Source organism: Sphingobium mellinum, from assembly GCF_037860795.1.
GTDB lineage: Bacteria > Pseudomonadota > Alphaproteobacteria > Sphingomonadales > Sphingomonadaceae > Sphingobium > Sphingobium mellinum.
Genome location: NZ_JBANRK010000001.1, coordinates 598,995 through 710,653, shown reverse-complemented (window position 1 = coordinate 710,653; position 111,659 = coordinate 598,995). Strand labels below are relative to the sequence as shown.

Below are 111,659 nucleotides of genomic sequence, written 5' to 3'. Positions count from 1 at the left end.
CTTTCGCAAGGCTGTGTTCGCGAACCTTGTAGTTGATCTTCTCGTTGCGGAGGTCGGTTTCGGCGCGAAGGCCTGCCGCCCGTAGTTTCTCCACCACGGCCCGCGCATAGTCGTCGGCGTCCGATACGATGGTGGCCACCACCGCCTGAACCGGCGCGAGCCAGAGCGGGAAGCGGCCCGCATAATGTTCGATCAGGATGCCGATGAACCGCTCGTAGGAACCGAAGATCGCGCGGTGGAGCATGACCGGCCGGTGCCGTTCGCCATCCTCGCCCACGTAGGACGCGTCGAGTCGCTCCGGCAGCACGCGGTCCGACTGGATGGTTCCGACCTGCCAGGTCCGCCCGATCGCGTCGGTCAGGTGCCATTCCAGCTTGGGCGCATAGAAGGCGCCTTCGCCCGGCAGTTCTTCCCAGCCATAGTCGGGCGTGTTGAGGCCGGCCGCCGCGACAGCGTCCCGCAGTTCGTTTTCCGCCTTGTCCCACATCTCGTCGCTGCCGAAGCGCTTGTCCGGCCGCAGCGCCAGCTTGATCGAGTAGGTGAAGCCGAAATCCTTGTAGATGCGGTCGGCGAGCGCACAGAAGGCGCGGACCTCCTCGACGATCTGGTCCTCGCGGCAGAAGATATGCGCGTCGTCCTGAGTGAACTGGCGCACGCGCATCAGCCCGTGCAGCGCGCCATGCGGCTCGTTGCGGTGACAGCAGCCATTTTCATAGAAACGCAGCGGCAGGTCGCGATAGCTCTTGATCCCCTGGCGGAAGATCAGGACATGCGCCGGGCAGTTCATGGGCTTGAGCGCCATCCAGTCGGCGTCGTCCGAAACGAGCGGTCCTTCATCCTCGACGTTCGGGACTTCGTCGGGGATCACGAACATATTTTCGCGATATTTGCCCCAGTGGCCGGACTGCTCCCACTGGCGCGCGTCCATCACCTGCGGGGTCTTGACCTCGCGATAGCCTGTCGCGTCGATCGCGCGGCGCATATAGGCTTCCAGCTCGCGCCAGATCAGATAGCCCTTTGGGTGCCAGAAGACCGACCCGTGCGCTTCCTGCTGCAGATGGAACAGGTCCATCTCCGCGCCCAGCTTGCGGTGGTCGCGCTTGCCCGCTTCCTCCAGCCTGTGGAGATGCGCGTCGAGCTGCTTCCTGTTGAGCCAGCCCGTGCCGTAGATGCGCGAGAGCATCGCATTTTTCTGATCGCCGCGCCAATAGGCGCCCGACACGCGCGTCAGCTTGAACGCGGCGGGATCGAGCCGGCCGGTCGAGGCGAGATGCGGCCCCCGGCACATGTCGAGCCAGTCCTCGCCCGACCAGTAGACGGTCAGTTCCTCGCCCTCGGGCAGTTCAGTGGCCCATTCGGCCTTGAACGTCTCGCCTTGGGCGCGCCAGCGGGCGATAAGGTCCTCGCGGCTCCATACCTCCCGCCGCAGCGGCTTGTTCGCGGCAATGATGTCCCGCATCTTTGCCTCGATCACGGGCAGATCCTCCTCGGTGAAGGGGCGATCCTTGGGCGCGAAATCATAATAGAAGCCATCGTCGGTCGACGGACCGAAGGTGATCTGCGTGCCCGGGAACAGCGCCTGCACCGCTTCGGCGAGGATATGCGCGAAGTCGTGGCGCGCCAGGTCGAGGGCGTCCACCTCGTCCTTGCTCGTCACCAGCGCCAGCTGCGCGTCGGCCTCCAGCGGGCGCATGATGTCGCGCAGCTCGCCATCGACGCGTGCGGCGATCGCGGCCTTGGCCAGACCCGGCCCGATCGCCGCCGCGATATCCGCCGGGGTAGTGCCGGGCGCGACTTCGCGCACGGAACCGTCGGGCAGGGTGATCTTGAGCATCGCGGACACGCAGGGTCTTTCTGTGAAATGGAAAAGGGCGGCGAAAAATGCCGCGCCTTCCCCTTAAATGGGCCGCCCGCACTGTCAATAGAAGCGCGCGTCAGGCGAAGATCAGCCGCGCCTCGTCGCTCGTCGCCTGGAGGAAGGATAAGGGCCCGCTTGCCTCCACGCCGGCGGGCAGCGCGTCGGCGGTGATGCCGGCCAGCGCCAGCCCGCTCTGGCACGCGAGCAGGGAAACGCCCAGGGCCACAGCGTCTTCGATCAGCGCGGCCAGCGTCGGCAGCCCGGCCGCGGCATGCGCCTCGTCCCGCGGCGTGCTGATCGGCGTGCGCAGCAACGTCACGGCGTCCAGCTGCAGGAAGAGGCTCGCCCGACCGCCCAGCGCCGCCTGGCCGGCAGCCAGCACCAGCGCGCCACGCAGCCGCTCCGCGTCCGCCGTCGCGACGATGATCCTCAGTTCGCGCACAGTTCCACGGCGCAGGTCCGGCAAGCGGGGTCCTTCGCGACGCTGACGGTGCGAAAGCGCATGGAGAGCAGGTCGGCTAGCAGCAGCTTGCCCGCCATGTCGACGCCAAACGGCACCAGCGCGCGGATCACCTCCAGCGCGGCCAGACTGCCGACCATGCCCGTCAGCGCACCGATGACACCTGTCTCGGCGCAGTTGCGCTCTGGCGCGTCCTGGGGATCCCCCACCAGGCAGCGATAGCAGGGCAGCCCGTCCTCCCAACCGCGGTAGGTGGCAAGCTGCCCCTCGAACGGTCCCACGGCCGCCGAAACCAGCGGAATGCGCATCCGCTGCGCGCAATCGGCGACCGCCAGCCGCGTCGCAAAACTGTCGCAGCCATCCAGCACGACGTCGGCGTCGCGCAGCATCAATGTGGCGTTGTCGGCATCGATCCGCGCGTTGATCGGGATCAGCTTCACGTCGGGATTGAGCCGCCCCACCGCCGCCATCGCGGCTTCCGCCTTGGCCGTGCCGATCTCTGCCGTGCCGAACAGCACCTGCCGCTGGAGGTTGGACAGCGCCACCGCGTCATCGTCGATCACGCGGATCGTGCCGACGCCGGCCGCCGCGAGGTAGAGAATGGCCGGACTGCCGATCCCGCCCGCCCCGATTACCGCGACATTGGCCGACAGCAGCCGCGCCTGCCCTGCGCCGCCGATTTCCTTCAGCACGATATGGCGGGCATAGCGTTCAAGCTGCTCGTCTGTCATGTCGAACGCACTCCCGTCGAGCCGAAACCTCCCGAACCCCGGGCGGTGTCGTCCAGCTCCCCCACCTCGGCAAATGTCGCGACCTGTACCGGCGCCGCCACCAGCTGGGCGATGCGGTCGCCCCGCGCGACGACGAAAGGCTCGTCCCCCAGATTGATGAGGATGATCTTCAGTTCCCCGCGAAAATCCGCGTCGATCGTGCCCGGCGTGTTGGGCAGGCTGATGCCGTGTTTCAGCGCCAGGCCCGATCGCGGCCGCACCTGCACCTCGTAGCCTTCGGGGATCGCCATGGCAAAGCCCGTCGCCACCGCATGGCGTCCGCCTGGCACCAGGATCACATCCTCCGCCGACACCACATCCAACCCCGCCGCATGCTCCGTCGCATAGGCCGGGATCGGCAGCCCCTCGCCATGGGGCAGGCGCTTCAGGCGAATCTCAATCGGTGCGAGGGGTGAGGGCATGAGCGACCTTTTCAATCAGGCGGTTGGCGACGGCGTCCTTGGGCAGGTGCTCCCAGCTTTCGACGCCTTGCGCGGTGATGATATGCACGCTGTTATCGTCGCCGCCCATCACGTCGCCCGACACGTCATTGGCGACGATCCAGTCCGCGCCCTTGCGCGCGAGCTTGGCCTGGGCATGCTCGGCGACCCTCTCCGTCTCGGCTGCGAAGCCGACCAGCAGGGTAGGGCGGCGGGCATCTTTGCCCAGGCTGGCGAGGATGTCGGGATTTTCGACCAGCGCGAGCGGCGCGGGCTTGCCCGAACCATCCTTCTTGAGCTTATGACCGGCCGCGTCCGCCGTCCGCCAGTCTGCCACCGCGGCCACCATGATGGCGGCATCGGCGGGCAGCGCGGCCTCGACCGCCGCCAGCATCTCGCGCGCCGTTTCGACATCGACACGCTCGACGCCGGCGGGGGTCGGCAGATGAACGGGCCCCGTCACCAGTGTGACCCGCGCGCCCGCCCGCGCGGCTGCGGCGGCGATGGCAAAGCCCTGCTTGCCCGAGGATCGATTGGCGATGTAGCGCACCGGGTCGATCGGCTCATGGGTCGGCCCGGCGGTGATGAGGACATGCTGCCCCGCCAGCGGCAGGTCCGCTGTCTCGAAGTCCGGCTGGCCCGCGAGCGGGTCGCGCGCGTTGGGGCGGGCGAGCATCCGCTCTATCTCCACGGCGATGACCTCCGGGTCGGGCAGGCGGCCCTTGCCATATTCGCCGCAGGCCATTTCGCCGCTGTCCGGCTCCATCACATGAATGCCGTCGGCGTGAAGCCGCGCGACATTGCGCTGCGTCGCGGGATGGTGCCACATGCGGACATTCATTGCCGGCACCGCCAGCACTGGCTTGTCGGTCGCCAGCAGCAGCGTCGTAGCCAGATCGTCGGCGATACCGTTCGCCATCTTCGCCAGGATATTGGCCGTCGCGGGCGCCACCACCAGCAGATCGGCCTGGCGGGACAGCTGGATATGGCCAATCTCCCGTTCTTCCTTGAGGTCGAACATGTCGCCATAGACATGGTCTTCCGTCAGCACGCCCAGCGACAGCGGCGTCACGAACCGGCTCGCGCTGTCGGTCAGCACCGCGCGCACGGCGATGCCGCGCTTCCTGAGCAGTCGAACCAGCTCCAGCGATTTGTAGGCTGCGATGCCGCCGGAGACGATGAGGAGGATGCGCTGGGTCATCAGGCTATTGGGTCCAATTCCGCCTCATCCCGTTAAGATAGGAAAAATGCCGCCATCGCGCCAGCCCCTGCCAGACCCGCGACCAGCGCCACCATCGCATAGCGCCATCCGCTGCCGACGCTGATGAGCCTCACCTCGGTCAGCGGCGGCGGCGGCGGCGCGCCGCCCTTTTCGGGGAAGGCCTCCTCGATCCGCCGCACCAGTCCCGGCAGCCGCTGGAGCGTGCGCCAGTTCTCGATCAGCGTGTCGGCGGCCTTTGCTTCCGGCCCGAGTTCCGAACGCAGCCACTCCTTCACATAAGGTCCGCTCGTCTCCCACAGGTTGATGTCCGGGTCGAGCGAGGTGGCCACGCCCTCCACCATCACCATCGTCTTCTGCAGCAGCAGCAGGTGGGGCTGGGTCTGCATGTCGAAATCGCGCGTGATTGCGAAGAGGCCGTCCAGCATGCCGCCGACGGATAGTTCGCGCACCGGCTTGCCCCGCATCGGCTCGCCCACCGCGCGCAGGGCGGTCGCGAACTCGTCGACATTATGGTGGCCGGGCACATATTGGGCCTCGAAATGGATTTCAGCGACGCGCTTGTAGTTGCCGGTGATGAGCCCGTAGAGAATCTCGGCCAGCCACATGCGCGCGCGCCGATCGATCCGGCCCATGATGCCGAAATCGATCGCGACGATATCGCCGTCGTCGCGCACGAACAGGTTTCCCTGATGCATGTCGGCGTGGAAGAATCCCTCGGCGATCGCCTGTCGCAGGAAGGCGTTGACGAGTCGGGCGGCTATTTCCTTCACGTCATGGCCCGCGGCGATCAGCGCATCGCGATCGGAGATCTTGATGCCGTCGATCCATTCCATCGTCATGACCTTGCCGGTCGTGCGATCCCAATCGATCTGCGGCACGCGATAGCCGGGCATCGCCTGCATCGCTTCGGCCAGTTCGGAAGCCGACGCCGCTTCGCGCCGCAGATCCAGTTCCCGCGCGGTCCAGCGCTTCATGTTGGCGATGACCAGGCGCGGACGCAGCCGCGCGACCTCGCCGCCCAGCATCTCGACATGGGCGGCGGCCCATTCATACGTCTGGATATCGCGATTGAACTGGTCGGTGACGCCCGGCCGGATCACCTTCACCGCGACGTCCCGCCCGTCGATCGTCGTTGCGCGATGCACTTGCGCGATTGAGGCCGCGCCCACCGGCGTCTCGTCGAAGTGGCTGTAGAGCGCGTCGAGGGGCCGGCCGAAACTCTGCTCTATCTGCGTCCGGACGGTGGCGAAAGGGACGGGCGGCAGCGCGTCCTGCAGGCGCAGCAAATCGTCAGCCGCCTGCTCGCCGACCAGGTCGGGTCGGGTCGCCAGCGTCTGGCCCAGCTTGATCGCCGCCGGGCCGATCGCCTGAAAAGCATCGGCATAGCGGGGCTGGCGGGGCACGCGGGCGCCGAAGCGGGCCACGCGCACCAGCCGCCGAACCGGCGCGGGAGTCAGCGGATCGCGCTCGATCCCCCGCAGCGCGCCGTGACGTGCCAGCGTGCGACCCCATTTCAGGAGCCGCCAGATATGCGTTGCATGGGATGGCATATTACAAGCCGTTCGGTTCGAGCAGCATCAGGCCCGGTCGAGACCCGGCAGCCGGGAACGCCTTCCCGACTTCGGCTGTCGGCAGGCGCGGACCTTCGCTCGAAACGAACGGAAAAAACCCTCTCATATCTTCCATCCCGAATGGATCGCCACCAACCCGCCCAGGATCGGCTCGACCTTGGTCTGCACGAAGCCTGCCTCGCGGATCATCCGCTCGAATTCGGGCATGGGCGGGAAGCGCCGGATCGATTCGATCAGGTAACGATAGCTGTCCTCGTCATCGGCCAGAAGCTTGCCGAGCTTCGGCACCAGCCGGTGCGAATAGGCGTCATAGACGTCGGAAAACCCCGGCCATGTGTTGGTGGAAAATTCCAGACAGAAAAAACGGCCGCCGAACTTCAAAACCCGGTGCGCCTCGGACAGCGCCTTGTCGATATGGGTGACGTTGCGGATGCCGAAGGCGATCGTATAGGCGTCAAAGCTGCGGTCGCCAAAGGTCAGTTCTTCCGCATTCTGCTCTGACCAGATGAGGCCCTCCAGCCCTTTCTTTTTCGCCCGCTCGATGCCGACAGCCAGCATTTCCGGGTTGATGTCCGATACCGTGACCCGTGCGCCACGCCTGGCCAGGCGGAAGGCGATGTCGCCGGTGCCCCCCGCCATGTCCAGGATCGCCTCGTCCCCGCGCGGCTTCACGCGGCTGACGAACTGGTCCTTCCACAGCCGATGCGCGCCCGCCGACATGGCATCGTTCATCAGGTCGTATTTCGAGGCGACATTGGAAAAGACGGCGCGCACCATGCCTTGCTTTTCAGAGGCATTGACGTCGCGATAGCCGAAAGAAGCGGTGTCGTTCATGGCCGAGCCTCCTAGAGCATTTGCATGGGCGGAGGAAACACCCGAGATAAGGGAAATCTCCTGTGGCCCCGGTCGATGGGGGTCGCGTCGTGCTCTGGGACCCCGAGCGGTGGCGGACGGCCTCGTAATGCCCCGCCGCCGACCCCATATTTCGCTGTCCTACGCTGAACCGCCCGCGCTATGGCGAGGAGGCGACGCGGCTTATCGATTTTCGCCGATTGACGGTGTGAACTTCGCCGATCTGAACGGCGGCCTGACGGATGGATGTGAATGCCCGAACTGCCCGAAGTCGAAACCACGGTCGCAGGATTGCGCCGCGTGCTGGAAGGATCGTCGCTCGTCCGGGTGGAACCGCGCCGGGCCGATCTCCGCTTCCCCATCCCCCCCGACCTGCGCCAGCGCCTGACCGGCGCGACCGTGACAGGGCTGGGGCGACGCGCCAAATATGGCCTGATCGAAACCGATCGCGGCGACATGCTGATCTTTCATCTTGGCATGTCGGGGCGCTGGCGGATCGATCCAGCCGAAATCGGCCGCCATGACCATCTGCTTATCGAAACGGGGGAGGGGCGGCTGCTCTCGCTCAACGATCCTCGGCGTTTCGGCTCGCTCGACCTCGTCCGCAGCGACGGCTGGGCTTCCTACGGCCCTTTCACCCGCATGGGGCCAGAGCCGCTCGGCCCCGATTTCTCCGCAGCCTATCTTGGCGAGGCGCTGGGCGGCAAGGCGACGTCGATCAAGGCGGCGTTGCTCGACCAGCGGGTGGTCGCGGGGCTTGGTAATATCTATGTCTGCGAAGCGCTCAACATGGCCGGCATTGCTCCCACGCGGCAGGCGGGACGGATTGGCCGCATCCGTCTCTCGCTGCTGGTCGATGCGATTCGCGCCGTGCTGACGGCAGCGATCGCGGCGGGCGGATCGACCCTGCGCGATTATGCGAGGCCCGATGGCGAACTCGGCTATTTCTCCAAACAGTGGCGTGTCTATGGACGAGAAGGCGAATCCTGCGCCTGCGGCGGGGTGATCCGCCGCCGTGTGGATGGGGGCCGATCGACCTTTTACTGCCCGAAATGCCAGAAGTAGCGAGGCGCTGCTGGTTGACGGTCGGCTCCATCCACTGTAAGGGGCGCACCTTCACGGGGCTGGCGGGCGATTCCGGCTGGCTCCTTCCACGAGATTTGACGAGACCGAGGACTGTAAATGGCCAATACGCCGCAAGCCAAGAAGCGCATCCGTCGCAACGCACGTCGCGCCGAAATCAATGGCGCCCGCATCAGCCGGATCCGCACCCTGGTGAAGAAGGTCGAGTCCGCGCTGGCCGCCGGTGACAAGGCCGCTGCTGCAACGGCGCTACAGAGCGTCCAGCCGGAACTGGCCCGTGGCGTTGCGCGCGGCGTGCTGCACAAGAATACGGCTGCCCGCAAATTCGGCCGCTTGACGAAGCGCGTCAGCGCTCTGGGCTGAATCGCCCACTTTCATCGTCAGACCGTTTTCGAAAGGCTCGTCCCGATCCGGGGCGGGCCTTTTTCATATTTTTGTCACGGTCGCGTAACCACCGTGAACGCGAAAAGACACGTTTTTCTGCCGATTCGGGGCTTATGAGGCGGAATCGATCTTTCTGTAATTATCTGAAAAATAAAGGATATTTCGGCAATCGACCTTTTCTGCGGGTTTGTTGAGTCAACGGCTTTATTTCACATTTTTGAACCGTCCTGACCTTGATCCGGCGAAGATTGCCTGTCTATTTTCATGTCTCTGGTCACCACTCGAATCGATCTGGGTGACCGTCAGATAGTTGGTTGGCGTAGGGCAGTTGGGAAGCGGGGCTTTCCCATAACGGCTCCTTGCGTTTTATGGCCCCTGCCCTGCGGGGGCACAGTTGATGGGGGTCGGCTGTTTATGAAGGGTATTTCTGCAGTGGTGGGTAGTTCGAGCGTTCAGGCCTCGCATGATCATGCGCGCCTGGAAACCGTCTGGGACACCATTCGCGCAGGCCTTCGCCGCGACATCGGCGCGCGTATGTTCGACCAGTGGCTCAAGGCCGCTCGGCTGGGCGACTATTGTTCCGAATCCCAGACGCTCGACTTGTTGTTCGCGTCCGATTTCACGGCGAATTTTGTGTCCGGCCACTTCGGCGATCGCCTGCGCTTGGCCTGGCGTTCTGCCGGCGCGGGCGTGCGGGAAGTGCGGTTGTGCCGAGCGCCCAATGCCATCGGCCCCCGCCTGCTCGAAATAGCGCCAGCCGAACAGCCTTGGACCGTGCAGGACTCTGCGCCGGCAGAGGCGGGAAGCTCCTGCAATTTCCAGCCGCGCCACAGCTTCGACAATTTCGTGTCGGGCGAGACCAACCATCTGGCCTTTTCTGCGGCGCAGGCCGTGGCGAGCGAAGCCCAGCCGCGCTTCAGCCCGCTATTTATCCATGGTGGCACGGGACAGGGCAAGACGCACCTCCTCCATGCGATCGCCCAGGCCTTCATCACCCATTCGCCCGCCGCGCCGGTTCTCTACATGTCGGCCGAACGTTTCATGATGGAATTCGTCAACGCAATGCGGGCCAATGAGACGATGACGTTCAAGGCGCGGTTGCGCGCGGCGCGGTTGCTGCTGATCGATGACATCCAGTTCATCGCCGGCAAGGGGTCGACTCAGGAGGAATTCCTGCACACGATCAACGACCTGATCGATTCAGGCGCGCGCATCGTGGTGACCGCCGATCGCGCGCCGCAGCAGCTCGATTCGATTGATGCCCGCATCCTGTCGCGTCTTGCCGGCGGCCTGGTCGCCGACATTCGTCCGGCCGGACTCGACCTGCGCCTGGCCATACTGGAAGCGAAGCGGGCGATTGCCGGTGATCCGCCGGTGCCTGACGCGGTGGTCGACTTCCTCGCCCGATCGATCCGGTCCAACGTTCGCGAATTGGAAGGCGCGTTCAACAAGCTTATTGCCTACGGTCAGCTGACCGGCCGGTCCATTGATCTGGAATTCGCCCAGGGCATGCTGGCCGACGCGGTGCGCGCAAATGCCCGGCGGATTACCGTGGACGAGATCCAGAAGGTCTGCGCCGCCCATTACAAGATCGATGCTGCCGAGATGCGCTCGAAGCGCCGGGCGCGCGCCGTGGCACGGCCGCGACAGGTGGCCATGTATCTGGCCAAGAAGATGACCCCGCGTTCGCTCCCGGAGATTGGCCGGATCTTCGGCGGCCGGGATCACAGCACCGTTATCCATGCAGTGCGCACGATCGAGGAACTGCGGCAGACCAACGCGGATATCGATGCCGACGTTCGGGCCTTGTTGCGGCAGCTGGAAAACTGACCGCCGACAGCATGGGACAGGTCAAGCTAGCATGCGTTCCATGATCCGACGGCTCACCTTGCTGTTCCTCGCCATTCTGGTCTCATGGCCGCTCGCCGCACAGACCCCGCCCGGCACTCCGACGTCCGATGTGCGCGTCGCGCTGGAAACTGGGGCAGGGCGGATCGTTGTTGCCGTGCATGGGGACAAGGCGCCGGTCACGGCAGCCAATTTCCTGCGCTATGTTGACCAGAACCGACTTGATGGCACCAGCTTCTATCGAGGCGTGGGATCGCCCGACTATGGCTTCGTACAGGGCGGCACGCAGAATGATCCGAAGCGGGTGCTTCCGCCCATCGTTCATGAGCCGACGACGCAGACCGGACTCACCCATGATGATGGTGCCCTGTCGATGGCGCGCTATGCGCCGGGCAGCGCGACTGGCGACTTCTTCATCGTCTTGGGTAGGATGCCCGGTATGGACGCTCATCCGGAAGCGGCAGGCGACAATCAGGGCTTCGCCGTGTTTGCCCATGTCATTGAGGGTATGGATGTCGTGAAGCTGATCCTCGCCGCGCCGAAATCACCTGGCGCCGGAGAGGGCGTTATGAAGGGTCAGATGTTGGAGCAGCCGGTCAAGATACTGACGGCGCGCCGCATTCCCTGACCATTCGGCATAGCGGCAAGAAAAGCCCGATGATCATTGGACCATCGGGCTTTTCGGAAAGCTGCTCAGCCCTTCTTTTCCGGAGGCAGCGTGATCTTTACATCTTCGCCGTTTTGGCCGGGAAAGCCGGTGAACATCGCATCGATAAGGTTCGGCACCAGATAAGTGAGCTTGTTCGAAAGGGACTGAGCGGAGGCCCTGCCCTCAAACAGCCGCCGGTTGTCCGCTGCCCGATCGATCTTCATGCTCAGGCCGCTCGTATAGACTGTGTAGCTGGCTACGTCGGAATAGCCGGGGCCGAAAAGCCATGGATCATAGAAGCCGTAACCCCATGGCCGGCCCCAACGGCCGCGCCAGCCCCAGCTACCATAGAAGGGATCGGGCGACACGAAGCCGGTCGAGCGCACCTTTTCCCGCCCATTGTCGACCTGATAGGCGACCCGCACGATGAGGTCGGCCCGTGCCGGATCGCTGGCGGGCACATAGCCAGTCTGGGTCAGCCGCTGCCCGACGAGCCCGGCATATTGGGCAAATTCCAGGCCGCCTGCCAGGCGGGAATCATCGGCGACAATGGTGAAGCTCTGCCCGGCCGGGGCCGGCAGCTGTTGGAATCGTGCGACATCTGCCTTGAAGGAGGTTGCGCAGCCGGAAAGGGCGAACAGTCCCAAAGCGGGTGCGGCGAACAGACCGATCTTGCTGAAACGGATCATTTTTTCTGCGTCCTGTATCGGGCGGGAAGCCTTTCAACGATCTAGCGCCTTGTGATAGCAAAGCGCAACTGAACATCGTTTGAACGCTCGAAACGGGCGTGCCGGCGCAAACCATGTCCTGTCATCCTCAGGACGGCATGAGCGCGGCTTTTCCGTCACCCCCCCCTGCTGTGATGGGTTCACCGCATCAGCCCCATGGCGTCATAAGCGGCACGCAGCGTCGGTTCCGCCGCGGCTGCGGCTCTGGCCGCGCCCTTTTCCAATATCGCGTCGAGCGCGTCGTCGTCAGTGCGCAACTCCATGAAACGAGTGCGGATCGGCCGGAGCGTTTCCACCAGCAATTCGCCCAGCGCAGGCTTGAACGCGCCGAAACCCTTGCCGGCGAAGCTGGCGCAAACCGCGTCCGGGGTCTGGCCGGACAGCGTCGCATAGATGCCGACCAGATTATTCGCTTCCGGGCGGCCTGCCAGTCCCTCGGCTGTCTCGGGTAGAGGTTCGGGATCGGTCTTTGCCTTCTTCACCTTCTGCATGATCGCGTCGTCATCATCGGTGAGATTGATGCGGCTCATGTCCGACGGGTCCGACTTGGACATCTTTGCCGTCCCGTCCCGCAGCGACATGATCCGCGCTGACTCTCGCGGGATGATCGGATCGGGCAGCGTGAACAGCTCAACGCCGAAATCGGTGTTGAACTTCGTGGCTATGTCCCGCGCCAACTCCAGATGCTGTTTCTGATCTTCGCCAACCGGCACGTGGGTGGCGTTGTAGACCAATATGTCCGCGGCCTGCAGCACGGGATACACGAATAGGCCGATCGACGCGCCCTCGCGGTCCTTGCCCACCTTGTCCTTGAACTGGGTCATGCGGTTGAGCCAGCCGATCCGCGCGGTGCCGTTCAGCAGCCAGCAGAGTTCGGCATGGGCCGGGACCCGCGCCTGGTTGAACAGAATGGACCGATCCGGGTCGATCCCGGCGGCTACCAGAGCGGCGGCCATGTCACGGACATTGCGGATGCGCTGGTCCCGCCCCTCATGCACGGTGATCGAATGCATGTCGGCGAGGAAGAAAAAACATTGGCTCGCCTCGTCCATCTCATCCTGCATCCGCACCCAGTTGCGGATTGCGCCCAGATAATTTCCCAGGTGCAGATTGCCGGTCGGCTGGATGCCGGAAAGGACGCGCATTCTTCTATCCGTTCTCGCTGGTGGTTGCGTTCTTGCGCCGCAGCAGAGCCTTGATGTCGGAAACCCGATAGGCGCCGGTGAGGAAGCAGGCCACTCCGTAGAGCGCAACGCCGGCGCCCACAAGCACGGCAAGCGCGATGTAGCGCTGCACCATAGCTCCGCTGAGCCAGGGGTCGAGCAGGCCCTCGCCCGCGTAGAGGGCGATACCCATCACTACGGCTGCGACGGCAAGCCGGGGCAGGCGACGCCGCAGTTGTGCATCCGGAGCAAAATGGCCACGCCTGATCAGCGTGGAATATAGCATCGCCACATTGATGGTGGAGGAGAGCGCGGTCGCGAGCGGGGGACCGACATGTTTGGCGATCGGGATGAGGATGATATTACCGATGATGTTTATCAGGATCGACAGCATCGCATAGCGAACGGGCGTGCGCGTATCCCCCCGCGCATAATAGCCCGGGGTCAGGACCTTCACGAGGACATAGGACGGGAGCCCGATGGAAAAGGCGGACAGCGCCCAGCCGCAGCGGCGCGCATCTTCCACCGTGAAGCGGCCATATTGGAACAGGCCGCGCACGATTGGTTCGGCCACGGTGATGAAGGCGACGGTGGCAGGCAGCGTCAGGAACAACGCCAGTTCTATGCCGCGGTTCTGCGTCTCCATGGCCTGGCTGTCCTGGCCGGTCGAGAGCAGGCGCGAGATGGTGGGCAGCAGGATGGTGCCGAGCCCGATGCCGATCAGTCCAAGCGGCAACTGGTTCAGCCGGTCCGCATAATAGATATAGGTGATCGACCCCGACGCGAGCAACCACCCCGACAAGGCGGTCGAGACCAGCAGGTTGATCTGTGACGCGCCCGCACCCGCTGCGGCCGGCACGATCAGCCGCAGCAATTCCCGAACGTCGGCATCGAAGCGCGGCCGCTTGAGCGCCATCGACACGCCCGCCCGGCGACAGGCCCAGATGAGCCAGAGCAGCTGCAACGCGCCTCCGACCGTGACGGATATAGCCTGCACGCGCGCGGTTTCATATTCGTCGGCGCCATGGAAGAGCCAAAGCCCGGCGATCATAGCGACGTTGAGCAGGATGGGAGCCGCTGCATTCACCCAGAACTTGTCGAGCGAATTGAGGATGCCCCCCAATAGCGAGGCAAGGCTGATCAGCGCCAGATAGGGCAGCGTGATGCGGGACAGCGTAACCGCGAAAGCAAATTGTTCGGGTGTCGGATGCTGGCGCGAAAAGCCGCCTGAAAGCAGCCAGGTTATCGGCCAGGCCGCGGCGATCAGCACGATCGTGAAGACGATGAGCACCGGCAACAGAACGGCCAAGGCTCGCTCTGCAAAATGATAGCCTTCCACTATGCCACCCGGTCCGGCGGCCTTGCGATTGAACATCGGGATGAAGGCGGCCGAAAAGGCGCCCTCCGCGAATAGCGCGCGAAACATGTTGGGCAGGCGGAACGCAACGCCGTTGAACGCGTCGGACGCGAAGCCCGCGCCAACATAGCGTGCCGCAAGCGAATCGCGGACCAGTGCGAGCACTCGGCTGGCGAGCGTCAACCCGCCCACCGAGCCCAGGGCTTTTGCAAGCTTCACAGTCGGGCGCTCCGATTGGACCCGGCCGGCGCAAGCGCTGACATCGATTGGCGCGAATTGGCAACCACAAGATCGACCATGCCCTCGGGCAAAGCCGGGGCGAAGGGATATCGCGGCATCGGCGGTGTCAGGCGGTGCCCGCCGGCTCACCTGCGGTTTGCGCCAGAGCCTGGGCCTGCTGCATATATAGCGCGCCGAAGTCGATTGGGTCGAGCAGCAGCGGGGGGAAGCCGCCGTCGCGGATCGCGTCGGCGAGCACGCGCCGAGCAAAGGGGAAGAGGAGCCGGGGCGCTTCAGCCAGCATGAAGGGCTGCATCTGATCCTCAGGCACGTTGCGCATGCCGAAAATCGCGGCATAGACCAGTTCGACAGCGAATGCCGTGCCCTGCGGGGCGGTCGCCTTCACTTCGATCTTCAGCGAAATCTCGACGACTTCGTCGCCCACCTTGTCGGCGCCGATGTTGAACTGCACGTCGATCTGCGGCTGGTCCTGCCACTGATAGACGGTGGGTGCGTTCGGATTCTCGAACGACAGATCCTTCACATATTGGCTGATGAGCGCGATCTGCGGGCCGTTGTCGGCCCCGTTGCCCGTGCTGCTGGTGTGCTGGATGGTATCGGCTTCGTCGGCCATCTTCTCTTCCTGATTATCCTGTTCGCGGCTGGCCTCTTGCCCTCTGCGATGGCCCGTGCGCTTAGCAGGGGCGGCAGGGCAGGGCAATGGCGGCAGGCAAAAGCGGCCATTTGAATATGCGGGGAAACATGCCTATGTTGGCTGCGTTACAGTTTTGCAGATCTAGACCAAAGGGTGCCCGGCCCCGTGTATGTAATCGTGATCCTCGCGCTCATCGCCGGTTTTTTGGCGTTGCGGCTCTATTCTGTTCTTGGCAAGCGGACAGGGCATGAGCAGGAACCCGCGCTTCGTCCGGCGGAGGAGCGCGCCAAGGTGACTGTGCTTCAGCCGCGTCCCATGACTGAGACGCCGGGCGATTCGGTGAGGTTGGCGGACGGCTTGATCGCCTCTGGGGGAGAGGCCGGCATACGCGCGCTGATAGCGGCGGACCGCAATTTCGATGTCCCGCAGTTCGTGGAAGGTGCGAAGGCTGCGTACAAGATGGTGCTGGAGGCTTTCTGGCGGGGCGATCGGCAGGAGCTGGAATGGCTGTGCGACGCGGACGTGCTGTCGTCCTTCGAAGAGGCGATCGCTGCGCGCGAGGCTGCCGGGCACGTTCTCGACAATCGGCTGGTGCGCATTGAGAAGGCGCAGATCATCGATGCCAGCGTTAACGGCCGCGTTGCCGAGGTATCGCTGCGATTAGAAGCGGACATCGCCGCGGTGACACGGGACAAGGATGGCAATGTTGTCGCCGGTTCGCTGACGGACGCTGTGGGCACAAATGACATCTGGACATTCACGCGCGACCTTCGCAGCGCTGATCCCAACTGGAAGCTCAGTGAAACCGACGAGGCTGCGTGAGTCTGCGCCAGTCGGCGGGTGCGCTGCTGGCGGCGCTTCTGCTGTCGGCATGCGCTGGTGGCGTAATCCCGCCCGGAACGAATAGGCCAACGCCAACCCGCCCTATTCAGGCCAGCGAAGCTGCTGCTCGACCCGTACCGTCCACGCCGCGTCCGCCTCTGCTGGTAACGCCGCCGACTGCTAGACCTGTGGATGTGGGAACAGCGGTCGGCGTAGGCCTCACACCTGTCCCTGACATTGCGAGCCTCATTCCTGCCGGAGAACGATCTGGCAAGGCGCTCCTGGCTTTTCGTGCGTCCTGTTCCGCACTTATGAAGCGCGTCGACCAGAGCGGCCTGACCCGCGGCTCGGATTGGAACAGCGCGTGCGCGGCGGCCTCCAGCTGGCCCGAGGCAAGCGCCAGCGAATTTTTCAGCCGCTATTTCGAAGCCATGCAGATCGGTGACGGCGCGGCCTTCGTCACCGGTTATTATGAGCCCGAGATCGCGGGTTCGCGTACCCGTCAACCTGGATATGAGGTGCCCATCTATCGGCGTCCGCCGCAGTTGATCGACGTCGATCTGGGCCTCTTCGGCGACACTCTCAAGGGCAAGGTCATCAGGGGCAAGGTCCAGGGCAGAAGCTTCGTGCCATTTGAAGATCGTGCCCAGATCCTCTCGGGAGCGCTGGTGGGGCAAGGGTTAGAACTAGCCTGGGCGGCGGACCCGATCGAATTCTTCTTCCTGCAAGTGCAGGGCAGCGGACGGTTGACCCTGCCTGACGGCAGTGTGATGCGGATCGGCTATGACGGCCAGAATGGCCGCGATTATGTCGGTATCGGCAAGCTGATGAAGGATCGCGGCCTGATCCAAGGGGGGTCGATGCAGGATATTATCGCGTACCTGCGCGCCCATCCGGCGGAGGGCGCAGAAATCATGAACGAAAACAAGAGCTTCGTTTTCTTTCGCGAACTGAACGGGCCGGGCCCGGTGGGCGCCATGGGGGCGCCTGTAACCCCTGAAGCAACGGTAGCGGCTGACCCGAAATATGTGCCGCTAGGCGCGCCGGTGTTGCTGTCGCTGGATCGTGCCGAGCCCAATGGGCTGTGGATCGCGCAGGATACCGGTGGAGCGATCAAGGGAGCCAACCGGTTCGACAGTTTCTGGGGTGCGGGCGCGCGGGCACGCGGGATTGCGGGCGGAATGGCGGCTCGCGGCAGTGCGTTGATCCTGCTGCCCATCGGATCGGCCGCGCGGCTGGGGCAGCAATAGGGCATTCTGCGGTGGCGCGGCGGCATCTTTCGTCCGAGGAGCAGGCGCTCTGGAACGCCCTCGCTCGCTCGGTCCGGCCCCTGCAATCGGGTGCGCGCCTGCCCGAATTCCCGACGCTGCCGGTTGGAAGCAGCAGCGCATCAGGGTTAATGCCGGCGCCGACTGCGCTGGGGCCGGCGCGCGCCTCGCGGGTCCCCAATCCGGTGCTGGATTCCAGCTGGGAACGGCGAATCCGTAGCGGCAGTTTGACGCCCGAGATGAGCATAGACCTCCACGGCCACAGCCTGTCCGCCGCGCATGTCCGGTTAAATCACGCGCTGGCGGCGGCGACGGCGCGGGGTGTCCGCGTGCTGCTGGTGGTGACGGGAAAGCCGCCGAAAACCGATAGTCCCGCGCGGCAGTCCTCACGGGGTGCCATTCGTGGTGAGATCGGCCACTGGCTGGAAACGACCCCCTATGCCGATCGCATCGCCAGCGTCAGGCTTGCCCATCCGCGTCATGGTGGAGAAGGCGCCATCTACGTAATATTGCGCCGCAAGAAATAGACGGTCGCGGGCGTTCGTACTGACGGTTTCTTAACCAGCGCCCTTCATAACCCGTCGGGTCTGGCGGCTCATCGTCGAGCCGCGCCCAAGGCGGGAGTATCATGCAGGGCGTGACATTGACAAGCCGCGCCACCGCCTTCGCCTGCGCCGCGGGGGCGCTGGTGTTCATTCTATCGCTGGTCCTGGGCCAGGGCCAAGCCGACGATGTGGTCGGCATCGGCCGGTCGCTGATCATAGCGATATTGTGCGGCACCATGAGCTGGGCGTCGGCCCGCCGTACGATCGCGACCACCGCGATTGCCATCGACACCGCCACTGAGAGGCTGGTCGCGGCCGCGCATGGCGATCTCCAGTCGGCTGTGCCACCGGACATCCGCGCGGAACTGCCCGACCTGTCGATCGCCATGGAGAGCTTGTTCAGTCAGGTCCGTACCAATCTCGACCATGTGCAGACGCTGGCACTGTTCGATCAGGTGACCGGCCTTGCCAATCGCACCAGTTTCTGCCGGCAGGTCGAGCGATTGCTCCTGGAACGAAGCGAAGAGGGCGCCGCCGCGCTGTTCTTCATCGATCTCGACGGGTTCAAGGGCGTGAACGACACCCTGGGCCACGCGGCGGGCGATCAATTGCTGGCGCGCGTCGCCGGCCGGCTGCGCGAAGTCGTGATGGCGCAGGTCAGCGCGGGCTGCGGCGACGCCGTGACCGGCCGCCTGGCAGGCGATGAATTCACCATGTTCTTCCCCCAACTGCCAGGCCGGGACGCCGCCCACCGTATCGCCCGTGCGGTCCAGTTCGCGCTCGATGAGCGGTTCGACCTTGGCAGTCAGCATGTCGAACTGGGCGCGTCGATCGGCATCGCCTGCTATCCCGACCATGGCGACACGCTTTCGGCGCTGCTGCGCTCGGCCGATATCGCCATGTATCACGCCAAACGCCAAGGGCGCGGCCGGGCCGAAATGTTCACGGCTGAACTAGCGCTGGAAGCAGCGGACCGTGCTGAGCTGGAGCGCGATCTCCTGCTGGCGCTGCAGCGCGACGAGTTCCTGCTGGAGTTCCAGCCGCAGATCGAGGCCGGTAGCGGCCGCGCCGTCGCGGCGGAAGCGCTGATCCGCTGGGCGCATCCCGAGCGGGAACTTGTCATGCCCGGCTTTTTCGTGCCCGTGGCCGAGGAAAGCGGCGCGATTGTCGCGCTGGGCGACTGGGTAATGGGTAAGGTTTGCGAAACAGCGGCACGATGGGCGCGAGCGGAGGTCGGGCAGCGCATCGCGGTCAACATCTCCTCGCGCGAACTGTCGCAGGCCGATTTTTTCCTGCGCTTGCGTCATGCCATGTCGACCCATCGGACGCCTCCGTCCATGCTTGAACTGGAGATCAGCGAATCGCTCGCCATGGAGATGGATGCGCGTGTGCTGGACCAGGTCAGGGCGCTACGACAGGACGGCATGCGGATCGCGATCGACGATTTCGGCACCGGCTATTCCAATCTGTCGCGGCTCAAGGAACTCCCGGTCGATCGCGTGAAGATCGACCGCAGCCTCGTGCGCGACATTGCCATTTCGGCCGAGGCGCGCACGATTTGCAGCGCCGTCGTCGGCCTGATTCAGGGCCTGGGCATGGAAGTCGTGGTCGAAGGCGTCGAAACGCAGGCGCAGATGGAGATGCTGCGCGTCATCGGCTGCACGCTGTTCCAGGGCTATCATCTTGCCCGGCCGACCGGAGAGGAGGATTATCTCATCCGCTTCGCCGCAATCCCGGTCGCCGAGCGGCGCTCAATCTAGCGGCGCACGTCTAGTCACGCAGCGCTCGCCGAATGACCAGTGCATAGATGCTCGTCAGGTCGCCAAGATCCTGCAGGGCAACAGCCTCGTCCAGTTTGTGCATGGTCGCGTTATTGAGGCCGAATTCCACGACCGGGCATAGGCGCGAGAGGAAGCGTGCATCCGAGGTCCCGCCGGTGGTCGACAGTTCCGCTTCGATGCCGACGACATCGCGAATGGCATTCGCGACCAGCGCGGAAACGGGCCCCGGTTCGGTCAGGAACGGCTCGCCGCTGATCTTGGCTGTGACGGTGCCGCCTTCGACCGCTGCCATGGCCGTGATCCGGTCGACCAGCGCTGCGCCTTGATGCTGGTCGTTGAAGCGAATGGAAATGCGCGCTTGCGCCGCTGCCGGGATCACGTTGGTCGCGGTGTTGCCCACTTCCAGGTCAGTGATCTCGATATTGCTGGGCTGAAACCAGTCGGTGCCTTCGTCCAGCACCTCGCGGTCGATTGCGGCGAGGATGCGGACGAGGCGGGGGACGGGATTGTCGGCGAGGTGGGGATAGGCGACATGGCCCTGTGTGCCTTCCACCCGGATCCACATGTTGACCGATCCACGCCGGCCGATCTTGATGACATCCCCCAGCCGCCGCGACGAGGTAGGCTCCCCCACCAGGCAGAGTTCGGGACGCAGGCCATGGGCCGCCATCCGGTCCATCAGCGCCAATGTGCCGTAAGTGGCGGGTCCTTCCTCGTCGCCGGTGATGATGAGGCTGATCGTTCCCGGCAGATCCGCGGGCAGGTTCGCGAGCGCGGCGACGAAGGCGGCGATGGAACCCTTCATGTCCACCGCGCCGCGACCGTAGAGCAGGTCGCCGCGGATTTCGGGAACGAAGGGGTCGCAGCTCCAGCCATTGCCCGGCGGAACGACGTCAAGATGGCCGGCGAAGGCGAAGTGCCGGCCAGCGCCGGTAGTACGCCAGGCAAGCAGATTTTCAACAGGTCCGTCGGGCTCCTCGCCGACCACGAAACGGTCGACGTTGAAGCCGAGCGGAAGCAGCATGCTTTCCAGAACCGCGAAGACCTCGCCATGCGCCGGGGTTACGGAAGGACAGGCGATCAGCTTCCGTGCTATATCCACTGCGTCGGCATTGGTGCTGGTCATGGTCATGCCGCTGCGTTAGCGAAAGCCGGCCGCCTTTGCCAGCCGGAGGAAAGGATCATGCCCAAGATTGACCTTGCGGCCATCGAGCAGAGCAACCGCACCGGATATCCCGCGCCCTTTGCCGTGGCGGTGCACGGGCGCTGGGTGCGGCGCGTGGGGCGGGACGCGGGCTTGACCGACTTCGGCGTCAGCCATGTGGTCCTGAAACCCGGTGCGGCATCCTCGCGGCGGCACTGGCATGAAGATGAGGACGAGTTCGTCGTGATCCTGAGCGGCACTGCGGTGCTGGTGGAGGATGGCGGACGCGTCATCATGAAGCCCGGTGACATGGCCGCCTTTGCCAAGGGCCACCCGGACGCCCATCATTTGCTTAACGAGAGCGATGATGATTGCGCGTTCCTGGTCTTCGGCCGCGTGCCGCTCGGCGACGCACATTATCCTGACATCGATCTCAGCTGGTCGGGCGGCGCCTATCGGCGCAAGGACGGGAGCGCCTTTTGAGCAGGGCCGACCAGGGATTCAGTCCGGTTCGTCGGAGGGACGGACATAGGCGCCATGACCGTCGGGCGGAATGAGTTGCTTTCCTTTGATCGTCAGGCGCAGCGTTCGGAAGCCCGGCTGCGGCACGTCGCTCGTTTTTTCGGCAGTGAGCAGGACCGCATCCTCCTGTTCCTGCCAATGCCCTTCGGCGAAAAGGTCAAGCGCGCCATAGACGAGATACCATTGGAAGCGTCCATCGGCGTGGAGCAACAGTTCCGAGCCCGTCTCCATCACGCCGTGCAGGTAATAGTGGCCGGCGCGGCCGGGTTCGACGGCGGCCGCCGGGCTGGAGAGGAAGGCGGCGAGCGGGAGCAGGGCGAGCGGCATGCGCATGCGAGATAGATAGCGCCGGAGCATGATTTGCGCCAGTTTTCCGTGGAAGTTCACACCGTATGCGCGCGCGTGCGGGGGCGCGCGTAGGCGTCGTGGGAAGCGGTTCGACATTTCAAAGACCGGGGGGCGGGATAGGCAGGACAGGGGATGTAGGACAGGGAAAAAGTGAGCCTCGACGGAAAATAGGATGGTTTTTCACGCCAGCCGTGGCCCGGCGGGTACAGTTGAACCTGATCGATATCATGAGCGAGCAATGTCGGTGCCGCCAGACACATGATTGTCGCGTAGCAGTCACGCATTTCCGCGAATGCGATCAGCCTCGGTTCCGCGTGACGCCGCCGTCGATCCGCTTTCCACCCTAGGCCGCCGCGAACGGCAGGAGCGCCTCGTACACGTCGAGCGGCGGCTTACCGTCAACCCGTGCCCCGTTCCGCATGAGGAAGGCGTGGCGAACGATTTCCGCCTGCTGTTCGAGGCCGTAACCGGTGAAGGGGCGGCCGGGTACGATGTCATAATCGTAGCGGCAGAAGGGGTGGCGCATCAGCGGCAGATACCATTTGCCGCTTTTCTGCGCCTGCCAGACATGGGTCATTTCGTGGATGAAATGACCCTGGAGGTGCAGCGGCGCGGCGCAGAAATCGGCGCAGAACAGCCCGCCTCGCGGATGGAACCAGAGGTGGCCGTCGGGCGCCATGGTGACGCGGCGGGGCTGGAGCGGCCACCATTTACGGTTATGAACGCGCACGCGGTCATAAGTGATCGCCTGCCCGAAGATCGATCCGGCGAGGCGGACTTCGGCCGGGGTGAGGGCGCGGCCGCTCAATGGTCCTTGGGTGCCGGGACGGATGCGGGCGCGCCGCCGCCGGCTTTCTGGATCACGGCGTCAACCAGCAGCCGATCCCCATTGGCGAGGAGGAAGGTGAACGTCATCTTGCCGCGGCTGATCGCCGTGTCGTTGACGCCCCAGATCATGAGGTGCTTGCCGCCTGGCGCGAAGGCGACCTTGGTCTTGGCTGGTATGTCGACCGAATCGAGCTTGCGCATCATCATCATGCCGCCATGGTCCATGCTTTCATGCATTTCGACCTTGACCGCATAGTCGGTGAGCACGCCGCGCAACTGCGTCGCCGCGTCGCCGCCATGCGCGACGAAATAACCGGCCGAGGGTGTGTCCTTGTTGGGACTCAGACGCACCCAGGCCTGGTCAATATAGGTGGGCGCCGGATCGCCGCAGGCGGTCAGCGCGAAGGGGGTGGCCAAGGCAAGAAGGAGCAAGGGTGCGCGCATCATTCCGCTTTCGTGAGTGTCTCGTTTCTGGTCGGTCGGCACCGTAATGGCCGCCGCTTCTTGTGCCAAGAAAGATCGCGCCTATATCGCAACGGCAAACCGGCCTTGCCTTGGCGCTTTCGTGAGGTAATGGGCCGTCAACCGCTGAATGAATTTGGGGTTCAAAGAGGACACAATGGCAAAAGTAATCGGCATCGACCTTGGCACCACCAACAGCTGCGTGGCCGTGATGGACGGCGGCAAGCCCAAGGTGATCGAAAATGCGGAAGGCGCGCGCACGACGCCTTCCATCGTCGCCTTCACCAAGGATGGTGAGCGCCTGATCGGCCAGCCCGCCAAGCGCCAGGCCGTTACCAATCCCGACAACACGATTTTCGCGGTGAAGCGCCTGATCGGCCGCCGTTTCGAAGATCCCACGACGAAGAAGGATATGGAACTGGTTCCCTATCACATCGTCAAGGGCAGCAATGGCGATGCCTGGGTGCAGGCCGGCGGCAAGGATTACAGTCCTTCGCAGATTTCCGCCTTCACCTTGCAGAAGATGAAGGAAACCGCCGAGAGCTATCTGGGCGAGACCGTCACGCAGGCGGTCATCACCGTTCCCGCCTACTTCAATGACGCGCAGCGCCAGGCGACCAAGGACGCCGGGCAGATCGCGGGGCTGGAAGTCCTGCGCATCATCAACGAACCGACGGCGGCTGCCTTGGCCTATGGCCTTGAGAAGCAGGACGGCAAGACGATCGCGGTCTATGACCTTGGCGGCGGCACCTTCGACATTTCCATTCTGGAGATCGGCGACGGTGTGTTCGAAGTGAAGTCGACCAACGGCGATACTTTCCTGGGCGGCGAGGATTTCGACGCCAAGCTGGTCGAATATCTGGCTGAGGGCTTCAAGAAGGAAGAGGGCATCGACCTCACCAAGGACAAGCTCGCGCTGCAGCGGCTGAAGGAAGCCGCCGAAAAGGCGAAGATCGAGCTGTCTTCGGCGCAGACCACGGAAGTCAACCTGCCCTTCATCACCGCTGACCAGAATGGTCCCAAGCATCTGGTGAAGTCGATCACGCGCGCCGACCTGGAGCGCCTGGTCGCCGACCTTATCAAGCGGACCATGGAGCCATGCAAGAAGGCGCTGGCGGACGCGGGCGTTTCGGCGAGCGACATCAGCGAAGTGGTGCTGGTCGGCGGCATGACCCGCATGCCCAAGGTGCGTGAGGCGGTGAAGGACTTTTTCGGCAAGGAGCCCCACACCGGCGTCAATCCGGACGAAGTCGTCGCCATGGGCGCGGCGATCCAGGCGGGCGTGCTGCAGGGTGACGTCAAGGACGTGCTGCTGCTCGACGTGACCCCGCTGTCGCTGGGCATCGAGACGCTGGGCGGCGTGTTCACGCGCATGATCGACCGGAACACGACGATCCCGGCCAAGAAGAGCCAGGTCTATTCGACCGCTGACGACAATCAGCAGGCGGTGACGATCCGCGTGTTCCAGGGCGAGCGCGAAATGGCGGCGGACAACAAGCTGCTCGGCCAGTTCGACCTGGTGGGCATTCCCCCCGCGCCGCGCGGCGTGCCGCAGATCGAGGTCACGTTCGATATCGATGCCAACGGCATCGTCAACGTCCATGCCAAGGACAAGGGCACCGGCAAGGAACAGCAGATCCGCATCCAGGCTTCGGGCGGCCTCAGCGATGCCGACATCGAACAGATGGTGAAGGATGCCGAACGCTTCGCCGAAGAGGACAAGAAGAAGCGCGAGTCGGCCGAGGCCAAGAACAACGCCGAAAGCCTGATCCACACGACCGAGAAGCAGCTGGAAGAACATGGCGACAAGGTCGATGCCGGACTCAAGTCCGAAATCGAGGCCGCGATCGCGGCTGCCAGGTCGGCCGTCGAGGGCGGCGACCCCGAAGCGATGAAGGCCAAGGCGCAGGACCTGGCGCAGGTTGCGATGAAGCTTGGCCAGGCGATCTATGAGAAGGAGCAGGCTTCGGCCGCGGCTCCGGGATCGGATGGTCCGAAGGCGGATGACGATGTCGTCGATGCCGAATTTTCGGAAGTGGACGACAACAAGGCTTGAGGCCGATGAAACGCTTCTCGACTTCGCCCGAACCGAACGGTTATGGTAGCTGCTGCAGCCGTTCAGCCGGAGCGAAGTCGGGGGACGTGCGCGCGCCGGGGGCGAGATGAGTACCGAACTGGACTATTATTCCTTGCTCGAGGTGGAGCGCACGGCGGACGCCTCGACCATCAAGAGCGCCTATCGCAAGCTGGCGATGAAATATCATCCGGACAAGACCGGGGGATGCAGCGACGGCGAGGCCAAGTTCAAGGCCGTTTCCGAAGCCTATGAGTGCCTGAAGGATCCGCAGAAGCGCGCGGCCTATGACCGTTATGGCCATGCCGCCTATACCAACGCCCAGAATGGCGGCGGTGGCGGCTTCAACGGCGGACGCGGCGCGGGCGGCTTTTCGGACCTGGGCGATATTTTCGAGACGATCTTCGGTCAGTCGGGCTTTGGCGGCGGCGGCCGTCAGGCGCAGCGGCGCGGTGCAGACCTGCGCTACGACATGGAGATCACGCTCGACGACGCCTATCACGGCAAGCAGACCGAGATAGAGATCGAGGTTTCTGCCGCCTGCGACAGCTGCGACGGATCGGGCGCGCAGCCGGGGACCGGGGTCAAGACCTGCGGAACCTGCGGTGGCCACGGCCAGGTGCGGGCGCAGCAGGGCTTCTTTGTGGTCGAGCGCACCTGCCCGGGCTGCCACGGCGCGGGCCAGGTGATCGAAAGCCCTTGCCGCACCTGCCGGGGCGAAGGCCGGGTCGACAAGCCCAAGACGCTGTCGGTCAATATTCCGGCCGGCGTCGACGAAGGCACCCGCATCCGCCTGACCGGCGAAGGCGAGGCTGGCGCGCGCGGCGCGCCGGCAGGCGACCTTTATATCTTCCTGCATGTGAAGCGGCATCCGATCTTCGAGCGGGATGGCACGACGCTGTTCTGCCGCGCACCGGTGAGCTTCACGACGGCGGCGCTGGGCGGCTGCATCGAGGTGCCCGGCCTCGACGGGCAGCGGCACCAGATAAGCATCCCGAGCGGCATCCAGTCGGGCAAGCAGATCCGCCAGCGGGGCGCGGGCATGCCCGTGCTGAACGGGCGCGGGCAGGGCGACCTTGTCGTACAGGTCGATGTCGAGACCCCGACCCGGCTGACCGCACGGCAAAAGGAACTGCTGGAAGCCTTTCGCGAGACGGAAACCGGCGAGGAATGTCCGCAATCGACGGGTTTCTTCTCCAAGCTCAAGGAATTGTGGGGCGACTGAACTGTCGGTCGGTTTCATGGTTTGGGGGCCGGGTGCGGGATAGGCCGCCCCGGCCTTTTCCGTTTCTCATCGGACGGCCATCCGCGCCGCCCTTGCCGCTGCCACAGCCGAAGCGGTTATCCCGTGAAGACAGATTCCCGATGGACAGGCGGTTTTGATGCCCGGAGAACCATGGAGGCCGGGCTGGCCGTCCCATGACACATGCCGGAACGGTGTTGCCTCAAGCCACCAGGAACATGTCCGGGTCGATCGCCATCAGGCTTTCCGCGCCGCCCTCCATCTTGCGGCGGAGCGCGCCGGCGTCGGGCATTATGCGTTCGGCGAAGAAGCGGGCGGTGACGAGCTTGGCCTCCAGATAGCGGGCGTCGCCTTCGCCGGCTTCGAGCAGGGCAGCGGCAGCTTTCGCCATGCGCAGCCACATGAGGCCGGTCGCGACAATGCCGAGAATGTGCATGTAATGTACGGCGCCCGCGCCGGCATTGTCAGGATTCTGCATGGCGTTCTGCATCAGCCACATGGTGGCCGCGCCAAGCTGGCCGCTCGCCTTTTCGAGTGCTTCGGCGAAGGAAGAGAGCCTCGTGTTGCCTTTCGCCTCGGCCACCTCATCGGCGACCAGCTTTAGGAAGAACTGGAGCGCGCGGCCGCCATTCATGGCGAGCTTGCGGCCGACCAGGTCCATCGCCTGTACGCCGTTGGTGCCTTCGTAGATCTGGGCGATGCGGGCGTCGCGGACATATTGTTCGACGCCATTTTCCCAGATGTAGCCGTGGCCGCCGAATACCTGCTGGGACATGACGGCGACATCGAAGCCCTTGTCGGTGCCATACCCCTTGATGACGGGCGTGAGCAGCTGGACGAGGTCGTCCGCTGCCTGCCGCTCTTCCTCGGTCGCGGCGTGGTGAGCAAGGTCGACCTGCAACGCGCCCCAGAGCATGAGCGCGCGCAACCCCTCCGTCAGCGCCTTGGCTTCCATCAGCATGCGACGCACGTCTGGATGAACGAACAGCGTATCGGCCTTTTCCGACGCGTCTCTGGGGCCGCTCAAGGCGCGGCCCTGGCGACGCTCGCGGGCGTAATGCACCGCGTTCTGAAAGGCGACCTCCGCCTGGCCGAGCCCCTGCATGCCGACCCACATGCGCGCTGCGTTCATCATGATGAACATGGCGGCAAGGCCCTTATTTTCTTCCCCCACGATCCAGCCTGTGGCGCCGTCATAATTCATGACGCAGGTCGCGTTGCCGTGAATGCCCATCTTGTGTTCGAGCGATCCGCAGGACACGGCGTTGCGCGCGCCCAGCGAGCCATCGTCATTCACCAGCAGCTTGGGCACGACGAACAGCGAGATGCCCTTGCTCCCTTCCGGTGCGCCGGGCGTCCTGGCAAGGACGAGATGGATGATGTTTTCGGTAAGGTCCTGCTCGCCCGAGGAGATGAAGATCTTGGTGCCGGTGACGGCATAGCTGCCGTCGGCGTTGGGGACCGCCTTGGTCTTGATGAGGCCGAGGTCGGTGCCGGCCTGCGGCTCCGTCAGGTTCATCGTGCCGGTCCATTTGCCCGAGACCATGTTGGGGATATATTTCCGTTTCTGCTCCTCGCTGCCCCTGGCGATCAGGGCGGCCACGGCGCCGCTGGTCAGGCCGTGATACATTTCGAAGCTGTGGTTGGCGGACAGCACATATTCGCCAACCGCCGAGGCGATGACGTTGGGCAGGCCCTGGCCACCATATTCGACCGGCCCGTGCAATGTCGTCCAGCCGCCCTCCACATAGGTGTCGAACGCCTGCTTGAAGCCGGGCGGCGTGGTGACACTGCCGTCGGGATGGCGCGTGCAGCCTTCCTTGTCACCCACGGCGTTCAGCGGAAAAAGCACCTCTGCCGCCATCTTTCCGCCTTCCGCCAGAATCGCGTCGACCAGGTCAGGCGTGGCGTTCTGGCAACCGGGCAGGTTGGCGAAGCGGTCAAGCCCGACGACATGGTCGAGCACGAAACGGGTTTCGCGGAGCGGTGCGGCGTAGGTTGGCATGATCTTCTCCGGAAATGCTTATGTTCTGACTCGAAACGGCGCTCAGGATTGAGCGATCACCCGCACGAAATCGGACAGTTCAGCGATGGCGGCATCGATATCCGCCTTCTGCCGCGTGAGCAGGTCGATCCGCGCCCTGCACTTGGCAACGGTGACGCGCCGCTGCTCCTCATGTTCCTCGTCCGCGTCATACAGGTCGATCATCTCGCGGATGTCGGCGAGGCTGAAACCGACCCGCTTGCCGCGCAGGATCCAGGCCAGGCGGGCGCGGTCGCGGCGGGAGTAGATGCGGGCCAGGCCGTGGCGTTCCGGCGCGATCAGCCCTTCATCCTCATAGAAGCGAAGGGCGCGTGCGGTGACGCCGAATTCTTCCGACAGGTCGGTGATGGTGTAGCTCTGGCGGTCTTTGTGGTCGGGCAGTTCAATGCCCGCGATGCTGGTGCGTTGATCCATTGCCGCAAAGTAGGAATAGTTTACGTTAACGTCAAGTTTGATTTGGATGGGGCAATCTGCCCTGATGACAGCGGCTCGCCCGACCGCTAAGGCGCCCCAATGCTGGGGGCGATCAGACATTCCGAGGGCTGGCGAGCCGTGCTTGCGGCGCTGGCTCTGCTTGTCCTTGCCATCCAGCTGGTTGCTCCGTCCGGCTTCATGCCGGTTCGGACGGATCGCGGCGTTGTGGTGACGCTGTGCACCGGCCAGGGTGCCGTAAACGTCCTGATTGCGCGCGACCGGGCGCCTGGCAAGCCTGGCCATCCGCGTGACGAGGGCGCGCCGGCACAGCAACATTGCGCCTTTGCCGCGTCGATCCAGCCGCTGGTGCCGCCGCTCGTCCTCGCCGACCTGGCGCTGCCCGCCTGGCAGCTGGCCTTCGGGGCGATTGCCTTTGCGCTCAAGACCGGCGACATTGCTCGACTGGCGGCGCCGCCGCCACCTTCATCCGGTCCTCCCCCGACCTTCTGAAATCCTCCTCCGGCTGCCTGCCGCATCCTGCAATTTTCAGAAGGTTTCATCCATGTTGCATTTCACGCTTTCGCGCGGCGTATCGCTGTGCGCGCTTGCCTGTTCTTTTCTTTCCATCCCCGCTTTCGCCGATGAGGGGCCGGACAGCCGCATTATCGTCACCGCCAGTCCGCCGGTCGAGATGGCTGTCACGCGCGCTCAGCGGACGGCGGGCGGCGTGGATGTCGTCGCCGCCGAGACGTTTGAGAACAAGGTCGCCGTGTCGCTGCGCGACGCGCTCGCCTTTTCGCCGGGCGTCTATACGCAGCCGCGCTTCGGGCAGGAGGTCCGGATATCCATCCGGGGCTCTGGCCTGTCGCGCGGCTATCATATGCGCGGGCTGACGCTGCTGCAGGATGGCATTCCGATCAACATGGCGGACGATAATGGCGACTTCCAGGAGCTGGATCCGGCCGTGTTCCAGCATCTGGAGGTCTATCGCGGCGGCAACGCGCTGCGGCTGGGCGGATCGACGCTGGGCGGGGCGATCAACGCAGTGACGCCGACCGGGCGCACGGCGCCGGGCGCGGAGCTGCGGATCGACGGCGGATCGTTCGACACGCTGCGCGCCAAGGCCGCCTATGGCTATGCCGACGCACGGGGCGATGCGTGGATGGCGATCACCGCGGATCGTTCGGACGGCGACCGTGCGCATGGTGAGCGCAGGGCGCTGCGCTTCAACGGCAATGTCGGCCTGAAGCTCAGCGAAAATGTCGAGACGCGCTTCTACGCCAGCGCGCAGACGATCCGGCAGAAGCTGTCGGGCGCGCTGACCGAAGGCGATGTGCTGGATGATCCCGGGAAGGGCAGTGTTGTCGGCGATCAGGCGCGCAACATCGATTCAATCCGGTTGCAGAACCGCACGACAGTACAGATCGAAGGCGGGCAGCTGGCCTTCGGCGTCTATTACAACAGCAAGGCGCTCAATCATCCGATCTATCAGGTAGTCGACCAGAAGTCGGAAGATCGAGGGCTGTTCGCGAGCCTGGATTGGGCGGGCCACCTTGCTGGCCTGCCGGTAGAATTGACGCTGGGCACTCAGGCCCGGTTCGGCAGGGGGGATTTCCGGCAGTTCGCCAATGTGAATGGCAAGCCCGGCGCGCTGATGTCGGTGCAACGGGCCCATGCTCAAACGATCAACAGCTATGGCGAAGCGCGGGTGGCGCCGGTGATGGGGCTATGGCTCATAGCGGGTGGCGTCCTCACGCATGGCGAACGGCGGCTCGACAACCGCCTCGTTCCCATACGCAGCGGCGATGTGTCTTTCGACAGTTTCGCGCCGAAATTCGGCCTGCTGTTCGAACCGGCCAAGGCGGTGCAGCTCTACGCCAATTACAGCCGGTCGGTGGAGCTGCCCGGCTTCATCGAGTTGGGCCAGACGGCCGTCGACGCCGGCGGCGTTCCGCTGCCTGGCTTCACGCCGCTCGATGCGCAGCGGGCCTGGACGGCGGAGATCGGGACTCGGGGCACGCTGGGCGTGGCCCACTGGGATGTCAGCCTCTATCGCGCCGACATACGGGGCGAGATGCTGCAATATAATGTGCAGGCCGGAGTCATCCCCGCTTCCACATTCAATGCAGGCCAGACCCGGCATCAGGGGATCGAGGCAGGGCTGGACCTGGCGCTGACCCCCTGGGCGATACTGCGGCAGGTCTATCAATATAGCGACTTCCGCTTTCGCGGAGACGTGCAATTTGGTGACAATCGCCTGCCTGTCGTGCCACGCCATTTCTACCGCGCGGAACTCAAGCTGGGAACAGAGCGCGCCAGCCTCTCTCCAGCGGTCGAATGGGTGCCACAGGGCGCCTGGGCGGACTATGCCGACAGCCACCGCGTCGACGGCTATGTGACGCTGAACCTCGGCGCCGAGGCACGGGTTGCGAAAGGCATGGCGCTGTTTCTTGACGCGCGGAACCTTACGCAGACACGCGCCGTCGGCGATATCGGTGCGGTGGTGCGCTATACGGGGCAGGCGACCTTCTATCCGATCGAACGGCGCGCCTTTTATGGCGGGGTGCGTGCCCACTTCTAGGCCGCGCTGCTCTGAAAGGGCGCCGGCCTATCCTCTTGAGGGGGTGGAGCGCGGGGGCAATAAGGGCTAGAGGCGGCGCCATGTTGCGTGTCTCCGGTCTTAAACTGCCCCTCGACCACCCTGCCGGGGCGATGCCCGCCGTCATTTGCGCGCGGCTCGGGCTGGAGCCGCAGGAGTTGATCCGCCATGTCGTAGTGCGGCGGGGCAATGACGCGCGGAGGAAAAGCGCGATCCAGCTGGTCTATACCGTGGATGTCGAACTCGTCGACGAGCAGGCGGTACTGGAACGGTTTGCCGGCGATCATGATGTGCGGCCGCGTCCGGACACCGATTACAGGTTCGTCGCCAAGGCGCCGCCGGGCTGGTCGGGCAAGCGGCCGGTCGTCGTCGGTGCGGGGCCATGCGGCCTGTTTGCCGGCCTCATCCTGGCGCAGATGGGGTTCCGCCCCATCATCCTCGACCGAGGCAAGGTGGTGCGCGAACGGACCAAGGACACCTGGGCCCTGTGGCGCCGGGCGGAGTTGAATCCCGACAGCAATGTCCAGTTCGGCGAAGGCGGGGCCGGCACTTTTTCCGACGGCAAACTCTACTGTCGAGTGAAGGATCCGCGCTTCCTCGGGCGCAAGGTGCTGGAGGAGTTCGTCGCGGCAGGCGCCCCGGACGACATATTGACAGAGGCGCATCCGCATATCGGCACCTTTCGCCTCGTCACCATGGTCGAGAGCATGCGTCGCCAGATCGAAGGGCTGGGGGGCGAATATCGCTGGCAGCACAAGGTCGATGATCTCGAACTCGAGCGGCAGGCCGACGGCCGGCAGCGGCTGCGCGGGCTGCACCTGTCCGATGGCGGCTTCATCGAGGCCGACCACGTCGTGCTGGCCGTAGGGCACAGCGCACGGCCCACTTTCGAGATGCTGCATCGCCAGGGCGTGCATATCGAAGCCAAGCCCTTTTCGATCGGCGTGCGGATCGAACATCCGCAAAGCTGGATCGACCGGGCTCGCTATGGCCAATGCGCCGGGCATCCGGTTCTGGGGGCGGCAGCCTATAGCCTTGCGCATCATTGCGAGAATGGCCGCACCGTCTACAGTTTCTGCATGTGCCCGGGAGGGCGCGTGGTCGCCGCGACATCCGAGGAAGGGCGTGTCGTCACCAACGGCATGAGCCAGTATAGTCGCGCGGAATTCAACGCGAATTCCGGCTTGGTGGTCGGTATCGACCCCGCGCGGGACTATCCCGGCGGCCCCTTGGCGGGCATCGAACTCCAGCGCCACTGGGAGGAGATGGCTTTTGTCGCGGGCGGCTCCTCCTATTGGGCGCCAGGCCAGACGGTCGGTGATTTCCTGGCGGGGCGCGCCTCGACCGGGCTGGGAGCGGTGACGCCTTCCTACAAACCAGGGGTCACCATGACCGACCTGTCCCGATGCCTGCCGGATTTCGCGATCGAATCATTTCGTGAGGCGCTGCCCCTATTTGGTCGGCAGATCGCCAATTATGATCATCCCGATGCCGTGATGACGGGGGTGGAAACGCGTACATCCTCGCCGATCCGTATAACGCGGGGCGGGGATTTTCAGAGCCTCAACGTCAGCGGCCTCTATCCGGCGGGCGAGGGCGCGGGCTATGCCGGCGGGATATTGTCGGCCGCGATCGACGGGATCAAGGTTGCCGAAGCAATCGCGATCGACATTGCCGCATAGGGCGGGCCGCGGCGCCGTTGAGTCGCAGTGGCCTTGCCGCAGGGGCAGCCGGCAAAAAGCCAAACGCTCTTCGCACGTTGCGGCGGCATCCTGTCATCCGGCAAGAAAAGTGCCCTGCTGTCACTCATTCCGTTACGGAAATGAACGGTTTCTGAACTATTTGATATGCCCATGAGTTTGCGGACATATATTCATTATCATCGACTTCGCATTTCCCATATAAAGCGGTTCCTGCTCTCGGCCAGCGGGAAGCTGCCGCAGCAGATCCATTCACAAACATCGATAGACACGCAGAGGAGGCTGCAATGTATGCCAAACCTGTCATCGTGGCGCTGTGCGCCTGCCTCATCTCGCCTGGGGCGGCGATTGCCCGTGCGGGCGGCGGCCAACTGACCGTCGTAGCGCCAGAGAAGAGCCAAATCAGCTACAGCAAATGGACGGACCGTGCAGCGTCGCGCCTGTCGCGGGGTATCCGCAATGCCAGCGCGCTTTACGGCGACCGCGCGTCGACGGGTTATGCGCGTGTGCAGTTCCGGCTGAACGACCAAGGCCGCCCCGCCGATGTTGATTTGGCGGGACCGTCAACCTCTTCAGACATCAACCGCCTATCGCTGCGTGCGATCCGCAGCATGGGTTCGCTGTATCCTCTGCCGCAAGAGGTGAGAGCAGGCTCTCGCTTCGAGGCGTGGATCGTCGTCGCAAACGACGCGGCGGAAAAAGAAAGCATGCTCACCGTCCTGCGTGCCGAGCATCGGGCGCGGACGATGGCGGTGGCAGCGACGGACCAACCCGTTCTCATCGCCATGCGCTGACGGCAAGCGACTTCCGCTGCGGCGCGGCGAGCCTTTAGAAAAAGGGCGGCATCGCGAGATGCCGCCCTTTTTCCCTCTTGCCGGATCGACGCCCCGCATGCCGCGGGGCGAAACCCGATTACTTGAGTTCGACGGTCGCGCCGGCTTCTTCAAGCTGCTTCTTGACCTTCTCGGCCTCGTCCTTGCTGACGCCTTCCTTGATCGCCTTCGGCGCGCCTTCGACGAGCGCCTTGGCTTCGGTCAGGCCCAGGCCAGTGAGGGCACGGACTTCCTTGATGACGTTGATCTTCTTGCCACCGTCGCCGGTCAGGATCACGTCGAATTCGGTCTGCTCTTCAGCAGCAGCGGCCGGAGCGGCAGCAGCCGGGCCAGCGACGGCGACGGCAGCGGCGGCCGAAACGCCCCACTTTTCTTCCAGAGCCTTCGACAGCTCGGCGGCTTCGAGTACGGTCAGGGCCGACAGCTGATCGACCAGAGCATTGATATCTGCCATGTTACTATTCCCTTCTGGGCGGGGCGAAAGCCCCTGCAATGAGTGTTGAAAACGTTAGTCCGGAACAGGCGAGGCCGATCAGGCCGCGTCCTTCTCCGCATAGGCGTTGAAAACCCGCGCGAGCTGCGCAGCCGGCGCCTGGGTGACGGTCGCGAGCTTGGTCGCGGGTGCAACGAGCAGCCCAACAATCTTCGCACGCAGTTCATCCAGCGACGGCATCGAGGCGAGCGCCTTGACGCCCTCCGCGTTCAGCAGCACTTCGCCCATCGCACCGCCAACGATCTCAAGCTTGTCGTTGGTCTTGGCGAATTCGACCGCAACCTTGGCGGCTGCGACCGGATCGGCCGAGGAGGCAAGAGCGACCGGACCAGTCAGCAGGCTGCTGAGGCTGGTATAGTCGGTGCCTTCAAGGGCGATCCTGGCGAGGCGGTTCTTCGTAACCTTGAAGGTCGCGCCGGCTTCGCGCATTTTCTGGCGCAGGTCCGTCGACTGGGCGACGGTCATGCCGAGGTTGCGGGTCACGACGACCACGCCGACCTCTGCCAGATGTGCGTTCAGCGCGGAAACGACCTCAGCTTTCTGATTACGATCCATGCCATTCTCCACTTCATGTCCGCCGGTTGCCCGGCGAACGGCTAAAACCCGTGGCAAGCCACAGGGCACTAAGTCCGAAGGGGAGAGGTCGACTGGCCCGAATCCACTCAATCGCGAACAGGGCAGACCCGGAACGGGCAAGCCCGGCCGGTAAAGAACTTTTCCCCGTCTAGGCTGGAAATTAAGAAGGGCAGATTCCCTTCACCAACTGTCTCGGACGGAAGGCCATCGACATTGCTGCCGGTGGCCTGCTGGGCGCGCCTTACAGAAATCGGGCAGCTGTGTCACGCCGAATCTGTTGTGGCGTTTTCGTCACAAGGAAGGACAGGGCGACCGCCAGCATGACAAGAGCGAAGACGCGGCGCACGATCGTGGCCCGTCCTGACCCTGTCAGCCATCCATGCAGTCCGCTGCCGGTGAGCACGATGACCAAGTGGATCATCGTAGCAATAGAGACGCTGATCAGCGACAGGATCAGTGCGGTGTGCAGGCCAAGCACGGCGCCGTTCAGGAACTGCGGTGCCACCACCAGGAAGAACAGATAGGCTTTGGGATTGAACAGGTTGATGAACGCGCCGGTCATAAAGGCGCGCTGTACGCCCTGATCTGGACGGAGCGATCGGGCGGTCGGTGAAGCGCCGCGCCATGCGTCGATCGCCAGCCACAGCATCATGGCAGCCCCGGCATAGCGCAGCCAGTCCAGCAGCTTGGGAGCCGTTTCCAACAGGAGGGACAGACCCAGCACCGCAAGCAGGGCATTGACGAGCAGCCCGAGCGCCACGCCCCATACCGCCGCCATGCCGAAGCGTCGTCCCTCCGTCGCGGCGAGTCCGGCCATCCAGGCCATGTTCGGGCCGGGCGTGATTTCAATCAGCAGGACAGTCAACGCGAAACCGGTCAGATCCATCGATGCCCCCCAAAGGCTGATGGCCATGGAAATGGGCTATTCTTCGTTCACATCCAATCGAAATGATGGGGGCGCGGCCTCATCCATGCCCTTAGACCCGGTCCGCCTGCACCACGGTATCCAGCGCGCGCAGCGCCGAAAGGATGCGGTTGAGATGCTGCGCGTCGTGCACCTCCAGGTCGATGATGTCGGTGTGGAACGGCCCCTCGCGGTTCACCAGCTGGAGGTTGAGAATGTTTGCCTTGGTCGCGCCGAAGACATTCGCCACCGCCGCCAGCGCGCCCGGCTGGTTCTTGACGATAACCTGGAGCCGCGCGGTGCCGCCCTTGGACTTGCTGTCCCAGCTAAGGTCGATCCAATCATCGTCCTGGCCGGCTTCGAGCGAGCGGCAGTCGATCGTGTGGACCTCGATCGGCTCGCCGGTGCGGCGGACGCCGACGATGCGGTCGCCGGGGACAGGGTGGCAGCAGTCGCCCAGATTATAGGCGATGCCGGGCGTCAGGCCGCGGATCGAGACGGGCGCGTGCTGGCGGGGATGCGCCTCCTCCACGCCTTCGGCGCTGGTGGAGCCGGGCATCAGCGCTTCCATCACCTCAGAATCGCGCAGCCGGTGCGTGGCGATCGCGACCATCAGCGCCGCGCGGTCCTCCAGCTTCAGCCGCTTGAGCGCGGCCTTCAAAGCCTTGTCGCCCAGTTCGCTCGCCAGCTCGTGCGGGAAGCGGCCGATGATCTCCTCATAGAGTTTTTCGCCGAGCGCCACTTCTTCGCCGCGCTGCTTCTGGCGGATGAAGCGGCGGATGGCGGCGCGCGCCTTGCCGGTGACGGCGAAGGTCAGCCAGCCGGGTTGCGGTTCCTGTCCTTCCGATTTCAAAATTTCGACCTGATCGCCATTTTCCAGGCTGGTGCGCAGCGGAACCACGCGGCCGTTGACCTTGGCTCCGACCGTCTGGTTCCCGAGCGAGGTGTGGACGGCATAGGCGAAATCGACCGGGGTCGAGCCCTTGGGCAGCTGGTGCAGCTCTCCCTTTGGGGAAAAGGCGAAGATGCGGTCCTGGTACATCGCCATGCGGGTATGTTCGAGCAGTTCGTCGGCATCCTGGCTCTGTTCCAGGATTTCGACGAGGTCGCGCAGCCACGCCGCATGATGGTCGGTCGCGTCGCCCTTCTGCTTGTAGGCCCAGTGCGCTGCGAGGCCGAGTTCGGCGTCATTGTGCATGTCGCGGCTGCGAATCTGCACCTCGATACGCGCATTGTCCTGATGGATGACGGTGGTGTGCAGAGACCGATAGCCGTTGCGCTTGGGCGTGGAGATATAGTCTTTGAACCGGCCGGGCACCATTTTGTAGGTCTGGTGGATGACGCCCAGCGCCCGGTAGCAATCCTCGGTGGTTTCGGTGATGACCCGGAACGCCATGACGTCGGTCAGCTGTTCAAAGCTGATATGGCGTTCCTGCATCTTCTTCCAGATGGAATAAGGGTGCTTTTCCCGCCCCGAGACGGTGACCGACAGGCCCTTGCCCCCGAGCAGCAGTTGCAGCTCCGCGCCGATGCGGTCGACCTTGTCATGGCCGCCCTCCTTCAGCTGTTCCAGACGCTTGGTGATGCTGTCATAGGCTTCGGGTTCCAGCTCGCGGAAGGAGAGGAGCTGCATTTCGCGCATGAAGTCGTACATGCCGATCCGCTCGGCGAGCGGCGCGTAGATGTCCATCGTCTCGCGGGCGATGCGGCGGCGCTTGGCTTCATTCTTGATGAAGTGGAGTGTACGCATGTTGTGGAGGCGGTCGGCCAGCTTCACCAGAAGCACGCGGATGTCGTCCGACATGGCGAGCAGGAACTTGCGGAGATTTTCCGCCGCCCGCTCATTTTCGCTCATCGCCTCGATCTTGCTGAGCTTGGTGACACCGTCGACCATGCGCGCGACGTCGGGGCCAAAGGCGCTCTCTATCTCCTCATAGGTGACGAGCGTGTCCTCGATCGTGTCATGCAGCAGCGCCGTGACGATGGTCTGGTCGTCGAGGTTGAAGTCCGTCAGGATGCCCGCCACCTCGATCGGGTGGCTGAAATAGGGGTCGCCGCTGGCGCGCTTCTGGGACCCGTGTTTCTGGACGGAAAACACATAGGCGCGGTTGATCATCGCCTCGTCCGCGTCCGGATCGTAGCGCTTCACCCGTTCGACAAGTTCATATTGACGCAGCATTGTTTCCCGATTGTCCGGGAAGCGCCTTGCCGTGCAACAAAAAAATCCCATCTTGAGGCAAATCGGCTGCGCTTTTGCAACGGTCGCCGCTTTGCGCTATCTGGATGGGACGATGAAGCACAACCTGGCGCAGGATCTGGAACAGTGCGCGCTACCCAGCGCACTGGAGGCTATGGGGGAACGATGGTCCTTCCTCATCCTGCGCGGCGCCCTGTCGGGCATCCTTCATTTCGAGGAATTCCAGTCGACCCTCAGCATAGCGCGCAACATCCTTGCCAACCGGCTGGCCCGGCTGGTGGAGAATGGCATCATGGTGCGCCAGCCCATGCAGTGCGACCGGCGCAAGGTGGAATATCGCCTGACCGAAAAGGGCCAGGAGCTCGCGCCCGTCATGATCGCGCTGCGGCAGTGGGGGGAAAAATGGGGCTGTGGGCCAGTCTCCTGCCAGGTGCTGGCCGATCGCCGCGACGGGCGGCCGATCCGCCCGGTGACAATCCAGGCGCATGACGGACGGGAGCTTCAATTATGCGATCTGGTCTGGCTGTGCCCCGACGAGATCACGCCGATGACGCAGGAGCCGGCGACCGCCGCTTAACGCGGGACGGCTTCACCCCGCCTGGCAAATCGCCTAGGCTGGCGGCAATGTCCGTGCATCGCATCCAGCCGCAGCCCTTTTTCGCTGACAAGAACCGCGCCTTCTGGAACCTGCAATCGGTTGGATGGGCAGGGGCCTTTCTGCTGCGCGGGTCGTCGACCATTGCCAATGGGCAGCCCCTGTCCAGCCTGATCCCGGTCATGATCTCGACCGTCTCGGGCTATTCGGTCACGCTGCTGATTGCGGTGATATTCCGGTTCCTCCAGCGGCAGCGACCGATCATTACCTGGGGCGCGTCGATCCTGACGGTCGTGATGGCGGCCGCGTTGGTGGCCTCTATCGACGCCTGGGTCTTTTCCACCCAGAATCGGGGCAGCGATACAGCGGGGTTGCAGCTGTTCCTGGGGGCCTTTTACCTCAGCATCACTCTGCTTGGGGCCTGGTCGGCGCTTTATTATGCGATCAACTTCTATCTGACGGTGGAGGAGCAGGCGGATCAATTGCTCCGGCTGGAAAACCAGGCGTCCAGCGCCCAGCTGGCGATGCTGCGCTACCAGCTCAACCCGCATTTCCTGTTCAACACTCTGAACAGCATTTCGACCCTGGTGCTGTTGAAGCAGACCGATCGGGCGAACCAGATGCTGTCGCGCCTGTCATCCTTCCTGCGCTACACGCTGATCAACGAGCCGACGGCGCATGTCACGATCGAGCAGGAGATCGAGACGCTTAAACTCTATCTGGAGATCGAGAAGATGCGGTTCGAGGATCGGCTGCGGCCGGTCTTCCACATCGATCCCGCCGTCGCACAGGCGCGGCTGCCTTCGCTGCTGCTCCAGCCGCTGGTCGAGAATGCGATCAAATATGCGGTCACCCCGAAGGAGGAGGGGGCCGAGATTTCGGTTACGGCGCAGCCTGCCGGTGAAAATGTCCGGATCGTCGTATCGGACACGGGTCCGGGATTGAACGAGGGGCTCACGCGCCCGAACACTCCGTCGTGCGCGGGGACAGGCGTAGGTCTGGCGAATATCCGGGATCGGCTGATTCAGGCCTTCGGGGAACGCCAGAGCTTCGAGACGCGTTCCACGCCTAGCGGTTTTTCGGTTTCGATCGAAATGCCGCTTAATCTGGATGAACCATCGAAAGTGGCCGCATGACCATCAGAACAATCCTCGTCGACGACGAAAGCCTGGCTATCCAAGGCCTCAAGCTGCGTCTGGAAGCGCATGAGGATGTTGAAATAGTCGAAACCTGCTCGAATGGCCGCGAAGCCATCCGCGCTATCAAGACGCATAAACCCGACCTTGTGTTCCTCGATATCCAGATGCCCGGCTTTGACGGCTTTTCCGTCGTGCAGGGATTGATGGAGGTCGAACCCCCGCTCTTCATCTTTTGCACCGCCTATAGCGACCATGCCATCCGCGCGTTCGAGGCGCAGGCGGTCGATTACCTTATGAAGCCGGTCGACGAAGGCCGGCTGGCCGACGCGCTGGACCGCGTGCGCCAGCGGCTGTCGGAAAAGAAGCAGGTGCAGGAGGCAGAAAAGCTGCGCGAGGTGCTGGCCGAGATTGCGCCCGATGCGATGAGCGACTTCGACGCCGGTGGCGACGAGGATGCGCCCGCGTCCAATCGCTTCGAAAAGCTCATCAACATCAAGGATCGCGGACAGATTTTCCGCGTCGACGTCGATTCGATCGAGCGGATAGACGCGGCCGGCGACTATATGTGCATCTACACCGCCGACAATTCGCTGATCCTGCGCGAGACGATGAAGGATCTGGAAAAGCGGCTCGACCCGCGCAATTTCCAGCGGGTGCATCGCTCGACGATCGTCAATCTGAGCCAGGTGCGGCAGGTCAAGCCGCATACCAACGGGGAATGTTTCCTGGTGCTCGAATCAGGGGCGCAGGTGAAGGTCAGCCGTTCCTACCGGGATGTGGTGGCGCGTTTCGTGCATTGACGGGTCTCGACAAGGCCGAACCCAACGGCGGCAAGCGCTTGTCTATCTGAACACCCATTGCCGGTTGAGGCCGAAGACCAGGGCAGGGGTGACGAACAGCATGGCCGGGATGGGCGACCATTCCGGCCAGCGCATATGCGTGACGCAAAGATAGACCCACAGAGCATTGAGCGCGTAGCTGACCAGCGACACGGCGACGAACTTCACGCCCCGGCTGGCGCCATTGTCGCGGCTGCCATGGCCGCGAAAGGTGAAGGCGCTGTGGGCGACATAGCCGATCATCACCGCTGTCAGATAGCCGATGACGTTGGCGATCTGCGGATGGACCCCGACGGGCGCCGCCAGGGTCCAGTAGATGACAGCCTGACAGGCCGTGACGAAAAGGCCGCTGAGGCCATAGCGGACGATCTGCCAGAACAGCGCCTGCCGTTCGGGCGGCAGGGATGACAGGAATTTCATGTGCTCGCCCCGTTGCGCTTTGATGCGGAGCCTCTAATCCACCCGCCATGAACTTGCAAAGCGGCGTTACCTTGCGCGGTCGTGCCATCCGCACGCTGACGGCCTTGTCGATCTGGGCGGATCAGAACTGGAAATGGCTGACCTTTCTGATGTGGCTGGTGGCCGCCACCTGGCTGTTTTATTCGCATTGGCCGCAGATTCACTGGCTGACGCTCAGCGATACCGACGACAATATCCGTTACCTGCAAGTCAAGGACTGGCTCGTGGGGCAGGGCTGGTACGATCTGCGTCAATATCGGCTCGACCCGCCGGCCGGTTTCGATATTCACTGGTCCCGGCTCGTCGACCTGCCGCTGTCGGGGCTGATGCTGTTCTTCCGCGCTTTTGTCGACCAGGGAATGGCGGATCGGTTGGCCTGCGCGATCGCGCCGATGATTCCGCTGCTGCCGCTGATGCTGGGGCTGGGCTTCATCGCACGGCGCCTGGCAGGCGGCAATGGCTGGATCCTCGCCGCTCTGGCGCCTTATGCCGCGCAAATGGGGCTCGGCATGTTCGTGCCGATGCGGATCGATCATCATGGCTGGCAACTGGCGTTCACGGTGCTGATGCTGGCCGGTCTGGTCGACCGCAACTGGCTGCGCGGCGGGCTGGTCGCGGGCGTCACCAGCGCCCTGTCGATCGCGATCGGCATGGAGATGATCGTTTACCTGGCCGCCGGCGGCGCGCTGATCGCGTTGCGGTGGGTGTTCAAGGAAGGCGCCGCCCGGCGAATGCTGCCCTATGCGCTGAGCCTGTCCGGGTCTGTCTCCATCCTCTTCCTGCTGTTTGCGAGCGAAGCCAATCGGCGCATGGTGTGCGACGCCATATCGCCTGTCTGGGTCGCTATATTCGGCGCCGTGGGCGCGGGGATGACGCTGCTGGCGTTGCTGCCCCTTCGCGGCTGGCCAGCGCGCCTGGGCGCGGGTTTGCTGGTCGGCGGCGGCGTCGCGGCCTTTGCCTGGCTGAACTGGCCACAATGCCTGTCCAGCGCCTATCAGATCTCGCCCGAACTGCAGCGCCTGTGGCTCGCCAATATCCGGGAGGCCAAGCCCATCACGGCGCAAGCGCGCAGCCTGATCGTGCCGCTGATGGCGATACCGGCGGCCGGCGTGTTCGGCCTCGTCTGGGCGCTGTGGGACGCGCGCCGGGACAGCGACCGGCTGTGGGCCTGGGGGACCGTCGGGTTGATGATGGTCTTTTCGACCGCGCTGCTTTTCTGGCAGCTGCGCGCTGGTCCCGCGGCGCAGCTGCTGGCGATTCCCCCGGCCGCCTGGGCCGCGCACCGGATGGTCCGCGCTCTTCTATATGGGCGGCCGCTGATCCGTCTGCTGGGCGTGGCAGGGGCTGCGCTGCTGAGCGCGGCGGCCTTCGCCACCCCGCTCTACCCCCAGATCAACACCCTTTGGGCCGAATGGACGGGCGAAGCGCCAAAGCCGCAGAAGCCGGCGACCAAGGCGCGGCAGGAAGCGATCAACAAGGCCAATGGCCGATGCCGGTCCCTGCCGGCGCTGGAAGCGCTCAACCAGTTGCCGTCCGCGACCATCTTCACCATGGTCGACCTTGGGCCCCGCATCATCGCGACCACCCACCAGAGCGCCATCGCCGGTCCCTATCACCGTAACGGCAACGTGATACTGGACGTCCATCACGCCTTTGACGGCGCCCCGGAAGGCTTCCGGGCGATCGCGGGACGGCATCATGCCACCTATCTGCTGATATGCCCGGGTTTCCCCGAAGGCACCGTATATCAGGCGCGCAGCCCGCGCGGCTTCTATGCGCGGCTGATGCGGGGAGAGGTGCCCGGCTGGCTGATCCCGGTGCCGCTCAAGAGCGGCTTCACGCTGCCCTACACGCTGTATCGCATCGATTATTCAGCGCCGGGCAGCGAAAAAGGCGCGCAGCAGCGCTGACGCTTCAGCTTCGGCCATGCCGCCATAGACATCGGGGCGGTGCAGGCATTGCGGCTGGGCGAACAGGCGCGGTCCCTGTTCGATCGCCCCACCTTTGGGATCGGCTGCGCCATAATAGAGACGCGCGATGCGGGCATGGGAGATAGCACCGGCGCACATCGGGCAGGGCTCCAGGGTCACCCACAAATCGCAGTCGGCAAGGCGAAAGTCGCCGAGCCTGGCGGCGGCCTGACGCAGGGCGACGATTTCCGCATGAGCGGTGGGGTCATTGTCCCGCCGGTTACGATTTTCGCCCTCGCCGATAATCGCGCCGTGCAAAGTCACGACCGCGCCGATCGGCACTTCGCCGGCGGCCTCGGCCGAATGCGCGAGATCCAGGGCGCGGCGCATGGGAAAGGGCAAAGGAAACGGGGCAGCCATTCCCTCGCCCATAGAGCATTGCGAGACGCGGCGAAACGATCAGGGCTTCTTCACGTCCACCGTCGGCACCTTCACCGTTTCGTTGCGGGCCCCAACCTCGACCTTGCCCACTTCGGCGTCGAATTTCGGCAGTTGGCCGCCTTCAACCGCGATCTTGGGCAGGCTGCCTTCCTGCGTCTTCTGCAGGTTGATGAAGCCGGTGGCTATGCCGCCAGCCAATATCAGCAGCACAACCAGCAACAGGCCACCAATGAGTCGCATTTCGCTCTCCTTCGAGATATGGGGCGGAAACGTCCGAGGCGGGCAAAGGGTTGCGGAGGCGGTCCGATCGTCGGGGCCGGGCGGCTTGACGGGGGGCGGGAATCCCGCTATCGGCGCCGCTTTCCGAACGAACACGAATTACAAGGTTGATTGACTATGTCGCGCATCTGCGAGCTGACCGGCAAGGGCCGCCAGGTGGGTCACAACGTGTCCCACGCCAACAACAAGACCAAGCGTGTGTTCCTGCCCAACCTGCAGAACGTGTCGCTGATCTCCGAAACGCTGGAGACCACGGTGAAGCTGCGCGTGTCCACCCACGGCCTGCGTTCCGTCGAGCATAATGGCGGCCTGGACAACTGGCTGCTGAAGACGAATGACGACAAGCTGTCGCTCAAGGCGCGTCGCCTCAAGCGCGACATCGCCAAGAAGCAGGCTGCCGCTGCCGCCTGATTCGGTTCGCGTCGGTTCATTTTGAAGAGGCGGCCTGGCAACGGGCCGCTTTTTTGCGTGTGGGGGATTGGCGGTCCCCGCCCTTGAAGCATGTTGCATCCGATGGCTTCGGCCCGGATGCTCCAGATCCTTATTGGCCGCCTTTTACGAGCCAGCAGATGAGTCCGTCTGCTGAGAAGCGCTCCACCGCCGCAGCGCGAATTTCAGCAGCAGCGTGCGCTGGAAAAATTCGTGATTATCGTCTGAGGCGATCCACAGAATAGTGCGCTCGCCTTCCCGACTGACCGCCAGACCTTCGAAATTGTCGGCGAGCAGGGGCGGCGCGAGCCGGGCAAGGCTGCGCGCCTGGAGCAGTTCGCCCGGGCGCGGGCGGGCCGGTAGTTCGACGATGGCGAGTACGGCGGTGAACAGGTTTTGCAGCGTCACCCGCCGGTTGAGGACCAGCAGGTGTCGATCGTCCAGCGCGACCGCGTCAGTCGGACGATAGCCGCGAGGAGGGACATAGCGCAGGTGCAGGGGCGCTGCCGTGCCACTTTCGGTCGGATCGTCCCCGAACAGCAGCGTGTCGTGGCTGCCGTCGCTGGCCATGCCCATTTCCGCGATCACCAGAAAACGACCGTCGGGCAGGCGGGCCATGGATTCGATCGAACCGGTTTCGGGCCAGGCTTCTATCTCTGGCCAGGTGCGGCAGGCCTCGACCCGGGCGAAGCCCGGCGCATAGCGGCAGATGCGTTGCAGCATTTCGAATCCCACCCAGTAGCGGTCGGTGGCGGGGTCATGGGCCATGGATTCGGAATCCCATGCCCACCAGGGCTCGTCCCGATCTTCCTGACGTACCGGGATCGGCGCGATGAAAGGGCGGCTGTCGCGCGTGGGTTGCATCGCGAAGCCCATCAGCGTTCCGGAGTCGCTCAGCGCCAGGACGTGGCCGGATTGGTCGACAAGCAGCGAGGATATGCCCCCAAAGCCCTGATGCGGGCTGGTGAGCTGCCATCCGCCCAGATAGTCGAGAGCGCCCACCGAACGGGCCGGCCCATCAGCGCGGAGCGGCAGCGAGCGGGCCGTCACGAGCAGCGGGCCGGGGCCGAAAAGCCGTGGCTTGTTCTTGTGCGGTGCCGGCAGCAGCAGGATCGCAAGCAGGAGGACGATCAGGATTCGGCGCATCGCCCCGCCATAGGCAATGTGAGCGTCCCCACCAATGATCGAGACGGATCGCCGGTGCAAAGCGGGCCGAGGGCGGCGGCATATGTCGCCTTCAGCCCTGAACCGATGGAGATTTCAGCTGAACGGCGGCTGACATGCCCATTCAGGCACGGCTCAATGCGAATCAGGCAAAAGGGGGGCAATCGATGGTGCGGCGGAATCATAAGCGCACCCCAATCGACCGCAGAATAGAGGAGCAACGCCATGAAGACGAAATTTCTGATCAATCTGGGGGCCGCGCTGGCGATGGGCGCTGCTTCCCTGGCAGCAACCGCAGCCCCCGCCCAGGCGCATGACGGCTGGGGCCGCTACGAGCGCGGCGATTATTATCGCGGCGGTCAGGGCTATGGCTATCGCGGTGATTATTATCGGGGCGATCAAGGCTATCGGGGTGACTATTATCGCGGTTACCGTGGCGATCGCTACTATCGCAACAATTATTACCGCAGCTATCGCGGCGGCTACCGCTGCCGGGACAATGGCACGGGCGGCACGATCATCGGCGCGATTGCGGGTGGCTTGCTGGGCAACGAGATCGGCAGGGGCAGCGGGCGTTATGGCCGGCGTGGCGACGGCACGGCCGGCGCGATCATCGGCGCTGGCGTGGGCGCACTGGCCGGCCGGGCGATCGACCGGGATTGCTGAGCGGCATCAGGGCTTGCGATCAGAGAGGGCCGTCCGACAGGGCGGCCCTTTTTCCTTGGCGCGCTTCGCGTCGGCGCGTCCGCAACGAACGGCTATCTTCAAGGCATAGAAAAAGGCCGCCCCGTAACCGGCGCGGCCCCTTCCCAACCTTCGAAACGAAGGAAATTACATCGCGTTCGAAGCAGCGTTCGAAGCGGCGTTGGTGGCGTTCGCAGCAGCGTTGCTCGCGTTCGAAGCGGCGTTCTCAGCAGCGTTCATGGCGTTGTCGGCAGCATTCGAAGCATTCTCGGCAGCGTTGGCCGCAGTGTTAGTGGCGTTGTCTTCATGCTTGGAGCAAGCGGCGAGGCCGAGCGACGCGGCGAGAACGAGCGAAAGAGCAATCGACTTGGTCATGGGTTAACCCCTCTCTGAGAAAAAAACAGTGCAGACCACTCTCGGAGAAAAGTTCACCCCCCTTTGCGCCTGCGGGCCGATTCGTAATGAATTGGGCCACTCAAGGCAATCCCATTCCTGCATTCTGGCGAGTCGCAGCTCTTTTACGGCCGATGGGTGGGGCCATTGACGCATATAAAGATTTCTTTATATGATGTCCCCATGGGCGCGACACTCGACATTTTCAGGGCTCTGGGAGATCCCACGCGCCTGCGCATCATCTATCTTCTGCGCGCGATGGAACTGGCCGTGGGCGAAATCGCGCAGGTGGTCGGGCAAAGCCAGCCGCGCGTGTCGCGCCATGTCCGCATCCTGGCCGAGGCGGGGCTCGTCGAACGGCGCAAGGAAGGTAATTGGGTATTCCTGCGACTGGGCCGGGCGGCGCGTATCGCGCCCTTCCTGACATTGTTCGACGACCTTGCGCCATCCGATAGCGAGCAATTGTGGCAGCGGGCGGACCTCGCCCGGCTGGCCGCCGTGCGCGCCGACCGGGCCCAGGCGGCGGAGAGCTATTTCGCCGAACATGCCGAGGAATGGGACGCGATCCGCTCTCTCCATGTGCCCGAAGACGACGTCGAAGCGGTCATGACCCGGTTGCTGGGCGTCGAGCCGATCGGCCATCTGCTGGACGTCGGGACGGGCACGGGGCGGATGATCGAACTGTTCGGCCCCCCGGCAGCGCAGGTCACGGCGCTGGACCGCAGCCCCGACATGCTGCGGCTCGCCCGGGCCAAGCTGCCCGAAGATGCGGGCGACAAATATGCGCTGGTGCTCGGCGACTTTGGAGCGCTGCCACTGGAGCCGGGCAGCGTCGACACGGTGGTGCTGCATCAGGTTTTGCACTATGCGCAGGCGCCCGAGGCGGTGATCGCCGAGGTCGCGCGCGTCACCAGCGCCGGCGGCCGCGTACTGATCGCCGACTTTGCGGCGCATGAACGGGAAGAATTGCGGCTGCGCGACCAGCATGCGCGGCTGGGCTTTTCCGATGAGCAGATGGACAATTGGTTCGCCGATGCGGGCCTTGACCTGGAACGGGTGGAAGTGTTGCCCGGACAGGAACTGACGGTGCAACTATGGCTGGGGCGGCGCCGGGGCGCCGGCATCCTGCGACATGAAGGACGACTTTCCGCATGACATTGAGCTCCCCTTCCGTCGAAGAGGCCCGGCGCGCGCTGGACGCACCGCTCTACGCCGATCTGGCGGGCGACCTGAATGTCAGCTTCGAATTCTTCCCGCCCAAGACGGACAAGATGGAAGAGCAGCTATGGTCCGCCATCCAGACGCTGACGCCGCTCGCCCCCAAATTCGTATCGGTGACTTATGGCGCCGGCGGTTCGACGCGGGAGCGGACCCATAACACGGTTGCGCGGATCGCGAAGGAAACGCCGCTTTCGGCCGCTGCGCATCTGACCTGCGTGGCGGCGAGCAAGGCGGAGATTGACGAGGTGGTCGACGCATATTGGGAAGCCGGTGTGCGGCACATCGTCGCCCTTCGCGGCGACCCCCCGCAGGCGGGCGCGAAGTTCGAGCCACATCCCGACGGCTACAGGGGCGCGGCGGAACTGGTCGAAGGGCTGATGAAGCGGCATCCGTTCGAAATCTCCGTGGCGGCCTATCCCGAAACCCATCCAGACGCGGCCAGCGCGCAGAGCGATATCGACAATCTGAAGCGCAAGCTGGACGCCGGGGCGACGCGGGCGATCACGCAGTTCTTCTTCGAACCCAATACTTTCTTCCGCTTTCGCGACACGGTGGCGGCGGCCGGGATCGACGCGGAGATCATTCCGGGCATCATGCCTGTCAGCAATTTCGCCGCGGTCCAACGCATGTCGGCCATGTGCAATACCGATGTGCCCGGCTGGATGGGCAAGCTGTTCGAAGGGCTGGATGACCTGCCCGCCGCGCGGCAGCTCGTGTCGGCCACGCTGGCGGCGGAACTGTGCCGCAAGCTCTATGCGGGCGGCGTGCGCGACTTTCATTTCTACACGCTCAACCGGGCGGAACTGAGCTATGCGATCTGCCATCTGCTCGGTTTGAGGCCGCAAGCCGCCTGACCATCACACCTCCGTTCGGTTCGAGAGGGATAATATGACTGCCGAAGAACGTTTCCGGGCCGTAGCGGCCGAAAAGATCATGATCTTCGACGGCGGCTACGGCACGTCGATCCAGAAGCATGGACTGACCGAAGCCGACTATCGCGGCTCGCTTGATCTCCCCAAGGACCAGAAGGGCAATAACGACCTTCTGTGCCTGACCCGGCCGGACATCGTGGAGGGCATTCACGCCGCATATCTCGACGCCGGGGCGGACATGATCGAGACGAACAGCTTCTCGTCCACCAAGATCGCCATGGCCGATTATGGCTGTGAGCATCTGGTGCGCGAGATCAACATCGCAGCCGCCCGGATCGCACGCAAGGCTTGCGAGGCGGCAACGGCCAAGGATGGACGGCCGCGCTTCGTGGCGGGTTCGATCGGGCCGACGAACAAGACCTTGTCGATCTCGCCCGATGTCAACGACCCGGCCTATCGCGAGGTCGATTATGATGCGCTCAAGGCCGATTATCGTGAGCAGTGCGACGCGCTGATCGAGGGTGGGGTGGATTTCCTGCTGGTCGAGACCTGCTTTGACACGCTGAACGCCAAGGCGGCGGGCATGGCCGCGCGCGAGGCCGAGGCGGCGGCGGGGCGGCCTGTGCCGCTGATGCTGAGCTTCACGATCACCGATATGTCGGGGCGCAACCTGTCGGGCCACACGATCAACGCCTTCTGGTATTCGCTGCGGCATTTGAAGCCGCTGACCATCGGGGTGAACTGCGCGTTCGGGGCGGATTTGCTGCGGCCTTACCTCTCCGAACTGGCGAAGAATGCCGATACGCTGATCTTGGCCTATCCCAATGCGGGCCTGCCCAATGAGCTGGGGCAATATGACGAGCTGCCGGAAACGACGGCGAGCCTGATCCGCCAGTGGGTGGATGAGGGGCTGGTCAACATGGTCGGCGGCTGCTGTGGCACCACGCCCGCGCATATCGGCGCGGTGGCCAAGGCGCTGGCCGGGCACAAGCCCAGGGTCGTGCCGGAACTGCCGGTGGTGACGCGGCTCGCGGGCCTCGAACCGATGCATATCGCCGCTTGACGCCCACCTCCGTTCGGTTCGAGCCTGTCGAGAACCGAGCGCACATGCTTCTCGACTTCGCTCGAAGCGAACGGATTTTGATACGATGACCACCCAATCCACCGCCACTTTCGTCAATATCGGCGAGCGTACCAACGTCACGGGCTCCGCCAAGTTCAAGAAGCTGATCATGGCGGGCGACTATGCCGCCGCCATCGACATCGCGCGCGAGCAGGTGGAGAATGGCGCGCAGATCGTCGACGTGAACATGGACGAAGGGCTGCTCGACGCGGTCGAGGCCATGACGACCTTCCTCAAGCTCATGACCTCCGAGCCGGATATCAGCCGCGTGCCGGTGATGATCGACAGCTCCAAGTGGGAAGTGATCGAGGCCGGGCTGAAATGCGTGTCCGGCAAGCCGGTGGTAAACTCGATCAGCATGAAGGAAGGCGAGGACGCCTTTCTGCATCATGCGCGGTTGTGCATGGCCTATGGCGCGGCGGTGGTCGTTATGGCGTTCGACGAGACCGGGCAGGCGGACACCAGGCAGCGCAAGGTGGAGATTTGCGAGCGCGCCTATAAGCTGCTGACGGGCATCGGCTTTCCGCCCGAGGACATCATCTTCGATCCCAATATCTTCGCCGTGGCGACCGGGATCGAGGAGCATAATAATTATGGGATGGACTTCATCGAAGCCTGCCGCGAGATCAAGGCGCGCTGCCCGCATGTCCATATCTCGGGTGGCCTTTCCAACTTCTCCTTCTCCTTCCGTGGCAACGAACCCGTGCGGCGGGCGATGCACAGCGTCTTCCTCTACCACGCCATCCCGGCGGGGCTGGACATGGCGATCGTCAATGCCGGGCAGCTTGATGTTTACGATGCCATTGATCCCGCGCTGCGCAAGGCGTGTGAGGATGTGCTGCTGAACACCGATCCCGAAGCTGGCGACCGCCTCGTCGCGCTGGCCGAAAGCTACAAGGGCAAGGATGCGGCGTCCGAAAAGGCCGCGCAGGAATGGCGCGGCTGGCCGGTCGCCAAGCGGCTGGAACATGCGCTGGTCAAGGGCATCGACATGTATGTTGTCGAGGACACCGAGGAAGCCCGCCTCGCCGCCGCCAAGCCCATCGAGGTGATCGAAGGTCCTCTGATGGACGGCATGAATGTCGTGGGCGACCTGTTCGGGGCGGGCAAGATGTTCCTGCCGCAGGTCGTCAAATCGGCCCGCGTGATGAAGAAGGCCGTCGCGCATCTGCTGCCCTTCATCGAAGCGTCGAAGGAGCCGGGCGCCAAGGGCAAGGGCAAGATCATCATGGCGACGGTCAAGGGCGACGTCCATGATATCGGCAAGAATATCGTCGGCGTCGTGCTCCAGTGCAACGGCTTTGAGGTGATCGACATGGGGGTGATGGTGCCGTGGCAGGACATCATCAAGGCCGCGAACGAGAATGACGCCGACATGATCGGGCTTTCGGGCCTCATCACCCCCTCGCTGGACGAGATGGTGACGGTTGCCGCCGAAATGCAACGGGCGCGGATGACCATGCCGCTGCTGATCGGCGGCGCGACGACGTCCAAGGTGCATACGGCTTTGCGCATCGACCCGGCGTTCGAGGGACCGGTTGTGCATGTGCTCGACGCCAGCCGCGCGGTGGGCGTGGCGACGGCTTTGGTGTCGGAGACGCAAAGGCAAGATTTCGTCCAGAAGACCAAGGATGATTATGAGCATGTGCGCATCGCCCGCGCCAATAAGGGGCAGAGCGCATTGGTCAGCATCGAGGACGCGCGGGCCAACGCGTTCGAGATTGACGAGAGCCTGAGGCCGGGTAAGCCGCGCCTGCCGGGCGTTCATCGCTTCCCCGACTGGGACCTCAAGGACCTGCGCAACTATATCGACTGGACCCCCTTCTTCCGCGCATGGGAGCTGGCGGGCAATTATCCGGCGATCCTGGAGGATGCGGTCGTGGGCGAAAGCGCGACCAGCCTTTTCAACGACGCGCAGGCCATGCTCGACAAGATCATCGACGAGAAATGGCTGACCGCACGCGGCGTCTGCGGCCTGTGGCCCTGCCGCCGCGAGGGCGATGACATCATCGTCCATGTCGAGGATGAGAAGCATGTGACGCTCCCGATGTTGCGCCAGCAGATCGCCAAGCGCGAAGGGCGCGCGAACATGTGCCTCGCCGATTTCATCAGCCATGACGGCGACTGGATGGGCGGCTTCGCCGTGTCGATCCACGGCATCGAGCCGCATCTCGCGCGGTTCAAGAATGCGATCGATGACTATTCGGACATATTGCTGAAAGCGCTGGCCGACCGCCTGGCCGAAGCCTTTGCCGAGCGGCTGCACCATTATGTCCGCACCGCGCTATGGGGCTATGCCGAGGGTGAGCAGCTCACCAACGAAGCGCTGATCAGGGAGCAGTATCGTGGCATCCGCCCGGCGCCCGGTTATCCGGCCTGCCCGGAACATAGTCTGAAGCCGCTGCTGTTCGACATGCTGGACGCGCATCATGCGACCGGCATCACGCTGACGGAAAGCTTCGCGATGCTGCCGACGGCGGCGGTCAGCGGCTTTTACTTCGGTCATCCGCAGGCGGAATATTTTGGCGTCGCTCGGGTCGGGCGCGACCAGCTGGAGGATTATGCGGCACGGCGCGGCGTCGATCTGGAGACGGCGGAGCGCTGGTTGCGGCCGAACCTGGATTGATTCGGCACCTCCGTTCGTATCCAGCCTGGTCGAGGCACGGGATGCGCTGGCGTGTTTATCGACGTCGCTCGAAACGAGCGGCGGTTAAGGCAAGGTCCTACCGCGTCTCGTGGTTCGCCACGATCGCCTTCGCGACTGCCTGCATCAGCTGCCAGCGGGCGGGGATGGGCTCGGTCGTGGTGCCGATCATCACCGCAACGGCATAGCTGGTGCCGTCGGGCGCGGTCATGATGCCGACATCATTGAAGCCCGTTGATCGCGCGCCCAATATCTGACCCGTTCCGGTCTTGTGCAGATAGTGCCAGCCGGCAGGTACGCCGCCCTTGATACGCTGCGGCCCGGTCTTGGCCTCGCTCATGATCGACATCAGCAGTTGCGCCGAGGAGGGGGAGAGCATGTCCCCTTCCTTGAGCCTGGCGAGCGCTTCCACGATCGAGGAGGGCGCCGCCCCGTCCGGCGGGCTCGCGAGATAGTTGTCCAGTGCCTTCACGCGAACCGACATGGGCAGGCGGTCGCGGGCGGCATAGAAGTTGCGGCCGACCGAATAATCCTGCCGCCAGTCGAGGCCGGCGGTCGCCGATTGCAGCAGCCGTTCGCCCGGGCCAAAGCGAATATCCTTGATCATCCGCCGCGCGAGATAGCCGCGCACCGCGTCCGGCCCGCCGACCGCGCGCAGAATCGTGTCATTGGCGGTATTGTCGCTCTGGGTCATGGCCCGGCGCATCAGGTCGCCATAGGTGGTCGTCCATCCGCTACTTCCCACCAGCGCGGCGGTCGGCTGGTGGAACAGTGTGAGGTCCTTGCGGGTGATCGTTGTCGTATCGCTGAGGCGGATCTTGCCGCGGTCGACGGCGTCGAGGAAGGTCATCGACACCCACAGTTTCGACACGCTCTGCTGCGGGAAAAGTGCGTGGCCGTTCCATGCGATCGTCCAGTCGCTGCCTATCCGTCGGACGGCGATGCCGACCTTGCCGTTGAAGCTCTGGCCCAGATTGCGCACGACGCTGACCAGCGCGGGCGGCGGCGTTTCGCGCTGGTCGACGTTCAGCGCGTTGAAGGGCTTGGGCGGGTTGGCGACCGGTTTGATCGGATAGGTGGAGGTCGTGGGCTGCACCCGCTGGGTGGCTTGCGCCTGCGGTTCCCCCGGTGCGCTGACGCAGGCTGAAAGCGCCGCGATCAACAGAACAAGGCGGGCAGATCCGCCATCAGGGCGCAGACGGCGCCCACCATTTTTATCGGTCATCTACGTCCCCGCACTCCTGCTCCACATAGCTGTTCGCCTGATTGGACTGACAAGGGCGATGCGACGAATGATTCCACAATCGCGATGTAAGGAGCCTGAACAGGGATCCGTCTTGCGCTCAGTTAAGGTTAAGCCGCGGCGGGCGAAGGGGACGAGATGACAGATCGATTGACGAACAGGCGGACGCTGCTGCTGAGAGCGGGCGCGGCTCTGGTCACGGGCTGCCTGGCGAGCAGCGCGAGGGCGGTGACGGGTGCTTTCACGTCGCGGCGGGTCGCCGTCACGGTACGGGGTACGGGGCGGGACGTTGTCCTGATAGCCGGATTGGCGAGCGGGCCTGCCATCTGGAACGGGCTGATGGCGGCGGTGCCGGGCTATCGCTGGCATCTGGTCCATGTGCGCGGTTTCGCGGGGTTGCCGCCCGACGCAAACGCCGACGGTCCCCTGATCCAGCCGCTGGCCGACGAGATTGCGCGCTATGTCGCCGGGGCGGGGCTGGCGCGGCCCGCCGTCATCGGCCATTCGATGGGCGGGACGCTGGCGATGATGCTGGGGCTGAAAGGCGCGGCGGGCCGGGTCATGGTGGTGGACATGCTGCCCGAAGGCGCGGCGATGGTCGGCGGGACGGCGCAGGGGCTGGGCTATCTGGCCGACCAGCTGAGCCGATATTTCACCGGCACGCAGGCCGGACGGGCTTATCTGGCGCAAATACTGGCGCAGACGCCCGGCGCGAAAGGGAGCGACGCCGACGTGGTTGCCAACGCCCTGCGCGACCTGGCGAATATCGACCTTGGACCCCAGCTGGCGCGAATGAATGTCCCGCTTAGCGTGGTCTATGCCGTGGGCGCCGACCCGGCGCAGGCGGCCGGGACCAGCCGGACCTTCCGCGCCGCCTATGCCGCGAAGCCAGGGGTGCGCCTGCTGCCGGTCGGCCCCAGCGGCCACATGGTGATGGCCGACCAGCCGGCGCGCTTCGCCAGCATGGTGCGGGATTTCCTGCGAGCCTGAACCGGCCGCAACGGCTGTTGGCGGTCAGGGCGCCAGCACCGTGTCCACCGCTTCCGGCAACATTTCGAGATAATCGAGCGTATAGTGCAGGCCCCGGCTTTCCTTCCGCTGGAGCGCCGAGCGGACGACGAGCCGCGCGACCTCCAACAGATTGCGCAGTTCGATAAGATCAGGCGTCACCCGGAAATGGCCGTAATATTCGTCGACTTCCTTGGCGAGCAGATCGATGCGGTGCTTGGCGCGTTCCAGTCGCTTGGTGGTGCGGACAATGCCGACATAGTCCCACATGAAGCGGCGGATTTCCTTCCAGTTATGCTGGACGATGACTTCCTCGTCGCTATTGGTGACGCGGCTTTCATCCCACGGGCGGATCGGGGGCGGCGAGGGAAGATCGTCCCACTGGGCGCGGATATGCCTGGCCGCCGCCTCGCCGAAGACGAAACATTCAAGCAGCGAGTTGGATGCAAGGCGATTGGCGCCGTGAAGGCCGCTTTCGGTCACCTCGCCGGCGGCATAGAGGCCCGGGAGATCGGTGCGGCCATCGAGATCGATGACCACCCCGCCACAGGTATAATGCTGGGCCGGCACGACCGGGATCGGTTCTTTCGTGATGTCGATGTCGAGATCGAGCAGGCGCGCATAGATGGTCGGGAAATGCATCCGGACGAATTCCGGCGGCATGTGACTGATGTCGAGATGGACATAGTCGAGCCCCAGGCGCTTGATCTCGTGGTCGATCGCTCTCGCGACGATATCGCGGGGCGCCAGTTCGGCGCGCGGATCAAAGCGAGGCATGAAACGTTCGCCGCCGCCGGGCACACCGGGAGGAAGCTTGAGGTGCCCGCCTTCGCCGCGCACGGCCTCGGTAATCAGGAAATTCTTGACCTCCAGATTGTAGAGGCAGGTGGGGTGGAACTGGTTCATCTCCATATTCGAGACGCGGCAGCCCGCGCGCCATGCCATGGCGATACCGTCGCCGGTCGCGCCACGCGGCGCGGTCGAGAAAAGATAGGTCCGTCCCGCGCCGCCGGTGCAGAGGATGGTCGCCCGGCCCAGCAGCGCATCGACATGATCCGTGCGCTTGTTGAAGGCGTAGACGCCCCAGACATGGCCATCGCCCGAATAGCGCTCGCCGTGCCGGCTGGTGATGAGGTCAAGGGCGACCATGTCTTCCAGCAGCGTGATGTTGGGGTTGGCGCGGGCCGCCTTCAGCAGGGCGACCTGAACCGCATGGCCGGTCGCGTCATCGACATGAACGATGCGGCGATGGCTGTGCCCGCCCTCGCGCGTCAGGTGCCAGCGTTCGCCGAATTCCTCGCCACCGTTGAACGGCACCCCGAGCCGCGCGAGCCGTTCGATCGCGGCGGGAGCCTCGGACACGACGAACTCGACCGTTTCGCGATTGTTGAGGCCTGCCCCGGCAATCATCGTATCGTTGATATGGGCTTCGAAACTGTCGCCCGCATCAAGCGCCGCCGCGATGCCGCCCTGCGCCCAGTTCGTCGACCCGCCGTCCAGCGCCCCCTTCGCGAGCACCACGACCTTGCGATCTTGCGCGAGGTTGATGGCGGCGGTCAGCCCCGCAGCGCCGGAGCCGATGATGACGACGTCATAAGTGGTGGTGGGCATTAACCTGCTTTCTCCCCTCCCGCCTGCGGGAGGGGCCGGGGGCGGGCCTGCGCAAGCGTTGATTTGATGTGCGATACTGCACCTTCGAGATTTTCCATCACATCTCGATTTGAAATGCGCAAGGTGGTGAAGCCCCGTGCGCGGCAGTAATCTGCCCGATGTGCATCATATACCACCGAATGATCGTGGCGCATGCCGTCCAGTTCAATGAACAGCGTCAGTTCCCGACATAGAAGTCAGCGCCTGCCCATCCCCTAAACCCCTGCCGCTTGCGGGAGGCGGAACGACATTTTCCTCGCTCACGCCGCGGCTGTGAGATTGAGGAAGACGTCCTCAAGGTCAGGATCGCGCGTCACCACGTCGACGATCGACAATCCGCTGGCCTGCACCGCGCTCAGCACCTGCCCGGCGTTGGCGCGGTCCTTCATGTAAGTAATGGTCAGCGTACGGGGATCGGACAGTTCGACCTTTTCGAAACAGGGCGCGTCGGGCACGACGGCAATGTCGCGATCGACCGTCACCTGCACCACCTTTTCCTGCGCCATCGCGATCAGTTCGCGCGTCGGCTTGTCGGTGATGAGCTTGCCGTGATTGATGATGCCGATGCGGTCGCACAGCTCCTCGGCTTCCTCCAGATAGTGGGTGGTCAGCACGATCGTCACGCCCTGCGCGTTAAGTTCCCGGACATAGGCCCAGAGCTGCTGGCGAAGCTGCACGTCGACGCCGGCGGTGGGTTCGTCCAGCACCAGGATCGGGGGCGAATGCACCATTGCCTTGGCGACCAGCAGCCGGCGCTTCATGCCGCCCGACAGGGTGCGGGCATAGGCATGGGCCTTGTCCTCCAGATGGACCGCGCGCAGCAGTTCCATCGAACGGCGGCGGTCCTTCGGCACGCCATAATAGCCGGCCTGGTTTTCCAGCGTTTCAAACGGCGTGAAGAAGGGATCGAAGACGATTTCCTGCGGCACGATGCCGATGCTGTTCTTGGCGTTGCGCGGGTTCTGGTCGATGTCGAAGCCCCAGATCCTGGCCGTCCCGCTGGTCTTGTTGACGAGCCCCGCGAGGATGTTGATCGTCGTAGACTTGCCCGCGCCGTTCGGACCGAGCAGCCCATAGATCTGGCCGCGCGGAATGGAGAGGTTGATGTCGTCGAGCGCGCGCTTCCCGCCCTTGTAGACCTTGGTGAGGTTGCTGATCTCGATCGCGGGCGGGGGAAGGGTGTCGGTCATGACTGCCTATAGTGGGAATTGAGCGCCGGTAATGGAAGCGCGGGCCTAGAATTGATCGGCCACATCCATGAGGCCCATCAGCTTCCTTGGTGCGACCTGGCGCCAGCTTTTTGCCAGCCGGTCGGCGATATGGTCCCAGTCCGTGTCGCCAAGGTCCAGGCGGATGCCGACCCAGCCGTCGCCGAAATAGGCGGGCCGATAGTAGCGCGCGGGATCGCTTTCGATCAGCATCGCCTGCTCTTCGGGCGCGGTGGTCTTGACGAGGACCGCGATGATGCCGTCGCCATGATGATCCTGCGTGAAATAAGCGAATTTCTTGCCCTTATCGATGCCGAAGCAGGGCATGCCGTGGGAGGTCACCTCGTCCGCCTGAGGCAGGGCGAGCGCGTGCTCCCGAACCTTGTTCAGAAGCCAGCCGGGTTGGCGCTCGCGGCTCACAAAATCGGCAAGGGTGCGGGAATAGAGCTGATGCTCCGCGATGAGGATGCGGGCGGCGAGGCTGTCGGCGGTGTCGCCCGGCAGGATGGCGACGGGCGTCTGCGCAAGCACGGGGCCGTCGTCGAGGTCGGCGGTCACGACGTGGACAGAGCAGCCCGCGTGGCTGTCGCCCGCGTCCAGCGCCTTCTGGTGGGTGTCGAGCCCCTTATATTTGGGGAGCAGGCTGGGATGGATGTTGAGCATCCGGTTTTCCCAGCGACTGACGAATTCGGGCGAGAGCAGGCGCATATAGCCCGCGAGCGCGACATATTCCGCGCCCGCCTTGCGCAGTTCGCGGTCGATGATCCCGTCGAACTCCGCGCGCTTCAGCCCCCTGTGGCTGTGAGCGAACACGGGCACGCCCTCGGCACCAGCGAGCGTCAGGCCGGTGGCATCCGGGTCGTTGGCGGCGACCAGTGCAATCTCATAGGGGCAGGACGGGTGCCGGGACGCGTAGAGCAGCGCCGCCATGTTCGACCCGCGCCCGGAAATCAGAACGCCGACCTTGGCTTTGACCATTCACCCAACCCCGTTCGGTTCGAGCTTGTCGAGAAGATGGGCGCTCCGTTCTCGACAAGCTCGAACCGAACGAAGCCCGATGGGTCAGCCCAGATGCGTCGCGGTCCAGTCGGCCTTGGCGCTCCACGTTTCCTGACTACCCTTGACGGTGCAGCCCTTATCCCCCGGTTCGACGGTGCCGATGCGCGCGACGCTTTCGCCGGCTGCTTCCAGATCGGCCGCGACAGCGTCTGCCGCGTCGGCGTCGACCGCCAGCACCATGCCGACGCCGCAATTGAAGGTGCGCGCCATTTCTTCCGGCTCGATGTGACCCTGCGCCTGGAGGAAGGCCATGAGGCGCGGCTGTTCCCACGCGTCGGCGTCGACCACGGCATGGCAGCCCTCCGGCAGAACGCGGGGGATGTTTTCCAGCAGCCCGCCGCCGGTAATATGCGCCAGCGCATTGATCCGTCCGGCGCGGACGAGCGGCAGCAACGCCTTCACATAGATGCGCGTGGGCGCCATCAGCGCGTCGATCAGCAGGATTTCATTGTCGAACAGGGCTGGGCGGTCCAGCTTCCATCCCTTGTCGGCGGCGAGGCGGCGAACCAGCGAGAAGCCATTCGAGTGGACGCCCGAGGAGGCGAGGCCAAGCAGCACGTCGCCCGCCTTGACCCGCGATCCGGTGAGCGCCTGGGCGCGTTCCACCGCGCCGACGCAAAAGCCCGCAAGGTCATAGTCCCCCGCGGCATACATGCCCGGCATCTCGGCGGTTTCCCCGCCGATGAGCGCGCATCCGGCCTGGCGGCACCCTTCGGCGATCCCGGCGATGACGCGCTCGGCGACGCCGCTCTCCAGCTTGCCGGTGGCGTAATAGTCAAGGAAGAAGAGCGGCTCGGCACCCTGGACGATCAGGTCGTTGGCGCACATGGCGACCAGGTCGATGCCGACGCCGTCATGGCGGTCGTGATCGATGGCGAGCTTCAGCTTGGTGCCGACGCCGTCATTGGCGGCGACCAGCAGCGGATCGTCATAGCCCGCGGCCCTGAGGTCGAAAAATCCGCCAAAGCCGCCGAGTTCCGCGTCCGCGCCCGGGCGCCGGGTGGCCTTGGCCAGTGGGGCGATGGCGCGTACCAGCGCGTTGCCGGCGGCGATGTCGACGCCAGCCTTGGCGTAGCTGTAGGATTCGGTGTCGCTCATGGGGGAGCGCCCTAAAACAAGTAGCGGGAAAACGGAACGGGAAATGGGTTGCCGCTTGGCATAGGCGGCAAATCCCGCCAAAAGGGCGCGCGTGAGCCTGTCCCCTGCCTTGTCGCGCCAGAAACCGCGGCCGTTGCGCCTGCTTCGGCTGCTCTCGCGTCCCGTCCAGATTGCTATTGCCATCGGGATCGGCCTCGCCGCCGCTGCGCTGTTCGCGCAGATGGAAGGCGAACGTGGCGTGCCGCCCATCGCCAGCGGCGGCGACTATCAGGTGAGCGGCATCAAGGTCGATGTGCTGGGCAAGGATTCGAACAGCGCGCGCGCGGCAGGCTGGCGCCTGGCACAGCGGCAGGCGTGGCGCATGCTGTGGACCCGCACGCACGGTGATGCCGGCGTGCCGAACCTGTCCGATTCGCAGCTGGAAGGCATGATCTCCGGAGTCGAGATCGAATATGAGCAGATCGGCCCGACCCGCTATATCGCAACGGTGGGCATCCTGTTCGATCGCGCGCGCACGGGTCAGGTGCTGGGGGTCGCGGGCAGTAACGTCGTGCATTCACCGCCGCTGCTGGTCATCCCGGTCATGTGGGACGGAGGCTCGGCCGTGTCCTACGAGCGGATCAACGAATGGCAGAAAGCCTGGGCCCGCTTTCGCACCGGCGAGAGCGCGATCGACTATGTGCGCGTCGCCGGATCGATCGCCGATCCGATCCTGTTGAACGACGGACAGGTGGGACGGCGCGGTCGGCTGTGGTGGCGCGTGCTGCTTGACCAATATGGCGCGGCTGACGTGGTGGTGCCGATCGCGCGGATCGAGCGACAATGGCCGGGCGGCCCGGTGCTGGGCACCTTCACCGCGCGCTATGGACCCGACGACAGGTTGATCGGCAGCTTCAGTCTGCGTGTCTCGGCGGACAGCGCCATCCCGCAAATGCTGGACGAGGCCGCGCGCCGGATCGACCAGCTCTATACGGCCGCGCTCAACGACGGCCGGTTGCGTCCCGACCCATCGTTGATCATCGAAGAGCCGGTCGATGTGGATGCTCTGGCGATCGAGAATGCGACCGAAGCGAGCGGCGAGGGCATGATCGAGGCACCCGTGCCCGCCGCTGCGACCGCCAGCAGCGTTTCGATCCAGTTCGATACCCCCGATGCTGGATCGGTAGCGCAGGGCGAAGCGGCGCTGCGGTCGATCCCTGGCGTGCGATCGGCGGCGACCACCAGCCTGGCGCTGGGCGGCACGTCCGTCATGCAGGTGGGCTTCGATGGCACGGCCGATGCGTTGCGGGCAGCGTTGCAGGCGCGCGGCTTCAGCGTGACGGGTTCAGGCTCCACCCTGCGGATCAGGCGGCAGGCGGGCGCCGCGCCCAATGGAGCCTCGGCCCCGCAATGAGCCAGATCAGCCTTCCGTTCGATTGGCCAGGCCAGGGAGCGGATGAGGATTTCCTGGTCAGCGATGCCAACCGTATCGCCGTGCGCCATCTGGAAGGCTGGCGTGACTGGCCCCTGGCGATCAGCGTGCTGACTGGTCCACCGCTGTCCGGGCGCACGCTGCTGGGGCAGCATTTCGCCTCCGCGAGCGGGGGCAGCGTGATCGACGACGCCGAGGGACAGGATGAACATCGATTGTTCCATGCCTGGAATGAAGCGCAGACCAGTCGGCGACCGCTGTTGCTGATCGGGCGGGCGGCGCCGGGACAATGGACGGTCGCGCTGCCCGACCTGCGATCCCGCCTCGCCGCCGCGCCGCATGTGGTGATCCACGAGCCAGACGGGGTGCTTGCCCGCGCGTTGATAGAAAGGGCGCTGGGACGCATGGGCGCCTCCTTCGCGCCGGACCTTGCCGACTGGCTGTTGCGGCGGATCGAGCGCAGCTATGGCGCTATCGCCACGGCCACCCGACTGCTCAACGAAGGGGCAATGTCATCTGGCCGTAAGATTTCCGTCGCTATGGCGAAAGAGATTCTGCAAGCCGCCGGATTTTTGCCTATAGTCGGGCAGGATCCCCCACCTTTGACAGCGTGAGAGATACGTGGCCGAAGCTGACCCTTCCTCCCATCTGACCGTTCCTGGCGAGCGTTACTTCAACCGGGAGCTATCCTGGCTGGCGTTCAACCAGCGTGTGCTGGAGGAGGCGATGAACCGCGCCCATCCCTTGCTGGAGCGGCTGCGCTTTCTGTCCATTTCGGGCGCTAACCTGGACGAATTCTTCAGTGTCCGCGTCGCGGGGCTGAAGGGGCAGCAGCTACAGGATGTCGACATGCGCTCTGCCGACGGGCTTACCCCCGCGCAGCAGCTGGCCGCGATCACCGAGGAAACCGCGCGGCTGATGGGAGCGCAGCAGAAGGTTTGGGCTGCGCTGCATGGCGAGCTGGCAGCGGTGGGTATAGAGGTTATCGGTCCCGCCAGTGCGATGGACGAGGCGAGCGAGAACTGGCTGCGCGAACATTTTCTGGGGCAGGTTTTCCCGATCCTGACGCCCCAGGCGCTGGACCCGGCGCACCCCTTCCCCTTCATCCCCAACCAGGGGCTGTCGATCGTCTTCGATCTGGAAAGGCTGTCCGACAAGCAGCCGATCCGCGAACTGGTGATGATCCCGTCATCGCTGGCCCGCTTCGTGAGGGTCCCGGGAGACTATGCGCGCTATATGGCGCTGGAGGCGATCATCCGTCGCTTTTCCGCCGATCTGTTCCCGGGTTACCGGGTGCGCAACAGCGGCGTGTTCCGCATCATCCGCGACAGCGACATCGAGATCGAGGAAGAGGCCGAGGACCTGGTCCGTTATTTCCGCAGCGCGATCAAGCGGCGGCGGCGCGGGCGGGTGATCCGCATGGAGATAGAGGAACGGATTCCCGAGCCGGTCGAGGAAATGTTGCAGGACATGCTCCAGGGTCATGACGCGATCATCGCCGAGGTGGAGGGGTTCGTTGGCATCGGCGACCTGTCGGGCGTGGTCGAGGAGGATCGCCCCGACCTCAAGTTCGAACCCTATGCGCCGCGATTTCCTGAACGAATTCGCGAATATGGAGGGGATTGTTTCGCGGCGATCCGGGCCAAGGATATTGTGGTCCATCATCCCTATGAGGCGTTCGACGTAGTCGTTTCGTTTCTGAAACAAGCGGCCACGGATCCCGATGTCGTGGCGATCAAGCAGACACTGTACCGCGCGGGAAAGCAGTCGGCGATCATCCGCGCGCTGATCGACGCGGCCGAGGCGGGCAAGTCGGTGACGGCGGTGGTCGAACTGAAAGCCCGGTTCGACGAGGAACAGAATCTGATGTGGGCCGACGCGCTGGAACGCGCGGGCGTGCAGGTCGTCTATGGCTTCATCGACTGGAAGACTCACGCCAAGGTGTCGATGGTCGTCCGGCGCGAGGGCGACGCCTTTCGCACCTACTGCCATTTCGGCACGGGCAATTATCATCCGGTGACGGCGCGCATCTATACGGACCTGAGCTTCTTCACCGCCGACCCGGCCTTCGGTCGCGACGCGGCGGCGCTGTTCAACTATATCACCGGCTATGTCGAGCCGCAGCGGCTGGAAAAGCTGGTCATGAGCCCGCGCGACCTGCGCAACCGGCTGTGCGAACTGATCGACGCGGAGATCGACCATGTCCGTGCAGGCCGCCCCGGCACCATCTGGGCGAAGATGAACTCGCTGGTCGACCCGGCGATCATCGAGAAACTCTATGCCGCCAGCAGCGCGGGCGTGCAGATCGACCTGATCGTGCGCGGCATCTGTTGCCTGCGGCCGGGCGTTGCCGGCATTTCGGAGAATATCCGGGTGAAATCGGTCGTCGGCCGCTTCCTGGAGCATAGCCGCATCACCGTCTTCGGCAACGGCAAGGCGCTGCCCAACAACAGCGCGAAGGTGTTCATCAGTTCGGCCGACTGGATGCCGCGCAATTTCGACCGCCGCGTGGAATTCCTGGCGCCGGTCGAGAACCCGACGGTCCACGACCAGATCCTGGACCAGGTTATGGTCGCCAACCTGATCGACAGCGAACAAAGCTGGGAACTGGACAGCGACGGTCATTATGCCCGCGTCGTTTCCGATGGGCGGCCGTTCAACCTGCACCGCTACTTCATGACCAACCCGTCTCTGTCGGGTCGCGGCGCGGCGCTGGACAGCGACGCGGTGCCGACCCTGCTGCTGCGTGGGCGGGCCTGAGGCGCGCATGAATTCGATGTTGAGCCAGGTGCGGGCTATGGCCGATGCCAACGCGACATTGCCCGAACATGCCAGAGCGCGCATGGCGATCATCGACATCGGTTCCAACAGCGTGCGTCTGGTCGTCTATGACGGGCCGCGCCGCATTCCCTTCATCCTGTTCAATGAAAAGGTGATGGCCGGCCTGGGCGCCTCGCTGGGGCGGACCGGACGGATCGAACCCGAGGCGATGGAGCGCGGGCTGCGCGCGATCGGCCGCTTCGCCCACCTCTGCCGCGAAATGGAGGTGCGGGAGATACGCTGCGTCGCGACCGCGGCGGTGCGCGACGCAGCCAATGGCGAGGAGTTCATGATCCGCGCCCGGGCCCTGGGCCTGAAGGTCCAGCTGCTGTCGGGCGCGCAGGAGGCGATCGCCGCTGGCCATGGCGTGCTGTCGGGCATTCCGGGCGCCGACGGGATCGTCGGCGACCTGGGCGGCGGCAGCCTGGAACTGGCGCGGGTGCGGGACGGGGCGGTGCACGAGACGGTTTCGCTGCCGCTCGGCGTGCTGCGCCTACCGCAGATCCGCGGCAAGGGACCAAGCGCGTTGGAGCGGCAGGTGAAAAAGATGCTGGCGAAGGCCGGCTGGACCGTCAAGCCGGGCCTGCCCTTCTACATGGTCGGCGGATCGTGGCGTGCGCTGGCGCGGTTCGACATGCAGCTCACGCATTTTCCGCTGCCGGTGGTGCATCAATATGCCATGCCGGCGAGCCGCGCCGAGCAGCTGACGCGGATCGTGTCGCATGTCGGGCGATCGCGTTTGAAGGATATCCCCGCCATCACCGGGTCGCGCGTGCCGACCCTCCCGGACGCCGCCGCGCTGCTGTCCGTCATGGTCCGGCAGTTGAAGTCCAGCGACCTCATCGTATCCGCCTATGGCCTGCGTGAAGGGCTGCTGTTCGAGGACCTGCCGGACGACATCCGGGCGCATGACCCGCTGCTGGTCGCGGCGGAGGCGGAAGGTGAGGCGCAGGGCCGCTTTGCCGGCCATGGCGACAAGATCGACCGCTGGATCGCGCCGCTGTTCGGCGATGACAGTGCCGCCTGGCGACGGATACGCCGTGCCGCCTGCCTGCTGGCCGATGTGGGATGGCGCGCCAATCCCGACTTCCGCGCCGAACGGGGCGTGGAGATCGCGCTGCACAGCAACTGGGTGGGTATCACCGCGCCCGAGCGGGCGATGCTGGCGCAGGCGCTGCACAGCAATTTCGGCGGGGGCGCGGCGCCTCCGGCGGGCATCGAACAATTGGCATCGGCCGACGCGCTGCGCCGCGCGACGTTGTGGGGCCTTGCCATCCGGCTGGGCCAGCGGCTGTCGGGCGGGGTCGAGGGGCCGCTGCTCGCGTCCCGACTGGAGATGGTGGGCGATACGCTGGAACTGCGGCTGCGGGGGATGGATGTCGATCTGTTCGGCGAGGCGGTCGAGCGGCGGCAGCGGAACCTGGCGCAGGCGATGGGGGTGAAATACCGGATGGCGTGGTGAGGGGCAGCCGGCAGAATGCCCGCGCGGCGGTCCCGGAACTTGCCCCACCACGCATAAGGCCGTATGCGCGCGCGCATGAACAGCAAGCACGCCCCCGATCCCGCGCTCCTCGCGAAGGCCGAAACCCTTGTCGAGGCGCTGCCTTACATGCAGCGTTACGCCGGGCAGACCTTCGTCGTCAAATATGGCGGCCACGCGATGGGCGATCCCGAAGCGGCGCGCGATTTCGCCGAGGATGTGGTGCTGATGAAGGCGGTGGGCATCAATGTCATCGTCGTCCATGGCGGCGGGCCGCAGATCGGCGCGATGCTCAAGAAGCTGGGGGTCGAATCGAAGTTTATCGGCGGCCTGCGCGTCACAGACAGGGAAACCGCGCAGATCGCCGAAATGGTGCTCGCCGGGTCCATCAACAAGGAAATCGTCGGCTGGATCGCTGGCGCGGGCGGCCGGGCGGTCGGCATTTCCGGCAAGGATGGCGGACTGGTGCTGTGCGAAAAGGTGCTGGGCAAGCGTGAGGCGGATCCGCATTCGGGGATCGAGCGCAATGTCGACCTGGGCTTTGTCGGCGATCCGGTGAAGGTCGACCGCTCCATTCTCGACACGCTGGCGCAAAGCGGGATCATTCCGGTGGTGGCGCCCGTCGGCATCGGGGCCGATGGTCATACCTATAATGTCAACGCCGACACGATGGCGGGCGCCATCGCGGCGGAATTGCAGGCCTCGCGCTTCTTCCTGCTGACCGATGTTCCGGGCGTCATGGACAAGCAGGGCCAGCTGCTCACCGATCTTGACCCCGCGGCCATCCGGGTGTTGCAGGAAGACGGGACGATTTCGGGCGGCATGATCCCGAAGCTTGAAACCTGCGTCAAGGCGGTCGAGGGCGGGGTGGACGCCGCCGTCATCCTGGACGGGCGGGTGCCCCACGCGATGCTGCTGGAAATCTTCACCCGGCGCGGCGCGGGCACCCTGGTGCGCCGGTAAAGCCGACGCCGGTCGACGATCCCCTGAATTTCGTGGATTAATCGGGCTCGGCGCTTGTGGCGCGGGGGCAGCCTCGGCTACAGCATCGCCATTCAATTCGGAGACCGCATGGCCTACGCGCTCTATCAGATCATCGTTATCCTGCTCGATGTGCTGTGGTGGATCATCATCATTCAGGCCATCATGAGCTGGCTGATCGCCTTCAACGTCATCAACACGTCCAGCGATATCGTGCGCACCGTAATCATCGCGCTCGACCGCATGACCGCGCCCATCTACAATCCGATCCGCCGGGTGATGCCGGACCTGGGGGCGCTCGACCTGTCGCCGATGGTCGTGCTGCTGGCCATCCTCATCATCCGGCAGGCGATATTGCCGCCGCTCTTCGGGCTGGTGTGAGCGTCTGGAAGCAGGAAGGCGAGGATCTGCTGCTGTCCATCCGGCTGACCCCCGGCGCCGCGCGGGAGGATGTTGGCGGCCGATGGGGTGATGAAAAGGGCGCGGACTGGCTGGGCGCGCGGGTGCGTGCCGTGCCGGAAAAGGGCCGGGCGAACAGCGCGCTGATCGCGCTTCTGGCCAGGGTGCTGGACTGGCCCCGCAGCGCGATTTCACTGGAATCGGGCGAGGGCAACCGGCTAAAGCGGCTGCGGATCAAGGGCGGGGGGCAGGCGTTGGAGCGGCTTTCCGCCATCATCAGGGAACGGGTTGAGGCAGCATGACCATCGGCAAGATCATCGACGGCAAGGCGTTCGCCGCAACGCTGCGCGGCAAGGTCGGCGAGGGGGTCGCCGCCTTCGTCGCCTCGACCGGCCGCAAGCCCGGCCTGGCGGTGGTGCTGGTGGGCGAGGACCCGGCGAGCGCGGTCTATGTCCGCAACAAGGGCAAGATGACGGTGGAAGCCGGCATGGAAAGCCTCGAATTCAAGCTGCCCGCCAGCATTGACGAGGATGCGCTGCTCGAACTGGTCGAGGAACTGAACGCGGACGAGCGGGTGGACGGCATATTGGTGCAGTTGCCCCTGCCGGATCATATCGATGAGGCAGCCGTGATCGCGGCCATCGACCCGACAAAGGATGTGGATGGATTCCATGTGGTGAACAGCGGCCGGCTGGCTACCGGGCAGGAGGCGCTGGTGCCCTGCACGCCGCTGGGCTGCCTGATGCTGCTGAAGGACGAGCTGGGCGATCTTTCGGGGATGGAAGCGGTCGTGGTCGGCCGGTCGAACATCGTGGGCAAGCCGATGGCGCAGCTGCTGCTGGCGGAAAATTGCACCGTCACGATCGCGCACAGCCGCACGCGCGACCTCGCGTCGGTCGTGCATCGCGCGGACATCGTCGTGGCGGCGGTCGGCCGGCCCGAAATGGTGAAGGGCGAGTGGATCAGGCCGGGCGCGACGGTGATCGACGTCGGCATCAATCGCGTCACGGATACCGAGGATGGCAAGAGCCGGATCGTCGGCGACGTCGCCACGGCCGAGGCACTGGCCCATGTGCGGGCGATCACGCCGGTGCCGGGCGGGGTAGGGCCGATGACGATCGCCGTCCTGCTGCGTAACACGCTGGTGGCGGCGCACGCCCGCGCGGGACTAGCCAAGCCCGAGGGTTTGTGAAGGCAAAGCGGGCGATCCTGGTCGGGACGGCGCTGCTGACGCTGGTCGCGGCGCGGGCGCCGATGCGCTATCAGCCGGACCCAAGCTCCGTCTTCGCCGCAGAAATTGCGTTCAACCGGCTGGCCCAGACCAAGGGGCAATGGACCGCCTTTCGGGACATGGCAGCGGAGGATGCGGTGATGTTCGTGCCGCAGCGTGTGCTGGCCCGGCAATGGCTCAAGGGGCGCGCTGACCCGCCCCAGCCGGTCCGCTGGGCCCCGTCCGCCATCACCGTGTCGTGCGACGGCAACCTGGCCGTGAGCACGGGCAACTGGCAGCGTCCCGACGGAACCGTCGGCTATTTCACGACGATCTGGCGGCGCGACAAGCATGGCGCCTGGCAATGGATCCTGGACCATGGCGACAAGCTGGCTCAGGCGCGCCCGGAGCCCGAGTTCCTGACCGGCAAGGTCGCCGCCTGCAAGCGGCGGGATCGGGGCGCGGCATCGGCGCCGGCGCCCGAGGGCAAGCCCGCGACGCAACCGGCGGATGAGAGCCTGGTCTGGCAGGCCGATGTCGCCACCGACGGGAGTCGTCGCATTACCGTGCGGGCATGGAATGGCAGCAGCTACGACGTGGTGGTCGACGATCGGGTGGCGGCGCCGGGCGCATGACGGGGCTGTTCATTTCCGCCTTCGTGACGCTGTTCGTGGTGATCGATCCGCCCGGCTGCGCGCCGATCTACGCCAGCCTGACGACCGGCGCGACGGCGGCGCAACGCCGCGCGATGGCGATCCGCGCGGTCGGCATCGCGGCCGGCATATTGCTGGTGTTCGCGCTGTGGGGGAAGCAGCTGCTGGGGCTGCTGGGCATCCAGCTTGACAGTTTTCGCATCGCCGGCGGCATCATGCTGTTCATCATCGCCATGGACATGGTGTTCGAAAAGCGCACCCAGCGACGCGAGGACCGCGCCCACAAGATCGCCGAGACGCCGGAAGTGGAGGATGTGTCGGTCTTTCCCATGGCGATGCCGATGATCGCCGGGCCGGGCTCGATTGCCACGGTCATGCTGCTGATGTCACAGGCCAACGGCCTGTCGGACCGGCTGGTGGTGATAGGCGCGGTGCTGGTGACGTTGGTGCTGATGCTGGGATCGCTGGTCGCCGCCGGCCCGCTGATGGCGCTGCTGGGCAGCAAGATCGAGGCGGTGATCACCCGGCTGCTGGGCGTGCTGCTGGCCGCGCTCGCCGCGCAGTTCGTGATCGACGGGCTGAAGGCGAGTTTCTGAACGGCTGCCCCGTTCAGGTCGAGCCTGAACGGGACGCGCCGGGTTCACGCCCTTTAGCTGCGCATGTCGCCTTCGGTTACCGGCGCGATCTTGATTTCGACGCGGCGGTTGCTGGCCTTGCCTTCGGCAGTGTCGTTCGAAGCGATGGGCTGGGTTTCGCCGAAGCCGCGCGTGGCGATACGCGCCGACTGGACGCCATGGCTGGTCAGATAGTCCGCGACCGACTGGGCGCGGCGTTCCGACAGGGCCTGATTATAGGCGTCGGACCCGTCACTGTCGGTATGGCCGTACACATCGATATAGGTTTTGGGATATTGCGCCAGCACCGACGAAACTTCGTCCAGGGTCGGACGGAATTGCGGCTGCACCGTCGCGCTGTCGGTCGAGAAGGTGATGCCCGAAGGCATGCGCAGCACCAGATTGTCGCCGTCGCGGATCACGTCGACGCCGCTGCCGGCGGTTTGTTCACGCAACTTGCGTTCCTGGGCGTCCATATAGGCGCCGATGCCAGCGCCCGCGACGGCGCCGATGCCAGCGCCCAGAATCTTTTCGGTGCGGTCGCGCCGGCCGCCGACCAGGTCGCCCAGCAAATAGCCGCCGAGCGCACCGCCGATGCCGCCGATGGCCGCCTTCGAAATCTGGCGCTGGCCAGTATTCGGATCGGTGGTGCAGGCGGTGGTGGCCAGCATAGCGGCCAGACCGGCCGCGCCCATGAGGCGATGAGAAATCCGCATAAATTCCATTCCCTTGTTCTGGTCGGCCCGAATGCTTCGGATGCAGCCCCAATGGCCAGACAGGGCGCTTTGTTCCACAAGCGAACTGAACGGGGGATGATGGGACGGTTGTGAAATTGCAAGAAAGGGCGTTATAGGGCGTAGCTGACCGCCATGGCCACGATCCCCCCGCACGCTCCGACGCCCTTTCCCTGGGCTGATCTTGTCATCATCCTGGCGCTGGTGGCGCTGAACGGCGTGTTCGCGATGTCGGAACTGGCGATCGTGTCCGCCCGCCGACCCCGCTTGCAGGCGATGGAAAAGGCGGGGCGGCGCGGCGCGCGCACCGCGCTGCTGCTGGCGAGCGATCCCGGCAAGTTCCTGTCGACCGTGCAGATCGGCATCACCCTGATCGGCATCGTCGCGGGCGCCTATTCGGGCGCGAGCCTGGGCGGACCCATGGGCGAACGGCTGGAAGCGCTGGGCATGGCGCACAACAGCGCCGAACATCTGGGCTTTGCGCTGGTCATCGGCTTTACGACCTATGCCTCGCTGATCATCGGTGAACTGGTGCCCAAGCAATTCGCGCTGCGCGCGCCCGAGCCGATCGCGGTCGTGGTTGCGACGCCCATGCTGTGGCTGGCCAAGGCGACCGGGCCGATCGGGTGGGTGCTGGATGGATCGAGCGCGCTTATCTTCCGCCTGCTTGGGATGACGCGCGAATCCGAAAGCCATGTGACCGCCGAGGAACTGCACCTGATCGTCGCGGAGGCGAGCCGGTCGGGCGTGATCGAGGAAAGCGAGCGGGCGATCATCTCCGGCGTGGTGCGTCTGGCCGACCGCCCCGTGCGCGAGGTGATGACGCCGCGCATGGACGTGGACTGGATCGACATCGGCGCCGATGAGGAGACGATCCGCGCCCGGCTGCTCGAAACGCCCCATACCCGGCTGCCGGTGGGACGCGGGACGGTCGAGGATATCATCGGCATTGTCCAGGCGCGCGACATCATGACCGCGCTGTTCCGGGGCGAGACGCTGAACCTGGAAGCGCTGATGCGCCGGGTGGAGGTGGTGCCCGATCAGGTCGATGCGATGGACGCGCTGGAAGTGCTGCGCCGCGCCGACGTGCCGATGGTCATGGTGCATGATGAATATGGGCATTTCGAGGGGATTGCGACGCCCGCCGACCTGCTGTCCGCCATCGCCGGCGACTTCGCGTCCGACCGCGACCTGGATGATGAGCCTGACCTTGTCGAGCGCGAGGATGGCAGCCTGCTGGTGTCGGGGCAGATGCCGGTCGACCTGCTGGCGGATCGCATCGGCATCGATCTGCCCGATGATCGCGATTATGCGACGGTGGCGGGCCACGCCCTCTGGCTGCTCAAGCGCCTGCCCGAGGTGGGCGATTATGTCGATGACCAGGGCTGGCGGTTCGAGATCGTGGACATGGACGGGCGCAAGATCGACAAGCTGCTGGTCGCGGCGCGATGACATGGGGGACGCAGCGTGGCTGAGAACGACAGCGTCACCGCGCTGGAGGCTGTTTCCTGCCTGATCGAGGAGGCTTTGGCGGACAGCGGCGGTCGCTTGGTCGTCCTAGGCCTGTGCGGTGCGCAGGGGAGCGGCAAGTCGACCCTTGCTGCCGGGCTGAAGCAAGGGTTTGAGCGATCGGGGGTGCCGACGGCGTTGCTGTCGATCGACGATCTTTATCGCACCCGCGCGGAACGGGAAGCCCTTGCGCGGACCGTGCATCCGCTGTTGCGGACGCGCGGGGTGCCGGGCACGCATGACATCGCGATTGGCATTGACGCGATCGCCCGGCTGGATCGGGGTGAGCCGGCCCTGCTGCCGAGGTTCGATAAGGGGGCGGATGATCGCCTGCCCGAAAGCGGATGGCAGCGGGCAGAGGCGGGAACGCGGCTGCTGCTGCTCGAGGGCTGGTGCGTGGGCGCGCGACCGCAACAGGCGGCGGCGCTGGCCGAGCCGATCAATGCGCTGGAGCGGGAGGAGGACGCCCAGGGCGTGTGGCGGCACTTCGCCAATGACGCGCTGGCCGGGTCGTATCAGGCGCTGTTTGGCCGGATCGACCGGCTGGTGCTGCTCGCGGCGCCCAGTTTTGACGTCGTGCTGCGCTGGCGGGCCGAGCAGGAAGAAGCGCTGCGCCGGAGCGTGCCCGGCGGCGATGGCGTCATGACCGATGCGGCGCTAGCGCGTTTCGTGCAGCATTATGAGCGGCTGACGCGGCATATCCTGGCCGAAATGCCGGGCAGGGCGGATCTGGTGATCGAACTGGGTGAGGATCGTGCGGTAAGAGGGCTGCGCCGGGGAAGTTAAGCGGACATGCCGGGGATCTAAAAGCGACCATTTCCGGCCGTTGAGAGCGTCGGCACGAAGTCCAGATACCGGACGTTGCTCTGTCATGAAATTTGGCTGATAATGCAGTGGTGAATAACGCCACCCTCGTCCGTATCGTTCTCATTCCTGCGTTCTTTGTGGCTTTGCTCGGATATTGGGCGGTCTTCCCGCCTCGCGAGCCAATCGGGTCAGCCGACGGCATTTACGTGAGCGCCTGCTGTGGCTCCCTAAAATTGCAAAGCGGGCAAATGTCCTTGCAGAAGCAGATGGTTAGCTATGTGGTCGAACACGACAAAGTTGGGCGATATGTTCTGCCCGCCGTTTACGTCGGTGTGTCAGATGCAAATCGGGTAGGTATCGACAGGAAGAAAAGCGCTTTGAAGCTCCGCCTTGATGGTAGTCCGACGCCAACGACAATTAATCTGTCGGGCAGACGGATGACTGTTGAATTTCGCAGACGTTAGCGATGGCCGGTTTGATCTGATCGCGGCGCAAAGCCGCCAGTCGCCTAACCACCCCATTGCCGCCGGTCGCGCTGATCTCTTGTTGGGCCGGATGCGCTCCGCGAGGGGGTGTGGGGCAAATGAAAAGGGCGCGGCGATCGTCGCCGCGCCCTTCATGAGGCTGGAAGGCCTTGAGCTTATTTGCCGGCGGCAGGGGCTGCGCTGGCGGGTGCCTTGCCCGCGGCGCCTTCCGCTGCGTTGGTGGCGTTGCCCGCGGCGGCGGCTGGGGCGGCCGAAGCGTTGCCGGCGGCCGGCGCGGCATCGGCGGCGGGGAGCGGCAGGTTCGACCCTTGCTTGTTGAGCCATGCGATCACGTTCGCGCGATCAACGGGATTGCCAAGGCCCGCGAAGGTCATCTTGGTGCCCGGCGCGAATTCACGCGGGCTGGTCAGCCAGTGATCGAGATTTTCGAAGGTCCAGTTGCCGCCCTTGCTCTTGAGCGCATCAGAGAAGGCGAACCCACCCTTGCCCTGGCCGACCGCTTCGCCGACGGTGGCGTAGAGATTGGGGCCGATGCCATTCGCGCCGCCCTGGTTCGCGGTGTGGCAGGCGGCGCACTTGGCGAACACCTTTTCGCCCGCCGCCACGTCGGCCTTGGCAAGCAGCGTGTTGAGGCCGGGGCCGGCGGCAGCGGCGCCCGTGCCTTCGGCTTCGACGCCCTCGATCGCATAGCCCATTTTTTCGGGTCGTTCGGAATGGAAATATTTGGAGCTGACGATGCCGCCACCCAGCGCAATGATCCCCGCAAACAGCGCCCAGCCGGCAACGGTGTTGAAACGATCACCCATTTCGCTTGGATTCCCTTGAATTTCTGTTCTGGCGGCTTGATTTCCGCGCCCCCTCTAGCGCGCTGCCATAATGGCGCAAGAGCGAACGCGCAAGCTTGGTTGAACGGCCTGGAGCCGGCTTTTGCCCGATCCGGGCCGCTGTCGCGCTTGCGCGCGCGCGAAGGAGTGCCTAAGCGCGCTGCCATCCATGGAAAACTATCCCGCCCCCGCCCGTGCGATCGTCGCGGAACTGGTCGCCCAGGCGGCCGCCGATCCGGCGCGCGCCGTCGCCTATCAGGGCGCGCCCGGCGCCAATTCGCATCTGGCCGCGCTCGGCTATGCGCCCGATTGCGTGCCGCTGCCCTGTTTTGCCTTTGAGGATGCGATCGATGCCGTGCGCGGCGGCCAGGCCGCGCGCGCCATCATCCCGATCGAAAACAGCCTGCACGGCCGGGTCGCCGACATGCATTTCCTGCTGCCCGAATCGGGGCTGCACATCATCGACGAATATTTCCTGCGCATCCGCCACTGCCTGATGGCGGTCGACATGACGCCGGTCAAAAGCGCCATCAGCCATCCGCAGGCGCTGGGGCAGTGCCGCCATTATCTGCGCGAAAGGGGCATCCAGCCTGTCGCCTATGCCGATACGGCCGGCGCGGCGGCGCTGGTGGCCGAATCGCGCAACCCCGGCGAGGGTGCGGTCGCGCCCTATCTGGCGGCAGAACTCTATGGCCTGCAGATGGTGGCGGAGAATATCGAGGATAGCGACGACAATATGACCCGCTTCCTGGTGCTCGCGCGCGAACCGGCCATGCCAGAGCCTGGCGTCGGGCCGGTGATGACGACATTCCTGTTCGAGGTGAAGAATGTCCCGGCCGCGCTGTACAAGGCGATGGGCGGTTTCGCGACCAACGGCGTCAACATGACGAAGCTGGAAAGCTATCAGCGCGGCGCCAGCTTCGCGGCGACCGAATTTTTCTGCGACATAGAAGGAATGCCGGGCGATCCGGCGGTCGACCGGGCGCTCGCGGAGCTGGAATTTCACAGCAAATGGGTGCGGATGCTGGGCAGCTATCGCCAGGCGCGGCCACGAACCTGATGTGGCTTAAGAGGTTGAGAGGGTGACGGGGCGCAAGCTCGGCCCTATAGTCGGTGGAAGATGGCTGTCGCGATCCTCCTTTCCGCCCTGGCCATGAGCGCCATCGTCGCCATGCGCTATGTGCTGAGCAGCGGCGGCTTTGCCCTCATCACGCATGTTCGCGAGCCGGGACTTTACCGGGGGCTGGACCGGCAGATCCGGCGGGAGATCGGCTGGTCCATCGCATCCGCGCTGATCTATGGCGTGCCGGCGGGGATCGTCGCCTGGGGCTGGCAGGCGCGCGGATGGACACGCATCTACAGCGACGTGCAGGCCTGGCCGCTCTGGTATCTGCCGCTGTCGGTGCTGCTGTATCTCCTCGCGCACGATGCCTGGTTCTACTGGACGCATCGCTGGATGCACCAGCCGCGCCTGTTTCGGGTCGCCCACGCCGTTCATCATGCGAGCCGGCCGCCCACGGCCTGGGCTGCGATGAGCTTTCATCCGTGGGAGGCGCTGACGGGGGCCGTGGTCATCCCCGCGCTGACGTTGCTGATCCCCATCCATGTCGCGGCGCTGGCGACCGTGCTGACCATCATGACGGTGATGGGCGTCACCAATCATATGGGGTGGGAAATGTTCCCTCGCTGGCTGGTGCAGGGGCCGGCCGGACGCTGGCTGATCACCGCCAGTCACCACCAGCGGCACCATGATCTTTATGCCTGTAATTACGGCCTTTATTTCCGCATCTGGGACAGGCTGTGCGGCACGGATGGAGGGCTGGGCAAGTGCGGAAGGGCGCGGGCATGAAACGAGGGTGGCTGGCGCTGCCGGCTGTGATGGTCGGGCTGGTCGGGGCGGCATCCGACTCCAACCAGCCACTCAGCATGGGCGTCGAAGGCCTGCGGTCGACCAGGGGCAATATCCTGATCTGCGTCACGCGGCAGCCGCGCTATTTCCCCGATTGCACCAGCGATCCGGACAGGCGGCATTTCGCCGTTCCGGCCGGATCGGGCGCGATCGCGCTGGGCGCCATGGCGCCGGGCGAATATGCGATCGCCATCATCCATGACGAGAATGGCAATGGCAAGCTGGACACTTTTGCCGGCATTCCGCGCGAAGGCGTCGGTTTTTCGCGAAACCCCACGATCCGCTTCGGCGCGCCGAGTTTTCGATCCGCGCAGTTCGCGATCGGCGCCGCGCCAGTGCGGCAGGATGTGAAGGTCCGGTATTTCCTTTGATCCCCTGCGGAACCGCATTGGCAGCGAAACATTCTAGGGTGCTGACCAATATGGTGAAAAAACAGGGGATTTATGGATCATCGTCACATTCTGATGGCAGGGCTTGCCCTCCTTACGCTCGGTTCCGCTCCTGACGCGAAGGCGCAGGAGGATAATCACAGCAGCCTGACCGTGGGCGTCGGCGCGGCAGTCATCCCCAGTTATGAGGGATCGGACGATTACCGCGTCATCCCCGTTCCGCAGCTGCGCGGCAAGGTCCACGATTTCGCATTCTGGACACGCGGGCCGTCGCTCTACCTGGACGCCATTCCCAATCGCGACGACGACGGCCTGGATTTTGAACTGGGGCCGATGGTGAATGCGCGTCTGGATCGGTCGAGCCGCAAGGCGATCAAGGATGACGCCGTGCGCGCGCTGGGCAAGCGCGACGTCGGTGTCGAGGTCGGCGGCTTCATCGGGCTGGGCAAGACGGGGGTGTTCACCAGCGCCTATGATAATCTGTCCGCGCGCGTGGCCGTCGCCAAGGAGGTGGCGGGCGGCCATGGAAGCTATGTCATAACGCCTGCGATCGAATATGCGACGCCGCTGTCGACGCGCAGTTTCGTCGGACTGGGCCTGTCGGCCGAATATGTCGGCAAGAAATATGGCCATTATTATTACGACATCGACGCGGCGGGCGCGGCCGCTTCGGGCCTGCCGGTCTACAGCCGGGCGGGTGAGGGGGCCGGCTTCAAGAAGGTCAGCGCCAACCTGACCGGCGGCGTGTCGCTGTCTGGCGACCTGCGCCGGGGCTGGGCGCTGTTCGCGCTGGGAGGCTATTCGCGCCTGCTGGGCGATTATGCGGATTCGCCCATCGTGAGCATCGCGGGATCGAAGAACCAGTGGATAGGCGCGGTCGGGGTCGGCTATACCTTCTGACCTTGTGCCGGTAGGGTGACGCCCCACATAAGAGGCTGTATGGAGGCGGCACCCAACCGCAGGCAAACAGGAGACAGAAAGCGTGGCGACCCTTGGAATGAGCGAGGCTGACAAGGCGGCGGTGGAGAAATTCCGCCGCGATGTGGTGGAGCCGTCGCGCACCCAGCTGGTCATCGTCGATTTCTGGGCGGAATGGTGCGGCCCCTGCAAGCAGCTTGCCCCGGTGATCGAGAAGGTCTGCGCCGACTATGCGGCCAAGGGTGTCAAGCTGGTCAAGATCAATGTCGATGAGGACAAGTTCATAGCGGCCCAGTTCCGCGTGCAGTCCATCCCGACGGTTTACGCCGTTTTCCAGGGCCAGCCCGTCGCCGACATCAGCCAGGCCCGCACCGAAGGGCAACTGAAGCAATATCTGGACCAGCTGCTGGCGCAACTGCCGATCGAGTCGGATGAAAAGGCACAGCTGGAGGAGATCGCGCCGCTGATCGCGATGGGCGAGGAATTGCTGGTCGGCGGCGAGCATGAGCGTGCCCTGTCGGTGTTCGAGCAGATCGCCGATCTGGTCCCTGACAATGCCGATGTGGCCGCAGGCCGCGCGCGCGCCCTGGTGGCCCTGGCGCGACTGGACGAGGCCGAGGCGGTGTTGGCCGCGCTGCCGGCGGATGTGGCGAAGGACCAGGCGGTCGATCGCGCCCACGCGGCCATCGCCCTGGCCCGCGACGCAAGGCCGGTGTCCGACCTTTCGGGCGTCGAGGCGAAGGTTACGGCCGATCCCGACGATCATGAAGCGCGGTTCGAACTGGCCGGCGGGTTGATGGCGAATGGCGACCGCGACCGTGCCGCCGAAGAACTGCTGGAGATCGTCCGGCGCGATCGCGCCTGGAATGACGGTGCGGCGCGTGCCCAGCTGCTGAAATTGTTCGAGGCGACCGGCCTTGAGGATCCGTGGGTGGCGGCGCAGCGGCGCAGGCTGTCGCAGATCCTCTTTTCCTGAACCGGGCGTCCTTCCCGTGAACAGCGCGCGCGTGTCCATCTTTCCGCTTTCGGGCGCGCTGCTCCTGCCGGGAATGGAGCTGCCGCTCCATATCTTCGAGCCGCGCTACCAGGCGCTGATCCACGACGCGATGGCGCGCGATCGGCGCATCGGCATGATCCAGCCGCGCGCAGAGGGCCCCCGGCCGGCGCTGTTCGATATGGGCTGCCTTGGCCATATCGCGCATATCGAGGCGCTGGAGGACGGGCGTTTCAACATATTGCTCAAGGGGCTGGCCCGTTTCCGCGTGGTCCGTGAACTGGATGTGGCGACGCCGTTTCGCCAGATCGAAGCCGATGTCGAGCAGGCGCCGGGGGATGAGATACTTTCCGCCGTGGAGCGGGCGGCGCTGGAGCAGGAATCGCGGCGCTTCGCCGAAATGCTGGGCTATGTGGTGGACTGGACTGCCGTGTCGCGGCTCGACGACATGGCGCTGGTGAACGGTATCGCCCAAGTCGTGCCGTTCGATCCAGCCGCCAAGCAGACGCTGTTGGAGGCCGATACGCTGAATGAGCGGTCGGAGCGGATCATCCAGTTGATGCAGATTGTCGGCCGCGCCGAGCGCGATGGCGGCGCGACTCTGCAATGAACGCGGCGCTGGATCCCTGGCTGCTGGCGAAGCTCGTCTGCCCGGTTACGCGCACGCCGCTGCGTTGGGATGCCGAGCGGTCGGAACTGGTGTCGGAGGCGGCAGGCCTGGCCTATCCGGTGCGCGATGGCGTGCCGGTGCTGGTCGCGCGCGAGGCGCGCAGGCTGCGGGCCGAATAGTCGCTCCCGAACAAAGGGAAAAGGCCGGCCCGGGCTATGCCGGACCGACCTTCCTGCGACGCGATGAAAGTTCAGAATTTGAATTCGATGCGGGCGTAATAATAGCCGCCCGAAGTCCCGTAAGGTCCGTGGTTATAATAGCTGTTGTAAGCGCCCGAGCCGTTGACGAAGGGTGAGGTGCCCGGGGGAATTGTGAGGCCTTGCAGCAGGGCGGGCACGTCCGGCCGCTTGTCGAACAGATTGTTGGCGCCGATCGAGAAGGTCACGAAGTCCGTGAAGTCATAGCTGGCCTCCAGGTCGGTGATGGCCGCCGCCTTGACCACCCCGTCATAGGAACAGGGCTGGCCCGCCGTCGTCAGCGTCGAACAGGATATCTGCGGTGTCACCAACACGCTGGTCTTGCCGTAGAAGGTTTCGCGCGCGTTGAGCTTGAACCGGCCGCTGCTGAAGAGAATGCCGGCGACGACCTTATAGTCCGGCGAGGCGCCCTCGATATAGCTTTCCGAAATCGCGCTGAAGACCGCCGGTATCCTGTTCTTGGTGATCTTCGTCTTGTTGTAGTTGGCGTTGAGCGACAGGTCGAGCTTTCCGAAATCGAGCATGACCGGATAGGAGGCGGAGAAGTCGATGCCCCAGGTCCGGGTATCGATGCCGTTGGTAAAGCTCGCCGCGCCGACATTCGGAAGCGCCGGGTCAAGGACGATTCCTGCGGCGGCCAGCGCGTTGAAGATCGCTGCGCCGCCCGGCTGTGTCACGCCACCCTGCACGGCATAGCGTGGGGCGGTTCCGGCGATGCGGTCCCTGATCTTGATATAATAGCCGTCCACCGTGATGGCGAGCTTGGGGATCGGACGCAGGACGACGCCGCCCGACAGGTTGGTGGACTTTTCCGGCTTCAGCGAGGGGAAGCCGAGCAGCAGGGCGGCGGCTGTGCCGGCCGGAAGCTGGGCCACCGCGCTGGTCGGGCCTACGCTGATCGTCGAATATTTCTGTTCAGCGAGCGTGGGAGCACGGAAGCCGGTGCTCGCCGTGCCACGGATAGCGAAAGCGGGCGAGAAATCATATCGGCTCGTGATCTTGCCGATCGTGGTGTCGCCGAAGTCGGTATAATCCTCATAGCGGCCCGCCACGTCGACGGTCCAGCCTTCCAGCGGTTCGGCAATGAAGTTGATGTAGCCGGCCTTGGAACTGCGCGCGTAGCTGCCCGCGTCGGATGCCTTGTATCCGGGGAAGGATTGAACGCCCGTCTTGTATGTCGACGCGAAGTCGCCCTGTACGATTTCATAGGTGTCGCGGCGATATTCGCCACCGAAGGCGAAGGTCAGCGGTGACGCCATGCCGATATCGAATTCCTTGCGGATGTCCGCGGTCACCGTGGTCTGGCTCAGGCGGAAACCGCCGTCATAGGCCTTGTCGGGCGTATTGGGCACGCCGATGCCCGCGAGCGAGGCGGCATAGCTTTCCTGCCACAATTCGCGATGCGCCGATCCTTCGGTCCAGATGTCGTCCTTCTGACGGCCGTAGGTCGTGCTGATGTCGTAGTTCCAGCCCGCGCCGAACTCGCCCTTGCCGCCGATGGTGAAGCTATATTCGTCCTCGATCACATGCTGTAGCGGCACCATTCCGACGACGCCGGTGTTGCCGTAGCAGATCGAGGGGTTGTAGGCGGTGGAGGTGATCGAGCCGCTCAGATTGCCCGCCTCATAGCAGATGCGCTTGGGGTGGCGGTACCCTTGCTTGGCGTAGCCGACGCGATGAGCATAGTCGCCGAAACTGTACAATTCTATGCCGCCGAAATCATAGCCCATATTGTAGAAGGCTTCGGTCAGGTAGGTCTTGGGCTGGCCGCCATTGATGCCGGAAAGCGCATCGCCCGCCAGATTCGCCCATTGCGCCGGAACATTGGGTTGCAGGGTGCCGTCCGGTTTGGTGATCTGCACCTGGCCGGTGCCGACCGTCGTGTAATCCTGCCGCCGGTGGAAGAGGGTGAGATTGAAGAACCCGTCCTCGCCAAGCTTGAAGCCGACATTGCCCGAGGCGGAGAACAGTTCGCCCTCGCTGTCGTAATATTGGCCGCCGGTGACCTTGAACGTGCCGCCTTCGTCCTGGTCCTTGAGGATGAAGTTGATGACGCCGGCGATCGCGTCCGTGCCATAGACGGCCGCTGCGCCTTCCTGGAGCACTTCGACGCGGGCGACGGAGTCCGGCGGGATGAGATCGATGCTGGGCGCGGCCGATCCTTGGAACGCGCCCGCGATGACCTGAAGGATGCCGTTGCCGTGGCGGCGCTTGCCGTTGACCAGCACCAGCGTGTGATTGGGGCTGAGACCGCGTAGCCGGGCGGAGAGGGAGAAGCTGGACAGGTCGGTGCCCTGCGTCTGCGCGGTGAAGCTGGGGACGATCTGGGTCAGCACCTGGTTGAGATTGGGCTGACCGACATGGCTGATCGCTTCCTCGCCCAGCACCTGGACGGGCGCTGCGGCTTCGGCAGCCTGCATGCCCACCGCGCGCGTCCCGGTGACGATGATCGCGTCGCCTTCGCCCGCTTGCGGCGCGTCCTGTGCGATCGCCGAGGCGGACCAGGAAGTAGCTAGAATGAGAGAAAGTCGAAGAGCTGATATTCGTGTCATCTATTACCCCCTGCTTTGCATTATCGTTACAGAGGGTGAGACGAAGATTTACGAGGAAGCCCCTATTGCGGTGCACAAAAAATTACAATTTTGTTATTCTTTTTTGAATATTTAGTTTGATGGCGCAAGATAATACTATTCTATCCTTGCAGCCGCAATTGAGAATGTTGCAAGGTGGCTGCGCATTTTGCATGCCGGTGGCATGGAGGATGTCGCGCCGCCATTCGTTATGGGGCCATTCGTTATTGCAAAGCCGGCTGCGGCGCCGGGGACGCTGGGGAACGAGCCCTTCAGGAGCCCAGCGCCGTTTCGATCAAGTCGCGGCCTTCCCTGCTGTTCCAGTCCATCGCGCCGATCACGCGCGCGACCTCCTTGCCGTCGCGATCATAGAGGAGGGTGGTCGGCAGCATGCCGGTGGCATAGTGGAAGCCGAACTGGTTTTCCGGGTCGATCCAGCCCTTGAGATGCGCCAGCCTGTGCTTTTTGAAGAAGGGCCCGACCACGCTTTCCCCCTGGCTGTCCTGCGATATGGTGAGGACGGCGAGGCCTTTTGCGCCATAGGCCTGCGCCACCGCGTCGAGCGTCGGCATTTCCGCAACGCAGGGCGCGCACCAGGTCGCCCAGAGATTCACCAGCACCGGCTTGCCCGCGAAATCCTTGAGCGTCACATCCTGGCCATCCGGCCCGGCAAAGGAGAAATCGGGGGCAGGGGTGCCGACCCTGGATCGGTCGAGCGTGTAGCTGAACGTGCCCTTCCCGCTGGCGGGTGGCGTCTTGGCCTCGCCGCTGGCCGCGGGGGCTTGAGCGCTGCTATTTGCTTGACCTTGCCCCGGAGGCGGTGATTGCCTATCGCACGCGGCGAGGCCAGCCAGCAGGAGCAGTGTCATTACGCAGGGCAAAGTTGATCGTGACGGGGAAGTACGCACGGGGGACGGCTCCAACAGCATGTGGGGCGGGCGCTTCGCAGCGGGCCCGGCTTCGGTTATGCGCGAGATAAATGCCTCCATCCCGTTCGACAAGCGATTGTGGAAACAGGATATCGCCGGGTCCAAGGCGCATGTCGCCATGCTCGCGAAGCAAGGCATCGTCAGCGACGAGGACGCGCGGGCCATCAGCGCGGGCCTCGACACGATCGCCGCCGAATATGAAGCCAACGGCGTGCCGGTGAACCTGGACCTTGAAGATATTCACATGGTCACGGAATCGCGTCTGGCGGAACTGATCGGACCGGTGGCCGGGCGGTTGCACACGGCGCGCTCGCGCAACGACCAGGTGGCGACGGATTTCCGCCTTTGGGTGCGCGATGCGATCGACGAGGTGGAGGCCGGTCTGGCGCGGTTTCAGCAGGCCCTGCTTGCCCGCGCCGAGGAGCATGCCGACGCGGTGATGCCGGGCTTTACCCATCTTCAGTCGGCACAGCCGGTAACGCTCGGCCATCACCTGATGGCGTATAACGAGATGATCCGGCGCGACCGCAGCCGCTTCGCAGACGCCCGCGCGCGGCTTGACGAATGTCCGCTGGGCGCGGCGGCGCTGGCGGGGACGGGCTTTCCGATCGACCGGCAGGCGACGGCGGCGGCGCTGGGTTTTGCCAAGCCGACCGACAACAGCCTCGACAGCGTCAGCGACCGGGACTTCGCGCTCGACTATCTGATGGCGGCGACCCAGCTGGCGCTGCACCTGTCGCGGCTGGCGGAGGAGTTCATCATCTGGGCGAGCCAGCCCTTCGGCTTCGTCAAGCTGCCCGACGCCTATTCGACCGGCAGCTCGATCATGCCGCAGAAGCGCAACCCCGACGCCGCCGAACTGGTGCGTGGCCATGCGGGGCGGATCATGGGCTGCATGAACGCGCTCTGCGTGACGATGAAGGGGCTGCCGCTCGCCTATTCGAAGGACATGCAGGACGACAAGCCGCCGGTATTCGAAGCGCACGACCTGATCGGACTGTCGATTGCCGCCATGACCGGCATGATCGAGACCGTGACGTTCCGCACCGACCGGATGCGCGCGCTCGCCGAGAGCGGGTTTGCGACCGCCACTGACCTGGCCGACTGGTTGGTGCGCGAGGCCAATGTGCCGTTCCGCGAGGCGCATCACATCACCGGCCGCGCGGTCGCGGCGGCGGAAAGCGCGGGCACGCCGCTTGCCAAACTGTCGATCGACACGCTCAAGGCTATTGATCCGCGCATCGACGAGCGCATCTATGCGGTGCTGACGGTCGATGCATCGGTCGCCAGCCGCAAGAGCCATGGCGGCACTGCACCCGATCAGGTGCGGGCGCGTATCGCGGCGGCGCGGAAGGACAGTGAGGCATGAGGATCGGCGGAACGAAGGGACTGGCGCTGGCGGTGCTGACGCTGGTTCTGGCCGGCTGTGGCGGGCGGCAGCCGTTGAAGCCCGTTCCGGGGCAGAAGCTGCCCGCGGTGCCGATAGGGGCTTCCGCCGCGCCGACGGCCCAGCAATTGATGACGCCTTCGATACAGGCGCGGCCGGAGCGCAGCGTCGAACTGCTGACGCAGTCGCATGAGCGCAAGGAAGATCCGTTCGACCTGCCGCCTGAAAGCAGCCTCGACAAGCCTCGCTAGGACACAAGACCCTTGGACCATTTCGACTATGTGAACGGCGCCATGCATGTGGAGCAGGTGCCCATGGTGGAGATCGCGGATGCGGTCGGCACCCCTGTCTATATCTATTCCACAGCGACGCTGGCGCGCCACGTCACCGTTTTCCGCGATGCGCTGGCGAAGCTCGAGAACCCGCTGATCGCCTTCGCGGTGAAGGCCAACCCGAATGGCGCCGTGCTGGCGACGCTGGCGAAGCTCGGCCTGGGGGCGGATGTGGTGTCGGGCGGTGAACTGCTGCGCGCCATCGCTGCGGGCATTCCGGCAGAGCGGATCGTCTTTTCGGGGGTCGGCAAGACCGCGGACGAGATGCGCCTGGCACTGGAACATGGCATCTACCAGTTCAACCTGGAAAGCGAGCCGGAAGCCGAAATGCTCTCGCAGGTTGCGCTCGGCTTGGGCAAGAAGGCGCCGGTCGCCTACCGCATCAATCCCGATGTCGATGCCGGCACCCATGCGAAGATTTCGACCGGCAAATCGGAAAACAAGTTCGGCATTCCCTACACTCATGCGCTGGAAAGCTATGCCGTCGCGCGGGACCTGCCGGGCCTCGATGTGCAGGGCGTGGCCGTCCATATCGGCAGCCAGTTGACGGACCTGACCCCGCTGAAGTCCGCCTTTACCAAGGTGGGCGTGCTGATCGAGCAGCTTCGCGCGGCAGGGCACGCCATCCGCACGGCGGATCTGGGCGGTGGCCTGGGCGTGCCTTATGACCCGTCGATGCCGATCCCCCCGCTGCCCGCGGCATATGGCGAGATGGTGACCCAGGTGACGCAGGGCTGGGACGTGCGGCTGATGTTCGAGCCAGGGCGGGTCATCGTCGGCAATGCAGGGGCGCTGCTGTCGCGCGTGATACGGGTGAAGCAGGGCGCACAGGCGCCGTTCGTCATTGTCGACGCGGCGATGAACGACCTGATGCGGCCCAGCCTCTACGATGCCTGGCATGATATCCGCGCGGTGCATCCGGTGGGCCAGCGCGCGACGGCCAATGTCGTGGGTCCGGTGTGCGAGACCGGCGACACCTTTGCCATGCATCGCGACATGGACCTGGTGCAGGCGGGCGACCTGCTGGCCTTCATGACCGCAGGCGCCTATGGCGCGACGATGGCCGGCACCTACAACAGTCGCCCGCTGACGCCCGAAGTGCTGGTGTCCGGCGACCAATGGGCGCTTGTCCGCGCCCGCCCACCGATCGAGGCGCTGATCGAGGGTGATATCATCCCGGATTGGGTGCGCGACTGATGCAGAGCCTGCCCGTCTTTCTGACGGTGGCGGGCCGGCCGGTCATCCTGACCGGCACGGGCGAGGCGGCAGAGGCCAAGCGGCGCCTGCTGGAGCGGGCCGGTGCCCGGATCGTGGGCGAGGATGACGCCGCCGCACTGGCCATCGTCGCCGATGGAAACGAGGCAACGGTCGCTCGATTGCGGGCGCGCGGCGTGCTGGTGAATGCGACTGACCGGCCCGAGCTGTGCGATTTCACCCTGCCCGCGATCATCGATCGCAACCCGTTGTTGATCGCGATCGGCACGGGCGGCGCGTCGGCAGGGCTCGCCAAGGCGCTGCGGCAGCGGCTGGAGGCGCTGTTGCCGCAGCGGCTGGGCGAGCTTGCTACCGCCTTGCGGGACGCGCGCCAGGCAATCAGGGCAAGGTGGCCCGATCCCGCCGCGCGCCGCCGCGCCATCGACGCGGGGCTGGCGCCGGGTGGACCGATCGACCCCCTCACCGATGCCGCGCCGGACGCCGTGCCGCGCTGGCTGTCGGAGCAGGGCGATATGGCCCCCTCCCGGCTGGTGACGATCGGGCTTCTGTCGGGCGATCCGGACGATCTGACCCTGCGGGCGGCGCGGCTGCTGGGCGAGGCCGACCGGGTCTATCACGCGCCGGGTGTGCCCGCTATCATTCTGGACCGGGCGCGGGCCGATGCGGCGCGCATTCCCGCCGCGACTCCGCCAAAGGAACCGGGGGAGGGGCTGTCGCTCTGGCTGGAGATGCCGCGATGAGCCGGGTGTTCACCAATGATGGGCACCGGACGCGGGAGATTTCGCTAGAGGAATTTTATGCGCAGGCCGATCGCGCGGCGTTCAACTGGGTTCATGCCGATGGCTGGCGGGAAGATGCCCATATGGTCGCCGCGCGCTGCGACGATATGCCGCAGGCGGCGCTGTCCGCCCTGCTGGCGCAGGAAACCCGTCCGCGCTGCACATTGATGGCCCATGGCGCACTTGTGAACCTGCGGGGACTGGGGTCGGTCGAGGATGGCGGCGGCGATCCGCTGGTGTCCATCCGCCTGTGGGCGGAACATGCGCGGGTGATTTCGGTCAGCTACCGCCCGCTCGCCGCGCTGGAACCCGTCATCCTTCGCATGCTCGCCGGAGAAATCCGCGATCCGGGCGACCTGATTGCCGCGCTCGCGCAGGAGATCACCGAGGCGCTTGATCCCGAGATCGCGGAACTGGGCGACGATCTGGACGAAATCGAAAGCGCGCTGATCGGCCTCGCTCCGGCCGAAGTGCGCCATCAGGTTTCGGAAATCCGCGCCACCGCGATTGGCTATCGCCGCTTCATCGCGCCGCAGCGCCAGGCGCTGGAGCGCTTGTCCACCGCAGACGTCGCCTGGCTGGAACCCGAAGACCGGCTGCATTTGCAGGAAGCGGCCGATCGCTGTGCGCGCATGGCGGAAGAACTGGAAGCGGTGCGCGAACGATCGGCGCTGGCGCACGAGGAACTGACCGACCTGCGCGCGGAGCATATGAACCGCCAGGCGCTCATCATCTCGGTCGTGGCGCTGGTCTTCCTGCCGCTTACCTTCCTGACCGGCTTACTGGGTATGAATGTCGACGGCATTCCTTATGCCCACGAACCCTGGGCCTTCTGGGGCGTGGTCGGAGTGTGCGCGGCGATTGCCGCCGCGATCAGCGGCTGGTTTGCCGCGACGCACTGGCTGCGACACTGAACCGCCGCGGCCGTCAGTGCCGTCCGGTGCTCAGACGGGCGATTTCCTCATTGAGCGCCTGGATCGAGGATACAAGTCGCGCCCGGTCGGCCTGCATCTCCCTCATCGCCTCGCGCGTTTCGCCCAGTTCCACCGCCCGACGGGCGATGCGGGCGTCGAGTTCGGCATTGTGCCGCGCCAGCGTGCCCAGTTCTTCCGCCCGCACGCACAGGTGACGCAGCCGCGCGTCCAGCACGTCGAAGTCGAAGGGCTTGGCGATATGGTCGTCAGCGCCTGCCTCAAGCGCTTCGATCTGGGCGGAACTATCCTGCCGCCCGGTGATCATGACGAAGCTCGCCTGGCCAGCGAGCCCGGCGGCGCGAATTTTCTTCATCGTGGCGATGCCGGGCAATGTCGTCATGCCCATATCGATCAGGATGATGTCGAAAGAGCGGGACAGCACCCGGTTGAGCGCGACGAACCCGTTTTCGGCCACGGCGACGTCATAATGGAGGTGCGACAGGCGCCGCGCCATCACCGCGCGCGCAGTCGGGTCCTCGTCCACCAGCAGAATGCGCCGCCGCCGAAGGGGACGCGATGCTTCGGTCGTCTCATCGCGTTCGACGCGCCGGACAATGGGGGCCTTGAAAAACTGCATGGCATTCATCTCCTGCACCCTTGACCATAGGAGCAGGGCGCAAAGAAATGGTTAACGCGCTCTTGACCCTGTTTATGTCACGGGTCGGGCGCGCAGCTGCGCCAGCCGGCACAGGCTGGTCGTTGCATCGCTGCTGACCTGGAGCAACAGGTTGGTCGTGAGGTGATGTGATGTGATGTCGGCCACTGCGCCGGGCGTATCAAGTATCTGGACAGGCCCCGGGGTGACGGGCATCGACGATGCGCTTGGCGTCGGCAGTTTGCAGGCGTCTGAAATTCCCTCATTATTACCGTACTGTATCGTACATGTTTTGATTGACAAGGTGGAGGGCCGAGCGCAAGGCATGCCCTCATGCCCACTCACTGAACATGCCTGTGAGTCGCCCGGCATTGCAGGCCGTGCATCGCTTGCGCGTCGGGCTGTCGATGGCAGGGCAGATCGACCGCACCAAGTAAGGAACCTTTCGTGACCGCGCCGGCAAACGACTATTCCTTTCTCACGCCACGCCAGCGGCTGCTGGCGGCGATGGTGCTGGCGCTCAGCAACTTGATGGTGGTGCTGGACCTGACCATCGCGAATGTGTCGGTGCCGCACATCGCCGGCAACATGGGCATTTCGCCCGACCAGGGCACCTGGATCATCACGTCCTACGCGGTAGCCGAAGCGATTGGCGTCCCGCTTACGGGCTGGCTCGCTCAGCGCTTTGGCGCGGTGCGCGTCTTCACGATGGCCATGATGGGCTTCGGCGTCTTCTCGCTGCTGTGCGGCCTGTCGATGACGCTGGGGATGATCGTGGTATGTCGGGTCGGCCAGGGACTGTGCGGCGGCCCGATCATGCCGATGTCGCAGACGCTGATGATCCGTATCTTCCCCCCCGAACAGCGGGGCCGGATGATGGGCCTTTGGGCGATGACGACGATGCTTGGCCCCGCGGCGGGGCCGATCGTGGGCGGTTATATCTCCGACAGCTGGAGCTGGCACTGGATCTTCTTCATCAACCTGCCGATCGCCGTCCTGTGCATCTTCGCCGCGCTGACGCTGCTGCGGCCGGTCGAAACGGAAAGGCGCAAGCTGCCCATCGATTTCGTTGGACTGGGCTTGCTGATCTTCTGGATCGGCTGCCTCCAGGTCGTTCTGGATCTTGGCCGCGACCATGACTGGCTTGCCGATCCCATGATCCTGGCGCTGGCCGTCATGGCAGGCATCGGCTTTTGCGTATTCCTGATCTGGGAACTGACCGAAGAACATCCGATCGTGGACCTGAAGGTGTTCCGGCACATCGGCTTCACGTCGGGCGTGCTGACGCTGGCCTTGTGCTTCGGCGCTTATTTCGCGGGCATCGTAATGATCCCGCAATGGCTGCAAATATCCATGGGCTACACCGCGCAGCAGGCGGGGCTCGTCACCGCCTTCACCTCCATCACGGCGATCACCACCGCGGCCCTGGCGGCGCGCCTGATGACCAAGGTGGACGTGCGCTTCATGATTTCGGGCGGGGCGTTGTGGCTTGGCATGGCGACGCTGGCCCGCGCGCGATGGACGAGCACGGCGGATTTCTGGACTCTGGCAACGCCCCAGATCGTGCAGGGTTTCGCCATGTCGTTCCTGATGATCCCCCTCACCACGCTGACGCTTTCGTCGGTTCGCCCGGAAGAGACGGCGTCGGCGGCGGGGATGCAGAATTTCCTGCGTACCATGGCGATCGCGATCGCGACCTCGCTGGTGCTGACCGGCTGGAGCAATGGCGAGCGCACCGCCCGTAGCGAAATCGTCTCCGCGCTCCCGCCGGACGCGCTATCGTCGTTGACCGGAACGGGGCTTTCGCCAGACCAGGGCCGGCAGATGCTGTCCGACCTGGTGGAGCAGCAGGCCATGGTCGTGTCGATGGACCATACCTTCTACGCGGCGACGGCGGTGCTCCTGGTCGCGGCGGTCCTTGTCTGGCTTGCCCCTCGCCCCCGCGCCAAGGTCGATGTTTCGGCCGCGCACTGATCAATGATGCGCGCCGCCGATTGACGCGGCGCAGCATCGCGGTCACTGAATGGCTCGAAAAGGTGGGTCTATGCGAATCGTCATCATCGACGACAGTGGCTTGCGCGCGACGGTGCTCGAAGAAGGGCTGCGCGAGGCGGGCTATGACGACATTCATATCGTTCCGCCGCGCGGCGGTTTCGTTGCGCGGCTGGAACGCATGGCGCCCGATGTCGTGCTGATGGACCTGGGCAGTCCCAGCCGCGACACGCTGGAAGAAATGCTGTCGGTCAGCCGCGCGCTCGCCCGGCCGATCGCGATGTTCGTCGACCAGTCCGACGAAGCCATGATCGGCGCGGCCATCGACGCGGGCGTGTCGGCCTATGTGGTCGACGGGCTGCGCAAGGAGCGGGTGAAGCCGGTCCTGGAACTGGCGGTCCGACGCTTCAATGCCTTCGCCCGGCTGCAGACGGAACTGGACGAGGCGCGCACCGCGCTGTCCGACCGCAAGATCGTCGACCGCGCGAAATCCATCCTGATGAGCCAGCGCGGGCTGTCGGAGCCGGACGCCTATGCGTTGCTGCGGTCGAGCGCGATGAACCAGGGAAAGAAGATCGTCGATGTCGCGCAAGCCCTGATAACGGCCAGCGACCTGCTCGGGGGAGGTTTATGACGACAGCGCTGCGTATCGCCTATCTGCCGTTGACCGACTCCGCCGTCCTGGCGGTGGCGCGGGACAAGGGCTTTGCGGAGGAGGAAGGCCTTTCCATCGACCTGGTCCGCACAACGAGCTGGGCAACATTGCGCGACCGGCTGGTGTTCGGACAGGTGCAGGCGGCGCATATGCTGGCGCCGCTGGCCGTTGCCGTGACGCTGGGCCTCAGCCAGCAGGCCGCGCCTCTGGCCGCGCCATATAAGCTCAACGTCAACGGCAACATGCTGGTAATGGCGAAGGAGTTCGCGCAGGCGCTGGCCCCCGACATCGCCGCTCGCCTGGACGACCCGCTGGGGACCGCGCATGATTTTGCGGCGGCGATCGGCCTGTGGAAGCGCAAGCCTGTGATCGGCGTCGTCCATCGCTATTCCAGCCACGCGATCATGCTGCGCTACTGGCTGGCGAGCGCAGGGGTGGACCCGGACCGTGACGTACTGCTGCGCGTGGTGCCGCCGTCGCTGACAGTCGAGGCCATGCGCGTGGGCGAGATAGACGGCTTCATAGCGGGCGAACCCTGGGGCAGCGCGGCGGTCGACGCGGGCCTGGCGGAAGCAGCGGCGATCGGCGAACGCATATGGCGGCGCGGGGTGGAAAAGGTGCTGGCGTTCCGCACGCCCTGGCTGGAGGAAAACCCGCAGACCGTCGATGCCCTCATCAGGGCGCTGGTGCGGTCGGCTGCCTGGTGCGACGATCCGGCCAACCATGAGTCGCTGGCCCACCTGCTCTCGCAGCCCCATTTCGTCGACGAGCCGGCCGATCTCATCCTGCGCGCGCTGACCGGAGGCATCGTCGCGCGGGCCGACATGCCGCCGCTCGACATGCCTGACTTCATGCTTTTTTCCCGTGAAGCAACGCCCTTCCCGTGGCGTAGCCAGGCGCTATGGATCTATTCCCAACTGGTACGCTGGAAAATGGTCGAGCATAGCGCCGAAAATGCGGCAAAGGCTGGATCGGTGTTTCGTCCCGACATATTTCGCCGCGCGCTTGCGGAAAGTGACGTGCCGCTGCCGGGCGCCAGCATGAAACTGGAAGGCGCCGTGGCCTCTCCTCTGGCGGTAGGATCGAAGCGGGGCGAACTGACGCTGGGGCCAGACAGTTTTTTCGATGGTCGGGTATTCGATCCCGAACGGATCGAGGATTTTCTCGCCAGTTTCTGAAGGCGTCAGATGTTCAAAAAATTGTGCCTTGCAACATGATGCGAATCGTTGGATAAAGCAAGAATCGCGCGACGAAGCGCGTTCAGGAAGAGCACGTCCAGGGCTGGTATCGCGCTCTCCCGCCATTAATTTCGCAGCAAAGCCGCTGGCCGGATCTCGTAGGAACGAGTGTCCGGAGAGCGGCTTTTTTCGTGTCCATTTCACAAGATTGAAGGACCTCACGATGGCAACTGCTTATTGGGACCGCGACAAGGGCGGCGAGGGTCTGGACGGCCAGACCAGCTTCTGGAAGGCGGGTCATTCCCCCACGCTGATCGCGTCTTTCCTCTATTTCGACCTGGCCTTCATGGTGTGGGTGCTGTTGGGGCCGCTGGCGCCTTCCATTTCCAAGACGCTGGGTCTGACCCCCGCGCAAAAGGGACTGATGGTCGCGGTGCCCACGCTCGCGGGCGCACTGTTGCGCGTCGTCAATGGCCTGCTGGTCGACCGCATCGGTTGCAAGCAGGCTGGCGCGATCAGCCAGGTCATCGTGATCGCCGGCCTCTTCACCGCCTGGTTGCTGGGCGTCAGCAGCTTCGGCGGCACATTGGCGCTGGGCGTCGTCCTGGGCTTTGCCGGCGCGAGCTTCGCAATCGCGCTGCCGCTGGCAAGCCGCTGGTATCCGCCGGAGCACCAGGGCAAGGCCATGGGGCTGGCTGGCATGGGCAATTCCGGGACCGTGCTCGCGTCGCTGTTCGCCCCTGTGCTTGCCAAGCTGTTCGGCTGGAACGCAGTGCTGGGCCTTGCCTGCATTCCGCTTACCCTCGTCTTTGTTGCCTATACGCTAATGGCGAAGAACGCGCCCAATGCGCCGGCACCTAAGAAGCTGAAGGACTATTTTCATCCGCTCAAGAGCGCCGATGCCTGGTGGCTGATGGGCTTCTACGCGGTGACCTTCGGCGGCTTCGTCGGCCTTGCCGCCTCGCTGCCGATCTATTTCACCGACCAGTTCGGCCTGACCCCGATCGTTGCGGGCTATTGCACCGCCGGTTGCGTGTTCGCCGGATCGCTGGTCCGTCCGATGGGCGGCGCGCTCGCTGACAAGATCGGCGGCGTCAAGGCGCTGATGATGGTCTATATTGCCGCCGCGCTGGCATTGGCCGGCGTGTCCTATGCCCCGACGCTGGTATCCGCGCTTGGCTTCTTCGTCGCCGCGATGCTGGCGCTGGGCGTCGGCAACGGTTCGGTGTTCCAGCTGGTGCCGCAGCGCTTTCAGGCGGAAATCGGCGTCATGACCGGCCTGGTCGGCATGGCGGGCGGCATTGGCGGCTTCTATCTCGCCTCGTCGCTGGGCATCGCCAAGCAGTTCACCGGCAGCTTCGCGCCCGGTTTCCTGATCTTCGCGGGCCTCGCGGTGGTGGCCTTCCTTGGGGTGTCGCTGGTTCGTGCGAAGTGGCGCACGACCTGGAACAGCGGCGCACGTATCTGACAAGCTTGCAGGAGGGGAGGCGGCGGCACTCGGAAGAGGAGCCGCCGCCCTTGCATGTCCCGCCAAAGCCTGGAGCGGGAGCCGCAAGTCGGCGCGAAAGGGCAAAAACCTCCTACGAATCGCTTGACCCTCATGGCGATTCATTTATGCTGCACTGCGAAGGACAGGGTTGTCCTCCACTCACATAGCTGACTTGGTCCATGGATGGGCCGCGGAAAGCGTGAATGATGGCAAAGCCGCCATCCAGACCTTTGGGTTAAATCCCAAGGATCCGGATGGCGGCTTTTTTTTATTCTGGAGTCAAGGGATGGATTTTCAGAACAACGCCGGACCCGAAACGGCCAACGAAGAGGACGTCTTCGTGCCTTCGGACGATGTCCGCGAACATCTGGTGGTCGTCGGCAATGGCATGGCCGGTTGCCGCGCGATCGAGGAACTTCTGGCGCGCGATGCGGGGCGTTACCGCGTCACGATCTTCGGCGCCGAACCCCATGTGAACTATAACCGCATCATGCTTTCGCCGGTTCTGGCCGGTGAGAAGAGCTTTGATGACATCATCATCAACAGCCGCCAATGGTATGATGATAATGGGATCACGTTGATCGCGGGTGATCCGGTGACGACCATAGACCGCGCCGCGAAGACGGTCACGAGCCAGTCGGGTCGCGCTGTTGGCTATGACAAGCTGCTGATCGCGACGGGTTCCGACCCGTTCATCATCCCGGTTCCGGGCAAGGACCTGCCGGGCGTGATCAGCTTCCGCGACATGAAGGATGTCGACACCATGCTGGAGGCCGCGAATGGCGGCGGCAATGCAGTGGTGATCGGCGGCGGTCTGCTCGGCCTTGAGGCAGCGCATGGCCTGACCCTGCGCGGCATGAAGGTCACCGTCATCCATCTGATGGACACGTTGATGGAGCGCCAGCTCGATGAAGCAGCGGGCTGGCTGCTGAAGAGCGCGCTCGAAGCACGGGGCCAGACCATCCTGACCGGCGCCAACACCGAAGCCATCTATGGCGACGGCAAGGTCGAGGGCGTCCGTCTGAAGGACGGCCGGGAAATCCCGGCCAGCCTGGTTGTGATGGCGGTAGGCATCCGTCCGTCGACGGCGCTGGCCCGCGAAGCCGGTATCGAAGTCAATCGCGGCATCAAGGTCGACGACCACATGGTCACGAGCGACCCCGATGTCCTCGCGGTCGGCGAATGCGTCGAGCATGACGGCAATGTCTACGGCCTCGTCGCGCCGCTGTGGGAAATGTGCCGCAGTCTTGCCGATGGCCTCACCGACCAGCATACGGGCTACAAGGGTTCGGTCACGTCGACCAAGCTCAAGGTCGCGGGTCTCGACGTCTTTTCCGCCGGCGACTTTTCCGGCGGCGAAGGTTGCGAGGACATCGTGCTGCGCGACGCCTCGCGCGGCGTCTACAAGCGCGTCGTGGTCAAGCAAGACAAGGTTATCGGCGCGGTCCTCTATGGCGACACGGCGGACGGCGGCTGGTATTTCGACTTGCTGAAGCGCGGTGAGGATGTCGGCGAAATTCGCGACCTGCTGATCTTCGGCCAGGCTTTCGCCTCGGGAGGAGGCGCGCTGGACCCTAAGGCGGCCGTTGCGGCGCTCTCGGACGATGCCGAGATCTGCGGCTGCAACGGCGTCAGCAAGGGCCAGGTCGTCGCCTGTATCGAAGCGGGCAATTGCTCGCTCGACGCGGTGCGTGGTTCCTGCAAGGCGTCGGCCAGCTGCGGCAGCTGTACGGGCCTGGTTGAAAACCTGCTGGCGGTGGTGCTGGGCGACGACGTGCAGTCGGGGCCAAAGACGATGTGCAAATGCACCAGCTTTGGCCATGACGATGTGCGCCGCGAAATCGTCGCGCAGAATATGCGCTCGATCCCCGAGGTGATGCAGCGGCTGCATTGGTCGACGCCCGATGGCTGCTCCTCCTGCCGCCCGGCGCTCAACTATTATCTGCTTTGCGCGCTGCCCGGTGAATATCAGGACGACCAGCAGAGCCGATTCGTCAACGAGCGGATGCACGCCAACATCCAGAAGGACGGCACCTATTCGGTCGTCCCGCGCATGTGGGGTGGCCTCACCAACCCGCGTGAACTGCGTGCCATCGCCGATGTGGTCGAGAAATATGATGCGCCGATGGTGAAGGTGACGGGCGGCCAGCGTCTCGACATTTTCGGCATCAAGAAGGAAGACCTGCCCGCCGTCTGGGCCGACCTCAATGCCGCGGGTATGGTGTCGGGCCACGCTTACGGCAAGTCGCTGCGCACGGTGAAGACCTGCGTCGGGTCCGAATGGTGCCGCTTCGGCACGCAGGATTCCACTGGCCTGGGCGTCAAGATCGAACGGATGACCTGGGGATCGTGGATGCCCCACAAGTTCAAGATTGCGGCGTCGGGTTGCCCCCGCAACTGCGCCGAGGCGACGATCAAGGACTTTGGCGTGGTCTGCGTGGACTCAGGGTACGAACTGCATGTCGGCGGCAATGGCGGCATCCACGTCCGCGCCACCGATCTGCTGTGCAAGGTTTCGACCGAGCAGGAGGCGCTCGATTATTGCGCCGCCTTCATCCAGCTCTATCGTGAGGAAGCGCGTTACCTCGAGCGTACCGCGCCGTGGATCGAGCGCGTCGGGGTCGACTATATCAAGCAGCGCATCGTCGAGGACGACGCAGGCCGCGAAGCCCTGCGCGCCCGCTTCCTCTATTCGCAGAGCTTCAGCCAGGACGATCCCTGGGCCGAACGCGCCGCTGGCCAGCATGCTGAACTGCACCAGCATCTCGACCCCATCGCAATCGCTGCGGAGTGAACGACATGACCGATTGGATCGACATCGGAACGCTGGCCGATATTCCCCAGCGCGGCGCCCGCACGGTGCAGATTGCGGGCGAAAAGGAAATCGCCGTCTTCCGCACCGGCGATGACAAGGTCTTCGCGCTGGTCAATGAATGCCCGCACAAGAAGGGGCCGCTCAGCCAGGGCATCGTCCACGGCCACAGCGTCGCCTGCCCGCTCCACAACTGGAACATCGCCCTGAAAACGGGCGAGGCGCAGGGCGCGGACGAAGGCTGCACGCCGACCATCGCGGTGAAGGAGGAAGGCGGCCGCATCCTGATCGCTCGCCCGGCCGCGCTGAAGGCGGCGGCTTGAGCTTCCGGTCCCCAGCCATAAAGGCGGGGACCCGGGTGGGGGTTGCATGTCGGCCATCCCTTGCGGCATGCGCCTCCACCCAATTCTCTCTCCTGGACAAGAGGTAAGAGCATGACAGAGGCCATCCGCACCACCTGCGCCTATTGCGGCGTCGGTTGCGGCATTTCGGCCATGCCGACCGGGCCCCGGTCGGTCACGATCAAGGGCGATGAAGCGCATCCGGCCAATGGCGGGCGCCTCTGTTCCAAGGGCACGCATCTGGGCGAAACGGTGGGGCTGCAAGGCCGCCTGCTGCACCCGATGATCGGCAACAAGCGCGCCAGCTGGGGCAAGGCGCTCGACCTGGTCGCGAAGAAATTTCGCGAAACGATCGATCGCCATGGTCCCGACAGCGTGGCTTTCTATGTCTCCGGTCAGCTGATGACCGAAGATTATTATGTCGCCAACAAGCTGATGAAGGGCTTCATCGGCTCGTCCAATATCGACACCAATTCGCGCCTCTGCATGTCGAGCGCGGTCGCCGGCCACAATCGGGCGTTCGGCGAGGATGTCGTGCCCGCCAGCTATGACGATCTGGAGGAAGCGGACCTCATCGTGCTGGTCGGTTCCAACACCGCCTGGTGCCATCCAATCGTCTATCAGCGCATCCAGGCCGCCCGCGCCGCGCGCGGAACCAAGCTGGTTGTCATCGATCCGCGCCGCACCGAAACTTGCGAAGGCGCCGACCTCCACCTGCCGGTGAAGCCTGGCACTGATGTCGCGCTGATGAACGGCCTGCTGGCCTGGTGTGACCAGGAAGGCATTACCGATCCCGAGTTCCTTGGCGATCATGTCAATGCGCCGGAAGGCTTTTGGGAGCATATCCGCACCGGCCACGATCTGTGGACGACGGCCAAGACCTGCGACATCGCGCCCGCGCTGCTGGAGCAGTTCTTCAAGCTGTTCGCCGCGACCCCGCGCACCGTCACGATGTTCAGCCAGGGCATTAATCAGTCGATCCGCGGCACCGATCAGGTGAACGCGATCATCAATGTTCACCTTGCGACTGGCCGCATCGGCAAGCCGGGCGCCGCGCCCTTCTCGATCACCGGCCAGCCCAATGCGATGGGCGGCCGCGAGGTTGGCGGCCTTGCCTCGACCCTCGCCAGCCATATGGACTTCGCGCCGGAAAATGTGGAGCGGGTCGGCCGCTTCTGGGCCGCGCCGAAGATGGCGGCCAAGCCCGGGCTCAAGGCCGTCGACCTGTTCCGCGCGATCAACGAAGGCAGGGTCAAGGCGTTGTGGGTCATGGCGACCAACCCCGCCGTGTCGCTGCCCGACGCCAATCGCGTCCGCGAGGCGCTGGAGTCCGTGCCCTTCCTCGTTGTGTCGGACATCATGGCCGACACCGACAGCAGCGTTCATGCCGACGTCCGCCTGCCTGCCGCCGGCTGGGGCGAGAAGGACGGAACCGTCACCAATTCGGACCGCACCATCAGCCGCCAGCGTCCCTTCATGGACCTGCCCGGCGAAGCCAAACCCGATTGGTGGATCATCACCGAAGTCGCCCGCCGCATGGGCTGGCGCAACGCCTTCGCCTATGATCGCCCGGCGGACATCTGGCGCGAACATGCGCGCCTCACCGCCTATCAGAATGACGGCCAGCGCTTGCTCAACCTGCGTGCCCATGCCACGATCGGCAACGATGCCTATGACGCGATGGAGCCGTTCCGCTGGGGTGGCGAGAAGCCCTATGCCGATGGCCGCTTCCAGACGCAGGATGGCAAGGCGCGGCTGGTGCTGACCCGGCAGATGGAGTTGCAGGACCCGCTCAAGCAGTGGCCGATGACGCTCAACACCGGCCGCTATCGCGACCAGTGGCACACCATGAGCCGTACCGGTCTGTCGCCCAAGCTCGCCCGTCACCGTGAGGAACCGCTGGTGGAAATCCACCCGCAGGACGCGGAGGCGCTGGGCATCGTCGATCACGATCTCGCCCGCGTGCAGACCGCGCAAGGCAACAGCATCTTCCGCGTGGCGCTCAGCGAAGGGCAGCGTCCTGGTGAAATATTCACGCCGATCCACTGGACCGACCAGATGTCGAGCGGCGGCCGCACCGGCCTGCTGCCCCGTCCGCTGGTCGATCCGCATTCGGGCCAGCCGGGGTTCAAGTCGACCCCGGCCAGCGTCGAGAAGGTCGCCATCGAATGGAAAGGCTTTCTGATCCTGCGCGGGGATCAGCCGGTGAAGTTGCCGTGCCTATGGTCGACGAAGATCGCGGTTCCGGGCGGCGCGCTCTATGAGATCGCGGGCAATGGCGATCCCGCGCGGCTCGACGCCTTGCTGCCGACGGGTGACCGGGTTGAAGCCATGGACGTGACTCGCGGCACGCGCCGCGTCGGGACCATCAGCGAAGGCAAGCTTTGCGGCGTCCTGTTCGTCACCCGCACCGGCCTCCTGCCCTCGCGCGACTGGCTGATCCGCCAGTTGGAAGTCGAGGGGGTCGGTGGCTCGGTTCTCGCCGCGCGCGGCCCGGGTAGCCAGCCTGACAAGGGGCCGACGATCTGCGTCTGCTTCGACATCGGCCTCGATCAGATCGTTGCCGCCATTCGCGATCAGAATCTGGTCGACGTGCCGGCGATCGGCAAGGCGATCGGCGCGGGCACCAATTGCGGATCCTGCCGTCCCGCGCTTGCCAACATCCTCGCCCACATCCCGCAGGAGACGCTCCATGCAGCAGAATGAGTTGATCGCGCCCGGCCAGGTCTGGCTGGTCGGCGCGGGACCCGGCGACCCGGACCTCCTGACCCGCAAGGCCGAAAAGCTGATCGCGGCGGCCGACATCGTTTTCCATGACGCGCTGGTGGGGCCGGGCGTGCTCGACCTGATCCCGCAGGGCGTCGAGCGGGTCAGCGTGGGCAAACGTTCCGGCCGCCACAGCAAGGCGCAAGGCAGCATCAACGACCTGTTGCTCGCCGCGGCGAAGGCGGGCAAACGCGTCGTCCGCCTCAAGGGCGGCGATCCATCCATATTCGGACGCTCGGCCGAGGAAATGGAGCATCTGGCGGCCGATGGCGTGTCCGTCAGCATCTGCCCGGGCATCACCACGGCGAGCGCGGCGGCGGCGAGCGGTAACGCGTCGCTCACCCTGCGCGGCAAGGCGCGCGGGGTGACATTGGTCACGGCGCATCTGAAGGCCGGCGAGCCGCTGAAGCTCGACTGGGAAGCGCTGGCGCGGCCGGGCGGCACGATCGGCATCTATATGGGGCGCGCTGCCGCTGCCGAAATCGGCCGGGAACTGATCGCCGCCGGGCGGGACCCGGAAACGCCGGTGATGGTCGCGGTCAACGTCTCGCTGCCGAGTGAACGGCTGATCCGGGGCAAGCTCTCTGCGCTCGCCTTTCTCGTGGCGGCGATCAGCGACGATGACCCGACGCTGCTGATGATCGGCGAGGCCGTGGCGGGCACCGCAATGCCCGTGCGCCACGCGGCTGACGCTTCGGTCGAGGCCTGATTATCGGTCGCGGCCGGGCATGGGCGGGCCGATCAGCTTGTCCAGATCCTCCGGCCGATTGATATTGGGCAGCAGGATGTCGGGCCGCTCCAGGATCCGCGCGTCGATCCGCCGCAGCCAGCCATGAATGGATCGCACATCATCCTCCGCCAGATGCGCGTCCAGTTCGGGAGCGAGTGAGGCCGGCCAGAACCCCGCCAGTGGCTGCCCCCCGAGCACCGCCGCGCCTTCGCCAACCAGCGCTTGCGGCAGGTGGTCAGGATAGGTCGGCATGTCGCATCCAGTCGTCAGCACCGCGTCATAGCCCTGGGAAAGCGCATGATGCAGCGCTGCGTTGAGGCCGCCCAGCGGGCCCAGGTCCGGGGCTGGCCGGTCCGGAAGGCTGGTCAGTCCCGCCACCTCCCGGCCGCAGATGACGATGGCGTCGACATGAGGGTCGAGCGAGGCGACCGCGTGATTCAGCAGCGTCCGCCCGTTGAGCATCGCCAGCGCCTTGTCGCTGCCGAAGCGGCTGGATCGTCCGCCCGCCAGCACCGCTCCCAGCAATCGCATGCATCGCCTCCTTGGCATGAGCCCCACTTTCCCTTATGGCGCGCCGGGTGAGCGGGCAACCGCTGACACAAGAAGATCGCGCCGGTGCCCGAATGGGCTGAAAAGGGAATGCGGTGCGGGCGAACTGTGTTCGCCCTATGCCGCGGCTGTCCCTGCAACTGTAAGCGGTGAGCGCGATGCACGGGGACCCATGCTTTCAAAAGGGGAAGCCATGGGGACCGGCCACTGGGCGACAATGCCCGGGAAGGCTTGTGCATGAGCGCTTTGACCCGTGAGCCAGGAGACCTGCCGGCGCATGGTCGCTCTTGCCTCGGACCCAGGGATCGGTCCGGGCACGGTGTTTTCCGTCTGAGCGACGCCAGCGGCGGGGGCCGCATCGGTGCGCGGGGCGGGGCGTTGGCGTCTCCCTTTCCAGCATGCCGACCGTTCGTTCGGAAGCCCCTGCCTGAAGTCGCGTGACGCTCAGGGAAGACATATAATGATGAAAACCGGAATTTCGCTGCTGGCGCTGCTCGCCGCCACGCCCGCGCTCGCGCAGGACAATGACGAAATCATCGTCACCGCGCTGGGCATCGAACAGCCACGAGACGAAGTCGGCCAGGCGGTGACCGTCATTGACGCAAAGACCATCGAAACGCGCCAGACGGTCAGCATCGCGGACCTGATTGCCACCACGCCGGGCGTCCGCTTCAACCGCGCCGACGCCGTGGGTGGCGTCACAGGCGTCTCGATCCGTGGTGCTGAAACGACGCAGACGCTGGTGCTGCTCGACGGCGTCAAGGTCAATGATCCCAGCGGCATCGGCGATCTTTATGATTTCGGCAATCTGCTGACCGGGAATATCCGTCGCGTGGAAATCCTGCGCGGCTCCAACTCGGTCGTTTACGGCAGCCAGGCGATCGGCGGCGTCGTCAATATCATGACCGGCCAGCCAAAGGAGGGCTTCGGTGGCAGCGCCTCGGTCGATTACGGCTACGCCGATACGCTGAATGCCAAGGCCGATGTGTCGGGCACCAGCGGCATCGCGTCCGGCGGCGCGGGCGTCGCCTATTTCCGCACTGACGGCATCTCCGCTGCCAAGGGTGGCACGGAAAAGGACGGTTATGAAAATATCGCCACCAACGCCAAGCTGAAGCTTGCCTTTACTGACAATCTCAGCCTCGACCTGCGCGGCTATTATATCCACGCCAATCTCGACACCGACATTTTCTTCGGCGCGCCTGCTGACACGACCGACCGAAGCAAGCTTGACCAATATGTCGGCTATGCGGGCCTCAATCTCGCGCTGTTCGACGGCAAGCTGACGCAGCGCGCCGCCGTCACCTGGTTCCGCAATGACCGCGATTATTTTTCCCCCTTTGGCGACTATGGCTATTCGGGCACCGACCTGCGATTCGAATATGAAGGCGTCTATCAGCCCATCGACGAGGCCAAGCTGATCTTCGGCTATGAGCATGAGCGGCCCGATTATGACTTCACCGGCTTCGGCTCGACGGAAAGCCATCGCGCGAACATCGATAGCGTCTATGCTCTGGCCGTCGTCAAGCCCCTGACGGGCCTGTCGCTCACCGGCGGTGTGCGCCATGACGACCATAGCCAATTTGGTGGCGCGACCACGCTGGGCGCCAACGCCAACTATACGCCCAATGAAGGCCAGACCAACTTTCGTGCCAGCTATGGCGAGGGCTTCAAGGCGCCGTCGCTCTATCAGCTTTATGACAGCTTCAGCGGCAATTCCACACTCGATCCCGAACGGTCGAAAAGCTACGACATCGGCATCGACCAGCGGCTCGACGGCAATCGCGCGATCATCTCGCTCACCGCATTCCGGCGCGACATTCGCGATCAAATCGACTTCGATTTCGGCACTTCGCGCTACTTCAACCTCGGCCGTACCCGGGCCAAGGGGGTCGAGGCGATGCTGACGCTGAAGCCGGTCGATGCGCTGACGGTCACTGCCGCCTACAGCTATATTGACGCGCGGAACCGCGACACCGGCGCCCGCCTGCCGCGTCGCCCCACCAATGCGGTCAGCGTTTCGGCCGACTATCGCTGGTCCTTCGGCCTGTCGACTGGCGCAACTATCACCATGGTGAGCGACAGCTTCAATAACGCGACGCTGACTCAGCGGCTCGACGGCTATGCGGTGCTCGGCATCCGCGCCTCCTTCCCGATCACGGAAAATCTGGAAATCTACGGCCGCGTCGACAATCTCACCGATGAGGAATACGCCACGGTCTATGGCTACAATACCTATGGCCGCTCGGCCTTTGGCGGCGTGCGTGTCCGCTTCTGATGAATGGCAAGAGGGGCGGGCGTGACGCCCGTTCCCTCACCGTTTCGGCGCAGCGTTGACCTGCGCCAGGATGGAGCGTGCAGCCTCGACATAGGCGGGGCCGCCGCACACGGTCCAGGCCTGCGGTACGCGGATGCGCGGGATCGCGCGCAGGATGGGGTGGTGCAGCATTTCCGTGCCCTGGTCGACGACGGCTTCGGTCCCGGTCTCGACGATCAGAAAGTCGGGATGCGCCGCGATCATCTGCTCCAGCGGAACTTGCGCCAGCGCGGGTTTGCCGAGCCTTGCCGCAAGGTTGGTGAGTCCCGCGCGGCGGATGAGTTCATCGACCAGCGTGCCCGTCCCGGTCATGTAGCCGCGTCGCTGATAATAGGCTGCGACGCCGCCGCGCCGGGGGCCGGGCAGGGCGGCGAGGTCGCGCTCCATGGCAGCGATCAGCGCCTCGCCTCGGTCGACATGGCCGACCGCCGCCGCCACCTGCCGGATTTGCGCCTTGATCGCGGTGAAGCTGTCGGCGCTCGCAAGACGCAGGGTGCGCCACTGCCCCGGCGGCGCGCCGACCACGTTGTCCGCACCGGCCGGAAAGCCGATCAGCAGGTCGGGCCGGATGGCGAGCACCTCTTCGGCCGGGCGGCGCAAGGTGCGAAAGCGCCGCGCCTTTCTGATCGCCGCCGACAGTTCCGGATCATGCCCATAGGGGCTGAGCGCCGCGATCTGCGACGGATCGGCGAGCGCCAGCACATATTGGTCCGCGCAGGTGTTGAGCGACACGATACGCCGTGGCGGGACGGGGGACGCGGCGGTCAGGCCGAGCGCGCACAGGGCCGCGATGATTTTGGCGCTTCCTATTGTCTCGCTCCCGCATGCACCCCTTACGGCAAGCGCTCTATCAGCCGGGGCGGGCGAGGCAAGCCGTGACCGTTCGCCGCCATCCATTGCTGATGCCGGCGCTCATCGCGCTGATCGTCCTCGCCGCGCTGGGGTCGCTCACTCTGGGCGCCGTTCCCCTGTCGCCCTCCCGCATCCTCGCGGTCCTGACCGGAGGCGGCGATGAGGTTGCGCGCGCCATCCTGATCGACCTGCGGATGCCGCGCATGTTGCTGGGCCTGCTGGTGGGCGCGATGCTGGGCGTCGCTGGCGCGGCCTTGCAAGGCTATCTGCGCAATCCGCTTGCGGAACCATCGGTGCTGGGCGCGTCCAATGCCGCCGCGCTGGGCGCGGTCTGCGCGCTCTATTTCGGCCTCGCCCAAATCCATCCGCTCATCCTGCCCGTGCTGGCCATCCTGGCGAGCCTGGTCGCGATCGGCGCGCTGTTCCTGCTGGCGGGGCCGTCCGAAAGCCCGCTCACCCTTATCCTCGCGGGCATCGCGGTCGCCACGCTGGCAGGAGCGGGGATCAGCCTGTCGCTCAACCTGTCGCCCAATCCCTTCGCAGCGATGGAGATTATGAGCTGGCTGATGGGGAGCCTCGAAAATCGCAGCTATGCCCATGTCTGGATGGCACTGCCCTGCATCGTCCTGGGCGCCGCGCTGCTGATCGCCGACGGGCGCACGCTCGATGCGCTGACACTGGGTGAAGAAGGCGCGCAGGCGCTCGGCGTCGACCTCGGCAGGGCGCGCCTGCGGATGATGCTGGGCGTCGCCATTGGCGTCGGTGGAGCCGTGGCGGTGTCGGGGGCGATCGGTTTCGTGGGCCTTATCGTACCACATATCGTCCGGCCGCTGACGGACCGCTCGCCCTCTGCGATCCTGCTTCCCTCGCTGCTCGGCGGGGCGGCGCTGCTGACGCTGGCGGACATTGGCGTGCGGCTGATCCCGACGAGCAGCGAATTGAAGCTGGGCGTGCTCACCGCCATGCTGGGCGTGCCTGTCTTCCTCATCCATCTGATGCGGGAGCGACGGCTATGGTGACGATCGCGGCGGAGCGGCTATCCGTGCGCCTTGGCCGTCATCTGGCGGTCGAGGATGTCAGTGTTGCGCTGGCGCCGGGCCAGCTGGTCGGCATTATCGGACCCAATGGCGCCGGCAAGTCGACGCTCATCCGCGCGCTGCTCGGATTGGTCATGCGCGCTGCCGGCACCGTCACGATCGACGGCGCGCCGATCGACCGTTTGTCCCGGCGAGAAATGGCCCGAAAGCTTGCCTATCTGCCGCAGGGGCAGACGCTGCACTGGCCGTTGCTGGTGGAGCGTCTGGTTGCGCTCGGACGGATGCCGCATATGGGCCCGCTCTCCCGGATGTCCGCCACGGATGAAGCAGCCGTCGATGCCGCGCTGACGCGGGCGGACGCGCGGCACCTCAAGGGCCGGGTCGCCACGGAATTGTCCGGCGGCGAGCGTGCCCGCGTGATGCTGGCGCGCGCGCTGGCCGTGGAAGCGCGTGCGCTGGTTGCGGACGAGCCGTTGGCGGCGCTTGATCCGGGACACCAGATCGACGTCATGGACCTGCTGAAAGCCGAGGCGGCCGGCGGATCGCTGGTCGTGACCGTGCTGCACGACCTGGGGATGGCGGCGCGCTATTGCGACCGCCTGCTGCTGATGGACCGGGGAAGGCTGGTGGCTGATGGAGCACCAATGGCGGTCCTGACCGAAGAGAGGCTGGCCGAAGTCTATGGCATTTCGGCCTGTATCGATCCCCGTGGCGACTGGCCGCTGGTCCTGCCTACCGGGCGGGTGAAGGCACGATAACGCCGATGTGCTCTGGCGGACGCAGGAGCATGACCTGTCCCACGGGCGTCGATTACTCGGTAAATGCCTTGGGCGCCGCCGCCACGACCGTATAGCTTCCCGGCCCGACCTCCGACACTTCCAGCGCCCGTTCAGCCACGCCATTGTGGCCGAAGCGGAATGCACCGTCTATGCCGGAGAAGCCGCCCGGATCGCGCAGCCGCGCCGCCGGGAAGGTCGTCCCCGGCTTCCAGTCGCGCGCGATTCGCACGGTCAGCAGCACCGCGTCATAGCCGAGCGCCGACAGGCGGAAGGGCGAAGAGCCGTAGCGCGCCCGATATTTGCTGGCGAGTTGGCGATAGAGGCCGTCCGACACGCTGGCGAACCAGGCACCGCGCAGCACCGGGCTCGATGCCAGGGCATTGTCGGTGTTCCACAACTCGGTTCCCAGCAGCCTTGCCTTGGCCCCGCCATTCTTCCGCACGATTGGCGCCAGTTCCAGCGCCACGCGGCCGCTGTCCGCGATCAGCAGGGCGTCATAGCTGGACGACGCCTCCAACTTCCTGACCGCCGCGGTCATGGAGGCTGACGATCGGTCGAAGGTCTGCATCGACACGACCGTACCGCCGCTGCTCTCCACCGCGCGCAGCAGGGCGGTGCCGGAACGCTCGCCATAGACCCCCTTGGGCACCAGTCCGGCGAATTTCGACAGGCCCTTGTCCCGCGCGAACTGGACGACGCGGTCGATCGACTGGTTCGGGTTATAGCCCATGATGTAGACGCCATTGCCTGCGACGCTCACATCGTTGGAAAAGCTGATGACCGGCACATTGGCGCGGGCGGCGATCGGCCCGATGATGCGCGCGTCCTCGGCCAGCAAGGGACCAAGGATCAGGCGATTGCCCTCCGCCAGCGCCTTGTTGACCGCAGCGGCGGCGCCCATTCCGGTATCGTAGGTGGTGATACGGACCCTGTCGGCTTTCGTATCCATCAGCGCCAGCGTCGTGGCATTGGCGATCGACTGTCCCACGCCGGCGTTGGGCCCGCTCATCGGAACGAGCAGCGCCACGCGATGGCGCTGCGCGTCGGTGGGCAGGCCCTGCGTCATGTCGGGGCCGGATGGCGCAGGCTCGGCCGGGCCGGCGGGGCCGGCACCGCGCGGGACCACCGACTGGCAGGCGGCGAGCGCAAGGGCCGTGGCGGCGAAGGCGATGCGCGCGCCGCGCTTGATGGCCGCGAACAAGTCCGCTTGCCGGAGGGCATCCGTCTCTGTCATCTGGCGTCCTTATGGAAACACAATCTTCTGGGCTTGAGCCTGGGCTTTACATCGTCGCGGGGCCGATCGGCAACCTTGGAGACCTTAGCCCGCGCGCGGCGCATGTCCTGCGGGCAGCCGATGTCATCGCCGTGGAAGATACACGGGTCAGCGCACGTCTGTTGCGGCACGCCGGGTCGGACCGGCCGATGGTCGCCTATCACGACCATAGTGCCGAGAGCGTTCGCGCCCGCCTGATCGAGCGGATGGCGAGCGAATCGGTCGCGCTTTTGTCGGACGCGGGAACGCCGCTGATTTCCGATCCGGGATATAAGCTGGTGCGCGACGCGCGGGCTGCCGGGCGGAATATCACCACGCTGCCCGGGCCCAGCGCGGTGATCGCGGCGCTGACGCTTTCTGGCCTCCCGACCGACCGTTTCCTGTTCATGGGATTTCTGTCCGCCAAGCAGAAGGCGCGGGCTGACTCGCTTGCCGAGGTCGCCAGCCTGCGCGCCACGCTGGTCTTCTACGAGAGCGGCCAGCGCCTGTCGGACAGCCTCGCCGCGATGGCGCAGGGGCTGGGCGACCGCGACGCTGCCGTCAGCCGCGAGATCAGCAAGGCGTTCGAGGAAACGCAGACCGGCACCCTGTCCGAATTGTCTGCCCGCTATGCCGATGCGCCGCCCAAGGGCGAGATCGTCGTCATCGTCGGCCCGCCCGGAGAACCGCCGGCAGCCAGCGCCGAGGATGCCGATGCCGCGCTTGTCGAGGCCATGGAGCGGCTGCCCGTCTCCAAGGCGGCGGGCGAAGTCGCAAAGAGGCTCGGGCTCGATCGCCGCGCCCTTTACGCGCGCGCGATGGAGCTCAAGGGGTGAAGCGGCAGCTTGCCGAAAAGCGGGGGCGGCAGGCCGAGCGGCTGGCGGGGTGGTGGCTGCGCCTCAAGGGCTGGCAGATCGTCGGCCGCCGCCTGCGGACCCCGGCGGGGGAGATCGACCTGGTGGCGCGGCGAGGCAAGATGCTGGCCTTTGTCGAGGTGAAGGCCCGCGCGACCGGCGCTGATCTCGACCTGGCGATAGACGAACGACGCCTGTCGCGAGTCGCCGCGGCGGCCGAAATGCTCTTCTACGATATGGCGCTGCCGGGTGATGACATGCGGATCGATGTGATCCTCCTTGCACCGGGCCGTCCGCCACGCCATCTGGCGAACGTCTGGCATGGGGGGTGACGGCTCCTCATCCCGTTCGGGTTCGAAGCGAACGGATATACTTGATGGAAGGCCTTCTATGACCAAACTCAACCCCCTGACCGTCGCCGTGCAGATGGACCCGATGGAGGGCATCAACATCAAGGGCGATTCCACTTTCCACATCATGCTGGCCGCGCAGGCAAGGGGGCATCGGCTCTATCATTATCTTGCCCCGGACCTCACCTATCGGGACGGCCGGGTCCTGGCCAGGGCGCGGTCCGTCAAGGTGCAGAAGGTCGACGGCGACCATTTCGCCTTTGGGCCGGAAGAGACGCTGGACCTCGGCCGGGACGTCGATGTGGTGCTGATGCGGCAGGACCCGCCCTTTGACCTGAGCTATATCACCGCGACCCATCTGCTGGAGCGGGTTCAGTCCGAAACGCTGGTCGTGAACGACCCCGCCGCTGTCCGCAACGCGCCCGAAAAGCTGTTCGTGCTCGATTATGCGCGCTTCATGCCGCCGACCATGATTACGCGCGACCTCGCCGAGGTGCGGTCGTTCCTGGCCGAACATGGCGAGATCGTGGTGAAGCCGCTTTATGGCAATGCCGGCAACGCGGTCTTCCATGTCGGGCGATCCGGCGCGAACCTGTCGGCGCTGGTGGAACTATTCAAATCCTCATGGGTCGAGCCGTTCATGGCGCAGGCTTTCATTCCCGGTGTAGCCCAGGGCGACAAGCGAATCGTGCTGGTCGACGGCGAGATTGCGGGCGCGATCAACCGTATTCCAGGCGCCGGCGAAATTCGATCCAACCTTGCCGTGGGCGGATCGGCCGCGAAGACCGAACTGACCGACCGGGAACTGGAAATCTGCGCGGCCATGGGCCCGGAACTCAAGCGGCGCGGGCTGCTGTTCGTCGGGATCGACGTGATCGGCGGCGAATGGCTGACAGAGATCAACGTCACATCCCCCACCGGCATCGTGTCGATCGACGCCTTCAACGGAACGGATACAGGCGGCATGATCTGGGACGCCATAGACGCGCGGCTGGCTGCCAGGGCTGCGGGTTGAAACCCTCGCCCGATGTTCAGCGGCAGTTCGCTGTCATGCCCAAGACCGTGCCGATCGTGGCGGATTCCAGCTTTCGGCAGGGTGAAGGATATTGACCGACTGGGTCCTGCACCTGATCGACGCGGGCGGTTACTGGGGTATTTTCGCGCTCATGGTGCTGGAAAATGTCTTCCCGCCCATTCCGTCCGAACTTATCATGGGCATTGGCGGCATCCGCGTCGGACAAGGCCGGATGGCGATGGAATGGCTGCTGCTTGCCGGCACGCTTGGTACGACCGTCGGTAATTATTTCTGGTATCTCGTTGGACATGTGCTCGGTTTCGGACGGCTGAAGCCGCTGGTCGACCGCTATGGCCGCTGGGCGACGCTGGAGTGGAAGGATATCGAAGCGCTTGATCGCCTGTTCGGCAAATATGGCCAGATCGTCGTCTTCGTCTTCCGCTTCCTGCCCGCCTTCCGCACGATGATCTCCCTGCCGGCGGGCCTGTTTCGCATGGGGCATCTGAAGTTCCTCGCCTGGACGGCGGCTGGTGCCCTGATCTGGAACATCATCCTGGCCTATGCGGGCTACCTCCTTGGGCAGAATTTTCGCGACATCGACAGATATGTGGGGCCGGTTGCCACCGCTTTCGTGGTGGGGGCGGTGGCGCTCTATCTCTGGCGCCTGGCTACCTGGAAGCCCAGGGGCTGAAACCGCCGCTAAGCGCGCGGATGGGCGTTGCGATAGACATCGAGCAGGTGGGCTGCATCCACCTCGGTATAGATCTGGGTTGATGACAGGCTCGCATGGCCCAGCAGTTCCTGCAGCGACCGCAGGTCTGCGCCGCGCCCCAGCAGATGGGTGGCGAAGCTGTGCCGCAGCGCATGGGGCGTGGTCCTGTCCGACAGGCCAAGCCGCCCACGCGCGCCCTGCACCGCGCGGCGGATCAGCGCTGGTGACAGCGGGCCACCCCGTGCACCCCGGAACAGGGGATCGTCCCGCCCTGCCGGAAAGGGACAGGCGGCGACATAGGTCTCCATCGCCTGCCTCACTTGCGGCAGCAGCGGGACGATCCGCGTCTTGCCGCGCTTGCCGGTCACTCGAAGCGTTTCGCCCAGCGGCAGGATGTCGCCCTTGAGGCCCATCGCCTCGCCAATCCGCAGCCCCGCGCCATAGAGCAGCAGCAGCACCGCCCAGTCGCGCGCGCCGATCCAGCTTTCGCGCGCCGTTTCGGCGATGTCTTCCGCCAGAGCGACGATATCGTCCGGCGCCACGGGGCGGGGCAGGCCGCGTTTCACCCTGGGGCCCTTGAGCAGGGGAACGCGGCCATCCTCGCCGCCCGCAAATTTCAGGAAGCCGCGCACTCCCGACAATTCCCGCGCGGCCGAGATATTGCCGATACCATCCATGCGCCGCACCGTCAGAAACGCGCGCAGGTCCGCCTGGTCGACATCGGCGAGCGTCGCTGCCGTCACCGCTTCGCCCCGATGCTGCTCCAGGAAGGCGATCAGCCGTTCGGCCGTGGCGATATAGGCACGCACCGTGTGCACCGATCGCCGCCGGTCCAGCGCAAGATGACGGCGCCATTGTTCGACGAGAGGATGGGACGCGGTCATTGCCCGATCATAGGCGCGCGCGGCGCGGAACTGAACAGCCGCTGTGCGGGCCTTGAAAAACGCGCACAAATGGGCACATGAGGCGCATGGCTTCGCCCCCCGACACCGCAGTCATGCCCACCGGCATGCTCAAGCAGATTTCGCCGCTGATCGGCCGCGTGCTGGCGCCCAACCCCTCGGCTTTCACCTATACCGGCACGCAGACCTATCTGGTGGGCACCAGCGATCTTGCCGTGATCGATCCCGGCCCGCTGGACGATGGGCATCTGGAAGCCTTGATCGAGGCGATCGGCAATCGGCCCGTGCGCGCCATACTGTGCACCCACACCCATCGCGATCACAGCCCGGCGGCCCGGCCGCTGGCGGATCGGACCGGGGCGCCGGTCATCGGCTGCGCGCCGCTGACACTGGATGACGACGGACCGCGCGCGGATGCCGCCTTTGACGCTTTCTACCAGCCCGATCGCATCCTGGGCGACGGCGAGCGGGTGGCGGGGGAGGATTGGACGCTCGAAGCCGTGGCCACGCCAGGCCACACGTCCAACCACCTGTGTTTCGCGCTGATCGAGGAAGGCGCGCTGTTCACGGGCGACCATGTCATGGGCTGGTCCACCAGCGTCATTTCTCCGCCCGACGGCGACATGGCGGATTATATGCGGTCGATGCAGCGCCTGCTCGATCGGGACGACCGCATCTATTATCCCGCCCATGGCGATGCGGTGGACAATCCGCGGCGGCTGGTGCGCGGCATGATGGGCCATCGCAAACAGCGTGAGGGGCAGATCATGCGCTTCCTTGAGCGCAACGGCGCCTCGCAGATACCGGACATGGTGGCGGAGATGTATAAGGGCGTCGACCCGCGTCTCCATCCGGCGGCGGGGCGGTCGGTGCTGGCGCATCTGGTCGATCTCGATGGCAGGGGCCTTGCGGCTGCGATTGGCGACGGGCGCTGGCAGCTGCGCTAGCGCCTATGATGGATCAACAGATGCTGGCCAATCTGCGGCAGGCCCGCTAGGGGCGCGGCACAAGGCCCGTGAGGAGTAGGTACATGAACGCCACCACCGCAATCCCGCAGGGTATCGACCTGCGCGCGGAGATCGACCGGCTGCGCAAGGAGCGCAACGCCGTTATCCTCGGCCATTATTACCAAAAGCCCGAAATCCAGGACCTGTCGGATTTCGTGGGCGATTCCCTGGAACTTTCGCGCAAGGCGGCGGAAACCGATGCGGAAGTCATCGCCTTTTGCGGCGTCCGCTTCATGGCGGAAACGGCCAAGATCCTGAGCCCTGAAAAGATCGTCGTGCTGCCGGACATGGACGCGGGCTGTAGCCTGGAGGACAGCTGTCCTCCCACGCAGTTCAAGGCGTTCCGGGAGGCCCATCCGGACCATATTGCGCTCAGCTACATCAATTGCTCGGCCGAGGTGAAGGCGCTGTCTGACATCATCGTCACCAGTTCGTCCGCCGAAAAAATACTGGCGCAGATCCCGAAGGATCAGAAGATCATCTTCGGGCCCGACAAACATCTGGGGGGCTATCTCAGCCGCAAGCTCGGCCGCGAAATGCTGCTCTGGCCCGGTGTCTGCATCGTCCACGAAGCCTTCAGCGAGACCGAGTTGCTCAAGCTCAAGGCGCAGCATCCCGATGCGCCCGTCGCGGCGCACCCGGAATGTCCGCCATTCATCATAGACCATGCCGATTATGTTGGGTCCACCAGCGGCATCCTGGCCTTTTCCAAGACGATGCCCGGCGACACGCTGATCGTCGCCACAGAACCGCATATCATCCACCAGATGC

109 protein-coding genes and 1 riboswitch (2 of these 110 cut by a window edge) are annotated in these 111,659 nt (G+C 64.8%); of the genes, 67 read left to right on the top strand and 42 right to left on the bottom strand.

The features are described from left to right. The 7 genes from thrS to AAC640_RS03565 all read right to left on the bottom strand — a co-directional run. A protein-coding gene (gene thrS / locus AAC640_RS03595; RefSeq protein WP_340264888.1) for a threonine--tRNA ligase crosses the window boundary here: on the bottom strand, nt 1-1,834 show its 5' portion. It extends 149 nt beyond the left edge of the window; 1,834 of the gene's 1,983 nt are visible here — the first part of the coding sequence; it begins with the start codon at nt 1,832-1,834; the stop codon falls past the left edge of the window. 100 nt (nt 1,835-1,934) lie between these two features. Then, nucleotides 1,935-2,300 (bottom strand): DsrE family protein, encoded by a 366-nt coding sequence (locus AAC640_RS03590; RefSeq protein WP_340264887.1) that lies wholly within the window; start codon nt 2,298-2,300, stop codon nt 1,935-1,937. Then, nucleotides 2,288-3,049 (bottom strand): HesA/MoeB/ThiF family protein, encoded by a 762-nt coding sequence (locus AAC640_RS03585; RefSeq protein ID WP_340264697.1) that lies wholly within the window; start codon nt 3,047-3,049, stop codon nt 2,288-2,290. The genes AAC640_RS03590 and AAC640_RS03585 overlap by 13 nt, the downstream gene beginning before the upstream one ends. After that, nucleotides 3,046-3,510 (bottom strand): dUTP diphosphatase, encoded by a 465-nt coding sequence (dut, locus tag AAC640_RS03580; RefSeq protein ID WP_340264696.1) that lies wholly within the window; start codon nt 3,508-3,510, stop codon nt 3,046-3,048. The genes AAC640_RS03585 and dut overlap by 4 nt, the downstream gene beginning before the upstream one ends. Beyond that, nucleotides 3,485-4,729: a bifunctional phosphopantothenoylcysteine decarboxylase/phosphopantothenate--cysteine ligase CoaBC gene (gene coaBC, locus AAC640_RS03575; RefSeq protein ID WP_340264695.1), complete on the bottom strand. Its 1,245-nt coding sequence runs from the start codon at nt 4,727-4,729 to the stop codon at nt 3,485-3,487. The genes dut and coaBC overlap by 26 nt, the downstream gene beginning before the upstream one ends. Before the next feature lie 32 nt (nt 4,730-4,761). Next, on the bottom strand, nt 4,762-6,300 hold the full coding sequence (gene ubiB, locus AAC640_RS03570) for a 2-polyprenylphenol 6-hydroxylase (RefSeq protein WP_340264694.1): 1,539 nt from the start codon (nt 6,298-6,300) through the stop codon (nt 4,762-4,764). Nucleotides 6,301-6,423: 123 nt separating this feature from the next. Beyond that, complete coding sequence (locus AAC640_RS03565) at nt 6,424-7,155, bottom strand: class I SAM-dependent methyltransferase (RefSeq protein ID WP_340264693.1); 732 nt, start codon at nt 7,153-7,155, stop codon at nt 6,424-6,426. A 270-nt stretch (nt 7,156-7,425) separates the two neighbouring features. Between AAC640_RS03565 and mutM the strand changes: the two genes are divergently transcribed. From mutM to AAC640_RS03545, 4 genes are all read left to right on the top strand, one after another. Next, nucleotides 7,426-8,238 (top strand): bifunctional DNA-formamidopyrimidine glycosylase/DNA-(apurinic or apyrimidinic site) lyase, encoded by an 813-nt coding sequence (gene mutM, locus AAC640_RS03560; RefSeq protein ID WP_340264692.1) that lies wholly within the window; start codon nt 7,426-7,428, stop codon nt 8,236-8,238. A 117-nt stretch (nt 8,239-8,355) separates the two neighbouring features. After that, a complete protein-coding gene (gene rpsT, locus AAC640_RS03555) occupies nt 8,356-8,619 on the top strand; it encodes a 30S ribosomal protein S20 (RefSeq protein ID WP_340264691.1) in 264 nt (87 codons plus the stop codon). A gap of 435 nt (nt 8,620-9,054) precedes the next feature. Next, a complete protein-coding gene (dnaA, locus tag AAC640_RS03550; protein ID WP_340264690.1) occupies nt 9,055-10,470 on the top strand; it encodes a chromosomal replication initiator protein DnaA in 1,416 nt (471 codons plus the stop codon). 40 nt (nt 10,471-10,510) lie between these two features. Beyond that, nucleotides 10,511-11,116 carry a peptidylprolyl isomerase gene (locus tag AAC640_RS03545; RefSeq protein ID WP_340264689.1) on the top strand — a complete coding sequence of 202 codons (606 nt, stop codon included), beginning with the start codon at nt 10,511-10,513 and terminating at the stop codon, nt 11,114-11,116. A 65-nt stretch (nt 11,117-11,181) separates the two neighbouring features. Here AAC640_RS03545 and AAC640_RS03540 read toward each other — a convergent pair whose 3' ends face one another. From AAC640_RS03540 to secB, 4 genes are all read right to left on the bottom strand, one after another. Next, nucleotides 11,182-11,826 (bottom strand): DUF4136 domain-containing protein, encoded by a 645-nt coding sequence (locus tag AAC640_RS03540; RefSeq protein WP_340264688.1) that lies wholly within the window; start codon nt 11,824-11,826, stop codon nt 11,182-11,184. Nucleotides 11,827-12,005: 179 nt separating this feature from the next. Beyond that, nucleotides 12,006-13,010: a tryptophan--tRNA ligase gene (gene trpS, locus AAC640_RS03535; protein WP_340264687.1), complete on the bottom strand. Its 1,005-nt coding sequence runs from the start codon at nt 13,008-13,010 to the stop codon at nt 12,006-12,008. 4 nt (nt 13,011-13,014) lie between these two features. Further along, nucleotides 13,015-14,604: a murein biosynthesis integral membrane protein MurJ gene (murJ, locus tag AAC640_RS03530; protein ID WP_340264686.1), complete on the bottom strand. Its 1,590-nt coding sequence runs from the start codon at nt 14,602-14,604 to the stop codon at nt 13,015-13,017. Between the two features lie 127 nt (nt 14,605-14,731). Beyond that, a complete protein-coding gene (secB, locus tag AAC640_RS03525) occupies nt 14,732-15,238 on the bottom strand; it encodes a protein-export chaperone SecB (protein WP_340264685.1) in 507 nt (168 codons plus the stop codon). Between the two features lie 186 nt (nt 15,239-15,424). On the opposite strand from secB, the gene AAC640_RS03520 reads away from it, so the two are divergent. From AAC640_RS03520 to AAC640_RS03505, 4 genes are all read left to right on the top strand, one after another. Beyond that, the gene (locus AAC640_RS03520) at nt 15,425-16,081 is read left to right on the top strand and encodes a Tim44/TimA family putative adaptor protein (RefSeq protein WP_340264886.1); all 657 of its coding nucleotides are present in this window, start codon (nt 15,425-15,427) and stop codon (nt 16,079-16,081) included. Next, nucleotides 16,078-17,331, top strand: coding sequence for a murein transglycosylase A (gene mltA, locus AAC640_RS03515; RefSeq protein ID WP_340264684.1), 1,254 nt, complete (start codon nt 16,078-16,080; stop codon nt 17,329-17,331). Before AAC640_RS03520 ends, mltA begins: the two co-directional genes overlap by 4 nt. 11 nt (nt 17,332-17,342) lie before the next feature. Continuing rightward, on the top strand, nt 17,343-17,876 hold the full coding sequence (locus AAC640_RS03510; protein WP_340264683.1) for a Smr/MutS family protein: 534 nt from the start codon (nt 17,343-17,345) through the stop codon (nt 17,874-17,876). 101 nt (nt 17,877-17,977) lie between these two features. Beyond that, on the top strand, nt 17,978-19,654 hold the full coding sequence (locus tag AAC640_RS03505; RefSeq protein ID WP_340264682.1) for a putative bifunctional diguanylate cyclase/phosphodiesterase: 1,677 nt from the start codon (nt 17,978-17,980) through the stop codon (nt 19,652-19,654). A 10-nt stretch (nt 19,655-19,664) separates the two neighbouring features. Here AAC640_RS03505 and dapE read toward each other — a convergent pair whose 3' ends face one another. Next, nucleotides 19,665-20,807, bottom strand: coding sequence for a succinyl-diaminopimelate desuccinylase (gene dapE, locus AAC640_RS03500; protein WP_340264681.1), 1,143 nt, complete (start codon nt 20,805-20,807; stop codon nt 19,665-19,667). A gap of 51 nt (nt 20,808-20,858) precedes the next feature. Here dapE and AAC640_RS03495 point away from each other — a divergent pair, with 51 nt between their 5' ends. Next, nucleotides 20,859-21,302: a cupin domain-containing protein gene (locus AAC640_RS03495; protein WP_340264680.1), complete on the top strand. Its 444-nt coding sequence runs from the start codon at nt 20,859-20,861 to the stop codon at nt 21,300-21,302. 18 nt (nt 21,303-21,320) lie between these two features. On the opposite strand, the gene AAC640_RS03490 is transcribed toward AAC640_RS03495, so the two are convergent. The 3 genes from AAC640_RS03490 to AAC640_RS03480 all read right to left on the bottom strand — a co-directional run bounded on the left by AAC640_RS03490 (nt 21,321) and on the right by AAC640_RS03480 (nt 22,961). Then, nucleotides 21,321-21,698 carry a hypothetical protein gene (locus tag AAC640_RS03490; protein ID WP_340264679.1) on the bottom strand — a complete coding sequence of 126 codons (378 nt, stop codon included), beginning with the start codon at nt 21,696-21,698 and terminating at the stop codon, nt 21,321-21,323. A gap of 334 nt (nt 21,699-22,032) precedes the next feature. Then, complete coding sequence (locus tag AAC640_RS03485; RefSeq protein WP_340264678.1) at nt 22,033-22,497, bottom strand: vgr related protein; 465 nt, start codon at nt 22,495-22,497, stop codon at nt 22,033-22,035. Then, nucleotides 22,494-22,961, bottom strand: coding sequence for a copper chaperone PCu(A)C (locus tag AAC640_RS03480; protein WP_340264885.1), 468 nt, complete (start codon nt 22,959-22,961; stop codon nt 22,494-22,496). Before AAC640_RS03480 ends, AAC640_RS03485 begins: the two co-directional genes overlap by 4 nt. 175 nt (nt 22,962-23,136) lie before the next feature. Between AAC640_RS03480 and dnaK the strand changes: the two genes are divergently transcribed. Together dnaK and dnaJ are read left to right on the top strand one after the other, a co-directional pair. Beyond that, nucleotides 23,137-25,035, top strand: a complete 1,899-nt coding sequence (dnaK, locus tag AAC640_RS03475) for a molecular chaperone DnaK (RefSeq protein ID WP_340264677.1) — start codon at nt 23,137-23,139, stop codon at nt 25,033-25,035. 106 nt (nt 25,036-25,141) lie between these two features. Further along, nucleotides 25,142-26,278 carry a molecular chaperone DnaJ gene (gene dnaJ, locus AAC640_RS03470; protein ID WP_340264676.1) on the top strand — a complete coding sequence of 379 codons (1,137 nt, stop codon included), beginning with the start codon at nt 25,142-25,144 and terminating at the stop codon, nt 26,276-26,278. A 220-nt stretch (nt 26,279-26,498) separates the two neighbouring features. Here the strand turns inward: dnaJ and AAC640_RS03465 are convergent, their stop codons facing one another. Both AAC640_RS03465 and AAC640_RS03460 read right to left on the bottom strand, forming a co-directional pair. Continuing rightward, on the bottom strand, nt 26,499-28,301 hold the full coding sequence (locus AAC640_RS03465) for an acyl-CoA dehydrogenase C-terminal domain-containing protein (RefSeq protein WP_340264675.1): 1,803 nt from the start codon (nt 28,299-28,301) through the stop codon (nt 26,499-26,501). Nucleotides 28,302-28,343: 42 nt separating this feature from the next. Then, nucleotides 28,344-28,754 carry a MerR family transcriptional regulator gene (locus AAC640_RS03460; protein WP_340264674.1) on the bottom strand — a complete coding sequence of 137 codons (411 nt, stop codon included), beginning with the start codon at nt 28,752-28,754 and terminating at the stop codon, nt 28,344-28,346. 99 nt (nt 28,755-28,853) lie between these two features. Here AAC640_RS03460 and AAC640_RS03455 point away from each other — a divergent pair, with 99 nt between their 5' ends. The 4 genes from AAC640_RS03455 to AAC640_RS03440 all read left to right on the top strand — a co-directional run bounded on the left by AAC640_RS03455 (nt 28,854) and on the right by AAC640_RS03440 (nt 33,847). Continuing rightward, a complete protein-coding gene (locus AAC640_RS03455; RefSeq protein WP_340264673.1) occupies nt 28,854-29,264 on the top strand; it encodes a hypothetical protein in 411 nt (136 codons plus the stop codon). A 52-nt stretch (nt 29,265-29,316) separates the two neighbouring features. Continuing rightward, nucleotides 29,317-31,335 carry a TonB-dependent receptor family protein gene (locus tag AAC640_RS03450; protein ID WP_340264672.1) on the top strand — a complete coding sequence of 673 codons (2,019 nt, stop codon included), beginning with the start codon at nt 29,317-29,319 and terminating at the stop codon, nt 31,333-31,335. A gap of 80 nt (nt 31,336-31,415) precedes the next feature. Next, complete coding sequence (locus tag AAC640_RS03445; protein WP_340264671.1) at nt 31,416-33,035, top strand: NAD(P)/FAD-dependent oxidoreductase; 1,620 nt, start codon at nt 31,416-31,418, stop codon at nt 33,033-33,035. A 305-nt stretch (nt 33,036-33,340) separates the two neighbouring features. Then, nucleotides 33,341-33,847, top strand: coding sequence for an energy transducer TonB family protein (locus AAC640_RS03440; protein ID WP_340264670.1), 507 nt, complete (start codon nt 33,341-33,343; stop codon nt 33,845-33,847). A gap of 118 nt (nt 33,848-33,965) precedes the next feature. Here the strand turns inward: AAC640_RS03440 and rplL are convergent, their stop codons facing one another. The 4 genes from rplL to AAC640_RS03420 form a co-directional block, all read right to left on the bottom strand. Continuing rightward, nucleotides 33,966-34,340: a 50S ribosomal protein L7/L12 gene (rplL, locus tag AAC640_RS03435; protein WP_340264669.1), complete on the bottom strand. Its 375-nt coding sequence runs from the start codon at nt 34,338-34,340 to the stop codon at nt 33,966-33,968. A 78-nt stretch (nt 34,341-34,418) separates the two neighbouring features. Further along, nucleotides 34,419-34,934, bottom strand: a complete 516-nt coding sequence (rplJ, locus tag AAC640_RS03430) for a 50S ribosomal protein L10 (protein ID WP_340264668.1) — start codon at nt 34,932-34,934, stop codon at nt 34,419-34,421. 262 nt (nt 34,935-35,196) lie between these two features. After that, on the bottom strand, nt 35,197-35,868 hold the full coding sequence (locus AAC640_RS03425; RefSeq protein WP_340264667.1) for a LysE family translocator: 672 nt from the start codon (nt 35,866-35,868) through the stop codon (nt 35,197-35,199). Nucleotides 35,869-35,932: 64 nt separating this feature from the next. Beyond that, nucleotides 35,933-38,038 carry a RelA/SpoT family protein gene (locus AAC640_RS03420; protein WP_340264666.1) on the bottom strand — a complete coding sequence of 702 codons (2,106 nt, stop codon included), beginning with the start codon at nt 38,036-38,038 and terminating at the stop codon, nt 35,933-35,935. 112 nt (nt 38,039-38,150) lie between these two features. On the opposite strand from AAC640_RS03420, the gene AAC640_RS03415 reads away from it, so the two are divergent. Genes AAC640_RS03415 through AAC640_RS03405 form a run of 3 tightly spaced genes read left to right on the top strand, consistent with a single transcriptional unit; the run spans nt 38,151 to nt 40,590 of the window. Next, the gene (locus AAC640_RS03415; protein WP_340264665.1) at nt 38,151-38,633 is read left to right on the top strand and encodes a winged helix-turn-helix transcriptional regulator; all 483 of its coding nucleotides are present in this window, start codon (nt 38,151-38,153) and stop codon (nt 38,631-38,633) included. Nucleotides 38,634-38,680: 47 nt separating this feature from the next. Then, nucleotides 38,681-39,787, top strand: coding sequence for a sensor histidine kinase (locus AAC640_RS03410; RefSeq protein WP_340264664.1), 1,107 nt, complete (start codon nt 38,681-38,683; stop codon nt 39,785-39,787). Next, complete coding sequence (locus tag AAC640_RS03405; RefSeq protein ID WP_340264663.1) at nt 39,784-40,590, top strand: LytR/AlgR family response regulator transcription factor; 807 nt, start codon at nt 39,784-39,786, stop codon at nt 40,588-40,590. Before AAC640_RS03410 ends, AAC640_RS03405 begins: the two co-directional genes overlap by 4 nt. A 42-nt stretch (nt 40,591-40,632) precedes the next feature. Here the strand turns inward: AAC640_RS03405 and AAC640_RS03400 are convergent, their stop codons facing one another. Beyond that, complete coding sequence (locus tag AAC640_RS03400; protein ID WP_340264662.1) at nt 40,633-41,049, bottom strand: GtrA family protein; 417 nt, start codon at nt 41,047-41,049, stop codon at nt 40,633-40,635. A 47-nt stretch (nt 41,050-41,096) separates the two neighbouring features. Between AAC640_RS03400 and AAC640_RS03395 the strand changes: the two genes are divergently transcribed. Next, nucleotides 41,097-42,998 (top strand): hypothetical protein, encoded by a 1,902-nt coding sequence (locus AAC640_RS03395; RefSeq protein WP_340264661.1) that lies wholly within the window; start codon nt 41,097-41,099, stop codon nt 42,996-42,998. Here the strand turns inward: AAC640_RS03395 and AAC640_RS03390 are convergent. After that, nucleotides 42,960-43,418 (bottom strand): nucleoside deaminase, encoded by a 459-nt coding sequence (locus AAC640_RS03390; protein ID WP_340264660.1) that lies wholly within the window; start codon nt 43,416-43,418, stop codon nt 42,960-42,962. The two genes, AAC640_RS03395 and AAC640_RS03390, sit on opposite strands and share 39 nt — an antisense overlap. Before the next feature lie 39 nt (nt 43,419-43,457). Continuing rightward, nucleotides 43,458-43,679: a hypothetical protein gene (locus tag AAC640_RS03385; RefSeq protein ID WP_340264659.1), complete on the bottom strand. Its 222-nt coding sequence runs from the start codon at nt 43,677-43,679 to the stop codon at nt 43,458-43,460. Between the two features lie 156 nt (nt 43,680-43,835). Between AAC640_RS03385 and rpmB the strand changes: the two genes are divergently transcribed. Continuing rightward, nucleotides 43,836-44,129, top strand: a complete 294-nt coding sequence (gene rpmB, locus AAC640_RS03380) for a 50S ribosomal protein L28 (protein WP_340264658.1) — start codon at nt 43,836-43,838, stop codon at nt 44,127-44,129. A gap of 144 nt (nt 44,130-44,273) precedes the next feature. Here the strand turns inward: rpmB and AAC640_RS03375 are convergent, their stop codons facing one another. Next, on the bottom strand, nt 44,274-45,293 hold the full coding sequence (locus AAC640_RS03375) for an esterase-like activity of phytase family protein (protein WP_340264657.1): 1,020 nt from the start codon (nt 45,291-45,293) through the stop codon (nt 44,274-44,276). 243 nt (nt 45,294-45,536) lie between these two features. Here AAC640_RS03375 and AAC640_RS03370 point away from each other — a divergent pair, with 243 nt between their 5' ends. Continuing rightward, nucleotides 45,537-45,977: a glycine zipper 2TM domain-containing protein gene (locus tag AAC640_RS03370; protein ID WP_340264656.1), complete on the top strand. Its 441-nt coding sequence runs from the start codon at nt 45,537-45,539 to the stop codon at nt 45,975-45,977. Between the two features lie 165 nt (nt 45,978-46,142). Here AAC640_RS03370 and AAC640_RS03365 read toward each other — a convergent pair whose 3' ends face one another. Next, the gene (locus AAC640_RS03365; RefSeq protein ID WP_340264655.1) at nt 46,143-46,370 is read right to left on the bottom strand and encodes a circumsporozoite protein; all 228 of its coding nucleotides are present in this window, start codon (nt 46,368-46,370) and stop codon (nt 46,143-46,145) included. Nucleotides 46,371-46,571: 201 nt separating this feature from the next. Here AAC640_RS03365 and AAC640_RS03360 point away from each other — a divergent pair, with 201 nt between their 5' ends. The 4 genes from AAC640_RS03360 to metH are packed head-to-tail and all read left to right on the top strand — an operon-like array spanning nt 46,572 to nt 52,230. After that, nucleotides 46,572-47,543, top strand: a complete 972-nt coding sequence (locus tag AAC640_RS03360) for an ArsR/SmtB family transcription factor (RefSeq protein WP_340264654.1) — start codon at nt 46,572-46,574, stop codon at nt 47,541-47,543. Next, nucleotides 47,540-48,463, top strand: a complete 924-nt coding sequence (metF, locus tag AAC640_RS03355) for a methylenetetrahydrofolate reductase (RefSeq protein ID WP_340264653.1) — start codon at nt 47,540-47,542, stop codon at nt 48,461-48,463. Before AAC640_RS03360 ends, metF begins: the two co-directional genes overlap by 4 nt. Nucleotides 48,464-48,497: 34 nt before the next feature. Next, a complete protein-coding gene (locus AAC640_RS03350) occupies nt 48,498-49,544 on the top strand; it encodes a homocysteine S-methyltransferase family protein (RefSeq protein ID WP_340264652.1) in 1,047 nt (348 codons plus the stop codon). Beyond that, a complete protein-coding gene (gene metH, locus AAC640_RS03345) occupies nt 49,531-52,230 on the top strand; it encodes a methionine synthase (RefSeq protein WP_340264884.1) in 2,700 nt (899 codons plus the stop codon). Before AAC640_RS03350 ends, metH begins: the two co-directional genes overlap by 14 nt. A 97-nt stretch (nt 52,231-52,327) precedes the next feature. On the opposite strand, the gene AAC640_RS03340 is transcribed toward metH, so the two are convergent. Then, nucleotides 52,328-53,473 carry a serine hydrolase gene (locus AAC640_RS03340; protein WP_340264651.1) on the bottom strand — a complete coding sequence of 382 codons (1,146 nt, stop codon included), beginning with the start codon at nt 53,471-53,473 and terminating at the stop codon, nt 52,328-52,330. 156 nt (nt 53,474-53,629) lie between these two features. On the opposite strand from AAC640_RS03340, the gene AAC640_RS03335 reads away from it, so the two are divergent. Then, nucleotides 53,630-54,481, top strand: a complete 852-nt coding sequence (locus tag AAC640_RS03335; RefSeq protein ID WP_340264650.1) for an alpha/beta fold hydrolase — start codon at nt 53,630-53,632, stop codon at nt 54,479-54,481. 24 nt (nt 54,482-54,505) lie between these two features. Here AAC640_RS03335 and nadB read toward each other — a convergent pair whose 3' ends face one another. The 5 genes from nadB to purM all read right to left on the bottom strand — a co-directional run bounded on the left by nadB (nt 54,506) and on the right by purM (nt 59,514). Continuing rightward, a complete protein-coding gene (gene nadB, locus AAC640_RS03330) occupies nt 54,506-56,110 on the bottom strand; it encodes an L-aspartate oxidase (RefSeq protein ID WP_340264649.1) in 1,605 nt (534 codons plus the stop codon). Further along, nucleotides 56,110-56,331, bottom strand: a complete 222-nt coding sequence (locus AAC640_RS03325; RefSeq protein WP_422794951.1) for a DUF559 domain-containing protein — start codon at nt 56,329-56,331, stop codon at nt 56,110-56,112. Before AAC640_RS03325 ends, nadB begins: the two co-directional genes overlap by 1 nt. A gap of 78 nt (nt 56,332-56,409) precedes the next feature. After that, nucleotides 56,410-57,339: an ABC transporter ATP-binding protein gene (locus AAC640_RS03320; protein WP_340264647.1), complete on the bottom strand. Its 930-nt coding sequence runs from the start codon at nt 57,337-57,339 to the stop codon at nt 56,410-56,412. Nucleotides 57,340-57,384: 45 nt separating this feature from the next. Continuing rightward, nucleotides 57,385-58,335, bottom strand: coding sequence for a phosphoribosylglycinamide formyltransferase (gene purN / locus AAC640_RS03315; RefSeq protein ID WP_340264646.1), 951 nt, complete (start codon nt 58,333-58,335; stop codon nt 57,385-57,387). A gap of 84 nt (nt 58,336-58,419) precedes the next feature. Continuing rightward, the gene (gene purM / locus AAC640_RS03310; RefSeq protein WP_340264645.1) at nt 58,420-59,514 is read right to left on the bottom strand and encodes a phosphoribosylformylglycinamidine cyclo-ligase; all 1,095 of its coding nucleotides are present in this window, start codon (nt 59,512-59,514) and stop codon (nt 58,420-58,422) included. A gap of 91 nt (nt 59,515-59,605) precedes the next feature. Between purM and AAC640_RS03305 the strand changes: the two genes are divergently transcribed. The 10 genes from AAC640_RS03305 to AAC640_RS03260 all read left to right on the top strand — a co-directional run bounded on the left by AAC640_RS03305 (nt 59,606) and on the right by AAC640_RS03260 (nt 69,064). Further along, on the top strand, nt 59,606-60,907 hold the full coding sequence (locus tag AAC640_RS03305) for a heavy-metal-associated domain-containing protein (protein WP_340264644.1): 1,302 nt from the start codon (nt 59,606-59,608) through the stop codon (nt 60,905-60,907). After that, nucleotides 60,904-61,539: a P-loop NTPase family protein gene (locus AAC640_RS03300; RefSeq protein ID WP_340264643.1), complete on the top strand. Its 636-nt coding sequence runs from the start codon at nt 60,904-60,906 to the stop codon at nt 61,537-61,539. Before AAC640_RS03305 ends, AAC640_RS03300 begins: the two co-directional genes overlap by 4 nt. A 7-nt stretch (nt 61,540-61,546) precedes the next feature. Further along, entirely contained in the window at nt 61,547-63,685 is a 2,139-nt protein-coding gene (locus AAC640_RS03295) for an RNA degradosome polyphosphate kinase (protein WP_340264642.1), read from the top strand. Between the two features lie 7 nt (nt 63,686-63,692). Next, on the top strand, nt 63,693-65,207 hold the full coding sequence (locus tag AAC640_RS03290; RefSeq protein WP_340264641.1) for a Ppx/GppA family phosphatase: 1,515 nt from the start codon (nt 63,693-63,695) through the stop codon (nt 65,205-65,207). A gap of 63 nt (nt 65,208-65,270) precedes the next feature. Next, complete coding sequence (argB, locus tag AAC640_RS03285) at nt 65,271-66,188, top strand: acetylglutamate kinase (protein WP_340264640.1); 918 nt, start codon at nt 65,271-65,273, stop codon at nt 66,186-66,188. A gap of 108 nt (nt 66,189-66,296) precedes the next feature. Continuing rightward, entirely contained in the window at nt 66,297-66,587 is a 291-nt protein-coding gene (locus tag AAC640_RS03280) for a YggT family protein (protein WP_340264639.1), read from the top strand. Beyond that, nucleotides 66,584-66,907 (top strand): DUF167 domain-containing protein, encoded by a 324-nt coding sequence (locus AAC640_RS03275; RefSeq protein WP_340264638.1) that lies wholly within the window; start codon nt 66,584-66,586, stop codon nt 66,905-66,907. Before AAC640_RS03280 ends, AAC640_RS03275 begins: the two co-directional genes overlap by 4 nt. Beyond that, the gene (folD, locus tag AAC640_RS03270) at nt 66,904-67,797 is read left to right on the top strand and encodes a bifunctional methylenetetrahydrofolate dehydrogenase/methenyltetrahydrofolate cyclohydrolase FolD (protein ID WP_340264637.1); all 894 of its coding nucleotides are present in this window, start codon (nt 66,904-66,906) and stop codon (nt 67,795-67,797) included. Before AAC640_RS03275 ends, folD begins: the two co-directional genes overlap by 4 nt. 62 nt (nt 67,798-67,859) lie before the next feature. Further along, nucleotides 67,860-68,450 carry a YybH family protein gene (locus AAC640_RS03265; RefSeq protein ID WP_422794950.1) on the top strand — a complete coding sequence of 197 codons (591 nt, stop codon included), beginning with the start codon at nt 67,860-67,862 and terminating at the stop codon, nt 68,448-68,450. Further along, nucleotides 68,447-69,064 (top strand): MarC family protein, encoded by a 618-nt coding sequence (locus AAC640_RS03260; protein ID WP_340264635.1) that lies wholly within the window; start codon nt 68,447-68,449, stop codon nt 69,062-69,064. The genes AAC640_RS03265 and AAC640_RS03260 overlap by 4 nt, the downstream gene beginning before the upstream one ends. Before the next feature lie 53 nt (nt 69,065-69,117). Here AAC640_RS03260 and AAC640_RS03255 read toward each other — a convergent pair whose 3' ends face one another. Further along, complete coding sequence (locus AAC640_RS03255; protein ID WP_340264634.1) at nt 69,118-69,798, bottom strand: OmpA family protein; 681 nt, start codon at nt 69,796-69,798, stop codon at nt 69,118-69,120. A gap of 153 nt (nt 69,799-69,951) precedes the next feature. Here AAC640_RS03255 and AAC640_RS03250 point away from each other — a divergent pair, with 153 nt between their 5' ends. Both AAC640_RS03250 and AAC640_RS03245 read left to right on the top strand, forming a co-directional pair. After that, the gene (locus tag AAC640_RS03250; RefSeq protein WP_340264633.1) at nt 69,952-71,268 is read left to right on the top strand and encodes a hemolysin family protein; all 1,317 of its coding nucleotides are present in this window, start codon (nt 69,952-69,954) and stop codon (nt 71,266-71,268) included. Nucleotides 71,269-71,283: 15 nt separating this feature from the next. Continuing rightward, a complete protein-coding gene (locus tag AAC640_RS03245; RefSeq protein ID WP_340264632.1) occupies nt 71,284-72,111 on the top strand; it encodes a kinase in 828 nt (275 codons plus the stop codon). 661 nt (nt 72,112-72,772) lie between these two features. Here AAC640_RS03245 and AAC640_RS03240 read toward each other — a convergent pair. Continuing rightward, nucleotides 72,773-73,423 carry a c-type cytochrome gene (locus tag AAC640_RS03240; protein ID WP_340264631.1) on the bottom strand — a complete coding sequence of 217 codons (651 nt, stop codon included), beginning with the start codon at nt 73,421-73,423 and terminating at the stop codon, nt 72,773-72,775. 187 nt (nt 73,424-73,610) lie between these two features. Here AAC640_RS03240 and AAC640_RS03235 point away from each other — a divergent pair, with 187 nt between their 5' ends. The 7 genes from AAC640_RS03235 (at nt 73,611) to AAC640_RS03205 (ending at nt 78,440) form a co-directional block, all read left to right on the top strand. Next, on the top strand, nt 73,611-74,501 hold the full coding sequence (locus tag AAC640_RS03235; RefSeq protein ID WP_340264630.1) for a prephenate dehydratase: 891 nt from the start codon (nt 73,611-73,613) through the stop codon (nt 74,499-74,501). 60 nt (nt 74,502-74,561) lie between these two features. Beyond that, nucleotides 74,562-75,290 carry a sterol desaturase family protein gene (locus tag AAC640_RS03230; RefSeq protein ID WP_340264629.1) on the top strand — a complete coding sequence of 243 codons (729 nt, stop codon included), beginning with the start codon at nt 74,562-74,564 and terminating at the stop codon, nt 75,288-75,290. Then, nucleotides 75,287-75,721, top strand: a complete 435-nt coding sequence (locus tag AAC640_RS03225; protein WP_422794941.1) for a DUF2141 domain-containing protein — start codon at nt 75,287-75,289, stop codon at nt 75,719-75,721. The genes AAC640_RS03230 and AAC640_RS03225 overlap by 4 nt, the downstream gene beginning before the upstream one ends. Nucleotides 75,722-75,793: 72 nt before the next feature. Continuing rightward, nucleotides 75,794-76,639 (top strand): MipA/OmpV family protein, encoded by an 846-nt coding sequence (locus tag AAC640_RS03220; protein WP_340264628.1) that lies wholly within the window; start codon nt 75,794-75,796, stop codon nt 76,637-76,639. 82 nt (nt 76,640-76,721) lie between these two features. Beyond that, nucleotides 76,722-77,633 carry a tetratricopeptide repeat protein gene (locus AAC640_RS03215; protein WP_340264627.1) on the top strand — a complete coding sequence of 304 codons (912 nt, stop codon included), beginning with the start codon at nt 76,722-76,724 and terminating at the stop codon, nt 77,631-77,633. Between the two features lie 16 nt (nt 77,634-77,649). Then, nucleotides 77,650-78,261, top strand: a complete 612-nt coding sequence (locus AAC640_RS03210) for an LON peptidase substrate-binding domain-containing protein (RefSeq protein WP_340264626.1) — start codon at nt 77,650-77,652, stop codon at nt 78,259-78,261. Beyond that, nucleotides 78,258-78,440, top strand: coding sequence for a Trm112 family protein (locus tag AAC640_RS03205; protein ID WP_340264625.1), 183 nt, complete (start codon nt 78,258-78,260; stop codon nt 78,438-78,440). Before AAC640_RS03210 ends, AAC640_RS03205 begins: the two co-directional genes overlap by 4 nt. Nucleotides 78,441-78,511: 71 nt before the next feature. On the opposite strand, the gene AAC640_RS03200 is transcribed toward AAC640_RS03205, so the two are convergent. Both AAC640_RS03200 and AAC640_RS03195 read right to left on the bottom strand, forming a co-directional pair. Next, nucleotides 78,512-81,070, bottom strand: a complete 2,559-nt coding sequence (locus tag AAC640_RS03200; protein WP_340264624.1) for a TonB-dependent receptor plug domain-containing protein — start codon at nt 81,068-81,070, stop codon at nt 78,512-78,514. A 290-nt stretch (nt 81,071-81,360) separates the two neighbouring features. Continuing rightward, entirely contained in the window at nt 81,361-81,957 is a 597-nt protein-coding gene (locus AAC640_RS03195; RefSeq protein WP_340264623.1) for a TlpA family protein disulfide reductase, read from the bottom strand. 58 nt (nt 81,958-82,015) lie between these two features. Between AAC640_RS03195 and argH the strand changes: the two genes are divergently transcribed. The 5 genes from argH to AAC640_RS03170 are packed head-to-tail and all read left to right on the top strand — an operon-like array spanning nt 82,016 to nt 86,644. Then, nucleotides 82,016-83,386 carry an argininosuccinate lyase gene (gene argH / locus AAC640_RS03190; protein ID WP_340264622.1) on the top strand — a complete coding sequence of 457 codons (1,371 nt, stop codon included), beginning with the start codon at nt 82,016-82,018 and terminating at the stop codon, nt 83,384-83,386. Continuing rightward, nucleotides 83,383-83,655: a hypothetical protein gene (locus AAC640_RS03185; RefSeq protein ID WP_340264621.1), complete on the top strand. Its 273-nt coding sequence runs from the start codon at nt 83,383-83,385 to the stop codon at nt 83,653-83,655. The genes argH and AAC640_RS03185 overlap by 4 nt, the downstream gene beginning before the upstream one ends. A gap of 12 nt (nt 83,656-83,667) precedes the next feature. After that, a complete protein-coding gene (lysA, locus tag AAC640_RS03180) occupies nt 83,668-84,933 on the top strand; it encodes a diaminopimelate decarboxylase (protein ID WP_340264620.1) in 1,266 nt (421 codons plus the stop codon). Continuing rightward, nucleotides 84,933-85,691: a precorrin-2 dehydrogenase/sirohydrochlorin ferrochelatase family protein gene (locus AAC640_RS03175; RefSeq protein ID WP_340264619.1), complete on the top strand. Its 759-nt coding sequence runs from the start codon at nt 84,933-84,935 to the stop codon at nt 85,689-85,691. Before lysA ends, AAC640_RS03175 begins: the two co-directional genes overlap by 1 nt. Next, nucleotides 85,688-86,644: a zinc transporter ZntB gene (locus tag AAC640_RS03170; protein ID WP_340264618.1), complete on the top strand. Its 957-nt coding sequence runs from the start codon at nt 85,688-85,690 to the stop codon at nt 86,642-86,644. Before AAC640_RS03175 ends, AAC640_RS03170 begins: the two co-directional genes overlap by 4 nt. Before the next feature lie 13 nt (nt 86,645-86,657). Here the strand turns inward: AAC640_RS03170 and AAC640_RS03165 are convergent, their stop codons facing one another. Both AAC640_RS03165 and AAC640_RS03160 read right to left on the bottom strand, forming a co-directional pair. After that, complete coding sequence (locus AAC640_RS03165; protein WP_340264617.1) at nt 86,658-87,281, bottom strand: response regulator transcription factor; 624 nt, start codon at nt 87,279-87,281, stop codon at nt 86,658-86,660. 72 nt (nt 87,282-87,353) lie between these two features. Continuing rightward, nucleotides 87,354-87,515, bottom strand: a complete 162-nt coding sequence (locus AAC640_RS03160) for a hypothetical protein (RefSeq protein WP_340264616.1) — start codon at nt 87,513-87,515, stop codon at nt 87,354-87,356. A gap of 291 nt (nt 87,516-87,806) precedes the next feature. Here AAC640_RS03160 and AAC640_RS03155 point away from each other — a divergent pair, with 291 nt between their 5' ends. From AAC640_RS03155 to cobA, 8 genes are all read left to right on the top strand, one after another. Then, nucleotides 87,807-89,273: a DHA2 family efflux MFS transporter permease subunit gene (locus tag AAC640_RS03155; RefSeq protein WP_340264882.1), complete on the top strand. Its 1,467-nt coding sequence runs from the start codon at nt 87,807-87,809 to the stop codon at nt 89,271-89,273. Nucleotides 89,274-89,343: 70 nt separating this feature from the next. Next, nucleotides 89,344-89,925, top strand: a complete 582-nt coding sequence (locus tag AAC640_RS03150) for an ANTAR domain-containing response regulator (protein WP_340264615.1) — start codon at nt 89,344-89,346, stop codon at nt 89,923-89,925. Further along, entirely contained in the window at nt 89,922-91,124 is a 1,203-nt protein-coding gene (locus AAC640_RS03145) for a CmpA/NrtA family ABC transporter substrate-binding protein (RefSeq protein WP_340264614.1), read from the top strand. Before AAC640_RS03150 ends, AAC640_RS03145 begins: the two co-directional genes overlap by 4 nt. Nucleotides 91,125-91,347: 223 nt before the next feature. Continuing rightward, nucleotides 91,348-92,592, top strand: coding sequence for a nitrate/nitrite transporter (locus tag AAC640_RS03140; RefSeq protein ID WP_340264613.1), 1,245 nt, complete (start codon nt 91,348-91,350; stop codon nt 92,590-92,592). Between the two features lie 307 nt (nt 92,593-92,899). Then, nucleotides 92,900-95,407: a nitrite reductase large subunit NirB gene (gene nirB / locus AAC640_RS03135; protein ID WP_340264612.1), complete on the top strand. Its 2,508-nt coding sequence runs from the start codon at nt 92,900-92,902 to the stop codon at nt 95,405-95,407. Between the two features lie 5 nt (nt 95,408-95,412). After that, nucleotides 95,413-95,748, top strand: coding sequence for a nitrite reductase small subunit NirD (nirD, locus tag AAC640_RS03130; RefSeq protein WP_340264611.1), 336 nt, complete (start codon nt 95,413-95,415; stop codon nt 95,746-95,748). Between the two features lie 111 nt (nt 95,749-95,859). Next, a complete protein-coding gene (locus AAC640_RS03125) occupies nt 95,860-98,472 on the top strand; it encodes a molybdopterin-dependent oxidoreductase (RefSeq protein ID WP_340264610.1) in 2,613 nt (870 codons plus the stop codon). Further along, nucleotides 98,459-99,241 carry a uroporphyrinogen-III C-methyltransferase gene (gene cobA, locus AAC640_RS03120; protein WP_340264609.1) on the top strand — a complete coding sequence of 261 codons (783 nt, stop codon included), beginning with the start codon at nt 98,459-98,461 and terminating at the stop codon, nt 99,239-99,241. Before AAC640_RS03125 ends, cobA begins: the two co-directional genes overlap by 14 nt. Here the strand turns inward: cobA and mobA are convergent, their stop codons facing one another. Further along, nucleotides 99,242-99,793, bottom strand: a complete 552-nt coding sequence (gene mobA / locus AAC640_RS03115; RefSeq protein ID WP_340264608.1) for a molybdenum cofactor guanylyltransferase — start codon at nt 99,791-99,793, stop codon at nt 99,242-99,244. 65 nt (nt 99,794-99,858) lie between these two features. Next, a riboswitch (cobalamin riboswitch) is annotated at nt 99,859-100,100 on the top strand. A 171-nt stretch (nt 100,101-100,271) separates the two neighbouring features. Here mobA and AAC640_RS03110 point away from each other — a divergent pair. Continuing rightward, complete coding sequence (locus AAC640_RS03110; RefSeq protein ID WP_340264607.1) at nt 100,272-102,089, top strand: TonB-dependent receptor plug domain-containing protein; 1,818 nt, start codon at nt 100,272-100,274, stop codon at nt 102,087-102,089. 36 nt (nt 102,090-102,125) lie between these two features. Here the strand turns inward: AAC640_RS03110 and AAC640_RS03105 are convergent, their stop codons facing one another. Next, entirely contained in the window at nt 102,126-102,860 is a 735-nt protein-coding gene (locus tag AAC640_RS03105) for an ABC transporter substrate-binding protein (RefSeq protein WP_340264606.1), read from the bottom strand. Between the two features lie 143 nt (nt 102,861-103,003). Between AAC640_RS03105 and AAC640_RS03100 the strand changes: the two genes are divergently transcribed. Continuing rightward, nucleotides 103,004-103,999: a FecCD family ABC transporter permease gene (locus AAC640_RS03100; RefSeq protein ID WP_340264605.1), complete on the top strand. Its 996-nt coding sequence runs from the start codon at nt 103,004-103,006 to the stop codon at nt 103,997-103,999. After that, complete coding sequence (locus tag AAC640_RS03095; RefSeq protein ID WP_340264604.1) at nt 103,993-104,775, top strand: ABC transporter ATP-binding protein; 783 nt, start codon at nt 103,993-103,995, stop codon at nt 104,773-104,775. The genes AAC640_RS03100 and AAC640_RS03095 overlap by 7 nt, the downstream gene beginning before the upstream one ends. A gap of 52 nt (nt 104,776-104,827) precedes the next feature. Here AAC640_RS03095 and AAC640_RS03090 read toward each other — a convergent pair whose 3' ends face one another. Continuing rightward, nucleotides 104,828-106,030, bottom strand: a complete 1,203-nt coding sequence (locus AAC640_RS03090; RefSeq protein WP_340264603.1) for a penicillin-binding protein activator — start codon at nt 106,028-106,030, stop codon at nt 104,828-104,830. A gap of 11 nt (nt 106,031-106,041) precedes the next feature. Here AAC640_RS03090 and rsmI point away from each other — a divergent pair, with 11 nt between their 5' ends. The 4 genes from rsmI to AAC640_RS03070 all read left to right on the top strand — a co-directional run bounded on the left by rsmI (nt 106,042) and on the right by AAC640_RS03070 (nt 108,958). Further along, entirely contained in the window at nt 106,042-106,884 is an 843-nt protein-coding gene (gene rsmI, locus AAC640_RS03085) for a 16S rRNA (cytidine(1402)-2'-O)-methyltransferase (protein WP_340264602.1), read from the top strand. Beyond that, the gene (locus AAC640_RS03080; RefSeq protein ID WP_340264601.1) at nt 106,881-107,234 is read left to right on the top strand and encodes a YraN family protein; all 354 of its coding nucleotides are present in this window, start codon (nt 106,881-106,883) and stop codon (nt 107,232-107,234) included. Before rsmI ends, AAC640_RS03080 begins: the two co-directional genes overlap by 4 nt. Nucleotides 107,235-107,292: 58 nt before the next feature. Continuing rightward, nucleotides 107,293-108,267 (top strand): glutathione synthase, encoded by a 975-nt coding sequence (gene gshB / locus AAC640_RS03075; protein WP_340264600.1) that lies wholly within the window; start codon nt 107,293-107,295, stop codon nt 108,265-108,267. A 91-nt stretch (nt 108,268-108,358) separates the two neighbouring features. Then, on the top strand, nt 108,359-108,958 hold the full coding sequence (locus tag AAC640_RS03070) for a DedA family protein (RefSeq protein WP_340264599.1): 600 nt from the start codon (nt 108,359-108,361) through the stop codon (nt 108,956-108,958). An 8-nt stretch (nt 108,959-108,966) separates the two neighbouring features. Here AAC640_RS03070 and AAC640_RS03065 read toward each other — a convergent pair whose 3' ends face one another. Further along, on the bottom strand, nt 108,967-109,863 hold the full coding sequence (locus AAC640_RS03065) for a tyrosine recombinase XerC (protein ID WP_340264598.1): 897 nt from the start codon (nt 109,861-109,863) through the stop codon (nt 108,967-108,969). Between the two features lie 86 nt (nt 109,864-109,949). Here AAC640_RS03065 and AAC640_RS03060 point away from each other — a divergent pair, with 86 nt between their 5' ends. After that, nucleotides 109,950-110,828 (top strand): MBL fold metallo-hydrolase, encoded by an 879-nt coding sequence (locus AAC640_RS03060; RefSeq protein WP_340264597.1) that lies wholly within the window; start codon nt 109,950-109,952, stop codon nt 110,826-110,828. Between the two features lie 83 nt (nt 110,829-110,911). Beyond that, nucleotides 110,912-111,659, top strand: the 5' portion of a protein-coding gene (gene nadA, locus AAC640_RS03055) for a quinolinate synthase NadA (RefSeq protein ID WP_340264596.1). The gene runs 239 nt beyond the window's last position; only the first 748 of its 987 coding nucleotides appear in the window; its start codon is at nt 110,912-110,914; its stop codon lies off the right edge, out of view.

Excerpts from the sequence above, each read along its gene's own strand:
- dut (WP_340264696.1), bottom strand. The coding sequence starts at position 3,510 with ATGCCCTCACCCCTCGCACCGATTGAGATTCGCCTGAAGCGCCTGCCC.
- AAC640_RS03265 (WP_422794950.1), top strand. The coding sequence starts at position 67,860 with ATGCGCTATCAGCCGGACCCAAGCTCCGTCTTCGCCGCAGAAATTGCG.
- AAC640_RS03465 (WP_340264675.1), bottom strand. The coding sequence starts at position 28,301 with ATGCCAACCTACGCCGCACCGCTCCGCGAAACCCGTTTCGTGCTCGAC.
- AAC640_RS03540 (WP_340264688.1), bottom strand. The coding sequence starts at position 11,826 with ATGATCCGTTTCAGCAAGATCGGTCTGTTCGCCGCACCCGCTTTGGGA.
- gshB (WP_340264600.1), top strand. The coding sequence starts at position 107,293 with ATGACCAAACTCAACCCCCTGACCGTCGCCGTGCAGATGGACCCGATG.
- AAC640_RS03450 (WP_340264672.1), top strand. The coding sequence starts at position 29,317 with ATGTTGCATTTCACGCTTTCGCGCGGCGTATCGCTGTGCGCGCTTGCC.
- AAC640_RS03125 (WP_340264610.1), top strand. The coding sequence starts at position 95,860 with ATGACAGAGGCCATCCGCACCACCTGCGCCTATTGCGGCGTCGGTTGC.
- AAC640_RS03420 (WP_340264666.1), bottom strand. The coding sequence starts at position 38,038 with ATGCTGCGTCAATATGAACTTGTCGAACGGGTGAAGCGCTACGATCCG.
- AAC640_RS03455 (WP_340264673.1), top strand. The coding sequence starts at position 28,854 with ATGCTGGGGGCGATCAGACATTCCGAGGGCTGGCGAGCCGTGCTTGCG.
- AAC640_RS03150 (WP_340264615.1), top strand. The coding sequence starts at position 89,344 with ATGCGAATCGTCATCATCGACGACAGTGGCTTGCGCGCGACGGTGCTC.
- argB (WP_340264640.1), top strand. The coding sequence starts at position 65,271 with ATGCGCGCGCGCATGAACAGCAAGCACGCCCCCGATCCCGCGCTCCTC.
- AAC640_RS03505 (WP_340264682.1), top strand. The coding sequence starts at position 17,978 with ATGCAGGGCGTGACATTGACAAGCCGCGCCACCGCCTTCGCCTGCGCC.
- mobA (WP_340264608.1), bottom strand. The coding sequence starts at position 99,793 with ATGCGATTGCTGGGAGCGGTGCTGGCGGGCGGACGATCCAGCCGCTTC.
- AAC640_RS03425 (WP_340264667.1), bottom strand. The coding sequence starts at position 35,868 with ATGGCCATCAGCCTTTGGGGGGCATCGATGGATCTGACCGGTTTCGCG.
- AAC640_RS03410 (WP_340264664.1), top strand. The coding sequence starts at position 38,681 with ATGTCCGTGCATCGCATCCAGCCGCAGCCCTTTTTCGCTGACAAGAAC.
- nirD (WP_340264611.1), top strand. The coding sequence starts at position 95,413 with ATGACCGATTGGATCGACATCGGAACGCTGGCCGATATTCCCCAGCGC.
- AAC640_RS03400 (WP_340264662.1), bottom strand. The coding sequence starts at position 41,049 with ATGAAATTCCTGTCATCCCTGCCGCCCGAACGGCAGGCGCTGTTCTGG.
- AAC640_RS03280 (WP_340264639.1), top strand. The coding sequence starts at position 66,297 with ATGGCCTACGCGCTCTATCAGATCATCGTTATCCTGCTCGATGTGCTG.
- dnaA (WP_340264690.1), top strand. The coding sequence starts at position 9,055 with ATGAAGGGTATTTCTGCAGTGGTGGGTAGTTCGAGCGTTCAGGCCTCG.
- AAC640_RS03375 (WP_340264657.1), bottom strand. The coding sequence starts at position 45,293 with ATGCGCCGAATCCTGATCGTCCTCCTGCTTGCGATCCTGCTGCTGCCG.
- AAC640_RS03290 (WP_340264641.1), top strand. The coding sequence starts at position 63,693 with ATGAATTCGATGTTGAGCCAGGTGCGGGCTATGGCCGATGCCAACGCG.
- AAC640_RS03490 (WP_340264679.1), bottom strand. The coding sequence starts at position 21,698 with ATGCTCCGGCGCTATCTATCTCGCATGCGCATGCCGCTCGCCCTGCTC.
- dnaJ (WP_340264676.1), top strand. The coding sequence starts at position 25,142 with ATGAGTACCGAACTGGACTATTATTCCTTGCTCGAGGTGGAGCGCACG.
- AAC640_RS03110 (WP_340264607.1), top strand. The coding sequence starts at position 100,272 with ATGATGAAAACCGGAATTTCGCTGCTGGCGCTGCTCGCCGCCACGCCC.
- AAC640_RS03350 (WP_340264652.1), top strand. The coding sequence starts at position 48,498 with ATGACTGCCGAAGAACGTTTCCGGGCCGTAGCGGCCGAAAAGATCATG.
- secB (WP_340264685.1), bottom strand. The coding sequence starts at position 15,238 with ATGGCCGACGAAGCCGATACCATCCAGCACACCAGCAGCACGGGCAAC.
- purM (WP_340264645.1), bottom strand. The coding sequence starts at position 59,514 with ATGAGCGACACCGAATCCTACAGCTACGCCAAGGCTGGCGTCGACATC.
- AAC640_RS03440 (WP_340264670.1), top strand. The coding sequence starts at position 33,341 with ATGTATGCCAAACCTGTCATCGTGGCGCTGTGCGCCTGCCTCATCTCG.
- AAC640_RS03255 (WP_340264634.1), bottom strand. The coding sequence starts at position 69,798 with ATGCGGATTTCTCATCGCCTCATGGGCGCGGCCGGTCTGGCCGCTATG.
- AAC640_RS03260 (WP_340264635.1), top strand. The coding sequence starts at position 68,447 with ATGACGGGGCTGTTCATTTCCGCCTTCGTGACGCTGTTCGTGGTGATC.
- rplJ (WP_340264668.1), bottom strand. The coding sequence starts at position 34,934 with ATGGATCGTAATCAGAAAGCTGAGGTCGTTTCCGCGCTGAACGCACAT.
- AAC640_RS03140 (WP_340264613.1), top strand. The coding sequence starts at position 91,348 with ATGGCAACTGCTTATTGGGACCGCGACAAGGGCGGCGAGGGTCTGGAC.
- AAC640_RS03405 (WP_340264663.1), top strand. The coding sequence starts at position 39,784 with ATGACCATCAGAACAATCCTCGTCGACGACGAAAGCCTGGCTATCCAA.
- trpS (WP_340264687.1), bottom strand. The coding sequence starts at position 13,010 with ATGCGCGTCCTTTCCGGCATCCAGCCGACCGGCAATCTGCACCTGGGA.
- coaBC (WP_340264695.1), bottom strand. The coding sequence starts at position 4,729 with ATGACCCAGCGCATCCTCCTCATCGTCTCCGGCGGCATCGCAGCCTAC.
- AAC640_RS03205 (WP_340264625.1), top strand. The coding sequence starts at position 78,258 with ATGAACGCGGCGCTGGATCCCTGGCTGCTGGCGAAGCTCGTCTGCCCG.
- folD (WP_340264637.1), top strand. The coding sequence starts at position 66,904 with ATGACCATCGGCAAGATCATCGACGGCAAGGCGTTCGCCGCAACGCTG.
- AAC640_RS03300 (WP_340264643.1), top strand. The coding sequence starts at position 60,904 with ATGAGCCAGATCAGCCTTCCGTTCGATTGGCCAGGCCAGGGAGCGGAT.
- AAC640_RS03385 (WP_340264659.1), bottom strand. The coding sequence starts at position 43,679 with ATGCGACTCATTGGTGGCCTGTTGCTGGTTGTGCTGCTGATATTGGCT.
- rpmB (WP_340264658.1), top strand. The coding sequence starts at position 43,836 with ATGTCGCGCATCTGCGAGCTGACCGGCAAGGGCCGCCAGGTGGGTCAC.
- AAC640_RS03220 (WP_340264628.1), top strand. The coding sequence starts at position 75,794 with ATGGATCATCGTCACATTCTGATGGCAGGGCTTGCCCTCCTTACGCTC.
- AAC640_RS03545 (WP_340264689.1), top strand. The coding sequence starts at position 10,511 with ATGATCCGACGGCTCACCTTGCTGTTCCTCGCCATTCTGGTCTCATGG.
- AAC640_RS03480 (WP_340264885.1), bottom strand. The coding sequence starts at position 22,961 with ATGCGCGCACCCTTGCTCCTTCTTGCCTTGGCCACCCCCTTCGCGCTG.
- AAC640_RS03230 (WP_340264629.1), top strand. The coding sequence starts at position 74,562 with ATGGCTGTCGCGATCCTCCTTTCCGCCCTGGCCATGAGCGCCATCGTC.
- AAC640_RS03360 (WP_340264654.1), top strand. The coding sequence starts at position 46,572 with ATGGGCGCGACACTCGACATTTTCAGGGCTCTGGGAGATCCCACGCGC.
- AAC640_RS03395 (WP_340264661.1), top strand. The coding sequence starts at position 41,097 with ATGAACTTGCAAAGCGGCGTTACCTTGCGCGGTCGTGCCATCCGCACG.
- AAC640_RS03495 (WP_340264680.1), top strand. The coding sequence starts at position 20,859 with ATGCCCAAGATTGACCTTGCGGCCATCGAGCAGAGCAACCGCACCGGA.
- AAC640_RS03165 (WP_340264617.1), bottom strand. The coding sequence starts at position 87,281 with ATGCAGTTTTTCAAGGCCCCCATTGTCCGGCGCGTCGAACGCGATGAG.
- nirB (WP_340264612.1), top strand. The coding sequence starts at position 92,900 with ATGGATTTTCAGAACAACGCCGGACCCGAAACGGCCAACGAAGAGGAC.
- AAC640_RS03320 (WP_340264647.1), bottom strand. The coding sequence starts at position 57,339 with ATGACCGACACCCTTCCCCCGCCCGCGATCGAGATCAGCAACCTCACC.
- AAC640_RS03200 (WP_340264624.1), bottom strand. The coding sequence starts at position 81,070 with ATGACACGAATATCAGCTCTTCGACTTTCTCTCATTCTAGCTACTTCC.
- AAC640_RS03185 (WP_340264621.1), top strand. The coding sequence starts at position 83,383 with ATGAGGATCGGCGGAACGAAGGGACTGGCGCTGGCGGTGCTGACGCTG.
- AAC640_RS03145 (WP_340264614.1), top strand. The coding sequence starts at position 89,922 with ATGACGACAGCGCTGCGTATCGCCTATCTGCCGTTGACCGACTCCGCC.
- AAC640_RS03160 (WP_340264616.1), bottom strand. The coding sequence starts at position 87,515 with ATGCCCGTCACCCCGGGGCCTGTCCAGATACTTGATACGCCCGGCGCA.
- AAC640_RS03225 (WP_422794941.1), top strand. The coding sequence starts at position 75,287 with ATGAAACGAGGGTGGCTGGCGCTGCCGGCTGTGATGGTCGGGCTGGTC.
- dapE (WP_340264681.1), bottom strand. The coding sequence starts at position 20,807 with ATGACCATGACCAGCACCAATGCCGACGCAGTGGATATAGCACGGAAG.
- AAC640_RS03095 (WP_340264604.1), top strand. The coding sequence starts at position 103,993 with ATGGTGACGATCGCGGCGGAGCGGCTATCCGTGCGCCTTGGCCGTCAT.
- AAC640_RS03065 (WP_340264598.1), bottom strand. The coding sequence starts at position 109,863 with ATGACCGCGTCCCATCCTCTCGTCGAACAATGGCGCCGTCATCTTGCG.
- nadB (WP_340264649.1), bottom strand. The coding sequence starts at position 56,110 with ATGCCCACCACCACTTATGACGTCGTCATCATCGGCTCCGGCGCTGCG.
- mutM (WP_340264692.1), top strand. The coding sequence starts at position 7,426 with ATGCCCGAACTGCCCGAAGTCGAAACCACGGTCGCAGGATTGCGCCGC.
- argH (WP_340264622.1), top strand. The coding sequence starts at position 82,016 with ATGTGGGGCGGGCGCTTCGCAGCGGGCCCGGCTTCGGTTATGCGCGAG.
- AAC640_RS03250 (WP_340264633.1), top strand. The coding sequence starts at position 69,952 with ATGGCCACGATCCCCCCGCACGCTCCGACGCCCTTTCCCTGGGCTGAT.
- AAC640_RS03370 (WP_340264656.1), top strand. The coding sequence starts at position 45,537 with ATGAAGACGAAATTTCTGATCAATCTGGGGGCCGCGCTGGCGATGGGC.
- AAC640_RS03565 (WP_340264693.1), bottom strand. The coding sequence starts at position 7,155 with ATGAACGACACCGCTTCTTTCGGCTATCGCGACGTCAATGCCTCTGAA.
- AAC640_RS03240 (WP_340264631.1), bottom strand. The coding sequence starts at position 73,423 with ATGGGTGATCGTTTCAACACCGTTGCCGGCTGGGCGCTGTTTGCGGGG.
- rsmI (WP_340264602.1), top strand. The coding sequence starts at position 106,042 with ATGGAAACACAATCTTCTGGGCTTGAGCCTGGGCTTTACATCGTCGCG.
- AAC640_RS03175 (WP_340264619.1), top strand. The coding sequence starts at position 84,933 with ATGCAGAGCCTGCCCGTCTTTCTGACGGTGGCGGGCCGGCCGGTCATC.
- AAC640_RS03445 (WP_340264671.1), top strand. The coding sequence starts at position 31,416 with ATGTTGCGTGTCTCCGGTCTTAAACTGCCCCTCGACCACCCTGCCGGG.
- AAC640_RS03365 (WP_340264655.1), bottom strand. The coding sequence starts at position 46,370 with ATGACCAAGTCGATTGCTCTTTCGCTCGTTCTCGCCGCGTCGCTCGGC.
- AAC640_RS03390 (WP_340264660.1), bottom strand. The coding sequence starts at position 43,418 with ATGGCTGCCCCGTTTCCTTTGCCCTTTCCCATGCGCCGCGCCCTGGAT.
- dnaK (WP_340264677.1), top strand. The coding sequence starts at position 23,137 with ATGGCAAAAGTAATCGGCATCGACCTTGGCACCACCAACAGCTGCGTG.
- AAC640_RS03195 (WP_340264623.1), bottom strand. The coding sequence starts at position 81,957 with ATGACACTGCTCCTGCTGGCTGGCCTCGCCGCGTGCGATAGGCAATCA.
- ubiB (WP_340264694.1), bottom strand. The coding sequence starts at position 6,300 with ATGCCATCCCATGCAACGCATATCTGGCGGCTCCTGAAATGGGGTCGC.
- metF (WP_340264653.1), top strand. The coding sequence starts at position 47,540 with ATGACATTGAGCTCCCCTTCCGTCGAAGAGGCCCGGCGCGCGCTGGAC.
- AAC640_RS03460 (WP_340264674.1), bottom strand. The coding sequence starts at position 28,754 with ATGGATCAACGCACCAGCATCGCGGGCATTGAACTGCCCGACCACAAA.
- AAC640_RS03335 (WP_340264650.1), top strand. The coding sequence starts at position 53,630 with ATGACAGATCGATTGACGAACAGGCGGACGCTGCTGCTGAGAGCGGGC.
- AAC640_RS03585 (WP_340264697.1), bottom strand. The coding sequence starts at position 3,049 with ATGACAGACGAGCAGCTTGAACGCTATGCCCGCCATATCGTGCTGAAG.
- AAC640_RS03155 (WP_340264882.1), top strand. The coding sequence starts at position 87,807 with ATGGTGCTGGCGCTCAGCAACTTGATGGTGGTGCTGGACCTGACCATC.
- AAC640_RS03170 (WP_340264618.1), top strand. The coding sequence starts at position 85,688 with ATGAGCCGGGTGTTCACCAATGATGGGCACCGGACGCGGGAGATTTCG.
- AAC640_RS03415 (WP_340264665.1), top strand. The coding sequence starts at position 38,151 with ATGAAGCACAACCTGGCGCAGGATCTGGAACAGTGCGCGCTACCCAGC.
- AAC640_RS03090 (WP_340264603.1), bottom strand. The coding sequence starts at position 106,030 with ATGACAGAGACGGATGCCCTCCGGCAAGCGGACTTGTTCGCGGCCATC.
- AAC640_RS03340 (WP_340264651.1), bottom strand. The coding sequence starts at position 53,473 with ATGACCGATAAAAATGGTGGGCGCCGTCTGCGCCCTGATGGCGGATCT.
- rpsT (WP_340264691.1), top strand. The coding sequence starts at position 8,356 with ATGGCCAATACGCCGCAAGCCAAGAAGCGCATCCGTCGCAACGCACGT.
- rplL (WP_340264669.1), bottom strand. The coding sequence starts at position 34,340 with ATGGCAGATATCAATGCTCTGGTCGATCAGCTGTCGGCCCTGACCGTA.
- AAC640_RS03060 (WP_340264597.1), top strand. The coding sequence starts at position 109,950 with ATGGCTTCGCCCCCCGACACCGCAGTCATGCCCACCGGCATGCTCAAG.
- AAC640_RS03235 (WP_340264630.1), top strand. The coding sequence starts at position 73,611 with ATGGAAAACTATCCCGCCCCCGCCCGTGCGATCGTCGCGGAACTGGTC.
- cobA (WP_340264609.1), top strand. The coding sequence starts at position 98,459 with ATGCAGCAGAATGAGTTGATCGCGCCCGGCCAGGTCTGGCTGGTCGGC.
- purN (WP_340264646.1), bottom strand. The coding sequence starts at position 58,335 with ATGGTCAAAGCCAAGGTCGGCGTTCTGATTTCCGGGCGCGGGTCGAAC.